This is a genomic window from Pragia fontium (genome assembly GCF_900638655.1).
In the GTDB taxonomy this organism is placed as follows: Bacteria; Pseudomonadota; Gammaproteobacteria; order Enterobacterales; family Enterobacteriaceae; genus Pragia; species Pragia fontium.
Window position 1 is genome coordinate 1 of the sequence record NZ_LR134531.1, and the last position, 115,343, is coordinate 115,343.

Sequence of the window (115,343 nt, forward strand, 5' to 3'; positions counted from 1 at the left end):
GTGTCACTTTCTCTTTGGCAGCAGTGCCTTGCCCGATTGCAAGATGAGTTACCTGCCACAGAATTCAGTATGTGGATCCGTCCATTACAGGCGGAGTTGAGTGATGATACGCTCGCTCTTTACGCGCCTAATCGTTTCGTTCTTGATTGGGTTCGTGACAAATATTTAAATAATATCAATGCATTGCTCAATGATTTTTGTGGTGCAGAAGTCCCACAGCTGCGTTTTGAAGTCGGCACCAAGCCGCTAGCACAGATTAATCGCCCGGCTAAAGCCAGCGTTAGTGATAGCAGTCAGAGTAGAACCGGACGCCCGGCGGCGATTCGTCCTAGCTGGGAAAATACCTCAGCGCAGCCTGAGTTGTCTTACCGTTCTGGCGTTAACCCCAAGCATCAGTTTGATAACTTTGTTGAGGGTAAATCTAACCAGCTTGCCAGAGCAGCCGCTCGTCAGGTGGCCGATAACCCTGGTGGAGCCTATAACCCGCTGTTTTTATACGGTGGAACCGGTTTAGGTAAAACGCATTTATTACATGCGGTAGGTAACGGGATTATTGAACGTAAGCCCAATGCCAAAGTGGTGTATATGCATTCTGAACGCTTTGTTCAGGATATGGTTAAAGCGCTGCAAAACAATGCGATTGAAGAGTTTAAACGTTATTATCGCTCTGTCGACGCGTTGTTAATTGATGATATTCAATTCTTTGCCAATAAAGAGCGTTCACAGGAAGAATTCTTTCATACTTTCAATGCCTTACTGGAAGGGAATCAGCAAATTATTCTTACCTCTGACCGTTATCCGAAAGAGATTAACGGCGTTGAAGATCGTTTGAAGTCCCGTTTTGGTTGGGGGCTGACAGTGGCAATTGAACCACCTGAGTTAGAAACTCGGGTAGCGATATTGATGAAAAAAGCCGATGAAAATGATATTCGTCTGCCAGCAGAAGTGGCCTTTTTTATTGCTAAACGCCTGCGTTCCAACGTACGTGAGTTGGAAGGCGCATTAAATCGAGTGATCGCTAATGCCAATTTTACTGGCCGAGCGATTACCATTGATTTCGTACGGGAAGCCCTGCGCGATTTATTGGCGCTACAGGAAAAGCTGGTTACTATAGATAATATCCAGAAAACTGTGGCGGAATATTATAAAATTAAGATAGCTGACCTGTTATCTAAACGACGTTCTCGTTCCGTTGCCCGTCCGCGTCAGATGGCGATGGCGTTGGCAAAAGAGTTGACTAACCATAGTTTACCGGAAATTGGTGATGCGTTTGGTGGCCGAGATCATACCACCGTGCTTCATGCCTGTCGTAAAATTGAACAGTTACGAGAGGAAAGCCACGACATCAAAGAAGATTTCTCTAACTTAATCAGAACACTATCCTCATAAAGCTTATGAAATTTATCATTGACCGTGAACATTTAATTAAGCCGCTGCAGCAAGTTAGCAGCCCGCTGGGTGGTCGCCCTACACTGCCTATTCTCGGTAACCTTCTGATTCAAGTGACGGAAGGCTACTTACTGCTTACCGGTACCGATCTGGAAATGGAGATGGTCGCGCGCGTTACGTTGACCCAGCCCCATGAACCGGGCGCGATTACCGTACCTGCTCGTAAGTTTCTTGATATCTGCCGCGGTTTACCCGATGGCGCAGAGATTAGTATTACTCAGGAAAACGACCGTATTTTGGTACGTTCCGGCCGCAGCCGTTTTTCTCTTTCTACTTTGCCTGCTTCTGATTATCCGAATCTGGATGACTGGAAGAGTGAAGTTGAATTTACTCTGCCCCAGGCAACCTTAAAGCGACTGATTGAAGCCACCCAGTTCTCTATGGCTCATCAGGATGTGCGTTATTACCTGAACGGTATGATGTTTGAAACCGAAGGTGAAGAGTTGCGTACTGTTGCAACGGATGGCCACCGCTTGGCGGTTTGCTCAATGTCCGTTGGTCAGAAACTGCCTCCGCATGACGTGATTGTGCCGCGTAAAGGGGTATTGGAACTGGTTCGTCTGCTGGATAGCAGCAATGGCGATCTGCGTTTACAAATTGGTAGTAATAATATCCGCGCTCACGTTGGCGACTTTATTTTTACCTCTAAACTGGTTGATGGACGTTTCCCTGATTATCGCCGCGTATTGCCGAAAAATCCGGATAAAACGTTGGAAGCCAACTGTGATGAGCTTAAGCAAGCCTTTTCTCGTGCGGCTATTCTCTCTAATGAGAAGTTCCGCGGTGTGCGTCTATATCTGAACCAGAATCAGTTAAAGATTACGGCAAATAACCCGGAGCAGGAAGAAGCTGAAGAGATCCTCGACGTCATTTATGGCGGTACTGATTTAGAAATCGGCTTTAACGTTAGCTATGTGTTGGATGTGCTGAATACACTGAAGTGCGAAGATGTGCGTATGTTACTGACGGACTCTGTTTCCAGCGTACAGCTGGAAGATAGCGCTAACTCCAGTGCGGCTTATGTTGTTATGCCAATGCGTTTATAACAAGCGGAGCATCAGTATCGCTGAATGGCTTTAACTCGTTTATTGATTAATGATTTCCGCAATATAGAAATGGCGGACCTTGCCCCGTCCGCCGGCTTCAACTTTTTTGTTGGCCCCAACGGTAGTGGTAAAACCAGCGTACTGGAAGCAGTTTATACGCTCGGTCATGGTCGCGCCTTTCGTAGTTTGCAAACCGGCCGTGTTGTTCGTCATGAGCAGCAAGAATTCGTATTACATGGTAGAATAGCCGGTAATGAACGGGAATTGTCGGTTGGATTACGTAAAAGTCGTCTTGGTGATACTAAAGTTCGTATCGACGGCGGTGATGACCATAAAGTCTCAGAGTTAGCCCAACTATTACCCATTCAGTTAATTACGCCGGAAGGGTTTACCCTGCTAAACGGCGGTCCGAAATATCGACGGGCGTTTTTAGATTGGGGCTGTTTTCATAGTGAACCCCATTTTTTTCATGGCTGGAGCAATCTTAAGCGGTTGCTGAAGCAGCGCAATGCGGCGCTGCGCCAAACTCATCGCTATTCACAAATTCGACCTTGGGATCAAGAGCTTATTCCATTGGCGATGCGTATTAGTGAGTGGCGTGCAGCCTATGCAGAAGCAATTGCACAGGATATTACCGCAACCTGTGCGGAATTTTTACCGGAGTTTAACCTGTCGTTCTCCTTCCAGCGCGGTTGGGATAAAGAGAGTGACTATGGTGAGCTTCTTGAGCGGCAGTTTGAACGCGATCGGGCACTGACTTATACATCTCAGGGCCCGCATAAGGCAGATTTTCGTATTCGTGCGGATGGAACGCCGGTCGAGGATTTGCTATCGCGTGGTCAGCTCAAATTATTGATGTGTGCACTGCGTTTAGCCCAGGGCGAGTTTCTAACCCGCCAGAGCGGACGTCGTTGCCTCTATCTTATCGATGATTTTGCTTCCGAGCTTGATGTTCATCGCCGCAGACTGTTAGCGGATCGTTTAAAAGCTACCGGCGCTCAGGTTTTTGTCAGCGCCGTTAGTGCTGAACAGATCGCTGATATGGTGGACAAAAATGGCAAGATGTTCTCTGTAGAACATGGCAAAATAGAGCATCAACCACAGGATTAATAGTGAGCGAGAAACGCTAATGTCGAATACATATGATTCCTCAAGTATCAAGGTTTTAAAAGGTCTGGATGCGGTACGTAAGCGCCCGGGCATGTATATCGGTGACACCGACGATGGCACCGGTCTGCACCACATGGTATTCGAGGTGGTCGATAACGCAATCGATGAGGCGCTGGCTGGCCACTGTAAAGATATCATTGTGACTATTCACAACGATAACTCAGTTTCAGTGCAGGATGATGGTCGTGGTATCCCTACCGGTATTCACGAAGAAGAAGGGGTATCCGCAGCAGAAGTTATCATGACGGTGTTACACGCCGGTGGTAAGTTCGATGATAACTCGTATAAAGTATCCGGCGGCCTGCACGGTGTAGGTGTGTCGGTGGTAAACGCCCTGTCAGACAAACTTGAGCTGATTATCGATCGCGATGGCAAAAATCATAAACAAATCTATCGCAATGGCGTACCTGAAGCTCCGCTAAAAATCATGGGTGATACCGAGAGAACCGGTACTCGCATTCGTTTTTGGCCAAGTCCAGATACCTTTACCTCTAATCTGGAGTTCCAGTATGAGATTCTGGCGAAACGCTTGCGCGAACTGTCATTCCTGAACTCTGGCGTATCGATCAAATTAAGTGATGAACGCGATGGCAAGAATGACCATTTCCATTATGAAGGTGGTATTAAAGCCTTTGTTGAGTATCTGAATCGCAATAAGACCCCGATTCATCCATCGGTGTTTTACTTCACGCATCAAAGCGAAAAAGATGGCATTAACGTAGAGATTTCTCTGCAGTGGAACGATGGTTTCCAGGAGAACATCTACTGCTTTACCAACAATATTCCACAGCGTGATGGCGGTACTCACTTAGCCGGTTTCCGTGCGGCGATGACCCGTACGCTGAACACCTATATGGAAAAAGAGGGTTACAGTAAAAAAGCCAAAGTCAGTGCTACCGGTGACGATGCCCGTGAAGGCCTGATTGCGGTGGTTTCGGTTAAAGTACCGGACCCTAAATTCTCTTCTCAGACTAAAGACAAGCTGGTTTCTTCAGAAGTGAAATCTGCCGTTGAATCTATCATGGCGGAAAAACTGTCTGAATACCTGTTAGAAAACCCAACCGATGCCAAAATCGTAGTGGGTAAAATTATTGATGCCGCCCGCGCTCGTGAAGCGGCGCGTAAAGCACGTGAAATGACCCGTCGTAAGGGTGCATTGGATCTAGGTGGCCTACCGGGCAAACTGGCTGACTGCCAAGAACGCGATCCGGCACTGTCTGAACTCTACTTAGTGGAAGGGGACTCGGCGGGTGGTTCTGCTAAACAGGGCCGTAACCGCAAGAATCAGGCAATCCTGCCGTTGAAGGGTAAAATCCTTAACGTTGAGAAAGCGCGTTTCGACAAGATGCTTTCTTCTCAAGAAGTAGCGACGCTGATTACCGCTCTGGGCTGTGGTATTGGCCGTGATGAGTACAATCCGGATAAATTGCGCTATCACAGCATTATCATCATGACCGATGCCGACGTCGATGGTTCACACATCCGCACACTGCTGCTGACTTTCTTCTATCGCCAAATGCCGGAAGTGATTGAGCGCGGCTATATCTATATTGCTCAGCCACCGCTGTATAAAGTGAAAAAAGGGAAGCAGGAACAGTACATCAAAGATGATGAAGCGATGGATCAGTATCAGATTACTACCGCGCTGGACGGTGCTGCTCTGCACGTTAACCCACATGCGCCAGCCCTTGCCGGTGAGCCATTGGAGCGTTTAGTTGCCGAGTATTACAGCGTTCAGAAGATGCTTAGTCGTATGGAGCGTCGTACGCCGCTAGCATTGCTTAATCAACTGGTTTATCAACCAACTCTGCTGGAAGAGACGCTGGCCGATCAGACTAAGACTCAGGCATGGGTTGATTCATTAGTGAATACCCTGAATGAGAAAGAGCAGCACGGCAGTACCTATATCGCACTGGTGCAGGAAAATACGGAACGCAGTATTTTTGAGCCAACCATTCGTATTCGTACTCACGGCGTTGATACCGATTACTGCCTGAATATCGATTTTGTTCTGGGCGGCGAATACCGCAAGATCTGCCATCTGGGCGAACAACTGCGCGGCTTGGTTGAAGAGGGTGCCTTTATTGAACGTGGAGAACGTAATCAACCGATCTCTACCTTTGAACAGGCTATCGATTGGTTGGTGAAAGAATCCCGCCGTGGCTTATCTATCCAGCGCTATAAAGGTCTGGGAGAAATGAACCCAGAGCAGTTATGGGAAACGACCATGGATCCTGAAGGCCGTCGTATGCTACAGGTAACGGTTAAAGACGCCATCGCCGCAGACCAACTGTTCACCACCCTGATGGGCGATGAAGTTGAACCTCGTCGTGCCTTTATCGAAGAGAATGCGCTGAAGGTTGCGAATCTGGACGTGTAGTTTTGTTGGTTGTCGGATCCCATCGACAATGAGATAAAAGGAGCCAATTGGCTCCTTTTGTTTGTTCTTCAATTATTCGTTCCTGAACTTCATTTAACTTGAACAGATATTTGATGGCTATTCTCAGAGTTCCGGCGAACAACTTGATATAAAATCCAAGTAATTATCGAGTCTAAAGTGATACCAAGCCCAAACATAATGGCTATTCTCTCTAGCGAAGGTATAAAAACTCCACTTTGATAAAGAACAAACGCTGAACCATAAAAAAGCGTATTCACTATCAGTGATTGGTAAAGCATTAAATCAGTTCGACCTATACCATAAAAATAGCTATCAATAACATTATTCAACGCGAAGACAACGTAAAAGCCAACCATTAGCCAGATTAATTTGAGGATTGAGTGCGCATCGCGAGGTATTGTCTAAGCTTAATAATAGTTGAATATTGCTTATTATGTGATGGATCGATCCGTCGCAAATCATGAAGGCAAAAGTATGACCAATTCCCCTATCAATGACAGTAGACCATGGTCGGTATTTCTTGTTTTTTTGCGGCTTGGATTGACTTCTTTTGGTGGGCCCATTGCACATTTGGGCTACTTCCACGCTGAATTCGTTATACGGCGGCGCTGGCTTTCTGAGCGGAGTTATGCGGACTTAGTGGCGTTTTGCCAATTCCTGCCGGGGCCAGCCAGTAGCCAGGTCGGTATAGCTTTAGGACTGTCTCGGGCGGGATATTGCGGGGCGCTGGCTGCTTGGGCGGGTTTCACGCTGCCGTCTGCGATAGCCTTGATCCTTTTTGCGCTCGGTCTTTCTAGCTATGGTGATTACGTCTCGCAGGGCGTATTGCATGGCTTAAAAGTGGTGGCGGTTGCCGTGGTTGCTCAAGCGGTATGGGGTATGGCTCGCAACCTATGTACGGATGGGAAGCGAGTTACCATTATGTCAATTGCTACCTGTGTCGTTTTACTGGTGCCTTCCGCATGGGGGCAGATCGGCGTGATTGTGATGGCAGGCATTGCAGGCTGGTTATTGTTCAAACCTGCGCAAATTATTGAGCATGACCCATTACCTATTACGGTCAGTCTCCGGACTGGCGTATTTTGGCTCTCGCTGTTCTTTGTTTTGCTGATTGGCCTGCCAGTGTTAACTAAACTCATACCCAGTCAAACTATAGCGATGGTGGATTCCTTCTATCGTGCCGGATCGCTGGTATTTGGCGGTGGTCATGTTGTGCTGCCACTACTGCAAGCGGAGGTAGTCCCTTCTGGCTGGGTCAGTAATGAAGCTTTTCTCGCGGGATACGGCGCTGCTCAAGCGGTACCCGGTCCTTTGTTCACGTTCTCTGCATTTCTTGGTGCCTCCATGAATACGGCCTTATCGGGCTGGGTCAACGGCATTGTATGTCTGTTGGCTATCTTTACTCCCTCATTTTTACTGGTTGTTGGGGCACTGCCATTTTGGGAGCGTTTACGTTGCAACCTAGGCATCCAAGCTGCACTGGCCGGAATCAATGCTGCTGTAGTCGGTCTATTGATGGCTGCTCTCTATTACCCCGTATGGACTAGCGCCATCTTTCAACCGCAAGACTTTGGCTTGGCGTTAGTTGCTCTTGTCGCGCTGATGTTCTGGAAGCTCCCACCGTGGCTGGTTGTTATTAGTAGCGGAGTCGTTGGGTGGTTGTTGAGTTTCGCGCTATGAGCTATGAAAAATCGACGATTAACGCAAATCTATGTCGGTATCAGCGTTGAAAATCGAACATCATGATGCCAACGAATATTATTCGTCTCTCAATATGATAGGCCATCTATTTAAATGGTAGAGATGAACAGACTTGGGAGCGGAGTTATTGTTGAATTTATAACTCACCCAGTTGATATGGCCTACCACTAACTTGATTTCGGCCATTTTTTTTGAGCCCTCCTTCAGCACTTAAGCGCCAATGGCGCGAAGAACTCAACCTATAAGAGGCACAGCCTTAAGGGATGATGAACCACATTCCAGCCTAAAGAAATGGATCAACTTCTGTGCCAGAGGCAAAAGAGGGCTGTTTTTTCTGCTAAGAATATAATAGGTGGCGGCAGGAAGGCGAAGGTCAATATTGAGTGGCGTAATGGACAACCCACTTTGAGCGCATTGGTTTAGGTCATACGAAAGAATACTTAAACAATCGGTTTTTTTCAGTAATTCAACGGCGCCCGAGACATGATTAATATAGAAGGGAACTTCTGGATTCAGTCCATTCTTGGTGAGAATATCCAGAATTTTATGATGATATCCTGAACGCGTGATGGGCAGAACCCAGTGCTGATCTTTTAATTGATTAAGAGAGGTGGCGCCAGAAAGGGGATGCTCCTGCCGGGCAAAAATGGCGTAGTTAAGGGTCAGTAGTTCTTCAAAATCAAATTCGCCGTTGTGCATATCTGGATTGGCAGTATTGATGCAAAAATCCAGTTCTCCATTTCTCAAGCTATTCAGTAATGCATCAACCTGTTCTTCATAAATATACAGTTTTGCTTCGGGGTAGGTTTGTCTAAATCTGGCTGCTACTTCAGGAAGAATGCTGAGGGCGATGCTTCCCCCCATACCGATACTGACTGAACCATTAAATTTTTGTAATTGTTGTCGTATGCCATCCTGAGCCAACTCCAGTTCTTTTAGAATCAATTTGGCATGATTGAGGAAATACTCGCCATACACCGTCAGTCTGATACCGCTTGAGCTGCGTTCAATCAGCGACACGCCCATTTGGTCTTCAAGATCTTTAATATTGCGGGTAAGTGCCGGTTGAGAGATGCCCATCGAACGGCTGGCGGCACGAATACTGCCTCTTTCAGCGACTTCTTTAAATGCTTTAAGATGATTCATTTTTACCGACATCAGATACTTTCCTTTTAGATATTATTATTTAATACCTTTTATAATTATTGGAAATACAGTTAAATATCTTCAGAATGAAAAAAGCTCAGATCTGTTGACTACAATACCTTAAATAAATAAACGAATGACGCAACATAATAATATTATTAACTTATTCGTGATTTATATCACACAATGATTCTTTTAAAATAAGCTAACTGTGATTCCCCTCACGGCTGATATATCGACGTTATTTAATCATTTCATTTTAAATCATGCTGTTACTGTGATTTTTGTCTGCTTTTTTCTTTTTTTGCCGATACGGAATAGTTATATCCAAAAAGAAAAAAACATCTTATAGGAAAGAGATAATAAAAATAACATTGCGTTTTATTCCAATGATAAAAATAACGAATGGTCAATATTGGAAATAACCTTTTTATTTTAAATAAGGAAAATAATATGTATCAGGAATTAGACGATTGGTTCGACGATTTAAAAAAAATTCGCCACGATCTACATGCTCATCCGGAAATCGGTTTTGATACCGTTCGCACCAGCGATATTGTTGCCCGCTATTTAACCGAATGGGGCTATGACGTTCATCGCGGTATCGGTAAGACCGGGGTTGTCGGTCAACTTAAATGTGGGTCAGGCACTAAAACCATTGGTCTGCGCGCTGATATGGATGCGCTTCCTATGCAGGAGGTAACGGGGCTGTCTTATGCCAGTACGATCCCAGGAAGCAGCCATTCTTGTGGACATGACGGTAACACCACCATGCTATTGGCTGGTGCTCGCCTATTGGCCAAGCGTAAAAACTTTAATGGGACGCTCAATGTTATTTTTCAGCCGGCTGAAGAAGGACAAGGGGGTAGCGTCGCCATGATTAAGGATCGTCTGTTTGAGCGTTTTCCCTGTGATTATGTTTTTGCGTTGCACAGTATGCCGAATGCAGAAAATAATAAGCTGTTTTACGTACAGCCGGGTGCGGTCCTGTCTTCTTCCGATCGTATTACCATCACAATTAAAGGCTGTGGTGGCCATGGCGCAGAACCCCAGAACACGGTGGATCCGGTGTTAGTCGGCTCAGCAGTTGTTCAGGCACTCCAGAGTATTGTATCGCGCAATACGGCACCCAAAGAGCGGGCGGTGGTCACCGTGGCATCGTTCCTTGCCGGTCGTGAAGGCTCCTATAACATTATTCCTGAAACTGCCCGGCTTTTGCTGAGCGTTCGCTCTATGGATAACGTTGTCAGAACGATGATTCTGCAAAATATTCAACGGATAGCCACCGACGTGTGTCGCGCCTTTGGGGCGGAAGCTGAAGTGGAGCATCACGCCGTTGCCCCTGCCGTGATCAATGATGCATTTGCTGCCAATCTGGCGCGCGAAGCAGCCATCAGCGTTTTTTCTGAAGAAGACTGCCCAGCTTCTTTCCAACCATATATGAACAGTGAGGATTTCGCTTACATGCTGGAAGCGTGTCCGGGCGCCTACGCCATGCTGAATAACGGCAAAACGCCAAACTGCCATCAACCGGACTATGACTTTAATGATGATCTGATTTTACGTGGCGGTGCCTATTGGACAGCCCTGACGGAACGCTATCTTGAGGATAAATAGATATGCTGATGTTAATACTGGAAGTCCTGGTGATGGCCGTATTGGTGATTTATGGCCTGCGGATCGGTGGGGCCCTTGGGGTAGGAATATTATCCATATTGGGCCTGTTTATCATGATTTTTGTGTTTCAGGTGCCGATAGGTAAAGCACCGGTTGTGCCGGTCATGATTATTTTAGCCATTGGTATTGCGGGGGGGTTATTGGAAGCCAGTGGCGGTCTGGATTATTTGGTGCACTATGCAGGTAAGCTGATCGAGAAGAAACCGTCGGCCATTACGTTTGTTTCACCGCTGATTATTTTTGGTTTCGTGTTTGGTATCGGAACGGCCAATATCACGCTGTCTTTAGAGCCAATTATTGCGCGTACCGCCTTACGTGCAGGAATTCGTCCTGAACGTCCGCTGGTGGCCTGTGTTACTACAGCCAATATGGCGTTGGTTTGTTCTCCTGCCGCTTCATCGGCCATTGTGGCATTTGGCTTTTTGAACGGTTACGGCGGCTATACATTTGGTCAGTATCTGATGATTGTTCTACCGGCGGCGCTGATTTCAACGCTGGCCTTAAGCATTTTTATGTCTTTTCGCGGTAAGCCGCTTGATAAGGATCCGGTATATCAGCAACGTTTGGCGGAAGGGAAGATTGATGATGATATGCTGCATGATAAATTTGCTGATTCTGAGGTGCCGGTGTTTACCCGCCAGCAAAAGTTGTCGGTACTGGCTTTTCTGGCCAGCGTGGCATTGATCTTGCTGTTGGGTACCAATGAGTCACTGCTACATAAGCTCACTACGCCGAATGTGGTGAATGGCAAAGAAGTCTTTATGCCAGCAACATCAACCGTGCAGATTTTCATGTTCTTGGCTGCCGCAGCCATTATTTTTATCACTAAAAAGTCCCCGGCGGTTATCTATAAAACGCAAATCTTTACTGCCGCCGTCAGCGCCGCCATTGCCGTGCTTGGGCCCGGCTGGCTGGGGGCAACGATTTTCCAGTCTCCGGATAATGCGCTGGTGCTACAAGAGAGTGTTGGTAGTCTGATTGCCGTTGCGCCTTGGTTTATCGTGATTATTTGTGGCGTGGTGGCGACCTTTGTGATGTCTCAGACCGCCATCATATCCATTATTTATCCATTGGCGCTTGGCTTGGGGGTTCCTCCTGGTTTTATGGCCGCCATGATTCAGGCAGTCAACGTCAATTATTTTATTCCTGCTCAGCCGACGCTGCTGTTTGCCGAGGAAATTGATCCGACAGGCTCCACGCAGAAATACCGATTTTGGTTACCGGGCGTATTCTCGCTGCTGGTTTCCATTACGGTGGGCATGGCGATGTGGAAGTTGGTGCTGTGATATCGGCCAGTCGGTGTTTTTACTGACTGGCAGTCCTCATCTTTTGATTGAGTATAGGAATGGATAAGATTATGGATAAGCCCTCGTTAACGATAATTGGCGCCTTGGCTATGGGTTGTTTTTCAACCGGTGTGGCGGCATTTACCTGGTCTGAAGCAACTATTGAAGATTTACATCAGGCTCTGAATCAACAAGAAATAACCTGTGAAGACGTGGTGAAAGGGTATCTCAAACGTATCGATGCCTTTGATAAAACCGGCCCTGATATTAATAGCATCATTACGGTTAATCCGAAGGCGCTTTCTCTGGCCAGAGAGCGGGATAAACAGCAGGATAAGCATCAAGCATTATTCTGTGTTCCTGTGGTGGTAAAGGACAATATCAATACCAAAGATATGCCGACTTCGCTGGGCTCTTCAGCGTTAAAAGAGAGTCGCCCGCCAACGAATGCCGTAGTAGTTGATAACTTGATCAACGAAGGGGCGATTATTCTGGCTAAAGCCAATCTGGATGAGTTTGCTATTGCGATGTTAGGCCTCTCTTCTGCGGGGGGACAGACGCGAAATCCCTATATTCTGACCAACGGCCCCGGTGGTTCTTCTGGTGGCACTGGCTCAGCGGTATCTGCCAGCTTGGCGATGGTCGGATTGGGCACCGACACCGGTGGTTCTATTCGAATCCCTGCTGCGGTGGCTGGGCTGACCGGCATCCGCCCCAGCCGTGCATTGGCCGATTTACGTGGCGTAGCCCCGCTTTCCATCACTCAAGATACCGTTGGACCCATGTGCAGAAAAGTCGCTGACTGTGCGCGTATTCTGCAATTTACCGAGGCGTGGTCCACGCCTGAGCGTAAGCAGCAAATTAGGGATGCGCTGGCTCGAGATGGTCTGAAAGGCGCGAGAATTGCTTTAATTGCTGGAATGTTCCCTGAGAAAATCGATACCAATCAGCCGTATCATGATGTTATTGATAATGCCCTGAAAGCGATGCGTAGCGCCGGTGCAACCATTGATATTGTGGTGTTACCTGAGCAGGAGGAAATTCTCTCGGGGTTTAAAAGTCTGGCTGGCTATGAAATAAAAGAAGGATTAAACCATTATTTAACGGAATGGCCTTCTGATAAGGATGCTCATATAAGAAGCTACGAGCAGATATTTTCCAGTAAAGGCTATGCTCCAACAACGGAAGAATGGTTGACGCTGTACAATAAGCTGGGGAATAAACGGTATGACGATCCGGTATATAGAAAAAATATTCAGGGGCGACAGGGGTTTATTCGAGCACAGTTGAACCGAGTAATGAATGGCAACGTTCGTTATGATGCGGTGCTTTATCCAACGATTACTGAACTGAATGTTCCCATTGGTCAAAACACCGAAGGACGTAAAAATGTCAGTCTGAGTTCATTTTCTGGCTTGCCTGCCGTTTCATTTATCGCCGGTATGACAGCAGGCGACAATCCTCAGCCTGTGGCATTGGAGTTTTTGGGAAGAGAGTTTTCTGAGCCTGAGTTAATCAGCCTGGTATCAGGTTATGAACTTCATCATCCGGTTCGAGTTGCGCCAAAGAGTACGCCAGAATTGAAAACGTTTGAGATCATGGAAAATAAAGCGCCTTAACCGTGAGCGTTGGGATGTCAGGAGTCATTAAGCGCAGCTGTTTAATTACTCCTGCTTTTCCGCCATGGACTCCAGCCATTGAATAAAGGCATTAATTTTCGGATCCTGCCGTTCCGGTAGGGTTGAAATATAATAGCGTTGCGCGCACTGCACTTCCATTTCAGGAAACGGCATCACCAGTTCATTATTGTTTAACCGCTTATTGACCAGCTTTTTACGCCCCATGGCTACCCCAGCATGGTTGATGGCGGCAATGATGGCTAAATCAGAGCGATCGAATCCCATATTGTGTTGGCCGGCATCCAGAGAGATATCGAAATGCTTGGCCCATGAACTCCACTCATCGGTGTCTGAATCATTACTCCAGGCCTGTCGGTCGTGCAGCAGTGTGCACTGTTTCAGGTGGGTAATATTCCCCATTAGCTGATATTTTTCGGCATATTCCGGACTGCATACCGGCACCATCGACTCATCCATCAAATGCTGACAGGCCAGTTTGTTGGAGGTCTTATCATCAAAGTAGATCGCCAGATCGATACCGTAGCCGCGAAAATTAACGTTCTCGTTACCGGTCAGAATGTTCAGATTGATCGAGGGATATTGCCGGATGAAGTCTGCCAGTTTGGGAACCAGCCAGCATTGGGCTATCGAAGGGCGAGAATAAACGGTCAGGGTACCGGAGAGTTCCTGATTCTTGATTTCCAGAATTTCCTGATTCAGATACTCAAGGGACGATTTTAACGCCCAGTAAACCCGCTGTCCTTCATCGGTTAATTCAATTTTGCGATGAAAACGCTGGAATAGTTTAAACCCTAGTTCTTCTTCCAGATGGTTAATCCGGTGACTGACCGCACTGGGGCTGAGAGAAAGTTCATCGGCGGCGAGTGCAAAAGAGCAATGGCGAGCGGCTGCCTCAAAAGTGTGAAGTTTTGAGAGTTGATAACCGTTTAGCCGTCGATTGCCAACGATATAGTGGTTTTCAGTATACATAGGTCCCACTCAATAATGTGCGTTTGCCTAGTATATCTGCATAAGCAGGACGATAGGCCTTTAGCATGAATTAATGTGATTCAAATTGCAGTATAAGGTGATTTTTTGACGCATATCACCATTTTGATTCAATCTAGCTCATGCCAAGGCGTGTTTTTATCGTTTGTCAGGCATCACCCTTTCTTATTCAATAGTCGCAGGGTTTACGCTTATAAAAAGAGGTCGGATATGGACTCACAACTCTGGATAATTGGTACGTTATTAACAAGTATTATATTGATTGTTTTCACTATTGTGAAAATGAAGATTCATCCGTTTTTGGCACTGTTACTGGCGAGTTTCTACGTTGGTGCTCTGATGGGCATGAACCCGTTGGATATGGTAAATGCCATTGAAGGCGGCATTGGCGGTACCCTTGGTTTTCTGGCGGCGGTGATTGGTTTAGGCACCATTCTGGGTAAGATGATGGAGATATCCGGAGCCGCTGAGCGTATTGGCATCACTTTGCAAAAGTGTCGCTGGCTCTCCCCTGACGTCATTATGGTACTGGTTGGGCTAGTGTGCGGGATTACCTTGTTTGTTGAAGTTGGTGTGGTCTTATTGATTCCACTGGCTTTCTCCATCGCCAAAAAAACCAATACCTCGCTATTAAAGTTGGCGATTCCTTTGTGTACCGCATTAATGGCGGTTCACTGCATTGTGCCTCCACATCCGGCTGCGTTGTACGTCACCAATAAACTGGGTGCCGATATTGGTTCGGTGATTGTTTACGGTCTGATTGTCGGTTTGTTTGCTTCCCTGATTGGTGGGCCACTATTCCTTAAACTGCTGGGTAATCGTCTGCCGTTTAAAGCGGTACCGGCAGAATTTTCCGATATTGAAGTGCGCAAAGAGGAAGATCTACCGTCTCTGGGCGCCACGCTGTTTACCGTTTTATTGCCTATCGTTTTGATGCTGGTTAAAACGGCGGCGGAACTCAATATGACGAAGGGTACGGCGCTGTATACCGTGCTGGAGTTTATTGGTAATCCGATTACCGCCATGCTTATTGCGGCCTTTGTGGCTTATTACGTACTGGGCATTAAGCGTAATATGGGCATGAGTACCTTACTGGTGAAAACAGAAGAGTGCTTTGGTTCTATTGCTAACATTTTGCTGATTATCGGTGCGGGCGGCGCATTTAACGGGATTTTAAAAGGCAGCGGTTTAAGTGATGGGTTGGCTATTATTTTGTCCAACCTGGATATGCATCCGATTCTACTGGCTTGGTTAGTTGCCATTATTCTTCATGCGGCAGTGGGATCGGCCACCGTAGCGATGATGGGCGCTACCGCCATCGTTTCACCTTTACTCCCTATGTATCCGGAGATCAGCCCTGAGATTATTACCTTAGCCATTGGTTCAGGCGCGATTGGCTGCACCATTGTCACGGACTCCCTGTTCTGGCTGGTGAAACAATATTGTGGTGCAACGTTAAGCGAGACGTTTAAGTATTACACCACGGCAACGTTTATCGCCTCGCTTATCGCATTGGCGGGTACTTTCCTTCTTTCTTACATTGTTTAGCGGAATGGTTTAGCCGTATTGCTTCGCTATGTTTTTAAACGCCGGGTTTAACGGCGTGGTTTAACCGAAAAGAGACATATTATGAAAAACACAGAAATTCAGACACTAATGACCGATTTTCCACTGGTTAAAAAGCTGATTGATTTAGAGGAAGTGACCTGGTTTAACCCTAAAGCCACGACGTTAAAAGAGGGACTTCCCTATGTCGGTTTGAACCATGATAACGTTAAGGATGCTGAACAGCGTTTAGAACGGTTTGCTCCTTACCTGTGTCAGGCATTCCCGGAAACTCAGGCAACCAACGGTATTATTGAGTCTGACGTGGTAGCTATTCCGGCAATGCAAACAACGCTGGAGCAACGTTATGGCGTCGATATCGCCGGTAAAATTCTGCTGAAAAAAGACAGCCATCTGCCTATCTCCGGTTCGATTAAAGCCCGGGGCGGAATTTATGAAGTGTTAACCCACGCGGAAAAGCTGGCGCTGGAGGCGGGTTTACTGCAAGAGAGTGATGATTACAGCAAACTCTTTTCTGATGAGTTCAGACAGTTTTTTAGCCAGTACAGTATTGCGGTAGGTTCAACCGGTAATCTGGGCATGTCTATCGGTATTATGAGCGCTAAATTAGGCTTTAGCGTGAGTGTGCATATGTCTGCCGATGCCCGAGAGTGGAAAAAGCAGAAGCTGCGTTCCCACGGCGTGAATGTCGTGGAATATGAACAAGATTATGGCGTCGCCGTAGCGCAAGGTCGTAAAGAAGCGGAGTCAGATCCGAACTGCTTCTTTATCGATGATGAAAACTCTCAGACACTGTTCCTCGGTTATTCCGTCGCCGGTAGTCGATTGAAGAAGCAGTTTGAGCAAATGAATATTGTGGTGGATGAACAACATCCTCTGTTTGTCTATTTACCTTGCGGCGTTGGTGGAGGCCCAGGGGGTGTGGCATTTGGTCTGAAGCTGGCATTTGGCGATCACGTTCATTGCCTTTTTGCTGAACCAACCCACTCGCCATGTATGCTGCTAGGCGTACATACCGGCCTGCACGATAATATCGCGGTACAGGATCTCGGTATTGATAACGTCACGGCTGCGGATGGACTGGCGGTTGGTCGGGCATCTGGTTTTGTTGGTCGGGCGATGGAACGTCTGTTGGATGGTTACTACACCATCAGCGATCAAGAAATGTACGATCTGCTAGGGTTGCTGAACCGTGATGAAGCTATTCAGTTGGAACCTTCTGCGCTGGCCGGTATGGCTGGGCCGTCAAGGGTGGAGCAAGATGCCGAGTATTTGGCAGATAAGCAACTGACGGCAGAAAAAATGAAAAATGCGACCCATTTGGTTTGGGCGACCGGTGGTGGCATGGTGCCAGCCGAAGAGATGGCTAAATATTTGGCGACCGCTAAGATTTAAGCATTAGTCTGGATAGTAGAAAGGGCAGTGCCATGTTATGGCGCTGCCCTTTATCGTTATATAAATCATAAAAAGGATCGGCGGAAATTTTTATGATTAGATATTTTATATCTGACGTTAGTTAAAGACCCCTTGAAGAATGGTATTAACAATAAGCGTAGTGACGGCCACAAGCACCAAATCGTCACCCACGACATACCATTCATAGCCAGGATAATGAGGTAATTCGTTTAGCATATTGGTTGGCACCATTTTTTTAGCAATGCCAGGAGGTAAGGGCTTACCTCTTGCTAAATTTTTAGCGATACCGGGAGGAAGCGATGAATACCCGGTAAAACCGTAACGTACCGCCAATTCTCTGGCTTGATCAAAGGTCGCTGCGGTATTGCCTGGCCCTTTATTAGTGTGAGCGTTTCCTTTGGCTTTGTTGTTCTCTTTATGCTGACTTTTGCCATGTTGTTTTTGGCCATGGTTTTGCTGATGAGCTTTCCCATTCCCATTCCCATTCCCATTGCCGTTTCCATGAGGATCTGCGATGGCAGGCATTGATGCTAATGCAAATGGGATTAGTGCAGTCAACACAAAGGCTGTTAGTTTTCGGCTCATTTCTGACATTCTCACTTATGTAGTGTGCAATGTAATAAGTTTAGGACGGTATGTAGAATGATCAACTTTGGGTGTTTTGCCGGGCGAGCAAGGTGTTCAGATTCGTTATGTCAGTGTCAGTAAACGGTTTAGATCAGAAAGGAAGAAAGTAGGTAAGTGACGAATAAAAAGTGGGTAATGAGGTTGATGTTGGTTAAGCTGAATAACGGCGAAAGTTTCGTCCACTATCAGTACAGAGAATAAATTAACGTTGGTGCACGTGGCCGAGCAAAGGGCGTTAGAGCGAACGCTGTATGGACTGGGGACATAGGTAACAGGTGTTCAGGGACATAGGTAACACTTTTTAGAACGTAATCGCTGGTGCTTTTACGTTTTGTTGTTCCATTATCGGCATATCACTATTCCATACTAAGGAGAGTTATATGCCGTGGAATGAGGTTACCATCATGTCTTTAAAAGAAGAGTTTGTTACTCTGGCCACTTTACCCGGGGCGAATATCTCTGAGTTGGCACGGCGATTCTCTATTAGTCGGAAGACGGCTTATAAATGGCTCTCTCGTTACCAGCAACAAGGTCTCCCGGGATTAGCTGAACGTTCACGTAAGCCCTTGTCTTCACCCTCCAAAACCGCCGATGATGTTGAACTCAAGCTGATAACGCTACGTCAACGTTATCCCGCCTGGGGACCCAGAAAGCTCAAACGATATCTGGAAAATAAAGGAGAAAGCGTCCCTGCCGTTGCCACCGTTGCCGCTATATTGAAGCGTCATCACCTCATTGAGCCTCAGGCTTCCCTACAGGCTCAACACTGGCAGCGCTTTGAACATCCTCACCCCAATGACTTGTGGCAAATGGATTTTAAGGGGTGGTTCTATGTCAGCAATCAGCGCTGCTTTCCACTGACTATTCTTGATGACCACTCTCGTTTTTCACTGTGTTTACGAGGTTGTCAGGGCGAGTCACATGACGATGTTAAACCCGTTCTGATTGATGTATTCCGCCATTACGGCTTGCCCGTTGCTATGACAATGGATAATGGGGCACCGTGGGGAGTTTCCCGAGCACATTACCGCTTTACACGTTTAAGTGCCTGGTTAATTCATCTTGGAATACGAGTGTCCCATTCACGCCCTCATCATCCTCAGACACAAGGTAAAGACGAACGTTTTCATCGTTCTTTAAAAGCGGAAGTATTAAATAATCGGGCATTTAGTGAAATGAGACAATGCCAGACGGCTTTTGATAGCTGGCGACGAATTTATAACTGCAAACGGCCTCACGATGCCTTATCACTGGAGGTACCAATCTCGCGTTATCAAATCAGTCAGCGTGCTTATCCTGAGACATTGCCTGCAATAGAATATGATGAAGGGCTGGTGGTGAGAAAGGTTCAAATGAATGGACACATCTGTCTCTATGGTAAGAGATATTTGGTCAGCAATGCATTCTGGGGATATCCGGTCCTGGTAAAAGAAACCGCTGATGAGTATGAAAGAGATATCTATTTTACTCACCAGCGTATTGCCAAAATTGACTTACGTAGGCCATTGGATTAGAAATAATGTGTAACCCATGTCTCCGAACACCTGTTACCTATGTCTATAATCCATACAGAACGCCCTCTGCACTCCCGCGCCTTCGCCCCCGAATCCAGGTCGCCTACCGGCGACTCCCCTCCGTCTTCGTTCGGGTTAACGCACCGGCGCTGATTTGCTCCGGGCAAAGCAGCGCCTCGTCCATCATCCCTGATGGACGTGCTCCCTCACTCAGTTGTCGGCTGAATTCCAGCGCTCAATAGAAAGGACCAAAGATAAACTGCTCACATTTTCTTAACTGAACAAGCATGAGGCAATGAGCTCGCTTTTTATCTTCAACCAATCAATCACAATGTTTGCGTTTGTGCTTCCGCAGCGGCTAAAGCCACCATATTCACAATTCGTCTTACCGAAGCCACCGGCGTCAGGATATGGACTGGTTTCGAGATACCCATCAATACCGGACCAACGGTAACGCCTTCAGAGGAAGAAACACGCAGCAGGTTGTAGCTGATACGCGCTGATTCCATATTTGGCATAATCAGAATATTGGCGGAACCTTTTAGTGGGCTGTCTGGCATCACACCGTGACGAATGCTTTCTACCAGTGCGGCATCACCATGCATTTCACCGTCGATTTCCAGTTCTGGGGCAGCCTGTTTCACCAGCTCAAGTACTTGGCGCATTTTGCGGGCGCTTGGGCTATCGGACGTACCGAAGCTTGAATGGGACAGCAGGGCAACCTTTGGCTCAATACCGAAGCGGCGTACCGATTCTGCCGCCATTAAGGTGATTTCGCTCAACTGTTCTGGCGTTGGATCATCGTTAACATAAGTATCGGCAATAAAGGTGTTACCGCTTGGCAGAATAACGGCATTCATGGCGCAGGCGGTATTCACGCCGTCACGGTAGCCAAATATGTTTTTCACCACATCATAGTGATCGTGATAATTACCGATGGTTCCGCAAATCAGGCCATCAGCTTCACCGCGCTGTACCATAATCGAGCCAATCAGGGTTGGATTACCGATCACCGTACGCTGCGCCTGTTCACGGGACACCCCCTGACGCTTCATCAACTGGTAATACTCATTCCAGTATTCGTTAAAGCGTGGATCGGATTCGTTATTCACGATTTCAAAGTCTTGGCCGGCAACGATCTGCAAGCCGAGTTTTTTCAGGCGCATTTCGATAACGCTTGGGCGACCAATCAGAATTGGAAAGGCCAGGTTCTGGGAAATAATTTCCTGAGTAGCGTGCAGCACACGCTCTTCTTCCCCTTCTGCAAACACCATGCGCTTCAGCTGTTTTTTCGCCTGAGAGAAAATTGGCTTCATAAACAGATTGGTTTTATAGATAAACTGAGTCAGATGCTCAACGTAGGCGTCCATATCGTGGATTGGTCGCTCGGCGACCCCAGAATCCATGGCTGCTTGGGCCACTGCCGGCGCTATTTTGACAATTAAACGCGGATCAAACGGCTTGGGAATAATATATTCTGGCCCGAAAGAGAGTTCCTGATCGCCATAGGCGGAGGAAACCACATCGCTTTGCTCTGCCAGCGCCAGATCGGCAATGGCGCGTACCGCGGCCAGCTTCATTTCTTCATTGATGACTGTTGCACCCACGTCGAGCGCCCCACGGAACAGGAATGGGAAGCAAAGGACGTTGTTAACCTGATTTGGATAGTCGGAGCGACCGGTACAGACGATAGCGTCCGGACGCACTGCTTTTGCCAGCGGTGGAAGAATCTCGGGTTCCGGGTTGGCTAAGGCTAGAATCAACGGCTGGTTTGCCATTTGTTTAACCATATCCTGAGTCAGTACGCCGGGGCCTGAACAGCCAAGGAAAATATCTGAGCCAGCGATAACGTCGGCCAGACTGCGCTTGCCGCTGTCCACCACCGCATACAGGGCTTTGTTCTCTTCCATATTTTGGTCGCGGCCCTGATAGATTACCCCGCGAGAGTCACATACGCTGATGTGCTCTTTCTTCATACCCAGAGCGACTAACAGGTTGAGGCAGGCAATGGCGGCGGCACCGGCGCCGGAAACCACTAATGTAACCTCTGCAATGTGTTTGTTGACGACGCGTAGACCGTTTAAGACTGCGGCCGCACAAATAATCGCCGTACCGTGCTGATCGTCATGGAAGACCGGAATATTCATGCGTTCACGCAGGACTTTCTCGATATGGAAACACTCCGGCGCTTTAATATCTTCTAGGTTGATACCGCCAAAGGTCGGTTCCAGAGAGGCGATAATATCGATCAGTTTCTCTGGATCGGTTTCATCAATCTCAATATCGAATACATCGATACCGGCGAATTTTTTGAACAGAACGCCTTTCCCTTCCATGACCGGCTTACCGGCGAGGGCACCAATATTGCCCAGCCCCAGAACAGCGGTACCGTTAGAGATAACCGCCACTAAATTACCGCGAGCGGTATATTTATAGGAGGCCAGCGGATCTTCGGCAATTTCGAGACAAGGGGCGGCAACACCCGGAGAATAGGCCAGGGCTAAATCACGTTGAGTAGCAAGGGGTTTAGTTGGAACGATTTTTATTTTTCCCGGTACCGGAAACTGGTGGAAATCGAGAGCGCTTTGTTTTAGTTGTTCGTCCATTTTTATATCCTTTTCAATGCAATATGGCATAAAGCCCGCAGCACTGGGTGTAGGTTTCGGCAGACTGAAAAGACCTGAGGTTGCCAGTCTTTGTTATCACTGTTGATTTACATAATATAAGACACAGTTAACCAACAATATTAACATTAATTTAATCTTTCACCATGCAAGCTGGGTCACGTTATTGCGTAAATTGATAGGCAATAACGCACGATCTTAAACATATTGAATGCACCGATCGGGGTTATCGAGCAACTGGTTAGATTTACGTTAAATATCATTAGATTAATTTTACAGGCTATTTTTCTTGCGGTAATGACTACCAGAGTACATTCCATCAACTATGCTTAATAACAACAGGTTAAAAAGAGTTCATTTTTATGCGGTGCACGTAGGCTCTTTTAACCATAGGGTGACGCTATAAAGTTGCAATGAATCCCATATCCACATGGGGAGATGCTGTCACTAGAGATATTTTATCCATCAAAGGTGAGCTGACAATGAGTGCTAAATTTGAAATTTTTCATGGTAAAAATGATGAGTTCTATTTCCGCTTAAAGGCGAGCAACGGGCAGATTATTCTTGCTAGTGAAGGCTATACCACCAAGGCGAACTGCCAAAATGGGATTAAATCTGTAAAAGCTCATGCCGGTGACGTTAAGCATTTTGAGAAGAAGGTGACTTCAAACAGTAAGTTCTGCTTTAACCTGAAGTCGTCTAACGGTCAGGTGATTGGTACCAGTCAGACTTACACCACGGAACAGTCAAGGGATGCAGGTATTACGTCCGTTAGCCATAATGCGCCGGACGCGGCAGTCGTGGATTTAACTGCGCATACGGCTTAACAGTAGCCGTTGACCGATTTTTGCACCCTGTAGCACTTCGTCCGCTAGGCGATGTCTCGCACTAGCGGACCTTTTTGCGTGCCGATGACTGATATGAATCGGCATCATAAATAATATCTTCCGTTAGATAATCGATCAGGGGTTGACGCTTTATCAGCGCGCAGAGGGTTAACCAGCCTAAAATAAAGGGCATCAGCAGGAATGGCCAAGGATCGTGCCAATTCGCGATCATATCCTGACTATGGCGATAGATTTTGCCGGTTTTGCGCCATTTTTTCTTGCCGATGATTTTAGCCAACCAGATGGTTTTTAATCCGTAGCGCTGTTTCTCCATCATTAAGATTTTTTCCGGGATATATTCAGGCATAAAGACCTGCGGAAGCTGTTCGCCCAGCAGTACGGCACCATGAGTCAGACGCGGATTGCATTCAATAAAATAGTATTCCTGCCCGTCATACATAAAATCCAAGCTGATAGAACCGCTTAATTGATGGCTTTCAATAAAACGCTGCATATATTCGAAGACTTTTTGCGAGCGATAAGGGGTAAATACCAAGCTGGCGGCGTTTTCCAGACCAAAATTGGTCAGGTAACAGGCGTAAGCTAATAGCTTACCCTGTCGAGCAAAACCATAAGTACAGATCTGCACCCCATTAATCCGCTGCTGCTTAACGTATTGTCCCTGATGGCGCTGATTTAACCCTTGCCGATCAAATATCACCTGATTACCAAAGCGTGAATAGACCGGTTTCACAATGTATTTTTGCCAGTCCACATTATCATCACACAGATATTCGGTGTGAGGCGCAGGGATACCCGCTTGTTGAGCCAGTTGAATATTGGAGAATTTACCGTGCAGTTGCTCCAACAGCGGTTGTGCTACCACGTCAAACTGGATGGATAATGCTCTGATCTGCTGCTGAAGTCGGCCATAATGCAGAATATCTTCATTGACTGGAATCAGGACATCCGGCCGTTCGCGCTCCAGTAATTCCAGCAACAACGCGCTGAACTGTTCGAAGTGATATACCGGATCGGGTAACAGATGGTAATGGCTTACGCTGTTGGAAAAGCGGCTAAAGGTTACTGACTTATGTTCAATAATTGAGACTTTCCAACCTTTTTTCTTCCACAGTCGAGCCAGAACCAGACAGATAGGGGAGCGTCCACCGCTTAGCATCACATGTTTCAAAATATCTGCTTCCTGCCGTATTTTTCACCGAGCCAATTGATCAGCCCTGCAAATAATTGGAATGTGTAGCGCCTTAGCCGTGAGATGCGCACATCAGCATAATAGCTGTATTCCAGATAAACCTGCGCACCACGCCGCATTTTATAATCCCCTGCGCCGGAGCTCATATTTAGCACGTTTCCGTTGCCTGCCTGCATCAGGGAAATCAGCGTGGCAATACGATATAGCCCAGCCTGTCGCGGGTAATCCGGGTCATAGCCGATAAGGGGGGTCGTTAGGGAATGACCGACTTTATATAAGCCGGCAATGGCCACCAGTTTATCGCCGTCAAACACACCGTGTAATGTTAGCGCTCGATGCCTGACCATATCCACGAAGTATTGCACGGTAAACTGTGGGTTATAGCGTGAATATTTATCCAGATACAGCACGTCATACAGCCGTTTTGCCGCTTCCGCGTATTGTTGTATATCTTGGTCGATTAAGCGAAGCGTGAAGGTGGTTTGTTTTAGGAGCTTTAAGTCCCGCTGGATACTGTTGCGTTTTTTCTGTGACTCTAACGTCTGGTCAGTGATAAAAACCTGCCGTGATACCAGACGTTGATAACCCAGCGCCGTCAGGTTTTTCATCATGTCCTGATGGGCATAGTCATTGAGCGAACGGTAAACAATGCGCTGAGTGGTAAAGCGCTGCCGGATAAAACGATCGATATGGCGTAGCTGTTCTGCATTCCACTCTGGGTGGAAGTTGGTCGAAATAAAGGTATTGCCGATATACACCACATCATCTAATTGTTGGTGAGCGAACAGCTTTCCCAACAGACGAACGACTAACTTCAGCGGCTTTTTCCAGTACTGACCCTCAATTAAATCCAGCTCATCTTGCAGGTAGTCAAAATAGTGAGTAATCAGTGAGGCGGTATAAGTTTTCTGCTTCTCCGTGCGGATTTGGGCTACCAGCGTCAGTTCACCCGCCAGCTCCAGTGCGTAACATTGGGTTGAAACGGGTAGGTTAGTGATGAGATCGCCGGGTGCGGCGGAAAGCAGCGCTTTAATCGACGGGTAAAGCGCATGCCCGGTTAAGGTACAGCGACTAAAATCATCCGGGCTGTATAACGTAATGGGGTGGTTCATCTGGCCAATTTCTTCCCTGAAAAGGTGTTCAGACACGATGTATTGTTATTGGTTATCGAGCGCCAGCCACTGTGACTTGGAGAGTGTATACAGACAGTGCCGACGTAACGGATGACCTGCCTTTACCGCTGGGTGATCGAAATTATCGGCTGCCGGCTGCATGCCTAGTTTTTTCATCACTGCCTGAGAACGCTGATTAATTACTGCGGTAAAGGCGACAATTTCTTCCAGCCCCAGCCGTTCAAAGCCTACCCGTAAGGCTCCTTGGGCGGCTTCGGTGGCGTATCCCTGACCCCAGAAGGGTTTAGCCAGACGCCAGCCGATTTCGACACAGGGTGAAAACGGTAACTCTGCGGTAGGAATATGCAGGCCAACCAATCCAATAAACTGACCGCTTTGTTTCAATTCTACTGCCCAGAAGCCCCAACCGCGTTCAGCAATCAGCCCCTGACAGCGATCGACCATCGCATTACTTTCAGCATCATTTAATGGTGCCAGAAAGAATTCCATAACCTCAGGATCGGCGCTCATAGCGGCAAAATGTTGGCGATCGCTCTCTTTCCATTGGCGTAGGAACAGGCGTTCTGTTGTAAATTCTATCGGTTTAACCATGCTGTTCTCTTAATTAGTCAGGGGATACGATGACAGTGCCTATACCATGGTATAGGCCTTTTCTAATCCTTTATCCCGATCGTCGTGGTCACCTGCGGTTCCGTCTTCCGACTCATGTTCTCCAGGTTCCCGAATAATAATAACAGCAGTCTCAGTTTCTTCTCCAGTCTGTTCGCGCGGGTTTTCATGCGTGTCTGTGGTTTCCTGCTCATCTGTCGCTGGTTCTGGTGCGGGCATGCTCTCTTGAATCATCTGTTCATCAAAGCTGGGGTTCAGGGCCGGTGAGAGAGGGGAACTCATCAGACTGTCCGGCATGGCAATATGAGGTAATGGTGCATCTTCGACAAAATGCGTTTCTTGTCTTTTGGTCGTACGGCTGAGTAATACCGTAATTAGACCGCATAGAATAAAGAACGCATACAAAATATTACCGCCTAAAGGCTCCATCAACGCCCCAACAATTAGTGGGCCGATACTGGCACCAACGCCAAATGACATCAAGAGACAGGCCGCCAGTGAAACCCGCCGTTCCGGTTCTATCTGGTCGTTAGCTAAAGCGACGACCAACGGATAGAGGGTAAATTGCAACATCCCTACCAGAAAACCAATTCCCAGCAGCAGATAGAAGGAAATATGGGGCAGTATCGCCAGCGGTAATGCTGCTACGACCAACATGAGGGCGATAATGCGTAATAGCACCAATCGATTATAGCGATCGGATAGCCAACTGAATGGCAGTTGAGCTACCAGTCCGGCGAAAATAGAGGTCGCCATAAACAAACCGGTTTGCTGGGTAGAGAGGGATTGCAGGCTAGCGTAGACCGGTGCCAGCCCGTAAAACGAGCCAACTAACATACCAATGACCAGCGTTGAAGCCAGTATCTTGGGGATTGAGCTGATAAAAAAGCGCAGTTCCATCGGTGCCGGAGAAATCTGTTGCGCATGACTGCGGGTGGTCAGTGCAATGGGGACCAAACAAAGGGAAAAACAGATGGCAATAATCAGTAAGGATTGAATGCCTAAATCCGGCTGCACCATCAGTACCAACTGACCGAGCGCCATCCCCAGATAGGAGGCTGCCATATAGAAGCCAAATACCACGCCACGTTGGTTCGGGGCCGCCTGATCGTTAAACCAGCTTTCCAGTACCATATACTGACACATCAGGCACAGACCAATAATCAGCCGTAGTCCGACCCAGATGGGAATAAATTCGGTCACGCCGTGCAGCAACACCGCTGCGGTAATAATACCGGCACAGGAGACATAGGTTCGAATATGGCCGACCCGACCAATCAGAAAATAGCCAACCTTACCGCCTAAAACCAGACCAATATAGTTAGCGGCAATAATCGCACCAATTAAGACCCCGTTAACGTTGGCGGAGGCCAGACGCAGTGAGATATAAGTGGTTAACAACCCGGCACCGAGCAGCATGATCATGGTGGTGGTATACAGCGGAAAGAATACGCCAAGGGCTTTTTTCACGGTTCCTCCAGTGGTGGGTTTTTAGGCTGGGGCTTACGGATGGTAGCAAAATATAAGGCCAGATGCATTGTTGTTAAGGATTGACCCGATAGCTAGGTATGACTTTCGCCACTAAAAAAGTATCGATTCAAATGGGCTACAGCGCATGTGGCGAGCAAGGGGGCGTTGGGGCGAACGCCCCCCTGCACAGCCGACTGTTGGCCGACGCGATGCGACGGCAACCTCGCTCAGCCCAAAGGCTTAACGCACCGGCATAGACCCGCTCCCGGCGGACTATGCCTTTCGCCGCATCCCTGCGGCTCTGCTACCTTTGGTCTTTCCTCGGCAACATTTGGATGCTTCAATTAAAGTCAGGGCCAAGATCTCAACGGGTCATTGGGTTTGATTCGTTTCTTCTCCCCCGATATGATGCTGAGCTATGGAATGAAACGAGGTGAAAGTCATGAATGGAGAGCAGGTGTCTGTACCGGCAATTGGTATCGATTTGGGGACAACCAACAGTCTTATTAGTATCTGGCAGGATGGCAAAGCCCATCTGATTCCCAATTCCTTGGGGGAATACCTCACCCCTTCGGCCATTAGTATCGATGAGGATGACTCGATTCTTATTGGTCGACCGGCTTTATCTCGCCTGACAACCCATCCATCGAAAACTGCGGCGCTGTTTAAGCGTTATATGGGCAGTAATAAACAATTTAAGCTCGGCGAAAAAACGTTTAGTGCGCCTGAGCTGTCGGCGCTGGTGCTGAAATCCCTGAAGGCCGATGCGGAAGCTTGGACTGGGCAGGCGATTAAAGACGTGGTGATCTCTGTTCCGGCTTATTTCAGCGATGAGCAGCGTAAGCAAACCCGTTTTGCCGCCGAACTCGCCGGATTAAATGCGGTACGTTTGATTAATGAACCGACGGCAGCGGCAATGGCCTACGGCCTGCACACCCAAGAGTTTGGGCGTACGTTGGTGTTTGATCTGGGCGGTGGGACGTTTGACGTTACCGTACTGGAATATGCTTTACCGTTAATTGAAGTGCACTCTTCTGCTGGTGATAACTATTTGGGTGGTGAGGACTTTACTCACGCGCTGGTGAAAGCCTGTCTGAAAGAGTGGAAGCTGGATGAAGGCACGATTACGCCGGAAGCCATGGCTCGCCTGAATGATGCCGCCGAAGAAATAAAATGTCGCCTGAGTACGCAGGAATCAGAGCTAAGCTGGCACTGGCAGGATAAAGAATGGTGCTATAGTTTGGACGATCGGCAGGCGGAAAAGCTGTGGCTACCGCTGATTAATCGCTTGCGGGCGCCGATTGAACAGGCGCTGAGCGATGCCCGTTTACAGCCGCAAGAGCTTGACCATCTGGTGTTGGTTGGCGGTGCTTCCCGGTTGGGCGTTATCCAACGTATGGTGGTGCGCCTGTTTGGTAAAATGCCTCACCAGCATCTTGACCCAAGTACCATTGTGGCGCTGGGTGCTGCGGTACAGGCTGCCTGTCGTCTGCGGGATGAAGACATTGATGAAGTTATCCTGACCGACGTTTGCCCTTATACCTTGGGTATTGCAACCGGTAACGGTAAGGTCTCCGGTATCTTCTCACCGATTATTGAACGTAATACGGTGGTGCCAACTTCCCGGGTGGAAACCTTCTATACCAATCATCCTGAGCAGAAATTTATTCGGGTGGCGGTGTATCAGGGGGAAAGTCCTCGAGTTGATAGCAATATTCTGGTTGAAGAGTTTGAAGTGCCTGTGGAGCCGAATGGCCAGATTCAGGCGCTGGATATTCGCTTCAGCTACGATATTAACGGACTTCTGGAAGTGGACGTTAATCTGCTGGAGAGCGGAAGCAGCTATTCCAAGGTGATTGACCATAGCCCTATTGGCTTGAGCGAAGCCCAAAAGCAGGCCAGTCACGATCGGCTAAAATCCCTCAAGATTCACCCACGGGATACCATGCCGAACCGAGCGCTGATGGCGCGTCTGGAACGTGCCTGGTCGCAGTCGCTGGGGGATGAACGATTACAGATTGGTATTTGGCTACAGGAGTTTGATGAAACCCTTGCCGCTCATAAAGAAGAATTGATTAATGAAGTGCGCGAGCGTTTGGTCGACTATTTGGATTCAATGAAGCTGTAAATTCGATATGAAGCGTGTGCCGCAATACCATGGTGTATTGCGGCACATCTGGCTTTAGCTGTTTAATCCCCCCTGACAGAGATATTTCAACTCCAGATAATCATCTATTCCGTACTCGGAACCTTCCCGCCCCAGCCCTGACTGTTTTACGCCGCCAAACGGTGCCACTTCGTTAGAAATCAGCCCAGTATTGATGCCAACCATACCGTATTCTAATGCTTCGCTAACGCGCCAGATACGTGCCGGATCTTTACTGTAGAAGTAGGCAGCCAGTCCATAGATGGTGTTGTTAGCCAACTGGATGGCCTGTGCTTCATCATCGAAAACCACCAGTGGCGCAACCGGCCCGAAGATTTCTTGTTCCAGCAGTTTGGCGCCAGCGCTAACGTGACCAAGCACCGTTGGGGTGACGAAATTACCGCCAAGAGGATGGGGGCTATTGCCGGCTAACACCTGCGCGCCGTGGGATAAAGCATCATCAATCAGTTCCTGAACTTTCCGTACGGCTTTGTCGTTAATTAATGGGCCAACCTGAATATCTTTACCCAGCCCAGAGCCGACTTTAAGTTGGCTAACCCGTAGGGTGAACTGTTCAGCGAAACTGTCGTAAATATCGCGCTGGATATAGAAGCGATTAGCGCATACGCAGGTTTGTCCGGCATTGCGAAACTTGGCGGCAATGGCCCCTTCTACCGCAGCGGGAATATCCGCATCGTTAAAGACGATAAACGGGGCATTACCACCCAGTTCAAGGGAGACTTTTTTAATGGTTTCTGCGCTCTGGCGCATCAATAAACGTCCCACTTCCGTCGAGCCGGTAAAGGTCAGTTTGCGAACTTCCGGGTGAGCGGTAAGCACACCGCCGATGGCGGCAGGATGGCCGGTGACCACGTTAAATACTCCAGCAGGAATACCTGCGCGATTGGCCAGTTCTGCGAGCGCTAAGGCGGAATAAGGGGTTTCGCTGGCGGGTTTGAGCACCATGGTACAACCGGCAGCTAATGCCGGACCGGCTTTACGGGTAATCATCGCCGCCGGGAAATTCCATGGGGTAATTGCAGCGCAAACGCCAATCGGCTGCTTAATGACCATCAGACGCTTATCTGCCGTTGGCGATGGAATAATTTCACCATTGGTTCGTTTGCACTGCTCGGCAAACCATTCAATCAACGACGCGGCATAGCGAATTTCCCCTTCCGCCTCAGCCAATGGTTTTCCCTGCTCCCGCGTCATAATCATCGCCAGATCTTGGCGGTGCTCGATAATTAAGTCGAACCATTTACGCAGTAGCGTGGCGCGCTGTTGGGCCGGCATTGCTTTCCAGTTGGTTAACGCCAGACGAGCCGCATCGACAGCCATCAGTGTATCGGTTTCATCCATATCGGGTATTTGACCAAGGCATTCACCGCTGGCGGGGTCAGTGACGTCGATAGTTTTTTTGCTGTTGGCATCAAGCCAAATACCGTTGATAAAGGCTTGCTGCCTGAAGAGCGTTGGATCGGTTAGGTTCATGATGATGACCTCCGGTTTTCTATAAGAAATGAAGAAGAGCGCATTGGAATAGGCGTAATTCTATTCCTGCATTTTCAGCGTATCCTTGCTGTTTTGGTTGTTCTTTAAGGCTAAAAGTCGCCCGATGCTAATAAGTCAGTAATAGCCTGACCGACTTCCTGTGTTGAAGCATTACCGCCGAGATCGCGGGTTTTCGGGCCTTGGGCGATGGCGTGTTCAATGGCCTTAAGAATACCATCGTGCGCCGCTTGATAGCGGCTATCCCCTTCACCGAGGACGCTGAGCATCATGGCACCGGTCCAGATCATGGCGATAGGGTTAGCGATGTTTTGGCCGTAAATATCCGGCGCTGAACCATGAACCGGTTCAAACATCGAGGGAAAGTTGCGTTCAGGATTGATATTAGCCGAGGGGGCAATGCCGATAGTGCCTGCACAGGCCGGACCAAGGTCGGACAGAATATCGCCAAACAGATTAGAGGCGACCACCACATCGAAACGCTCAGGGCTTAACACAAAGCGGGCACACAGAATATCAATGTGCTGTTTATCCCACTGAATGTCAGGATAGTTCCCAGCCATTAGCGCCAGACGCTCATCCCAGTAGGGCATACTGATGGCCATACCGTTAGATTTTGTGGCCGAGGTGAGCAGGCGACGAGGGCGGGTTTGCGCCAGTTCAAAGGCGTATTTAAGAATGCGATCGACTCCGTGGCGAGTGAAGATTGACTCCTGCACCACAAATTCCCGTTCGGTACCCTCAAACATGCGGCCACCCAATGACGAGTATTCACCTTCGGTGTTTTCCCGCACGACATAGAAATCGATATCTCCCGGTTTTTTATTGGCCAGCGGGCAGGGTACGCCGGGAAATAGCCTCACCGGACGCAGGTTGACGTACTGATCGAACTCTCGACGGAATTTCAGCAGTGAGCCCCAAAGGGAGATATGGTCAGGGACTTTATCTGGCCAGCCGACGGCGCCGAAGTAGATAGCGTCAAAGGATTTGAGTAATTCAAACCAGTTATCCGGCATCATTTGGCCGTGGCTAAGGTAGTAATCGCAACTGGCCCAGTCAAAGGTTTCGAACTCAAGGTTGAGATGCCAGCGCCGGGCTGCCGCTTCCAATACGCGGACTCCTTCTGGTAACACTTCTTTGCCGATTCCGTCGCCGGGAATGGCGGCAATTCTGTAAGTCTTATTCATCAGGAGCCTCTCTTGTTTGATTATATTAAACCAACGGGCGCATGTTGCTGGCTAAGTTTGATTAAACCATCCGCTTGCCGGTGGGCCTGCTTTATTGGCAAAGGGAACGCCGGGTGCTAGTAACAGATACAGCATACTGATTGGGAATACCACGGCAACGACGGTGAGTAATACGTTTACTATTTTGCCATGGTCTAAATCATTTAGTCGTCTGGTAGCGGCACAAGCAATATTGACGTACAACAGGCAGGTGAGGATGATTTGCCCGTCCAGCGTACTGGAAAAATGCGTCAAAAGGTAAGCGATCATAAAGGCAAAAATCGAGCCACAGAATAACTGCGCCATAAACCCGGTGCGGTTTAAGCGGGTATTAACGCGCCAGAACGCCCAAACGGAAGCGGGTTTAGTCTCATCGGTGGTTTGTTTTTTGCGCCGATAGTTAAACTCTTGTAATAGCAGCTTTGCCACTAATCGCAGCGTGATATCTTCATTGACGTTTTGTTGGCAGTCGAGCAGGAGCTGATGGGTATGTTCCGACATGAGGTGTCGCTCATTACGACGCATCTCGATGATTTCGTTTATCAGTGCCAGCAAGCGTGGGTTGAGGATATTTTTTGCCAGTGGATAAGGTTTGGCGTTAAGCAGTGACTCTTTTAAGGTCGCTTCTGTTGGCTCATCGGTAACCATTTCCTCAATCATACCGGTAAAACGCTCCGTGCGGCTGCTGAGTCCAAAGTAAGCACAGGCGGCATAGAAAACCATTTGATTGGTTTGATTTGATTTGGCGATCTGCTCGCGCCACGGTGTGCTACTGATATAAAAGTGATCGATAGAGTAGGAACTATTGGTTTGTGAATTATCCAGATAGTCTTGCGGAGTAATTGGCAGACGAGTCCATGAGTGATGTTGCAGAATATTGCTGAGGGTCAGCTTATTCATGTACTGCTCGACAATATCTCCTTGCTCAGGATCGATTGACTGAATTATTTGCCAAAACGGGTGTAGAGGATGTTGCTCTTCGATATGCAGATTTTTCATCCGCATAATCATGGCTAAAGATTCCGCCGGTTTTTCCAGCAACAGAACCAGCGCGTAGCATTTACGACACCATTCCCAGTAGTCTTCTCCATTGACCGGTGGCGGTAGGCTGGTGCTATTTTGTAAGGCAATAAAGCTTACCCAGTCGGTAATAATTTCCAGATTGTTGCCAAACTGTTCACTGTTTACCAAGCGTTCTAACTGTTCATCGGCCATCCAGCGACGCTCTAACAGCCAGTGGAGACACTGCTGATAGATATCCGCATCGCGGTCGTTAAATATTTCCGGTAGCTGTTCTGCGGTAGGGGCATACAGCCATTGGCTAAATGTGGCAATGACCTGAGAGTTTTCCAGCCAGGTCAGACGTTGCTGTGCCAGATGCTTTAGACCTTCAAGTATCAGCTTATCCAGCGGATCATCCGACAGTGGTTCATCAATAATCTGTTGCAGTAGCGTTTCGTTGCCTAACCTCAACATACTGGCATGCCGATACAAATGGAGGACTGGATCGCTACCGTCATCCTCAACCAGATGGCGCAGTATGGTGGTTTGCGTTTCTTTATATAATTTCCAATTGGCGTAGTCCTGTGCCAACTGCGGTAGCGGATATTGCAGTGCATCACCCCATCGTAGTAGGGTTTTGGTGGTCTGGGCGGGTGTCAGATAGCATTGATCGGGCGAATCAATCGGGATGCTGTCTGCCGGAGCATACAGCGGATTATCCATCGCCTGAATCAGCAACGGTAAACGTTCCGGTGCCTGGGTTTTACACCAGTTTAGCAGCCACGCCTCTGCCGCCGCGTGGCGTTCAAGGGTGTAGAGACGAATCCAGTAGGGCAGCGCTTGTTGATCATCGCCGTTCAGCGAGCATTGAGAAGCATATAAATAAAGCCAGTCGATATTGTCTGGTTCGTCAGTCAGTCTTTGCAGGCAGTAGTCGCTGAGTTCCGGGTAACCAAATCCAGCGTAGGTGTACCAGCGGCAGCGTCGTTCCATCAATTCTGGCGTATCGGGCCAATATACCGCGCTTGGCTGCTCCAGATAGGCTCTCAACATCCACGCGGGTCTTTCCCAGAACAGGAAGTGAATAGAGCTGATGTGATCGAAGCTGGCGTTCTGCGCCGCCAGCGGCAGGTCTGACAGCAGGGTCAGGTCGAGAATATCCCCTTTAGCAATGAAATCCAGGTATTCATCCATACTATGTGCATGTTCATCCTGTAGTTCATTCAGTCGCTGTTTCCAACGCAGACGTTCGGCCAAAATCAGTGCGCAATTTCTGGAGATAAAGCTGGCGTTATAGACCGCCTGTAGCAGAGGCCAACGCAGTTGATTAACCACTTCGATTGAGTGCTTGTCCAGCTCTTGAATGTATTCGTGCCAGGCATCAGGCTGATAGCGTTTTTGCGGATTGTTCAGTAAGGCATCGAAATCTGCGGTTAATTGATCGATAGCGGGCTGTTCCGGATGAGGTTCAGCGGTTTCTGGCGGTTGGTTTTCTTCGCCGTTTTCCTGCGAGTCTGATTCAACAGGCGTCAATGCACCGTCGCTCAGGGCTGAAATCGGCGTAAAGTCTGACTGAATGCCTTTTTTCGCCTGCTCAAACGCCTGACGTAGATTCTGGAATCCTTGGGGATCGCTTTCCGGATGGTATTCCGGTAATTTTTGGCGATAAGCGTTACGGATAATGTCCTGATCGTTGGTTGGCTCAATGCCTAATATTTCCCAGCAACTCTGACTCATGACCAGTCAACCTCCTGTAATGATGCTGGCTTTTCGATCTCCAGTTCCGTTGGGTCGATATCCCATGAAAGGTGCTTATAAGGACTATCAGGAGAGGTTGATAACTGTAAGGCGACACTGACGTTTGAATCCAGCCCGCCTTTAGCGCTAAGGGCATAGCGTTTGAACTCCGGGCGCTCTTCACCAAGGGCGAGCCAAAAGGTTCTGCCAATGAGAAATCCGGCGGTATATTCCTGCCAACTACCATAAAAATGACGGGCGCGGCTGGCAATACGGGAGTGGAACCACAGGCTTTCTTCCTCCGTCAGCCATTGGTTGAGTACCCCAATGCGGCAGAGAAAGCTCATGCGACTAAGATCCCAAGACTTAATGCCGCCAGAGCCGCAAATAGCGGCTGAGTTTGAGACAAACTCCAACGATACCAGACGCTCTTCTTCCTGATCTTCGATATAGTTTTTCCACTGGAGTGGTGAGAGCTGGTGCCATAAGTAATAGGGATAGGAGAGTTCTTCGGCGTGCCCGTTATCGATCATGCGGATAACGGTATCGATCAGTGACGATTTAGAATCGATCCCCCAACTATCGTTTAGATCCAACATGGGATCGTTCGGATAAAACTTGGGATCAACGTAAGAAGCACCGTGTTCAATGTTCATGGCGGCCGTAGGTGCAGACAGTGCAAACAGCCAATGTTGATATTTTTGGTCCATCAATAAGCTCAACAACAGTTATGACGTGTATACCTCGATACTACTACAGAAAGAATTTCCCATCAAAGTAGGAAAAAATGTGTTGTGCATAATTCTGGATACTGCTATCACTTGCTATTCAGGAAGCTATTAGTAACACATTGGGATATGCCACAAGTTATCTTGTGCTGTTTCTTTATTGTTCTGTGGATTAACGCTGCCTGTTCTATGCTGAATCTGTTCCGATTATTTTCCGCCTATTCGATAGGCGCTTCATTTGATTGTGGGGATAAATCTGGTGTCACATTCAACGACTTCACCGAAGGCGCTGGTACAAAAAACAGTGTCTAAACATAAGTTATTGACCATCGCGGGTTTAGGATGGATGTTTGATGCCCTCGACGTTGGGCTATTGTCATTTTTACTGGCGGCACTGAAGCAGGATTGGGGACTGACGGCTCAGCAAATGGGCTGGATTGGCAGCGTTAACTCAATTGGTATGGCGGTAGGGGCATTTGTTTTTGGCGTTATGGCCGATCGTACCGGGCGTAAGTCGGCGTTTATCGTGACGCTGCTGTTATTCAGCATTGGTAGCGGCCTGACCGCGCTGGTTTCTACGTTGGCGGCGTTGTTGGTACTGCGGTTTATTATCGGTATGGGGCTCGGTGGTGAGTTACCTGTTGCTTCAACCTTGGTGTCTGAAAGCGTAGAGTCTCACGAACGCGGACGTATTGTGGTGCTGCTGGAAAGCTTCTGGGCATTTGGCTGGCTGGGCGCGGCGCTAATCGCTTACTTTATTATTCCTAATTATGGCTGGCGTATTGCCATGCTGATCAGTGCGCTACCGGCGTTTTATGCCATTTATCTGCGCTGGAACTTACCGGATTCTCCGCGCTTTAACCGCAGTGAAGTCAAACAGCGGAAGCCTTCCATTGTGAGTAATATTACGGCGGTGTGGTCGGCGGATTATCGTAAAGCGACGGTGATGCTGTGGATCCTTTGGTTCTGCGTGGTGTTCTCCTATTATGGCATGTTCCTGTGGCTACCCAGCGTGGTGATGCTCAAAGGTTTTAGTTTGGTGAAGAGCTTCCAGTACGTATTAATTATGACGCTGGCTCAACTGCCTGGCTATTTCACCGCCGCTTGGCTGATTGAACGCTATGGGCGCAAGTTTGTTTTGGCAACCTATTTAACCGGAACCGCGGTATCGGCCTATTTCTTTGGTGCGTCCGATAGTGTGACGCAGTTGCTGGTATTCGGTATGTTGCTCTCTTTCTTTAACCTTGGTGCCTGGGGCGCGTTGTATGCCTATACACCAGAGCAGTATCCGACAGCTATTCGCGCCACAGGGGCCGGTATGGCGGCCTCTATTGGCCGTGTCGGTGGAATTCTCGGCCCTTTAATGGTGGGCTATTTGGTGGCGGTCAACAGTTCGATCTCCCTGATTTTTACGCTGTTCTGCGCCTCTATTATGGTGGCAGTTGTTGCCGTAATGGTATTAGGTAAAGAAACGCGACAAATGGATTTAATGCCGTAAACGTTATTGACGATAAGTTTAGGTGCCGGCATCGTTTGCCGGCATTTTTTTGGGTAAATATGGGTAACGAGATAAAAATATGAGCGCTGATGATGTCATTCGCTTAGCTAGTATTATCGATCTGCCAATACTGGCTGATATTGAGCGTGCGGCGGCAGAATTATTTCCTGATGATGTCCTGCCCGCGGAACAGCGGCAACATACGCTACCGCAGGCGGTGTTACAGCAGGCGCAGTGCGAGAAACGATTGTGGGTTGCGCAGGATACCTCGGGGTTAGTGGTCGGGTTTGTGTTAGCCGATAGTGTCGGGGACTGGGGATGGATACAGGAAATTAGCGTTCATCCACAGGCTGGTCGACAGGGCATTGGACGCCGCTTAATGACCACGGCCATCGAGTGGTCGCGGCAGCGGGGCTGTTGCTATGTTGGGTTGACCACGTTTGAGGGTATGGCGTGGAATGCGCCGTTTTACCGGCGGCTTGGTTTCAGGGATTTTGTCTCACAGCCAATGCCGGCATTTTTGCGTCAGGCGTTGGCAGATGAACGCCAGTGGAGCCGCAGTCCGCGGGTAGCACTCTGTTATGCGTTTGGGAGCAGCAGTTAATCAGGGGCGGGTTTCCCCTGAATCACCGGTGATATAGGATTATTCCGCGACTGCGTTAATAAACTTCTCCAGCACAATATTTTTTCCACACAACACCACGGCGATTTTTTTACCTTTAAACTGCGGCGCGAGTTTTATCGCTGCGGCCAATGCTACGCCAGCGGCGCCTTCTATCATCCAGCGGTCGGTGCGAGCAACCAAACGCATAGCGTGGCGAATTTGTTCTTCGCTCACTAACTCATAGCGATCGATAACCTGCTGGCAGAGTGGAAAAGTGATCGCGCCGGGTTCTATGCCGCCTGCGGTACCGTCCGACAGCGTTGGCTGTTCAGCTACTTCAATAATGCTGCCGGCCTTCAGGCTGGCGTACATACTGGTTGCGTTGGCAGGCCAGCAGCCAATGATTTTGGTGTTGGGTGATAAGTGTTTAAAGGCCGCGCCAATACCGGATATTAGCCCTCCGCCACCGACGGCAACAAAGATGGCATCCAGATCTGCCTGCTGCTCAATCATTTCCATACCGGCGGTACCCTGACCGGCAATAATATATTTGTCGTTATAGGGAGAGATAAAGGGCTTGCCCTGTAAATTAGCCTGTCGCGATGCTTCAAGTTCAGCGGTAAGCGCATCCCCCTCGACTAATTCAACATCAGCACCGTAGGCACAAATGGCATCCAGCTTAACTTGGGCTGCCGTCGCCGGGGCATAAACGGTAACGGGAATGCCTGCACTGCGCGCGGCCAGCGCCAATGCCTGACCGTGGTTACCGGTGGATGCGGTAATTACGCCGCTTTCACGGGCGGTGTCATTCAGCATACGTAACTTATTGACCGCGCCACGAAATTTAAATGAACCGGTATGCTGTAAGTGTTCGCATTTTAAATATAACTCGCAGTCGGTTATCAATGAGAGTAGCGGGCTAAAGTCCAGCGGCGTGGTTCTGACCTGAGGGCGAATGGCTGTGTGTGCTTCGGTAATCAGCTGATAAAGGGATTGCATAATCTCTCCTTAAATTTATCCCATTAGTTTTAGCTTGAGGGAGGTGAGATGTCGAGTGATGAACGAGATCGGCATGCAATAAAAGAGTGATATTTACCTACTGCGATGTCAGATAACGATAAGTTGCCTCGTACTTTTACCACGCATAAAGATTTATATTAGGCGATTCATCATATCTTCCTTGTTATCACACCTATTCTCTTCTATATCTATTCAAGATCAGTACGTTACTTTTCGCTTTCAGCTTTTTATATTCAGTAGTTTAGGGTAACGATTACTTTTGTGCTGTGATGCCTGATTTTTATTGGTGGCTTAACTACATTTATCGACAACTTTGCAGTGACAGCACGGTATTTATTTAGCAACATAAAGATTCATATCGGCGAACAGGTAGGAGCTCATTATGCGCGAGACAGAAAAACAAATTACCTATACGCCCTGCAACCACCAGTTAACCAATGTTAACGTTTGGACGCCGGACAGTCAGTGGTTGATTTATGATGTTCGACCTAGCGGTGCATCGTTCACCGGTCAGATGATTGAGCGGGTGAATATTGATACCTGTGAAGTTGAGATTATTTATCAGGCTGCGCCGCAGAATTATGTGGGCGTGGCAACGGTCAGTCCGGTAGAGCCGGTACGCTATGCGTTTATTCATAGCCCGGATAAGCCAAATGAACACTGGCACTATGATTTTCACCATCGCCGTGGCGTGATTGTTAGTGAGCCTCACTGCAAGCGAGCGGTTACTCTGGATGCGCTGGATATTACCCCGCCTTTTACGCCGGGAGCCTTACGCGGTGGCTCTCACGTTCATGTTTTCAGCCCGGACGGCAGCCGTCTGAGCTTTACCTATAACGACCATTTGATGCACGAATTGGGGCCTGAGTTCGATAGGCGCAATATTGGTGTGGCGGTGCCGCTGCATCCGGTCACCGTTGAAGCACAGCATCCTCAAGAATATAGCGGTAGCCATTTTTGTGTATTGGTGAGTTCAACGGTTGCGGCACCGGATACCGGCAGTGATGAAATCAGTCGCGCCTATGAGGAAGGTTGGGTTGGTACTCAAGGCTATGTGAAGTCCGATGGTTCAATCCAGCGCTGGGCGTTGGCCTTTATTGGCGATACTCGTGCAGAAGATGGGAGTAAGCTTTCTGAAGTATTTATCGTTGATTTACCAGAATCTCTTGATGATTACGCCAAACCCGGTGAGTACCCACTAACCGGAACCGAGCAAACCTTACCGGCACCTCCGGCTGGCGTCAGGCAGCGTCGTCTGACGTATACCGGAGATCGGCGTTATCCCGGTATTGCAACCACACCGCGCCATTGGATACGTAGTTCACCAGACGGCAGTAAAATAGCTTTTTTAATGAAAGATGAGTTTGATGTGGTTCAGGTGTGGCTGGTTGCGCCGGAAGGCGGCGAGCTAAAACAGGTTACTGATGGGGAATATTGCGTCGAGTCGGCTTTTAGTTGGAGTCCTGATGGGCGCAGTCTGGCTTTTGTGATGGATGGCAGTATCGCTATTTGTGATGTTAACAGCGGTGTAGTGACGCGTTTGACGGAGAAAAATATAAACCACCCTTCTCCGGATGCAGTCGTGTTTTCTCCTAACGGTGAATATATTGCTTATATGCGCGAAGTTGATGGTTTTATTCAATTATTTGTTACCGAAACCGAACTGGATTAGGGCAAAGTTAGAGATGTGTTATATCGTCAGCTATACTTATAACGGTGCTTAAAAATGTTTGTCACATCAAGATGATGTAAACGATAACAGACGTAACCGAGCGATCTTTAAACCATTTAATTGTTGTTGGAGAATATGATGGGAATGTTATTCAATTTTGTTAAGGAAGCCGGTGAAAAGCTGTGGGATAGTGTCTCTGGTAAACCAGAAGACAAGGCAGCGAAACTGAAACAGCATCTGGAGCAGGTGGGTTTACCGGGTGCGGATAAAGTCGATATTAAAGTTGAAGATGACAAAGTTATCGTTGGTGGTGAAGCCGCCGATCAGGAACTGAAAGAAAAGCTGATGGTGGTGTTAGGTAACGTTGCCACTATCGGTAAAGTAGAAGACCATTTGTCTGTAGCTCAGCCGTCTGAAGCCGGTAATTTCTATACCGTGAAGAAAGGCGATACTCTGAGTGCGATTGCCAAGTCTCAGTATGGTGATGCCAATAAATATATGCAGATTTTTGAAGCCAATAAACCGATGTTAAGCCATCCGGACAAAATCTATCCGGGACAGGTTCTGCGTATTCCGAAGCTTTAATCATATTTGATTGAAACTGAGTTAATAAACCCCGGCGGGTGATTTTTCATCCACCGGGGTTTTTCTTTATTTATCCGATGTAGAGTGTTGTGCTGAATGAGTAAAAGGCGCGGATAATTTCAGGCAGAAGCTTAATAATGGGATGGATAATTAGTCGGTTATAACGTTGAATTCATTAGTTAGCTTTTTTATTAGCCTTCGAATAACCCGATCCTTTCAACTGGCCTTTGGCTTTCTTTCTTTTATCTGATGCGGAAATTTTCTTGCGTGGTGATGGGCGGCTGTCGGTAGAACGATAGTAGTCATAAGGCAGTAAAACCGTATCCAGAACGGATGAGAACGGTAAATCAACAATGAGTAGGGTGCGCATCATCCAACCATTGTCACTGTCTTTAATCATCTCGATATCATTTGATGTACCGGGATAATAGCCTTCATAGGGTGCAACATGCGCCATCAGGCTGGAACAGCCAGTCAGTGCAAATATGGTAGTACAGGTGCAGATAGGCAATAAAGAACGCTTAACGCTGATTATCATTGTACGGTATCCACAAAACACACTATCAGGTGATTTCGACGGTAGATTATATCTTATTGATAAGTGTTATAGCACTCGCCTACCTAAATGAGAATAAGTAACCACAGATAAATAAAATATCGTTGTGGTTAAATTTAGTCATAAATTAAAAATTAGCCATTGAATGGCGGCGGAAAGTCCCCATTTATCTACTATAACCGGTAAAAATAACGCCGATAGGGTTATGCGGTTATATTCCATGAGTCTGTCCTTTGATGGAAGACGGTTTGATTCTCCTCGCTGATTAATTTAGGAGGCGTTGTTATGCGTAATTTTGATTTATCCCCACTGTATCGTTCCGCGATTGGTTTTGATCGTATGCTGAATACTCTGGAATCCGGCCAAAGCCAAAGTAATGGTGGCTATCCTCCTTATAACGTTGAACTAGTGGATGAACACCACTACCGCATTGCTATTGCTGTCGCGGGATTTGCTGAAAGTGAGCTCGACATCACCGCTCAACCAAACCTATTAATTGTTCGTGGGGCAAAACAACCCCAGGAGCAGGCAAAAACCTATCTCTATCAAGGTATCGCTGAACGTAACTTCGAGCGAAAATTTCAGTTGGCTGAACATATTCAGGTCGAAGGTGCTCATTTAGAGAATGGGTTGCTGTATATCGAGCTGGTGCGGATTATTCCGGAAGCTTCTAAACCTCGCCGAATCGAAATTAAATAATTTTCCGTGGCGATAACGCCGCGTAATACCAGCTATCTGCCTGCTCGCCGTAAAGGGGGCTGACATCACTCGCTTCAAAGAAGGAGTTATATTTATGGGTAACTATGATTTATCACCGCTATTTCGCCAGTGGATTGGGTTCGACAAACTGGCCAGTTCCATACAGGGCAACGCCGATGCCGGTTTCCCTCCGTACAATATAGAGAAAGGTGACGATAACCATTATCGTATTACCTTAGCATTAGCCGGATTTAAACAGGATAACCTGACAGTAGAATCCGAAGGCCAGCGCTTGACCGTACGCGGTAATCCAACCCAGATTGAGAAAGAGATCCAGTATTTGCATCAGGGCTTGGCCTGTAAGGCGTTTGAACTAAGCTTTACCCTAGCCGATCATATGTCGGTGACAGAGGCTAAATTTGAACTGGGGCTGTTGCATATTGATATCGTGCGTCAGGTGCCTGAATCTTTACAGGCTCAGCGTATTGCTATTGGTAAGCAGGGTGCTTTGGAGCAGTAATAATAGCTATCTGGTTTTTGATGGATACCAAAGACATTTAATCGGAGGGAGGGAATGGCGTGGGGGTCGTAGCAGCTTTAGCTGCCGGAGTGCCCGTAGCCATTCCAGGCCCGACGCACTCCGTTGCTGAGTACTGATGATCTTCCGGCTGGGTACCTAGATGATATTCGTACTAGGTTTCTACAGCCGGATAAGTTGGCCCGTCAGGGCGAGTCCCAGAGATGGGACGAGTAATATCCACAGAATTCAATTTGAAAAGTCTCGAACATTACCCTTCCCGATGAGCGCGCTCGATCTCTTCCGCTAAAATAGCGATACCGCGTTCAATCAGTTCTGGTTCTGGTACATAGTTCATCCGCATACACTGTTGGGTATGTGGCCATTCTTGTTCCAATCCGGGGAAGAAGTAGTGACCGGGCACCATCAAGACGCCGCGGGCTTTCAGACGCTGGTATAGCGTCTGGCAACTGATAGGCAGATCTTGAAACCATAACCAAAGGAAGATGGCGCCTTCAGGTTTGTGGATTAAACAACGCTCAGCAGGTAGATAACGGCGAATAATCTCTAAGGTTTGTTCCACCCGATGTTGGTAAAACGGCTGAATAACCTGCTTAGATAACTTCAGCAGATCGCCGCGTTTAATCATTTCCAGCACCAGCTCCGGCCCTATGCCGCCTGGGGATAGGCTGATAATCCCGTTCATATTGCTGAGAGCCTGAATGGTCTCTTCGTTAGCGATAACAATTCCGCAGCGAGAGCCGGGCAATCCTAACTTGGATAAGCTCATACACAGAATGGTATTTAAATTCCAAATCGGAGTGGCTTCGCTAAAGATAATGCTCGGGAATGGCACACCGTAGGCGTTATCAATAATCAGCGGAATACCCTTTTGATGGGCAATGGCGTCCAGACGCATGATTTCTTCGTCAGTGAGCACATTTCCGGTTGGGTTGGTTGGGCGGGAAACGCACATTACGCCAATATCGTCACCAATATGCAGATGATCGAAATCAACGTGGTATTTGAACATGCCATCCGGCAGCAGTTCGATCGTCGGTTTATAAGAAACCAAGAGATCGTCTTCAATACCGACGTCAGCATAGCCGATGTATTCTGGCGTTAACGGAAACAGTACTTTTTTGCACTGACCATCAGCCTGACGACCGGCAAACAGATTAAACAGATAGAAAAATGCGCTTTGGCTGCCGTTGGTCAGGGCAATGTTTTTGGCTTCAATCGGCCAACCAAATTCCTTGCTCAGCATGTCAGCCAACGCCGTCAGAAAGGTGTTTTTTCCCTGCGGGCCATCGTAGTTACACAGTGCATCGGTTAACTTCCCCTCTGCCAGCAGATCGGCACACAGGCGAGTGAAGTAGTCTTGCATGGCCGGAATTTTTGCTGGATTACCCCCACCAAGCATAATTGCGCCGGGAGTTCGCAGGCCGTCGTTTAAATCACCCATTAACTGAGTGATACCGGAGAAATGGGCAAATTTGTCGCCAAAAGCTGAGAATGTCATATCAAGGTATTGAAGTTATTGGTCAGGAAAATATAGCTGATTACGATACCGACAGATGGTAGTCGGTGCAACGATAGAATAAATGGCTCGATATGGTTTATATACTGTACCTGCCATTTTTTTTAGTGATATGTATTGGTTTATTGAGAATTTATTGTTCTATTTAGCATGTATTTATGAAAAATATTATTCCATTATGCTGTTCAGATTAATTTTTGCTGCCTGCTAGCCGCATTAACCGGCAATCGATGTTAATACGGCAATGATCCTGATTGATTTAATTCAGAATTTGAGGGTTTACACAGTTGCCTTCAATGCTGTCGCTCATTGCGGCGAGCAGATTATTGACCGCGGTTTCAGCCATGGCGTAGCGGGCTTCAAAAGTCGCGGAGCCAATATGCGGAACCGCCACCACGTTTGGCATGCTGAGTAGCGGTGAGTCAGGGGCGATCGGCTCTTTCTCAAATACATCTAAACCCGCACCGGCAATTTTTCCTTTCTTCAGGGCGTGAATTAACGCGGTTTCATCAACCACCGGACCGCGACCGGCATTGATAAAGAAGGCGGAGGGTTTCATCAGCGCCAGCCGTTCGGCGTTAATTAAATGATGAGTCTGGTCGTTGAGTGGCAGAATCAGGCAGACAAAGTCGGCGGTAGCCAATAGCTTATCCAACTCCATATGGATAGCATTAAAGCGGTCTTCTGCTTCGGTATTACGACTGCGGGTGTTATAAACGATTTTCATACCAAAACCAAAATGGGCACGTTGGGCTAGCGCGCTGCCAATCCGTCCCAGACCAATAATCCCCATGGTTTTATGGTGTACATCACAGCCAAACCAACTTTCATCTACGCTGGTGGTCCACTCTCCCGCTTTTACCCGTTCAGCGACATTAACAATGCGTCGGGCAGAGGCCAACACCAGCGCCATAATCGTATCGGCTACGGTATCCGTCAGGGCATCTGGCGTATGCATGAGTACAATTTTACGCTCTGTCAGCGTATTCACGTCAAAATTGTCATAGCCTGCGGAAATAGTAGAAATAGCTCTCAGTTTAGGTGCATGGTCCAGCAGGGCGCTATCGACATTAAGGCCGGAACCAATCATCCCTTCAGCGTGTTGCAGAGCCTGAATAAACTCAGCCCGATTGTTATCGTCAACGTTATCGAATGAGGTCACGGTAAAGCGTTTTTTCAATTTATCGAGAAGTTCTGATGGCAGAGCCTTATAGGCGACGATTGATGGCTTCATGTACTTTCCTCTGCGGTTGGGATAGTCAGTTATATGACAGTATCATAACTGATGGATAAATGATGACCGGTTTTAACCGATTGATGGGCTTGATTTTATAAAGAATGTTTTGAAGTAGATAGATAAAGAATATGCGTCGTTTGGCAGGCTGGTGCGTGTAAATTACGCAGAAAAAAGCCAGCGCGTTGATAGCGCTGGCTTTGAATAATCCACGTTCAGTTAATTATCTGACGATCAAACCCGTTACAGAGGACTCAATGTGATGGTCACACGACGGTTCTGAGCTTTGCCAGATGCTGTACTATTTGAGGCGATTGGCTGATCTGGACCAGCGCCTTGAGTACGAATACGGTTAGCACCAACGCCCTGAGTGATTAAGGCGCTAGCGACGCTATCAGCACGCTGTTGGGACAGGTTCATGTTCAACTGACGCGCGCCAGTGCTGTCGGTATGGCCAACAATGTTAACCGCAGTTTTAGAGTACTCTTTCAATACCATCGCTACACCGGTCAGCGTATTGGCACCAGCTGGTTTTAACGTACTGCTGCTGCTATCAAACGTCACGTTGTTTGGCATATTCAGGATAATCTGATCGCCATTACGGGTAACGCTAACGCCAGTACCGGCCATTTTTTCACGTAATTTGGCCTCCTGAACGTCCATATAGTAACCCGCTCCACCACCTAATGCGGCGCCAGCAGCGGCACCAATCAGGGCACCTTTACCACGGTCTTTCTTAGAAGATGATAATGCACCAACGCCGGCACCAACGATAGCGCCAAGGCCTGCTCCGATTCCCGCTTTACCTGCTTCTGATTCACCGGTATATGGGTTGGTGGTACAGCCAGATACTGCCAAAGTACCGCTCAGTACCACGGCTATGGCGATCATATACTTTTTCATACGCGTTCCTTAAATAATAACTGATTTGAGCTACTGATTACCCAGAACGGCTCCGGAAGCAGCACCAACCGCAGCACCTGCGGCAGCACCAATTAAGGCTCCCTTCTTATAGTCTTTGTGTGAAGAGGACAGTGCGCCAACGCCAGCGCCGACTACAGCACCTACGCCTGCTCCCACACCGACATTCGCCGCCTGATTATTATTGGTATTACTACCGCCATAAGGATTAGCACAACCAGCTAGTGTTAATGTTGAAGCGGTTACGATAGCAACTACAGCAATAAGTTTTTTCATCATCTGTACCTCATTGGATCGAACTTTTGATACAGCAGATTAAAGACCAATTTTGACAGAAAGGAAGTTTCTTTACGCAAATTTTTCACTTGCCGGACACTTCTTTAACAACCATAAACCTGCTGTTTACCATCGCTGAACATCGCGATGTTGCAATCATTCAGGAATGGCCTGAGTTTTAGTATAGCAGCAGGGGTAAGGTCTGTAGCGGTTATTGTTGGTCGTTATTTTATGCCTGTGGTGCTGCTAAAACCGTATATTGCGACAGGTTGTGGTTAAAAGAGTGGTGAAATTGTTCTAATTAATAAGCGAGTGCAGAGAGATCGGCTACCCACTGCATTATTAAGGTGATTTGCCCGGTTTCCGGATGCGGTTGCTCGCTAACAACCTGAAATCCCATGGCTAAATAGAATTGCAGGGCTGAGGTATTTTCTTGATATACCTCCAGTAACAGCTTGGGATAGACATCCTTAACCTGCTCAATCAGCGCCTTGCCAATACCCTGACCTTGTTGAGCTGAATCAACAAACAGCGCACCAATAAACTGCTGCTCCATGACGCTGATAAATCCACTAATTTTTTCGTTATGGCTATAAACCCAGGTGGTTGCATCGGGAATATAGACATTGCGAACCAGCGGCTCGCTTTCCAGCCAGTAGCTTGGTTCAATAAACGGGTGCGCTTCGATGGTGGTTGCCAGCCACAAAGCCATTAACGCATCGAGATCCTGTGGCTGATAAAGGCGAATCATGCTTGATTATCCGGGTGGCAGAAGCATTCAATCATATGATCGTTAATCAGACCCATGGATTGCATATAGGCATAGCAAATCGTGGTACCGACGAATTTAAAACCACGCTTTTTTAGTGACTTGGCCATGGCGTCAGATACCGGAGTTGATGTCGGGAAATCCTGCGGTTTTTTTAGCGACAGGTGATTGATAACCGGCTGATGATCGACGAAAGACCAGATAAACGCGGAGAAGTCATCGCCGTTTGCCTGCATCGTTAGATAGGCTTTGGCATTATTGATAATGGCTTCCAGCTTGCCCCGATGGCGAATCAGCCCAGCGTTTTGCATCAGGCGATCGACATCGTCACTGGTCATAGCGGCTACTTTTTCCGGGTCAAAATGATAAAAGCATTGGCGATAGGTTTCGCGTTTTTTCAGGACGGTGATCCATGATAAACCGGCCTGCTGCCCTTCAAGGCAGAGCTTTTCAAACAGTCTCTGGCTGTCGTAAACGGGCTTTCCCCATTCGTTATCATGGTAATCAATATAGAGTGGATCTTGATTTACCCAGCCGCAACGTTGCATATATTTCCCCTGAAATTTAAAAAATCCTACGCCCAGTATGGATTAGATCTGTATATCTAGTCGTCTATAGGTATACTAATCAGCTACATTATTTAAACCCACTAAATATCGCGCGCGGATCCAACATGCAGAAGTTCGATAATAAAACCTTTCAGGGATTAATCCTAACACTACAGGATTATTGGTCGCGTCAGGGCTGTACCATTGTCCAACCATTGGATATGGAAGTTGGTGCAGGTACCTCACACCCAATGACCTGTTTACGAGCCCTTGGGCCAGAGCCTATTGCGGCCGCATATGTACAGCCTTCACGTCGTCCGACGGATGGCCGCTATGGTGAGAACCCGAACCGCTTACAGCACTACTACCAGTTTCAGGTGATTATCAAGCCCTCTCCAGACAATATTCAGGAGCTGTATCTTGGCTCACTTAGAGAGTTGGGTTTGGATCCGACGGTGCATGATATTCGTTTTGTTGAAGATAACTGGGAAAACCCGACGCTGGGTGCCTGGGGTCTTGGCTGGGAAGTTTGGCTTAACGGAATGGAAGTTACTCAGTTTACTTATTTCCAACAGGTTGGTGGTTTGGAATGTAAACCAGTAACCGGCGAGATCACCTACGGTCTTGAGCGTCTGGCCATGTATATTCAGGGCGTTGATAGCGTTTATGATTTAGTTTGGAGCGACGGTCCTTTCGGTAAAACGACTTACGGTGATATTTATCATCAGAATGAGGTGGAGCAGTCTACCTATAACTTTGAATATGCCGATACCGACTTCTTGTTCACCTGCTTTGAGCAGTATGAAAAAGAAGCCCAGAAGCTACTGGCTCTGGAAACGCCGCTGCCGCTACCGGCTTATGAGCGTATTTTGAAAGCGGCGCACAGCTTTAACCTGCTGGATGCCCGTAAAGCGATCTCCGTGACCGAACGTCAACGCTATATTCTGCGTATTCGTACGTTAACCAAGGCGGTAGCCGAAGCGTATTATGCTTCTCGTGAGGCTTTAGGTTTCCCGATGTGTCACTCTTCAGATAAGAAAAAAGGTTAAGAGAACGCCATGACTCAACAAACTTTCCTTGTGGAAATCGGCACGGAAGAGCTGCCACCGAAGGCGCTTCGTTCTCTGGCCGAATCTTTTGCTGCAAACTTTACAGCGGAACTGGATAGCGCCAATCTGACTCACGGTGGTGTGGAATGGTTTGCTGCACCGCGCCGTTTAGCGTTAAAAGTGTTTGCTTTAAGTAATTCTCAACCGGATCGCGAAGTTGAAAAACGCGGGCCGGCTATCGCTCAGGCATTTGATGCGCAGGGTAATCCAAGTAAAGCGGCTGAAGGTTGGGCGCGCGGCTGTGGTATTACCGTGGATCAGGCTGAGCGCATGGTGACTGATAAAGGCGAGTGGTTATTATATCGCGCTCAGGTTAAAGGCCTGCCGGTGCAGGAATTACTGGCGAATTTGGTTGCTCAGTCACTAGCTAAGTTACCGATTCCTAAGCCAATGCGCTGGGGTGATAAAGAGACTCAGTTTATCCGCCCGGTTCACACCGTGACGATGTTATACGGCAGCGAATTGATTGCCGGAACTATTCTGGGCATCCCGTCTGCACGTACTATCCGCGGCCATCGTTTTATGGGCGAAGCGGAATTTACGATTGATAGTGCCGATCTGTATCCAACGATTCTGAAAGAGCGCGGCAAAGTTATCGCCGATTACGAAACCCGTAAACTACTGATCAAGCGCGATGCTGAAGCGGCAGCCGCTAAGTTGGGTGGTATTGCTGACATTAGCGAAAGTTTGCTGGAAGAAGTGACCTCTTTGGTGGAATGGCCGGTGGTGTTAACCGCCAAGTTTGAAGAAAAATTCCTGGCCGTACCATCAGAAGCACTGGTACACACCATGAAAGGGGATCAGAAGTATTTCCCAGTGTACGATGCTCAGGGTCGCCTGATGCCGAATTTTATCTTTGTTACCAATATTGAATCTAAAGATCCGCAACAGATTATTTCCGGTAACGAGAAGGTGGTTCGCCCACGTTTGGCGGATGCCGAATTCTTCTTTAATACTGACCGTAAACTGCGACTAGAAGATCGTTTACCGCGTTTGGAAACCGTACTGTTCCAGCAGCAGTTGGGTTCCCTACGTGAGAAAACCGATCGTATCCAGACGCTGGCTGGTTGGATTGCCGGCCAAATTGGCGCGGATGTAAATAAAGCGACCCGTGCGGGCTTGTTATCTAAATGTGACCTGATGACCAATATGGTCTTCGAGTTCACTGATACTCAGGGCGTTATGGGGATGCACTATGCTCGTTTCGACGGCGAAGATGAAGACGTTGCGGTTGCGCTGAACGAGCAGTATATGCCGCGCTTTGCCGGTGATAATCTGCCTGATTCTCTGGTGGCTTGTGCGGTAGCGATTGCCGATAAGATGGATACCTTAGCCGGTATTTTCGGCATCGGCCAGAATCCGAAAGGGGATAAAGACCCGTTCGCTTTACGCCGTGCTGCCTTAGGCGTTCTGCGTATTATCGTTGAGAAAAATCTGCCGCTAGATCTGGCAACGTTAACTGAAGAAGCGGTTCGCCTGTATGGCAACAAGCTGACCAATACCAACGTTGTTAATGATGTGGTTGAGTTTATGCTGGGCCGTTTCCGTGCATGGTATCAGGATGTTGGTTTCAGCATTGACGTTATCCTGTCTGTGCTGGCGCGTCGTCCAACTAAACCAGCGGACTTCGATGCTCGCGTGAAGGCGGTTTCCCATTTCCGTTCTCTGGATGCGGCCGCATCATTGGCGGAAGCCAATAAGCGCGTCTCGAATATTCTGTCTAAGTCTGAAGATAAGCCGCATGAGAAAACCAATGTTGCGTTATTGAGAGAGCCGGCAGAAATTCATTTGGCCACTCATGTGGCGGTTCTGCGCGATAAGTTGCAGCCTCTGTTTGAGGAAGGTCGCTATCAAGAAGCGTTAGTTGAGCTGGCAGACCTACGTGAATATGTCGATGCCTTCTTTGATAAAGTGATGGTCATGGACAAAGACGATGCACTGAGGGTTAATCGCCTGACGTTGCTGAGTGAGCTTCGTGAACTTTTCCTGAAAGTAGCGGATATCTCCCTGCTTAACGGTTAGTCATTTTGTGATAAAAACAGGCGCCAGTCTTTAACTGAGATGGCGCCTGTTTTTTTTGTCTTTTTTAGTTATCCGCAGCACGTTTTTAACGACGTGAACTGTTTTCTGTTAGTAAAAACAGTATGCTGACTCGATCGGGCATATCACGGGATATTGGTATGGTACTCGGTTTGTTTTTACCGGGCGTTCGGCGATTTACCCATTTGAAAGCAGCCTGTATTTGCTAGGTGAATAGATTAAAGGCACGTTTTGCCTCCGCTTATCTCTCTTGTTTCAGGGATACCGATTTTGTTTGGAAGAGTGGAAAGTGTTATGGATAGAATGACTCCGTTGAAACCTGTTCCTTCCCTGATGGCGATTGCCATCACATTGCTAATCTGGTTTGTTATTCCAGTACCGGAAGGGGTTACGCCAAATGCATGGCATTTATTAGCGCTGTTTGTTGGCACCATTGTCGCGATCATTGGCAAAGCTATGCCGATCGGGGCGATCTCAATTGTTGCTATTGCGCTGGTGGCGGTCACTGGCGTTACGAATCCTGGCAAGCCTGGGGCCGCTCTGAATGATGCATTGAGTGGTTTTTCCAATCAGCTTATTTGGCTGATCGGTATTTCGATCATGGTATCGCAAAGCCTGAGTAAAACCGGTTTGGGTGCGCGTATTGGTTACTATTTTATTTCTCTGTTTGGTAAAAAAACCTTAGGCATTGCCTATGCGCTGGCTATCGCTGAAACCACTTTGGCTCCGGTCACGCCGAGTAACACCGCGCGCGGCGGCGGCATTATCCATCCGATTATGCGTTCTATCGCCGATAGTTTTAATTCCAAGCCGGAGCCCGGCTCGACGGAGAAGATCGGCCGTTATTTATCGCTGGTTAATTACAATATTAACCCTATCACCTCGGCGATGTTTATTACCGCAACTGCACCTAACCCGCTGATAGTCAATCTGATTATGAAAGGCACCGATTCAACTTTTGAGCTGACTTGGGGCATGTGGGCCATTGCTGCGCTGGTTCCGGCGATTATTTCGCTAATTATGGTGCCGTTGGTCATTTATTGGCTTTATCCACCGGAAATTAAAAGCACGCCGAATGCCCCGGGCTTTGCCAGAGAAAAACTGAGCGAACTGGGGCCGATTTCCCTGCCAGAGAAAATTACGTTGGCGGTATTTGGTTTACTGTTGCTGATGTGGGCCGGCATTCCCGCTTTCTTCTTAGGTGATGGCTGGGCGGTTAATCCAACCACGGCAGCATTTATTGGCTTATCGGTGCTGTTAATGACGGGCGTATTAAGCTGGGACGACTTATTAAAAAATAAAGGAGCCTGGGATACGGTGGTTTGGTTTGCCGCACTGGTTATGATGGCGACTTTCCTTGGTAAGCTGGGTTTAATTAGCTGGCTTTCTCAGACCGTTGGTGGCGCGATTGATCATTTAGGCATCGGTTGGATTGGCGGCACGATTCTGCTGGTTCTGGTTTATGTCTATTCCCATTACTTCTTTGCCAGTACCACTGCGCACATTACCGCCATGTTTGCGGCCTTCTTTGCCGCCGGTTTGGCGTTAGGTGCACCTCCTGCGTTATTGGCCTTGATTCTGGCGTTCTCCTCTTCACTGATGATGTCGCTGACCCACTATGGCACCGGCACCGCGCCGATTATCTTTGGCTCAGGCTATGCAACGCTGGCGGAATGGTGGAAAACTGGATTTGTACTGAGCGTGGTTAACCTGATTATTTGGATCACTATCGGCGGCCTGTGGTGGAAATGGTTAGGCTATTGGTGAGTCTGATTTTATCTTTTGCACTTTTATTATTGAGCGCTTGAATTCAGCCACCTTCGCTAATAAGGCAGTACGTTTAGCCTTATTGGCGAAGGTGGGAAGTCGCCATGGGCGAGCTGGATTCGGCGGCGAAGGCACGGGAGTGCACCAGCGTTAATTTATTCTCTGTACTAATGTGGACGAAACGTTCGCCGTCATTAAACTTAGCCGATTAGCACAGCCTCTCTGTGAGTCTTGCTAGCCTATCGCTTATCAATAAACTGCTGCTTCAACCGCTCAAGCTGCTGGTCTTTTTGCTGCCAGATATCATGTAACCACAATTGGAACTGGCGTTTAAAGGCTTTATCATTCAGATAATCCCCGCGGATACTGTTATCAACCGGCAGCGTTTCTATGCGTATCACAATGCGTTTCATTTGACCGCTGAGTAAGTCGAGAAACGGCTTTTCCTGATTGTCCGGGTAATAGAGCGTAACATTGAGAATTCGGTCAAACTGCGAGCCCAGCACATTCAGGGCGAGGGCAATACCCGCTGATTTTGGCGGTAGCAGATTCTGATAAAGGGACTTGCTCTGTACTCTTTTTTGCTCGGTAAATCGTGAACCTTCAACAAAATTCACAATCGTTGTTGGGTGATCGCGGAATTTCTCACAGGAGCGGCGAGTGGTTTCGATATCTTTACCGCGCTTTTCTGGGTGCTTTAGTAGGTAGCTACGCGAATAGCGACGCATAAATGGCATATCCAGTGCCCAGCAGGCAATACCGATAAACGGCACCCAAGCCAACTGCTGCTTAAGAAAATACTTGGTCACAGGAATTCGATTGCGCATCACTACGCAAAGGGCAACGATGTCGCTCCAACTGGTATGATTGCTGATCAGTAAATACCAGCTATTTCTGCTCAGTTCGTCAGCGCCCTGTATATCCCAGCTAATACGGTTAGTCACTTTCAGGATGAATGCCAATGATAGGCACCATAGCCACATCATAACGTTACAGAATGCAGTAACGCCCTGACTGACTACTCTAAACGGTAATATCAGTTTTAATATGCCAGCCACGACCATAGGTACTGAACAGAGGATGGTAAAGACAATAGTTAATATTGTTGTGATTAAAAATATGATCGGGGCAAACAATTTTGGCATGTTTGTAGTTTTCGTTATTAAGAGCAGGAAGATGCGTAATGATTAAAATTTTGGATAATTCTAACAGAAAGCCGAAAGTATAATAAATTTTTGCATATTATTCAGATTCTAACATCACGCTTCATTTTAAAATATTGAAAAACAATAAAATTAATTGTCAGTGTTATCATGAAAGAATGAGAGGCATGAGCCATGAACTTGTTAACTACCGACGATAGGTTGATTAATATAACGTTCAGGATTAACTATTATTGATATAAATTTCCATGACGTAATATATTGATACTATGCTTTAGTATTAGAGTAACCCTTTTATATTCCTTTTCTTTCTAAAACTATTGGATTCTTTTTCAAGAAAGTCAGATGCCTGTTTTGACATATATTAATCACTAATAAATCAATATCCACAGATAAAGATCGTGTGCATAGCGGCTTATAATAAAATATTTTATATATATCTCTTTGATTTATTAATATTTATTTTGTTTTTAGTGCGGGTATATTATTGTTGTATAACATTAACTGAATTTTATTAACAGAGTTACCCACAGATTCTCATATAAAAATTGTGGTCTTTTTTATCTGCCAATATCACTAAAGTTTAATAACCTGTTCGTCTCTTGGCTTCGGGTATGGCATGCTTAACATTATTCACGGAACAAACAGCAAGAATCATTTTATGGCTAAAATCGCAGAAAACCCATTAGTACTCGTTGACGGCTCTTCCTATCTTTATCGGGCGTTTCATGCATTTCCTCCACTAACCAATAGTGAGGGCTGCCCTACCGGGGCAATGTATGGCGTATTGAACATGCTACGTAGTCTGATTTCGCAATGCCAGCCTAGCCATATCGTGGTGGTATTCGATGCCAAGGGAAAAACTTTCCGCGATGAGCTGTTTGCTGAGTATAAATCTCACCGACCGCCAATGCCGGACGATTTACGCGCGCAAATTGAGCCGTTACATAAAATGGTTGAGGCGATGGGGATCCCGTTATTGGTTGTCCCTGGCGTAGAGGCCGATGATGTTATCGGGACATTAGCTAAAGAAGCGGCTGCGAAAGGGCGGGATGTATTAATCAGTACCGGCGATAAAGATATGGCTCAACTGGTGACGCCGTTGGTTACGCTGATTAATACCATGAATAACACTATTCTCGGGCCTGAAGAGGTGTGTGAGAAATATGGCGTGCCGCCAGAGCTGATTATCGATTTTCTGGCATTGATGGGAGACGCTTCGGATAATATTCCTGGCGTTCCCGGCGTGGGTGAGAAGACCGCCCAAGCATTGTTGCAGGGCTTAGGTGGCCTTGATGCAATGTATAGCCAGTTGGATAAAATTGCCTCGTTGAGTTTCCGTGGCTCCAAGACGCTGGCGCCTAAGCTGGAACAACATAAAGAAGCGGCCTATCTTTCTTATCAACTGGCTACCATTAAGACCGACGTTGAATTAGATATTAAGGTAAATGAGCTGGTTTTGCGTGAGCCAGACGTTGATGTCCTAAAAGAAATGTTTGCGCGTTACGAGTTTAAACGCTGGTTAGCTGAATTGGAAAACACCGGTACGCTGACCAATGCTGCCAAAGGAACAACATCGAGTAAGCCCGCTCCGGTTGCTTATCAGGCCGCTGCTTCAACGGCAGAAGCCACTGCCACGCTTTCACAGGAAGGCTATGAAGTGGTTCTGGAAAGGGCGGATTTTGATCGCTGGTTAAAGCTGTTGGAGAAAGCGGAGCTATTTGCTTTTGATACGGAAACCGATGGTCTCGACTATATGAGCTCTAATCTGGTTGGTGTCTCCTTTGCGATTGAAGCGGGTAAGGCTGCCTATGTACCCTTTGGTCATGACTATATTGGCGCACCAGAACAGTTAAGCTGTGAGGAAGTACTGAACGGCCTGAAGCCGCTATTGGAAAACCCGGCGTTACTGAAAATTGGCCAGAATTTAAAATTCGATCAAAGTATGCTGGCGCGATACGACATCAGTTTGCGCGGTATTGTCTTTGATACCATGCTGGAATCCTATGTATTAGACAGCGTAGCCGGACGCCACGATATGGATAGTTTGGCTAATCGCTATCTGAATCATAAAACTATCAGTTTTGAGGAGTTGGCGGGTAAAGGGAAAAAACAGTTAACCTTTAACCAGCTTTCCATTGAAGAAGCCGGGCCTTATGCGGCAGAAGATGCCGATGTGACGTTACAGTTGCATCAGGCGATGTGGCCTCAATTGGAACAGCATGACGGATTGAAAAAGGTTTTCCAGACCATTGAAATGCCGCTGGTACCGATTTTGTCAAAAATAGAGCGTACCGGCGTATTAATTGACAGTCAGATTTTAAATCAGCACTCGGAAGAGCTGGCGAAACGGCTACAGGAGCTGGAAGTACAGGCCCATGAGATCGCCGGAGAGCCGTTCAATCTCTCTTCTACCAAGCAGTTGCAAACTATTTTTTACGAAAAGCAAAAGCTGCCGGTGCTGAAGAAAACCCCGGGAGGTGCCCCTTCTACCAATGAAGAGGTGTTGGCTGAATTGGCGCTGGATTATCCGCTACCGAAAGTTATTTTGGAGCATCGTGGGCTGGCCAAGTTGAAATCAACCTATACCGATAAGCTGCCTTTAATGGTCAATGCGGTGTCTGGTCGAGTACATACTTCCTATCATCAGGCAGTGACTGCCACCGGACGTTTATCCTCCAGCGATCCTAACCTACAAAATATTCCAGTACGCAATGACGAAGGGCGTCGTATTCGTCAGGCGTTTATTGCGCCGGAAGGCTCTTGCATTCTGGCGGCAGACTATTCGCAGATTGAATTAAGAATCATGGCCGATTTATCCGGCGATAAAGGCTTACTGGATGCATTTGCACAGGGTAAAGATATCCACCGGGCTACCGCCGCAGAGGTTTTCGGTATTGCTCTGGATCAGGTTACCGGCGAGCAGCGCCGCAGCGCCAAAGCGATTAACTTTGGTCTAATCTACGGCATGAGCGCATTTGGTTTAGCACGTCAGCTGGGTATTCCACGGGGCGAGGCTCAGCGCTATATGGATCTCTATTTTGAGCGTTATCCTGGGGTGCTGGATTATATGGAGCGTACTCGCGTACAGGCTGCTGAGCAGGGCTATGTTGAAACGCTATTCGGACGTCGCTTGTATTTACCGGATATTAAATCCAGCAACGGTATGCGTCGCAAAGCCGCTGAGCGTGCGGCCATCAATGCACCAATGCAGGGTACCGCCGCCGATATTATTAAAACGGCGATGATTGCAGTGAACGGCTGGCTTGAACAGCAGGAGCAACCGCTGATTAAGATGATTATGCAGGTACATGATGAATTGGTATTTGAAGTTCATCAGTCGATACTGGAGAAATCAGGTGAGTCTATTCGTCAACTGATGGAGCAGTGCGTGAGTTTATCGGTTCCACTGAAGGTTGATGTGGGTACCGGGATGAATTGGGATGAAGCCCACTGATTTAACGACCGTTATAATTTTTATTCATTCTGTTTAATCTCGAAATCCCGGTGAAAACCGGGATTTTGGTTTTAACTCACTGATCCACATTTGGTATTCGACTTGCGCCAGAGTGATTAATCATCAAAAAATAGTTCCCTCAATTTCCCTGATTGACCTTAATTGGTTAGCACTAAGTTATGCAATGTGAAATTTGTATGATTAAAACTATTCTTTAATAATTAATAATATACCGTTAATTCTTTAGCTGAACCGATTTATTTTATGTAAAAAAACTACATAAAAAGCTGATTTGTGTGAGGGCTGTCGCAATATATGACTGGTTTTTTTGTAATTTTATTACAAAAACGCTTTAACGCTTTAGGTAAATGAAGTAAAGTTAGCGGCGTAGGGTACAGAGGTAAGATGTTCTATTTTTCAACCCTGTAATAGGATTGGCTTTATATTAGCCGCCCCGTTCGTTTGAACGGGGCGTTTTTTTATCTGAAGATCTTCAGATAACGGTAGTCACTTTACTCTTCTGGCTGGTCACTCATTTCACTATCCGTATCAAACGGTAAGTTAAACCATTCATCCAGTTTGATGCGCAGCTTATCAACGCCTAATTTTTTTAGTGAAGAGAAGGCTTCAACTTGAATATCACCCTGAAAAGGTAAAATCGCTTCACGCACCATATTTAACTGAGCTTTACGTGCGCCGGAAGCCAACTTATCGGCTTTGGTCAGTAAAATAAGTACCGGCAAGTTAACGTCAACGGCCCATTGAACCATTTGTTGATCCAGATCTTTTAGTGGATGACGGATATCCATCAACACGATCAGTCCTCGCAGGCAATCGCGCTTTTGCAGGTATTCACCTAATGCACGCTGCCATTTGCGCTTCATCTCTTCCGGTACTTCAGCGTAGCCATAGCCAGGCAAGTCGACTAAATGAAGGTGTTCTTCAACCCGAAACAGATTAATTAGTTGGGTGCGACCAGGGGTTTTACTGGTACGAGCCAGACTCTTTTGGTTGGTTAGGGTGTTTAAGGCACTGGATTTACCCGCGTTAGAACGCCCGGCAAAGGCAATTTCGATACCAATATCTGCGGGTAGATGAGTAATATCTGGTGCACTGGTGACGAAATGCGTCTTGTGATAGTTAAAATTTTTCTGGGTCAAAACGTTCGTCTCCACGAATAGTCATTTGGCTGGCAATTATACTGCCTTGCCATTCGAAAGGGCGAGTTTATTGTTGTTTTTCGTGTTCACTAGTCGATAAATCAGTTTATGCCAATCAATGCGTGTGAGACATCTGCCATTAATGTGTAGGGATATATCGTCTTTTTTTATTGGTCGTATAAATTTAATCGTTTATTATCAATTGGTTATTTTGTAGGACGAAAATTACCTAGTATTTATACCAGTAGGTTACTTGTTTGAGTGATTCAACAGGGTAAAGTACACACCAAGCAAGGAGATGCGGAACAGATGGAAATTCACAGGATGTGAATATCTCTCAGGGAAACATCAGGATGATGTTTATAGAGTAGCAAGGAAGGGCCCAATGGATTTGGGCGACGTGATACAGGATAGTAACACGAATAAGGATGTTAAGGATACGCGGAGCGTAGTTCAGGAGGAACACCAGCTAGGGAAAGCGCCAAGGATGACTAATTATTCTCGAGGATGAGATAAACGGATAGTTGCCAGGGACTGGGTATATAACAAAAGGATAGACCGGGACGTTGATTGTTCACACGGATGAGATTAGGAATTTATATTCCTTTATGGTTCAAAATTAAGGCGACAGATAACACTGTCGCCTTTTTTCTTTGTTTCTGTTAGATTCCGGCCTAATATCTCCATTTTAGAGAATCCCGCAATGAAGCAGCCCCAAAATACCGCTAAAACCAAGCGTAAAAGTCGCGAAGAGATTGATGCAGAAGCAAAAGAGCGCAAGCGTGCAAAAAAACGTCGCGGCAACGTTGCCGGTGCTCGTACTAATGTTGAATCGAATTCTGCCAAAAATAATCAAGGTTCTTCAGTTCAAAAAGATCCGCGTATTGGTAGTAAAAAGCCGGTTCCTTTAATCGCTGAGGGAAATAAACCGACGGTAGCAAAACCAAAAGCGCCTAAAAAGCCAAAACTTTCTGCACAGCAAGAATTAGATTTGTTAGAAAATGACGAGCGTTTGAATCAACTGCTGGATGCCATTGACGAAGGAAAAAATCTGTCAGAGCAAGAGCAGGATTACGTCGATAGTACCCTCGATCGCATTGATGCACTGATGGTCAAACTGGGTATTGATTTAGGCGAAGATGAAGACGATGATGCTGCTGATGAAGAGCAAGAAGAAAAAGAAGATATTGTAAAATTACTTAAAAGAAACAGTTCTAAAGAGTGAGCATCTAATCCATGCAGTGGATATTCCTGTTAGTAGGTGTGATACTGGCATGTTATCTGGTTTGGTTATTAGGTAAACTATTATGGCTGGATCGCCTGAAACAACGTTGGCGTTCAGCCAGAGTCCCCCGTAGTACGATGCACCGCACCATAAAAAGTAATAATAAACGGCCGGGGAGAGCAAGAAACAAGACGGAGTGAGCAAATGTCTACGCAGTTGATTGACTGGGATCTGGCCCTTATTCAGAAATATAACTATTCCGGACCAAGGTATACTTCTTACCCTACGGCTCTTGAATTCAGCGAGCAATATGGCGAAAGTGATTTTCTGGCTGCGGTAGCCCGATATCCGTCTCGTCCACTTTCCTTATATATTCATATCCCCTTCTGCCATAAGCTTTGTTATTTCTGCGGTTGTAATAAAATTGTCACTCGACAAGGACATAAGGTAGAGCAATATCTTGATGTATTGGAACAGGAGATTCGTAATCGGGCTCCGTTATTTGCCAATCGTCAGGTTTCCCAGATGCACTGGGGTGGCGGTACGCCAACCTACCTGAATAAGCAACAGATCACGCGTCTGAACGGCATACTGCGTCAATATTTTAATTTCTTACCGGATGCGGAAGTCTCTATTGAAATCGATCCGCGGGAAATTGAGCTGGATATTCTGGACCATTTAAGTGCTGAAGGCTTTAATCGCATGAGCATGGGGGTTCAGGACTTTAATAAAGAAGTTCAGAAGCTGGTTAACCGCGAGCAGGACGAAGAGTTTATTTTTGCCCTGATTAAACGCGCTAAAGAGCTGGGTTTCCGTTCAACCAATATCGATTTGATTTATGGTTTGCCGAAGCAGACTGCGGAAAGCTTTGCGTTTACTTTGCAGAAAGTTGCCGAACTGAGTCCGGATCGTTTGAGCGTATTTAACTATGCTCACTTACCAAGCCGTTTTGCCGCTCAGATTAAAATTAAAGATCATGACCTGCCGTCTGCGAATGAAAAGCTGGATATTCTGCAGGAAACGATAGGCTCGTTAACCAAAGACGGCTATCAATTTATTGGTATGGATCACTTTGCTCGTCCGGATGATGAACTGGCGATTGCCCAGCGTGAAGGCCATTTGCATCGTAACTTCCAGGGCTATACCACTCATGGTGATAGTGACCTGTTAGGAATGGGGGTGTCCTCCATTAGTATGATTGGCGATACCTACGCCCAAAACCAGAAAGATTTAAAAGCCTACTACGCTAGCGTGGATGAGAAGGGCAACGGTCTGTGGAAAGGTCTGGCAATGACCGAGGATGATTGCATTCGCCGTGATGTGATCAAAACCCTGATCTGTAATTTCCATTTGGACTACGCACCGATTGAGCAGGCATACGGCATTAAATTTGCCGAGTATTTTGCCGAAGATTTAAAATTGTTGGCTCCATTGGCAAAAGATGGTTTGGTCACGGTCGATGACCAAGGGGTTGATGTGACCGGCAAAGGCCGTTTACTGATCCGTAATATTTGTATGTGTTTTGATGTATATTTACGGCAGCAGGCGCGTAGACAGCAGTTCTCGCGCGTGATCTAGGGTATAGGCGATAAATGGCGGTTATTTTACCGCCATTTGGTTTTAGCGCCCGAAATAGATACTGCTGCTGATTTCTATCTTCCAATAAGCAACCGCACACCAATTAAAGAACAAAATTTCAGGAAAACAAAACAAACATAATCACACATAAAATAGCGGCGAACGCGGTCTGCGGTGACTGCCCTGTCATAGCGCCGACATCGACGCTGAAATTTAAAAGAGAGGTTAAATTTTCCAGCATAACCTTGCCTCATAACGAGTTATTTTTTGAGTAAGGGGCTAGAATAGCAGAATCTGGCTGGAAAAATGTGGTGTAAGTTGTAAAAAATAACCTGTTTTGTCCGGCGTCCATGCCGACAGCGAGAATTACTCTATTCCCAACTCTTTTAGCTTACGAGTCAAAGTATTGCGACCCCAGCCAAGCAACTGTGCAGCCTCCTGCTTATGTCCGTGGCTATGGCGTAGTGCGACAGTCAGCAGAACCCGTTCCAAATCGGGCAGCGCCTCTGAAAGCAGGTTCGCTTTGCCAGAGGTTAATGCCTGTTCTGCCCATTTCTCCAGTGGGGTTGTCCAGTGGCCATCAAATGATGGCGTATTCGGATGGGCGGGTGCTTCATCGTCATAGATAAACAGTTCTTCAGGTAAATCTTGCGGCAAAACTTCTTTGCCTGCGGCCATAACCGTTAGCCAGCGGCAGGTGTTTTCCAGTTGGCGAACGTTACCCGACCAGGTCATTTGGCCTAGTGCTTTTTCCGTATCCGGGTGCAGTACTTTGGCTTCGACGCCCAATTCTTGTGCTGTGAGCGATAGGAAGTGGCGAGCCAAACGTGGGATATCTTCTCGGCGCTCTCGCAGCGGTGGCAGATGAATGCGGATAACGTTAAGCCGGTGAAATAGGTCTTCACGAAACTTATGCTCTTTAACCAAGAGCTCAAGATTTTGGTGAGTGGCTGCGATAATCCGTACATCGACTTTAATCGGATCATAACCACCAACGCGGTAAAACTGACCATCGGCTAATACGCGCAGCAGGCGAGTTTGCACTTCCAGCGGCATATCCCCGATTTCATCCAGAAATAGCGTACCGCCATCGGCCTGTTCAAAGCGCCCTTGCCGTATTTGACCTGCGCCGGTAAAGGCCCCTTTTTCATGGCCGAATAGTTCAGATTCAATTAAGTCTTTAGGAATGGCGGCCATATTCAGCGCGATAAATTTACCGCCAGCGCGTGGGCTATGGCGGTGTAGGGCATGGGCAACCAGCTCTTTACCCGTACCGGATTCACCATTAATTAATACGCTAATGGACGACAGGGATAAACGGCCAATGATCCGATAGACGTCCTGCATGGCCGGTGCTTCGCCAATAATATCGGTGGTAGGCCCTGCAAGCTGATTATTTTGTTCCGGCTGGTGGATTTCCTGAGAGTGGCTAATGGCGCGCTCGGTCAGGGCAACGGCTTCATCAATATCGAAAGGTTTTGGCAGATAGTCAAAAGCGCCAAATTGATAAGCGCTAACGGCAGCGTCTAGATCGGAATGAGCGGTAATAATGATGACCGGCAATAAAGGATGATGTTGCTTAATTTTTTGCAACAGGGTTAAGCCATCGATGCCGGGCATGCGGATATCGGAAATCAGTACGTCGGGGGCGCTTTTTTCCAGGGCGGTTAATACATTGTCAGCTGAATCAAAACTGGTGCACTGGATATTCGCACCGGTCAATGCCCGCTCCAAAACCCAGCGAATAGCACTGTCATCATCAACGATCCAGGCAGTTCCATGATTCATAGCAATCCTCACTGACGAATGGGCAGGTAGACCGAAAATTCGGTGTGGCCTGGCCAACTGTTAAATTCAATTTTGCCCCGATGTTGATCGATCAGGCTGCGGGCAATGGATAAACCTAAACCGGTACCCCCTGCACGGCCACTGACCATGGGGTAAAAAATGGTGTCTTGCAACTGAGTCGGGATCCCCGGGCCGTTATCTTCAATATCAATTCGGGCACACAGGCGATAGCGAATGCCGTGTAATGTCATTTGCGATGAAGTGCGGGTTCTTAACGTTATGTTGCCGCCCTGTTTATCCAGCGACTGCATGGCGTTTCTGGCAATATTTAACAGCACCTGTTCGATCTGTTCCGGATCGTGAACCAGTTCCGGCATGCTTGGGTCATAATCCCGGATAATGCTGATGTTGTCCGGTTTTTCCAGCATTAATAGCTGATAAACACGCTCGGCAACCTGATGAATATTCTGCTCTACTTGCTGGCCTAAGTGCTGGGGGCCAAGCAGGCGATCAACCAGATTACGCAGTCTGTCGGCCTGTTCAATAATCACTTGCGTGTATTCCGCCAGTGCCGGGTCGGGTAACGCTTTAGCCAATAATTGGGCCGCACCGCGTAAACCACCCAGCGGATTTTTGATTTCATGAGCCAGACCGCGTACCAACTCTCTGGCGGCGGTTTGTTGTGAATGCTGAAGCTGTTCCTGACTCAGGCGTCGATGGTTATCCAAGGCTGACAGTTCCATCAGAATATGATGTTCGGCCAGCAGTTGGGCGCTGAGCGTTAACACATGCAGGTGGCTATCAACCACCATAACAACTTCATTATCGGTAAAACCCTGACCTTCGCGCAGGCTCGACCACATCAGTCCGACATCCAGCGACAAATAATCAACTAAATCAGGCAGGGGGGTACCAAAAAGTTTACGGGAACTTTGCACCAGAAGTTGCTGGGCAGCAGGATTGGCGTATTGGATGGCTAATGAAAAATCCAGAATTAACACGCAGGTAATCTGTGAGTTAAGAATTTGCTCCGTATCCGGTAGCGTAGGGGTTTCCATTTATGACTCCTTTGCACCAAATTGGGGCATCGACTGACCAGACTAAATAACGCCCTTCGCAACACCGTTAAGCAAAGAGAGAAAAAAGCCCATCATATGATGGGCTTAAACCCTTATGTGTACTGCAACAACGGGGTGATTAATCTTGGCTATATACCCGTTGGTATTACACGCTGTAGTACAGTTCGAACTCTAATGGGTGCGGAGCCATACGTACGCGGTTCATCTCGTCCTGCTTCAGCTCAATGTAAGCATCAATGGCATCGTTAGTGAATACACCACCACGGGTTAAGAACTCACGGTCTGCATCCAGACATGCCAACGCTTCTTCCAGAGAACCAGCAACGGTAGGGATGTTTTTCGCTTCTTCTGCCGGTAAGTCATACAGGTTTTTATCCATGGCTTCGCCCGGATGGATTTTATTGATGATACCGTCAAGACCGGCCATTAACAGCGCGGCGAAGGCCAAATACGGGTTGGCTGCTGGATCCGGGAAGCGCACTTCAATACGGCGAGCTTTCGGGTTAGCAACCACTGGAATGCGGATAGACGCTGAGCGGTTACGGGCAGAATAGGCCAGCATAACCGGTGCTTCAAACCCAGGAACCAGACGCTTATAAGAGTTGGTGGTTGGGTTAGCCAGCGCGTTAATCGCTTTAGCGTGCTTAATCACACCGCCAATGTAGTACAGTGCCATTTCAGACAGGCCGCCGTATTTGTCACCGGCAAACAGGTTAGTGCCGTTTTTCGACAGTGACATATGGCAGTGCATACCTGAACCGTTATCGCCGACTAAAGGCTTAGGCATAAAGGTTGCAGTTTTGCCGAAAGCATGGGCAACGTTGTGCACCACATATTTATAAATCTGGGTTTCGTCGGCTTTTTTAGTCATGGTATTGAAGCGAGTGGCCACTTCGTTCTGACCGGCAGTTGCCACTTCGTGGTGGTGAGCTTCAACCACTAATCCCATTTCTTCCATGGTTAAACACATGGCTGAACGCAGGTCTTGTGATGAATCAACCGGAGGAACCGGGAAATAACCGCCTTTGACGCCAGGACGATGGCCTTTATTGCCGCCTTCATACTGGGTACCGGTGTTCCAGGCCGCTTCAATATCATCGATGTGATAGTAAGCGCCAGCAATAGAGTTGCCGAAACGAATATCGTCAAACAGGAAAAATTCTGGCTCTGGCCCGAACAGTACGGTATCAGCAATACCGGAAGAGCGCAGGAAATCTTCAGCACGCTTAGAGATAGAACGCGGGTCGCGCTCATAGCCTTGCATGGTGCCCGGCTCTAAAATATCACAGCGGATGATCAGCGTAGTATCTTCAAAGAATGGGTCAATTAATGCGGTGCTTGGGTCCGGCATTAACACCATGTCAGACTCATTGATACCTTTCCAGCCACCAATGGAAGAGCCATCGAACATTTTACCGTCTTCAAAAAAGTCAGCATCAACTTGATGAGCAGGGATAGTAATGTGTTGCTCTTTACCTTTCGTATCGGTAAAACGCAAATCGACGAATTTTACTTCGTGCTCATTAAGCATTGTCAAAACATGTTCTGTAGACATTTGGTGTTCTCCCGGTAGCTGGTATAATCGTGTCATAGTTTGGCATCGGTGCCATAAGCTAAAGTTATGCTATAATCGTGCCAGTTTTTATTCCGGTCCCTAAAATAGCAGCCGATAGCGGCTATGACATCTGAGTATGAACGAAAACCAATTTTTTGCATCATTTATTGCACCAATAAAGTGCATATCGAGTGGTGCGTGACGTTTTTTGGTGCAATTTGTATTTTTTCTAAACGTTTTATACCGTGAAAAGGATCACAATCCGTCTAAGCGACGGTTGTTTTTAATAGTTCTTTGTGATCTTGTTTAGTAATTCGTCTAAAGTGTGTACAATAACGCGCTATTTCTAATGCCTGAGGCAAATCTGTGATTGAGAATCTACGTAACATTGCTATTATCGCGCACGTAGACCATGGGAAAACTACCCTGGTTGATAAGCTACTACAAATGTCCGGAACTTTAGGAGACCAACGTAACGAAGCCACTGAGCGCGTTATGGACTCCGGCGATCTCGAGAAAGAACGTGGGATCACCATTCTGGCTAAAAATACGGCCATTACCTGGAATAACTACCGTATTAACATCGTTGACACCCCAGGACACGCCGACTTCGGTGGTGAAGTAGAGCGCGTAATGTCAATGGTTGACTCGGTGTTGCTGGTTGTTGATGCAATGGACGGCCCGATGCCGCAAACCCGCTTCGTGACCAAAAAAGCGTTTGCTAACGGTCTGAAACCTATTGTTGTTATTAACAAAGTTGACCGTCCTGGCGCACGCCCTGACTGGGTTGTTGATCAAGTATTTGATCTGTTTGTTAATCTTGAAGCGACTGACGAACAGCTGGATTTCCCAATTATTTATGCTTCGGCATTAATGGGTATTGCGGGTAACGACCATAACGAAATGACGGATAACATGGATCCCCTGTTTGAAGCTATCGTTAAGCACGTTTCTCCACCGGACGTCGACAGTGACGGTCCGTTCCAGATGCAAATCTCCCAATTAGACTACAACAACTACGTTGGCGTTATTGGTGTTGGCCGTATCAAGCGCGGTAAAGTTAAGCCTAACCAGCAAGTTACCGTGATCGATAGCGAAGGTAAAACTCGCAACGGTAAAATTGGTAAAGTATTGAGCCATATGGCGCTGGAGCGTATCGAATCGCAAGTGGCCGAAGCTGGCGACATCATTGCGATTACCGGTCTGGGCGAACTGAATATCTCCGATACCGTGTGTGATGTACAAAGCGTTGAAGCGCTGCCTGCATTATCCGTTGATGAACCAACCGTTACCATGTACTTCTGTGTAAACACCTCTCCGTTCTGTGGTAAAGAAGGTAAATACGTGACTTCACGTCAAATCCTCGACCGCCTGAACAAAGAGCTGGTACACAACGTTGCATTGCGCGTTGAAGAAACTGACGATGCTGATGCGTTCCGCGTATCAGGTCGTGGTGAGCTTCACCTGTCAGTTCTGATTGAAAACATGCGTCGTGAAGGTTTCGAAATCGCCGTTTCCCGTCCAAAAGTTATCAACAAGATGATTGATGGCCGTAAACAAGAGCCATTCGAAAACGTGACGCTGGATATCGAAGAACAGCATCAGGGTTCAATCATGCAAGCCATGGGTGAGCGTAAAGGTGATGTGAAGGACATGATCCCGGACGGTAAAGGCCGTATCCGTTTGGATTACCTTATTCCTGCTCGCGGCCTGATCGGTTTCCGTACTGAGTTCATGACCATGACTTCAGGTACAGGTTTACTGTACTCAACCTTCAGCCATTATGACGATGTGCGTCCGGGTGAAATTGGTCAGCGTCAAAACGGCGTATTGATCTCTAACGGTCAAGGTAAAGCTGTTGCGTTCGCATTGTTCAGCCTGCAAGACCGCGGTAAGTTGTTCTTAGGTCACGGTGCTGAAGTGTATGAAGGCCAAATTATCGGTATTCACTCACGTTCTAACGACCTGACAGTGAACTGCTTAACCGGTAAGAAACTGACCAACATGCGTGCGTCTGGTACTGATGAAGCAACCACACTGGTTCCTGCTATCAAAATGTCTCTGGAACAAGCGCTGGAGTTTATCGATGATGATGAACTGGTCGAAGTTACGCCGGTGTCGATACGTATCCGTAAGCGTCACCTGACTGAGAATGACCGTAAGCGTGCTAACCGTGGTCCAAAAGAGTAAAAACTCTTTATTAGATTAACGTCAAAAAGGGCAAAGTTATTTGCCCTTTTCTTTTTTCTGCCTTAAACCTCTTTTGCTTTCCTGTATGATTTGCTGTATAAAAAATCATTCCATATCAGTTAATTAATCAAATATCCCTACAAATTTAACTAGATTATAAAAAATGTTTTGTTTCTTTCTTTACCCATTTTGGATTACTTTGTCTGGAGAATATAGTTAAGTAATTGTCTGGGAGAGTAACCAGTTCAAATTATTAAAATTACACATCAAGGAGTTATTCATGTCGATTTCCACCTTCTTTATTCCACCGGTTAACATGATTGGTACAGGTTGTCTGGCTGATGCGATAAAAAGCATGAAAGACTATGGCTATCACAATGCATTAATCGTCACTGACAGTGTGTTGAATCAGATCGGTGTGGTAGGTGAAGTCCAGAATTTACTGCGGGAAGCAGGTATTCGCAGTCGAATCTATGATGGGACTCATCCAAATCCAACCACCGTTAACGTGTCTGAAGGCTTAGCAATATTACAAGAGCATCAATGTGACTGCGTGATTTCACTGGGCGGCGGTTCACCTCATGACTGCGCTAAAGGTATTGCATTAGTGGCATCTAATGGCGGAGATATTCGTGATTATGAAGGCGTAGATCGCTCTGCGAAGCCTCAATTACCGTTAATCGCGATTAATACCACTGCCGGTACTGCATCAGAAATGACACGCTTCTGTATTATTACTGATGTTGATCGTCATATTAAAATGGCGATCGTGGATAAACACGTTACCCCAATTCTGTCGGTTAATGATTCTGGTCTGATGGCCGGTATGCCTAAAGGGCTGACCGCGGCTACCGGTATGGACGCATTAACGCACGCGATCGAAGCCTATGTTTCTATTGCTGCTAACCCGATTACCGATGCTTGTGCGCTGAAAGCCGTGACGATGATTAGCCAATATCTGGCTCGTGCCGTTGCGCAGGGTGATGATATGGAAGCGCGTGAAATGATGGCCTATGCTCAGTTTCTTGCTGGCATGGCGTTTAACAACGCTTCATTGGGCTATGTTCATGCTATGGCTCACCAGTTGGGTGGTTTCTACGACTTACCTCACGGTGTGTGTAATGCGGTATTACTGCCTCACGTTGAATCATTCAATGCTAAAGCCTGTGCCCCTCGCTTGAAAGATATCGCCGTTGCTATGGGCGTTGACACCAAGGGAATGAACGATGAGCAGGGCGCAGCAGCTTGTATCGCTGAGATCCGTAAGCTGTCGAAAACCGTTGGTATCCCATCAGGTCTGGTGGAACTGAACGTGAAAGAAGAAGATTTGCCAGTGCTGGCAACCAATGCGCTGAAAGATGCGTGTGGTCTGACGAATCCGATTCAGGCAACTCACGAAGAAATCGTTGCTATCTTTAAATCTGCAATGTGATGTGATGAATATGCCCCGTTGTTAAACGGGGCATAATTGTCGTTAACTAAAAAATTTATTTTTTAACAGCGACATACCGATAGACATTAAGTCTGGACTCTCTGGCATTTCACCTTTTGGTGAGAGTTTATCCACTAAATCCGGTAAGTATTGCGCAATAAGTCCTGACGTTTCCTGACTGCCCACACCCAACTTTTCAGACAACTGCTGTAGAGCAGAGCCGCTGAGAATGTCTTGCACTTGTTGTCCAGAAATAGGTAGATTGGCTCCGGTGCCGATCCAAGATTGAACGACTTCTGTCAGTCCCCCCTGACGGAATTTATCCAGCAGACTAGAAATACCACCCTGTTGCTCAATCCATTGCAGAATGGCCGAATAATCGATGGAACCTTGATTGCCGCCGCTACCACCGAGCAGACCGCCTAATTTATCTAACAGACCCATTTCTTTATTACTCCTGAAATAAGTAAAAACGTGGGTATAAAATAAAACATTGATACCCCCAATCGTCCTTGATTTATCTTTATGGTACGGAATGAGTACCACTAAAACCACGTCATCACTGACCGGAAAAGATAAGCTCAATTATACCGTCTGATACCGATCGTGTATCAGTTTTCGTGATAATAACGCTACAGATACAGTATAGAACCATTCTGCTAAACCCACCTGCCGACAAGATAAGGTTGGGTTTTATTTTTGTTGCGATAAGGGTTTCTGATGCGAAGATGAAGATAACTATGGTAGCGTGTAGTACAAGGATCGGTAGTTAAATCATACGGGTGCATATCATGTTGTATATCTTTGATTTAGGTAATGTGATTGTCGATATTGATTTTAAACGCGTGCTGGGCGTTTGGAGTAATTTAAGCGGTGTACCGTTAGCCACCCTCTCCGAACGCTTTAAGATGGGTAAACCGTTTGAACGGCATGAGCGAGGGGAAATCAGTGACGAAGAGTTTGCTCAGCAGCTCTGCGAAGAGATGATGATTCACCTGAGCTATGAGCAGTTTGCCGCTGGCTGGCAGGCCATCTTCATTGGGTTGCGTGAGGAAGTGATTGAGATTATGCAGCGTTTGCGTAAAGAGGGCGACCGAGTGGTGGTGCTTTCTAATACCAATGTACTGCATACCACCTACTGGCCAGAGCAATATCCTCAGGTCAACGAATCCGCCGATCGGATTTATCTCTCTCAGGAGCTGGGAATGCGCAAACCTGAAGCGGAAATTTACCGTTATGTGCTTGAGCAAGAAGGGATAGCGCCAGAAAATGCCATCTTCTTTGATGATAATCCCGACAATATTATTGGTGCGCGAGCATTAGGTATCACCTCAATACAGGTCACAGATAATAAAGTGATTCCTGAATATTTCGGGGCAAATTAAATCCATCATTGTTAACCGGAAGAAAATGGCTGGTTATCTCAGTTTTACACTGGGCTGACTGGCCTTTATTATCTTTATCCGGTTACGTTAGATAACAGAATGACCTGATACAGAGTGAGAATGCTATGCCACACCTATCCCATATTCGAGGCCCGCGCAAAATAAAACCTATCGTGGCTTACGCACAGCTTCTTTGGGCCAGAGCGAATCAAGACCGGTTACAAATGATGGCGGGTAATCTGGCTTACGTCTCTTTGCTGTCTTTGGTGCCGCTCGTTACCGTCGTATTTGCGCTGTTTGCGGCGTTCCCGATGTTTTCTGACGTTAGCGTGCAGTTGAAAACCTTTGTCTTTAATAATTTTATGCCGGCGGCCAGCGAAACCATCCAAACCTATCTGGAGCAATTTGTCGCTAACTCTAACAAAATGACGGCGATTGGTATTTGTGGCTTGATTGTGACTTCTCTGCTGTTGATTGGGTCTGTTGATACCGCACTGAATGCCATCTGGCACAGTGAACGCCAGCGCCCCATGGTTTACTCCTTTGCCGTTTACTGGATGGTATTAACGTTAGGTCCGCTGCTGGCCGGCGCCAGTATGGCGATTAGTTCCTATTTACTCTCCATGACTTGGCTACATGACGGCGGGATGGATGATGTTATTGATCGGGTATTGCGTATTTTCCCGTTGCTTCTTTCTTTTGTCTCTTTCTGGCTGTTATACAGTATTGTGCCGACGGTCAGGGTACCGGCTAAAGATGCCGCCATTGGTGCGATAGTGGGCGCTTTGTTATTTGAGCTGGGCAAGAAAGGCTTTGGGCTATACGTGACGATGTTTCCATCCTACCAGTTGATCTATGGTGTACTGGCAGTGATTCCACTTTTGTTTGTCTGGGTCTACCTCAGTTGGTGTATCGTGCTATTTGGTGCGGAGGTTACGGTAACATTAAGCGTGTATCGTAAGTTGCGGGAGGACTATGAAACCCATTCTACCCATAATTCAGGAGCAGCAGAGCAATGATTGCGTTAATTCAACGAGTCACCCGAGCCGATGTGGTGGTTGATGGTCAGACCGTCGGTGCAATTAATAAAGGTTTATTGGTATTGCTGGGCGTGGAAAAAGATGACACGCCAGAGAAAGCTGAACGACTGTGCGAGCGAGTATTGGGCTATCGTATTTTCAGTGATGAACAGGGAAAAATGAATCTTAACGTACAACAAGCTGGCGGTAGCGTACTGGTGGTTTCTCAATTTACATTGGTTGCCGATACTCAGAAAGGTATGCGGCCCAGTTTTTCTCGCGGTGCGACACCGCAGGATGCCGAGCGTTTATATCTCTATTTCGCCGATCGCTGCCGTCAAACGGTAGGCACTGAAACCGGTATTTTTGCTGCGGACATGCAGGTTTCACTGGTTAATGATGGACCGGTCACGTTCAGCCTTCAGGTTTAATTGACCGTTGCCGTTTGTTAAATAACGCGCTATCAATATAAGAAACGATTCAGATAAGAGAGTCAGTATGTACCACCTGAGAGTACCGCTTACCGAACAAGAGCTAAATGACTATTATCAGTTCCGCTGGGAAATGCTGCGTAAGCCGCTGCATCAGCCGGTTGGCTCAGAAAAAGATGGCTACGATATGATAGCTCATCATCAGATGGTGGTAGATTCTCAGGGAAAGGTGGTTGCTGTTGGCAGGCTATATATCAATGCCGACAATGAAGGTTCAATTCGCTTTTTGGCGGTTGCGGCGAATGTCCGTAGTAAGGGATTGGGCACCTTGATTGCCATTACGTTAGAATCCATTGCCCGTCAGGAAGGGGTGAAGCGTATTGTCTGTAGTGCCAGAGAGGAGACAGTACATTTCTTCGATAAATTGGGTTTTGTGAATCAAGGAGAGATTACCACACCACAAACTACGCCGGTACGCCACTTCCTGATGAGAAAATCCATTGCCACGCTGGATGATATTCTTCATCGTCCTGACTGGTGTGATCAACTACAGAAGGCTTGGTATCAGAATATCCCGTTAAGTGAAAAGATGGGGGTTAGAATTGTCCAGTACACCGGACAGCGTTTTATTACCACCATGCCGGAAGGGGTGAACACCAATCCTCACCACACTATTTTTGCTGGCAGTCTGTTTTCCCTCGCCACCTTAACTGGTTGGGGTTTGATTTGGCTGTTGCTGCAGGAGCGTCAACTGGGTGGGACAATTGTATTAGCCGATGCCCATATTCGTTACCAAAAACCGGTTACCGGTCGACCAACGGCAGTGGCCAGTCTGGACTCAATGAAAGGCGATTTGGATCGTCTTGCCAGAGGACGCAAAGCCCGGGTTCAGTTGCAGGTTAACGTATCTGGTGATGATGAGGTTGGATGTATTTTTGAAGGAACCTATATGGTTCTGCCGGATGGATGTGAATAACCCAAGCTGTCAGATAACCTATATCTAAGGAGTGAAGGCTTGCCAAAGGCTAATCCCTACTACGATCCATCTAAAAATCACCATACGCCAACCGGGTTTTGTAATCCCGGTTATCCGGAATCACACTCGCCAGAAATGGTAAAACGTTGGCAGCGTGAACGGAAAGAACAGCATTTGCCGCATCCTCCGGATGCAGGTTATCCCGGGTTTATTGATCAGTGGTGGCAACCAGCTGATTTTAATATGCCGGGCAACGCCGTTTGGTGGCTAGGGCATGCGACGCTGTTATACCAAATCAATGGCATGCATATCCTGACCGACCCCGTTTTTTCTCTACGCGTTTCGCCGGTCAGCTTTTATGGTCCTAAACGTTTAACCGATGTTCCGGCTAAAATTAACCGGCTACCACCGATTGATGTCGTGCTGATTTCCCATAATCACTACGATCACCTTGATTTACCCAGCCTGCGCCGACTTATTAAACATTCTCCACAGGTGCGTTTTATTGTACCGCTGGGATTAAAAAAGCTGGTGGAGAAACAGGGGGCGGTTCGGGTCGATGAGCTGGATTGGTGGGATAGTCTGGTGATTGATGGTGTAACGTTTACCAGTGTACCTGCCAGACACTGGAGTGTGCGTACCTTATGGGATCAAAACCAAACTTTATGGTGTGGTTGGATGATTAGCGCCAACGCGCGTAATTACTATTTTTCTGGTGATACCGCCTACTCCCCGATTTTGTTGGAGATTGCACAGCGTTTTCAGTCAATTGAAATGGCAGCTTTGCCGATAGGTGCTTATGCTCCGCGCTGGATGATGGAAGCCCATCATATCAATCCACAGGAAGCCGTCAGACTGCACCGCGAGTTGGCTTGCAAACAATCGTTTGCTATTCACTGGGGTGTTTTTGAACTTGCTGATGAGTCTTTGGATGAACCTCCGATGGAGTTACATCGAGCGCTGAAGCAGCAGGGGGTTTCTGAGCAAGAGTTTCAACTGATTAAGTTGGGAGCGAGGTTGGCGCTGTAGTGATTTATCAGCAAATAAAGTCATGAACTTGGCCGGTGTTGTTATCGCTTTTATCATTCCTGTTTGCCTTACTATTCCGGTTTTTATCGTCGTTCCGACGAAAGCAGGAATGTGTAGCCGCAGGCGAATGGCTTGAAGGGAGAGGGTAGCGAATTACCTCGACCTTAAGCCAAGAGATGCTGCGTATGGAGTCAAATCCGGGGGCGCGTTTTTCAACGGTTTCTCCCATTAACCAAACGGTGATTCCTGAGGCACTTCAGGTGTCGTAGCCGGTGTTTCTTCCTCAGAATTGGGTACCTCTGGTACTGAAATATCGGGTTCCACGGGAATTTCAACTTGGCTTAGTGGATACTGTGTAAGCATCTGCCCCGTATCATTCACCATTTTCAGGCTACCCTTGAGTTTCGAGTCACTGGTTTGTCGATCGACCAGATTACCGCTTAATTGTAGGTTAATATTACCGTTGCCCTGTAGTGGAATGGATTGCCAGCCCCAGCTTTGTAAAATATTTACCGGAACTGAACGGCCGCTGAGGGCTAGGTTTAATGTTCTTTCAGGCTGTTGACCTAGAGTGACTTTGCCTTCAATCAACCCTTCTTTGGTGAACGCGCTCATTTCACTTACGGTAATGGCTTCTGGCGTAGCGGTTAAAATAACCGATGGATGGCGCAGGTCAATTTTGTTAAGCGTCGCTTCTGACGCGTTAAAGCTAAGCTGCCCGCCCCAGATACCAAACTGATGGTCTTTAATCAGATACAGATCACTGCCGTTGCTATCGAGTGCAGTAAATTGGAAAGGAAACTCAGGATTGATATCAATCAAGATGCTGCGGTTAGTGGTGAATTTGGTGATGTGTAATTCACGTAGCCAGTTAGGCGGAGTCTGTTTTAATTCCGTGAGCCAATCCTTGGGTAAGGTATAAAGCAAGGATGTCAGCGCGACATCATCCAATGTTAAGGCTTGGCTATCTCGCTGCCAGATACCGCTGGCTCTTACCAGCCCATCCTGCCAGCGGCTGCTGAACTGTTTGATTTTAACGTTATTGTCTTCCAGCCCAAGATTAAGCACCGGGCTAACCAGATGTTGATTGCCATACACCACATCATAAGCATTCATATTTATCGTGCCGGACTGGGCCTGCCAATTGCCTTTGACCAACATCAGATCTTTGACTGAGAGGGATAAATCGCTAAATGCCCAATCTGTCCCCTGAATATTGGCGTTCAGCAAGTCCAGACGGTTCAAGGTGATATCGGTATGGCCGGTCAACTGCTCGATTTGATCGAACAATTGGTTTAGCGTCTGTTGGCTTTGATATTTCACATCGCTCAGTCGTAAATTATCAACGATCCAGTGGCCTTCCGCATTGCGTTTTCCGCTGCCGGTCAACAACCCATTAGCCAGATCGGCACCAACGTTATTAAAAATAATCTGTTGATTATCAACATCGCCCTGTATCAGAGCTTTATGAGTTTCAATACCGTTAAGCAATAACTTATCGGCGCTGAATTCAAAGTGGTTGTCACTGTCGGGTAGTGGATTAGCACTGAGTACCCAGGGAATAATACCGCCATTAACGCGTTCACCCTGAAAGGTAATATCTGGCGTCTCAAGGTTAACCGCCATATTACGTAACTGGAAACGGTCACTGCTAACCGCTAAAGAGATTGCCGTTTTGGCTGACAGACTTAGGGTGCCGTTCTCCAGTTCAAGGGTTGAAAAGTGTAGCTTGGGTTGCCATAACGATGAGGTTAAACCTAGCGTTACTTTTTCAGCCTTGAGTAAAGTCGGCTGTTTTTGCTGGCTCAGTTCTACGTTATGCAGAATGAGCTGAGAGGGTTCAGTAATGCTGTAGTCAAGGTTGCCCAAAGAGAGTTGATAGGGCGAATTATCGTTAACCCACTGGCTTATCCATTTTGCGGCATAGGACGTTTGAGCAACAAAATAAATAATAATGACTGCGAGTACCAAAAGGCACAGCAGTGTATACAGTGATTTGCGGATAAATCTCATGGTCTGACCTGTGTGGCAATGTGTGAACTGAACCCCTTTATGCCGTATTTATCGGGGGATCTCAATGGAAATGGTGATAATAATATGAGATGCGATATGGTTCGCAGGTAAATAGTGTAAAAGAATACTGAAATCATAAGTAGTGCTTGTGAGTTAAGTTTAATGACAGTGAAAATTTCGTCCACTATCAGTACAGAGAATAAATCAACATTGGTGTGGGTGGCCGAGTAGGGGGCGTTAAGGGCGAACGCCCCCTACACCCCCCGCCTTACGCACCGGAATTTAGGTCGCTGCGCGACTACCCTCCTCTCTCAATAAGGTTTAACGCACCGGCGTAGACCCGCTCCCGGCGGCGCTACGCCTCTCACCGCATCCTTGCGGTTCGTGCTACCTTATTTCCATCGTCGGCTAAATTCAGTGCTCATATGAAAAGATAGGATCAACTGCCATCATGATTTTGACTTTCCCATGTCCTTTAAAACGAGCGCTGAAACCCGCTAACGACTGAACGAGGGTAGAATGAGCAGCAGGGATGCTGCGAAAGGGATAGCGCCGTCGGGAGCGGGTCTATCCCGCTGCGTAAGCCCGAATGAAGGAGGAAGGTCGTCGGCCAACGGCGACCTGGGTTCCTGCGCGAAGGCGTGGGATTGTAAAGGGCGTTCGCCTCAACGTCCCCTACTCGCCGCGTGTACAATGCTCAAACTATACGGTGAACTAGTGGCGGCGAAACCACCACCAATCCAATTTTAAATATTACTTCTCGTGCGGAAACACCAAATTCAACACAATAGCGGTAATCCCGCCGGCGGCGATACCTGAAGAAAGCAGGGTTTTTAACCACTCAGGGGCAAACTGTAAAATCTGTGGTTGTTGGGAAACACCAAGGCCAACTGCCAAAGACAGCGCCATAATCATGATGGCTCGGCGATTTAGGGTTTCACGGGAAACGATACGCACGCCGGATGCGGCAATCGTACCAAACATCACAATGGTCGCGCCGCCCAGTACCGGTTCAGGGATACTGAGCACAAAGCTACTGACTACCGGGAACAGACCCAATACCACCAGCATCAATGCAACAACATAACCCACATAGCGGCTGGCTACGCCCGTTAGCTGAATAACGCCGTTATTTTGCCCGAAGCAGGAGTTAGGGAAGGTATTAAATACCGCAGACAGCATGGAGTTCAAGCCGTTAGCCAGCACGCCACCTTTCAGGCGTTTCATATAGACTGGCCCAGCCACAGGCTGCTCAGATACGTCAGACGTAGCAGTAATATCGCCGATGGTTTCCAGCGAGGTAATCATAAACACCAGCATCAGAGGGATCAGCAATGTCCAGTCAATCCCCAGACCATAATAGAGAGGGGTTGGTATCATGATCAGTTCGTTATCGACCTTGGCCGGTTCCGGCAGCATATCTAACGCCCAGGCCAGAAAATAACCGATAGCCATAGCAATCACCAGAGATGAAACTCGTAGGTAAGGATTACGTTGGCGGTTAAGTAGAATAATGGTTGCCAGCACGACTCCGGCCAATAGCAGGTTGCTCGGGGAGCCAAAGGTATTATTGGTTTCAGACATGGCGCTGTAACCACCGCCAATTGAAATTAGCCCAACCTGAATCAGCGACAGACCAATAATCATCACCACAATGCCAGAAACCAGCGGAGTGATAACCCGTTGTGCCAGATGCAGAACCCGCGACAGAAAGATTTCCGTACAGGATGCCAGCATCAGCGTACCAAACAACGTAGCCATCATGGTTGGCACATCGGCCCCGCCGTTCTTGAGTGCAGTACCGCCCATAATCAGCGGTGCAACAAAGTTAAAGCTAGTGCCCTGAATCGACAAAAGTCCGGAGCCAACCGGCCCCCAGGTACGAATTTGCAGTAGCGATGCCAGACCGGAAGCAAATAGCGACATGCTAATCACATGTTGGGTATCTTGGGCGGGTAGGCCGAGCGCCTGACAAATTAGCATTGCCGGGGTGATAACGGCCACGAACATGGCCAACAGATGCTGTAACGCAGCAAATAGGGTTTGTGGTAGCGGAGGGCGATCTTCAAGATGATAAATCAGTTCACTGCTGGATTTTTTATCGCCGATTTTGGGGGTACTGACCGCATCAGAAGCGGGATGTGAGCTGCTAGCCATAATTAAAATACAAAACCTCTAAAGCCACAAAGAGCGCATTTTAATGATATTTCTCTCGATAGCAATCGTTTGCTTGTTTTATTTTTTTCTACTCCTGCCGATTTATAGCTGAAATCAACCGCTAGCGCATTTACGCGGTTTGTCCGTTTTCTTTTCTCCTCATTCTGTGATCTGTTGCTCAAATGTAATCATAATTTTGCAGTTGTTACGATTCAGTTAAATTTGAGCTTGACGAATTATTAACCACTCCTATAGTTTGAGTATTAAATAAGAAACAGAGTTTCGTATATGAAACAACTTATTAGAGGAATTGAGCAATGAGTTGGATAGATGTATGTGAACCGTCTCAGGTTAAAGAAGATTTCCCGTTTTCCGCAAAGATCGATGACAAAGAAATCGGTGTTTATTTGGTCGATGGCGAATATTACGCGCTGGAAGATGTTTGCCCTCACGCCTATGCCTTATTGAGTCAGGGATTTGTTGAAGATGGGTTGGTTGAATGCCCGTTACACGCGGCGGTTTTTAACATTAAAACTGGTCGCTGCGAAGGTGGACCCGGGCAGGATATCCATAAATATCCCGTGCGCATATTTGAAAACAAGATCCAAATAACTTTTCTCTCGGAGGAATAAGTATGGAACAGATTAAGGACTTCAACCCCTCGCTCCCGGATACCAAGCAAGTCATTCCTACTAAAGAAGGCGGCAACGGACAGATTCATGTGCCGGGCCGATATCAAAACGTTATTTGGCAAAACCGTTCACGGGTGCCGGATAACTTTGAAATAGCGTTAGTTGCTGCATTAGAAGAGATATTCGATCGAGGGACTGAAGAGCTTGGGCAGATTATTGCTCAGCTTAACGAACGACGCCTGTTCGATCGCAGCGGTGATGTATGGACAGAAAAAACGTTCTGTCATTTTCTTAAGGTAAACGGTTTCTGATCGGAGCGAGGATAAATAATGACTGACAATACTCAAGACTCAGCTAAGCAGATACAAAATTATTTAGATCGGGGCGTCCGGGGCGTTTGGTATCCGGTTCTCGCCAGTTGGGAAGTGGCCAGCAATCCGGTTGGCATCACCCGTTTGGAACAACAAATTGTGTTATGGCGTGACGCTAAGGGCGAAATTAACGCGCTGGAAGATCGCTGTCCCCACCGTGGCGCTCGCCTCTCAATGGGGTGGAATTTGGGCGATCGTATCGCTTGTTGGTATCACGGTGTCGAGGTTGGCGGTGATGGCGAAGTAAAAGATGTACCAGCTATCGATCGTTGTCCGCTGGTGGGGCAAAAATGCCTGAAAAGTTACCCGGCCAAAGAAGCCTATGGCGCGATTTTTCTTTATTTCGCGGTAGCAGACGAAGCGCCACCAGAATTGACGTTTCCTAAAGAACTGGCCGATGCCGAGTCCTATAGCAATTTCTTGTGTACTGCCAGTTGGAACTGTAACTACCAGTACGCATTAGAAAACGTCATGGATCCGATGCATGGCACTTACCTGCACTCCTCATCCCACTCAATGGCTGAGGGTGATCGCAAAGCCGATATGGTTCTTGAGCCAACGGACAGCGGTTTTATCTTTAAAAAGAGCGGGCAGAGCGGTGTGAATTTCGACTGGGTAGAGTTTGCCGAAACGGGATCTTTCTGGATGCGTCTTTCTATTCCTTATAAGCGTCGTTTTGGACCGGGCGGTCACTTCTGGATTATCGGTATGGTGGTTCCGGAAGATAAAGATCACTGTCGCGTCTTTTTCTGGCGTATTCGTCAGGTTAAAGACTGGCAGCGTGACATCTGGCGTTTTATGTACCGTAACCGTCTGGAGCAACTGCATTGGGATGTATTGGAACAAGATCGCATCGTCTTAGAGAACATGGCACCCAATGCCCGCGATCAGGAATACCTCTATCAGCACGATGTTGGCGTTTCCCGCTTGCGTCGTATCTTACAAAGGCAGGCCAAAAAGCACCTGGATATTCTGACCAAAGCCACAGAGGCCTCAGCATGAATACGCTATTGAAAGGTCAGCGAGTGGTGGTCACCGGTGCTGCTCGTGGGTTAGGAAAAAGCTTTGCTGCCTCCATTGCTCAGGCCGGTGCCAGCGTGGTGATGTGTGACGTACTTGAACAGGAACTGATGGCAAGTGCTGACGAGCTGAAACAAACCGGAGCAACGGTAGAGGCGCTGACCATCGACTTGTCATCACCAACATCCATTGAACATACCTTCAAGCAAATAGCTAAAGGTGGCTCGATTGATGGACTGGTGAATAACGCGGCAATGGCTACCGGCGTGGGTGGCAAGACCATGATGGAGTATGACATTGACCTTTGGGATCGGGTGATGTCGGTTAACGTACGCGGAACATGGTTGGTCAGTCAGGCTGCCGTGCCGCTGCTGAAACCGAACGGCCACGGCAAAATCGTCAATGTGGCTTCAGATACTGCTCTTTGGGGCGCTCCACGTCTGATGGCTTACGTCGCCAGTAAGGGCGCGATTATCTCGATGACCCGTTCAATGGCGCGTGAACTGGGCGTTGACGGAATTTGTGTCAATGCCATTGCGCCGGGACTAACCCGAGTGGAAGCCACGGAATATGTACCGGCAGAGCGCCATCAGTTGTATGAGCAAGGCCGTGCTTTGCCTGGTGCTCAACATCCGGATGACGTGACTGGCAGCGTGTTATATCTGCTGTCACCGCTGGCTAACTTCGTTACCGGACAGCTGATTCCGATTAACGGTGGCTTTGTTTTTAACTAATAGACGGTCCCGATACCAACAACACCCCCGGAGGGTTAGACGATGCCAAGCGATCAAGAAAGTAAATATTTGGTGCCCGGACTGGTGAAGGGGTTGGAAGTTTTGTTGGTATTGGGTCAACAGAACAAAGAACTAACTTTTACGGAATTGCACCGGTTGGCAAAAATGCCAAAGGCAACGGCTTACCGTGCAGTTCAGACGCTGGAGCATATGGGATTCATCATCCGTAACTCCCGTACCAATACTTTTTCTATTGGTAGCAAAGTGCTATTGCTCGGTTTTCAGTATATCGCCTCTCTGGACGTGGCCCAGATTGGTCAGCCGATTATCGAAAAGCTGCGGGATACCAGTCTCTGCAATAGCCATCTGGCGATTCGTGACGGTCTGGACGTGATCTATATTGCTCGGGTGAGTTCACCGACATCACAGATTAACCACGTCACGGTGGGAACCCGGCTGCCGGTTCATCGTACGTCTCTTGGCCGGATGCTGTTAACCAGCAGTACCCGGGAGGAGTTCGAACAGCTTTTTCCACATAGCGCATTACCCGATAACTCACCGGGCTCACCGAGCGATCGCGAACAACTATGGCAAATGATCCAACAGGATAAAGCCCGCGGCTATGTTATTGGCGAGTCCTATTTCAGATATGGCATCTCCTCCATTGTTTATCCGGTATTCAATCATGAAAAACGGGTCAAAGCGGTGGTCAGCATTATGGTGCCTTCCCATGAAATACCTAAAGGCGATCGTCAGCGTTTACAGGATGTCGTCCGTGAGGCCGCCGAGGAAATGTCCGATTTGTTAGGGGCGCTGCCCGCACGTTAATACCAGAGCGAAGCACCGAGGTATTGGTTACTACTTAATTCTTGTGAGGCAAAATAATGAGCGTAATTGGCATAGAAAAGATGGAGTTTGGCGTAGAAGATCTGTCAACCTGTGAAAAATTCATGACTGATTTTGGTCTGACACCCGCCGGGCAGGATAGCCTTCATCGTACCCGCACCTTTAACACTCTCAGCGGAGCAAGCGTGGTGCTCCATCCTCACGATAGCGCTGAATTACCCGCGGCTTTTGAAAGTGGCTCGACGCTGCGTCGTATGACTTGGGGCGTAAAGTCAAAGGTTGAACTGGCGGAACTGCGTCAAAAACTGGCGGGCACGCCCGGATTTAAAGCTATCAGCGATGGTGAAATTGAATGCCGGGATCCTAATGGCATGACGCTGCGCTTTATTGAACAACAGCAGAAGAAAGTGGTTTTGCCGATCTCGCCGATAAATCAGTGGGGAGATGTCCGTCGGGTCGATGAGGCCAGTCCGGTCTACGACAAGGCAAGCCCGATTAATATCGGTCACGTAGTATTTTTTGTGCAGGAACTGGAGGCCACCGAGCGCTTCTATTGTGAGGTGCTAGGATTTCAAGTTTCTGACCGCTATACCGGCCGGGCAGTATTTCTGCGGGCTGAGGTTCGCGGGGTGCATCACAATTTGTTCCTACTGAAAATTCCTAATCGCAAGCCGGGCCTCAACCACGTCGCGTTTACCGTACGTGATATTCATGAGGTGATTGGCGGTGGTCTGGCAATGAACCGTCACCATTGGAGCACGTTTATTGGCCCGGGTCGCCACCCGATCTCTTCCGCCTATTTCTGGTACGTTAATAGTCCAACCGGCGGTGCATTTGAGTATTACACCAATGATGATTATCTGACTGAAAACTGGCGACCGCGTGAAATGGAACATTCGGTTACCACTTTTACTGAATGGGCAGTTGAGGGCGGAATTGATTATGACACCCGGCGCCAGATTAAAAAGTCGGAGACAGTATGAGCCAGAATCAGAATCAACAAAATGATGCCGGCATTGTCATCATCGGCGGTGGACAGGCCGGTGGATGGGCAGCTAAAACCCTGCGGGATAGTGGCTATAACGGCAAATTATCGGTGATCAGCGATGAACCTCACGACTTTTATGAGCGGCCACCGCTGTCTAAAGCGGTATTGCTTGATCAGGACGGCCAGCTTGGTCTGACTCGTCTGTTCACGGAAGAGGCAGTGGCGGCGCTGGATATTGATTGGCACCGTCCGCTTAGAGCCGAAGCTATTTTGCCAGCAGACAAAACGGTCGTGCTGAATAACGGTGAAACGCTGCCGTATCGTCAACTCTTGATTGCCACCGGTGGTCGCCCACGTCGTCCTGAAGGCTTATGGCAAAGCCACCCTAAAGTTTTAACGCTGCGTTCGTGGAACGATGCGGTTCAGTTAAGAACCCAGTTGGCACAGGCTAAAACGCTGGCAATCGTGGGTGGTGGATGGATAGGTCTGGAAATCGCTGCCTCAGCGCGCAAGATGGGCGTTGCCGTCACAGTATTCGAACGCCAGAGCGCTTTGTGCTTGCGCAGTATCGGTGCTGAAGTATCTCAGGCTTTACTTGAGTTACATCAAAATCAGGGCGTCGAGGTGATCTGTGGCTGCGGTGAGATAACGTTGAATGATGATAACGGACGCCCGCAGCTGAAAAGCGAACTGACCGAAAGCCAAACTTTCGATCTGGTAGTGGTCGGCATTGGCGTGATACTCAATCTGGAGCTGGCCGAGCAGGCCGGGCTGACAGTACGCAACGGTGGCATTGTAGTGGACGATCAGGGCCGCACCAGCGATCCATCGATCTTTGCCGTGGGCGATGTGGCGTTACATTCACAGCTAGGCGTTTGTTTACAGTCCTGGGCTTATGCTCAGAATCAAGCGGTGACAACCGCCCGTAGCATGCTTGATGCCGGTCAACCGGGTTATCAGGAAGACGCATGGCTATGGTCAGATCAATATTCAGAGAATATTCAGATACTGGGTATTCCTGCCAGCGGTTCACATTGCATTACCCGAGAAGATGACCACTCGAAGGTCTACTTTTACCTTAATGCTGACAACCAATTGGTACAGATGGTGGCCTTTAATGACGCCCGTACAATTAAGCTGGGTAAGCGTTGGTTAGCCGCTCAAAGGGTACTTGACCCGGCGCAGTTATCCGATCCCTCTTTTTCATTGATGGCGCTGAAATAGCGGGCTTTGGCTCCGGCTATTTTCGGGTAACGCTCCGGCATAGGGTATCACTATGACAACGCAACAGATTGAAACTGCAAACTCACAGGCTTATATCCCAGCTGCTTCGGTAGAGGATGAGATGCCGGTTCGCTGGTCGATTCCACTGGCACTGTTTGCCTGCGTACTGCTGGCTTTTTTCGACAAGATCAGCATTGCTGCACTATTTTCAGACACGCAATTTCAGCAAGCATTAGGCCTGTCGTTCGATCCAACGCTGTTAGGCTTATTAATGACCGCCTTCCTGCTTTCGTACGGTGTCTCATCCATTTTCTTAAGCAGCATTGGCGATTTTATTGAACCTAAAAAACTGCTGATATGGATGATGTGCATATGGTCGGTGCTGATGTTTTGTATGGGGTTTGCTAACTCTTACAGCAGCATGATGGTTCTCCGAATCATGCTGGGTATTGCGGAAGGCCCACTGTTTTCGTTGGCTTTTGCCATCGTGCGGCACTCCTTTCCTCAGCGGCTACAGGCCAGAGCAACCATGCTGTGGCTGTTAGGGACACCGATTGGTGCGGCGATAGGTTTTCCTGCGACGCTGTTTATTCTGCATCACTTCGGTTGGAGCTGGACCTTCTTCGCCATGTCGGCGCTGACCATTCCGGTGATTTTCTTCGTCATCTATGGTTTGCGACACGTCAATGTAACGCCAGCGCTCAAAGCGGCTCAGTTAGCCAAGTCAACGCCGGCTAACCCGGTGCTGACTCGCAAGCAGGAGCGTAAAGAGCTGTATAAAAGCTGGCAGTTTTGGCTGATCTGTATTTTTAACATCGCTTTTCTGACTTATTTGTGGGGCATCAATGGCTGGCTACCAAGCTACCTGATTAAGGGCAAAGGCATCGATTTGCAACAGGCCGGTTACCTCTCTTCCTTGCCGTTTATTGCCATGCTGCTGGGGGAAGGTATTGGTGCCTATGTATCAGACCGTTTAGACCGCCGGGCCATGTCATGTTTTATCTCGCTGCTCGGTGCCAGTGCTGGCCTATCGATGGTGCTCTACGTTCAGGGAACCTATCCGGTGATCGCGGCCATGGCATTCAGCACGTTTATGTGGGGTATCGGTGCACCTAACGTCTTTGCTCTGTTGGCCAAAGTCACCAGTAGCCGGGTGAGTGCCACTGCCGGCGGCATTTTCAACGGCCTGGGTAACTTTGCTGGTGCTTTGGCACCGGTCGTCATGGGCGTCCTGATTGCTGCATCAGGCAATATGGACGTTGGTTTACTGTTTTTAGTAATCGTCGCTGTTACCGGGTGTGTGGTTCTGCTACCGCTGGTGAAGCGCTATTGATCGATTAAATAGACCTGAGGAAGGAGTTATACCATGTCACAAGCTCAAGTTTTACCAAACAACAATGGCATCAAACCTGAAGGCATTTCGATGGCAGATTGGCTTGAATCACGGATTGCCCGTTTTGAAGGTCGTAAGTATGACTGGGATGCGCTGAAGTTTCAGGCTGATTTTGACCCTAAATACCGTCGAGCCCAAATGCGCTATATCGGTACCGGCGCCACTGGCGTTGCCAACGATGTAAATACCGTACCGGCGGAGAATTTCACTTTTTCTACCATGGTGCTACCGGCTAAGTGTGAGGGCCCACTGCATCTACATTCTGACGTGGAAGAAGTGTTCTTTATGCTTAAAGGCTGCATCACGTTATTTATCCGCGACGGCGATCAGGAACATCAAACCATTCTGCGTGAACGGGATCTGATTTCAGTACCGGCCGGAATCTACCGTGGCCTGTTAAATCACGGTGAAGAGGAAGCGCTAATGTGCGTCATGTTGGGCACGCCAAAACCGGCTATCCCGACTTATCCATCAGATCACCCGCTGTCTAAAGTGAAGCGTGGCTAACCCTCAGCTTAACCATATAAAGGAACCGTTATGAATGCCGTGATTTTATCTGATGAGCATACCCGTCCCGTAGAACAATGTGCCGAGTTATCCGGTCATCGTCTGAGCTGGAGAACCGCCGGAACGGGGCAGCCGGTGATACTGCTTCACGGCATCAGTTCCGGTTCTCTGTCATGGGGTAAGCAACTGACCTGTAGCAAACTGACTCAACACAGTCATTTGTTAGCCTGGGATGCGCCGGGGTATGGCAACAGTGAGCGTTTAGAGGCCAGTGAGCCAACTGCGGCGCTTTATGCTGACCGGTTGATGCAGTTGATTGACCAGCAACAGCTGGAACGTCCAGTGCTGGTCGGCCATTCGTTAGGGGCGCTGATCGCCAGCGCGTTTGCTGCGAAGTATCCGCAACATTTATCTGGATTGGTTTTAGCTAATCCGGCACAGGGATACGCCAGCGCACCGTATGAAAAACGGCAGCAGATGTTCACACAGCGGAAAACCATGATTGATACTCTGGGCGTCGATGGCTATGCCGAACAGCGTGGTGCGGCGTTACTTCGCCCTGGTGCATCACCAGAAGACATTCAGCGAGTGCAGCAAAATATGCGTCGCCTACATCCTGAGGGGTTTCTGCAAGCCGCATGGATGCTGGCCAACGATGATATTTACGTTTATCTGGAGCGCTATAGCGGATCGGTTGAGGTGTGGTGCGGAGATTGCGACACCATTACGCCGCCAGCGGGTGCCGAAGCGCTGGCACAGCGGATCGGTGCCGCTTACAGGTCGATCGCCGATGCCGGTCATGCCAGCTATATCGATGCACCAGAACAATTTAATCAACTGTTAAGCCAGTTTGTCGCCCTTCAGGGGGCATCAGCGAAAGGCGAGGCTGCGATATGAATTTACAGATTGAAGGACGAGTCGCGGTAGTGACCGGTGGTTCATCAGGTATTGGTTTTGAAACGCTGCGTTTACTGTTGGCTGAAGGGGCTAATGTGGCGTTTTGCGGACGCAGTGCCGAGAAGTTGTCCGCCGCTGAAGCCACGCTGAAACAGGATTTTCCGTCAGAACGGATACTGGCTCACCGCTGCGACGTGCTGAAGCCTGAGCAGGTTGCTGATTTTGCCCGTGAGGTTGAACAGCGGTTTGGGGCGGTAGATATGTTAATTAATAATGCCGGTCAGGGATTTGTCGCCCATTTTGATGAAACCCCTCAGGAGGCTTGGTTAAACGAAGCCCAACTGAAACTGTTCGGCGTTATTAACCCGCTTCAGGCTTTTTTGCCGATGTTGGAGCGCTCGGATATTGCCTCTGTTACCTGCGTTAACTCACTGCTGGCGCTACAGCCTGAAGAACATATGATCGCCACTTCTGCTGCCCGCGCTGCGCTGCTCAATATGACGCTAACGCTGTCAAAACAGCTGATTGATAAAGGTATCCGGGTGAACTCCATTTTGCTAGGTATGGTGGAATCCGGCCAGTGGCGTCGCCGCTTTGCTGAGCGCAGCGATACCAGCCAAAGTTGGGAGCAGTGGACCGGTGCGATTGCTGAGCACCGCGGCATTCCAATGAAGCGTTTGGGTAAACCGCAGGAACCGGCTCAAGCGCTACTGTTTTTAGCTTCGCCGTTGGCATCATTTACTACCGGCGCAGCACTGGACGTTTCTGGCGGCTTTAACCGCCATCTGTAATGGTTTTAGGTTCGACAAGAGAAGAAGAACATGAAAAAAATTATGATGATCGGTTTTGGTGCAATGGCGAAGGAAGTGATCAAACGGTTACCTGAAGGCGTTTCCGTCGGCTGGGTCGTGGCGCGACCGCCACATCATCAAGATATTCAGCAGACGCTGGGTAACGAGGTTCAGGCGATTGAACATCCATCGCTTGCTGAGGGGAGTCCAGATTTAGTGCTGGAATGTGCCAGTCAGAAAGCGGTGCATGAATTTGGTGAATGGGTTTTAAATCGTGGTTGGAAGCTGGCGTTGATATCCACCGGCGCGTTAGCGGATGAATCATTGTTCAGTCGTTTACAGCAGGCGGAGCGCACCCATCAGGGTGAACTGATTGTCCTCTCTGGGGCGGTCGCCGGTATGGATGGATTGGCCTCAGCCCGAGAAGGAGGGCTGGACAGCGTGACTTATACCTCGAATAAAAGCCCAGCCAGTTGGCGCGGCAGCCCGGCTGAGAAGTTGGTGGATTTAAACAACATTACTCAACCGGTGGTCTTTTTCGAAGGCTCCGCCCGGGATGCTGCGCAACAGTTTCCGGCCAATGCCAACGTGGCAGCCACCGTTGCTTTGATGGGAATTGGCATGGATAACACCACGGTTAAACTGCGGGTTGACCCTAATACCAGCCGCAATACTCACACTATTCATGCGGCGGGAACCTTCGGCGAGTTTCATATTGAATTGAATGGCAATCCTCTGCCGACTAATCCTAAAACTTCAACCTTAGCTGCGCTGAGTGCGGTACAAGCATGTCGTCGCTTAGTTGACGGCGGCTTAGTGGCTTAATTTGCGGGAGCACCTGATGGATACGTTAAAAATCTATTTTGCCGGTCAGTGGCGTGAAGGGCGTGGAGAAGAGCTGGTTTCTTATTACCCTGCCGATGGTAGCGTCAATGCGCGTATGCATGCCGCTAGTCTGGAAGATGTTGAGGAAGCGGTAGAAGCTGCCGAACGCGCATGGCGCGCACCCAGCTGGCGCGGCCTTATGCCTCATCAACGGGCAGCGATTCTTTATCGGGTCAGTGAATTAATTCTTGAGCGTCATGAAGAACTGGCTCAGCTACAGACGCGTGATAACGGTAAACCGTTAGCCGAAACCCGTGGTTTGGTGGCTAGCGCCGCGGCAACCGCGCGCTATTTTGCGGCGGCTTGTGAAGTGCTGGAAGGAGAACTACCAACCCAGCGTAATGCCGATGCGATGACCATCAGCACTTATGAACCGCTGGGCGTGATAGCGGCAATTACTCCATGGAACTCTCCGATTGCCAGTGAGATGCAGAAAATCGCCCCGGCTCTGGCGGCTGGTAATTCGGTGATTCTTAAACCCGCCGAAGCGACACCGCTCACTGCGCTTAAACTGGCGGAACTGTTTGAAGAAGCCGGTTTACCACCGGGCGTTTTCAGCGTACTGCCCGGTAAAGGTTCAGTAATTGGGGAAGCGTTGGCGCGCCATCGCCATACCAGAAAAATTTCATTTACCGGTGGGACAACTACCGGTAAGCATCTGGCGCATATCGCAGCGGATAAGCTAATTGCTACTTCTTTAGAACTGGGCGGTAAATCACCGACTATTGTGCTGGACGATGCGGATCTTGAGCAGGCGGCCAGAGGCATCACCTACGGCATTTTTAGCTCTGCCGGGCAAGCCTGTATTGCCGGAGCCCGGTTGTTTATTCATTCCTCTCTCTATCAGCCGCTGCTGGCGCGAATCGTGGAACTGACCAAAGGATTACGGATCGGCCTACCGACTGAGCCGGGTATCCATATGGGGCCCTTGATCAACAATAAACATCGCGATTCAGTGCAGCAGTACGTTGAGCTGGCAAAGTCTGAAGGCGGTCGGGTGATTGTGGGGGGCACCGCGCCATCCGATCCGGCGCTGGCGAAGGGCAGTTATTTTCTGCCAACCATTATTGAAGGTCTGTCTAATCAGGCCGAGGTGTGTCAGGAAGAGATTTTTGGTCCGGTATTGGTGGTACTGCCTTTTGATAATGAAGAGGATTTAGTCGCTCAGGCGAATGACTCGATTTATGGCTTAGCCGCAGGTATCTGGAGTGGTGACTTCTGTCGTTCCATGGCGCTGGCATCACGTCTGGAGACTGGAACCGTATGGATGAACACCTACAAAGTTTTCTCTATCTCAACGCCGTTCGGTGGTTTTAAGCAGAGTGGCCTTGGGCGAGAGAAGGGGCTGAACGGAATTAAAGCCTATATGCAACAAAAGAGCCTGTATCTCGCCCTGAATCACAACCCTAACCTGTGGAGTGATTAGTCAGTTGGCTACATTGATGACGTTATCCAGTGAAGAAAATTCACTGGATATAACCAAATTTAGATAAATAAGGCAGATCATGAGCGATAAAATAACGGTTGGCGAGGCGATAGCCCGCACTCTGGAGCAATATAAGGTATCGGCCATTTATGGCATTATCTCGATTCACAATCTGCCCATTGCCGATGCGATTGGCCAACGTAATCAGATTCATTTTGTTCCGGCTCGGGGAGAGGCGGGAGCCGTGACCATGGCCGATGCCCATAGTCGTTTTGCTGGTCTGGGCGTGGCGTTAACCAGTACCGGTGCCGGTGCAGGAAATGCGGTTGGTTCGATGATTGAAGCCCTGAACGCCGGTTCGCCGATGTTGCATATTACCGGTCAGGTCGAAAAAGCCTATTTGGATGCCGATGCCGGATTTATTCATGAAACCAAAGATCAGTTAGGATTTTTGCGGGCCTGTTCTAAGCGGGCATACCGGGTGAATTCTCCTGAGCAGGCGATTCCGATTTTACATCGGGCCATTCAGGAAGCGCAGACGCCACCTTGTGGACCGGTCGCCATCGAGATCCCCATCGATATTCAAAACACATTAGTTCCGCTTTCGGTGTTGAGTAATACCGTTGAACCGGCCGTTTATCCGGTGGTGGCAGACCAAGTGATTGAAAAATTGTATCAGCGTTTATCTGCGGCCAAACGTCCAACCATGTGGATTGGCGGTGGCGCTTTGGCATGCAGCAAAGCGGTGCGTCAACTGGCGGATGCCGGGGTGGCGGTGATATCCAGTACCCACGGTCGGGGAATTTTACCGGACAGCCATCCGCGTAGCCTGCGGGCTTTCCATAATTCCCCGTCGATTGAAGCCATCCTTGAGCAAAGTGATTTGATGCTGGTGGTTGGTTCTCGTTTACGCAGCAATGAAACCCGTACCTGGTCTTTAAAACTGCCGCATCCGCTGATTCAGATTGATATCGATCCGTCGGCCATTAACCGTAACTATGTGGCGGATGAAGTGGTTATCGGCGACAGTCAGGATATCTTGCAGGCACTGGCGGATAAGTTTTCCGGTAGCAAAAAGTCGGATCCCCTGTGGGATGTCCAGATTGCCGAGGCAGTAAAACAGGCCGATGCTGGTTTACGTCAGCAATCCGGCAAATATGCCGGATTAAATGATGCGCTGGAGAAAGCGTTACCGGCTAACGGGCTGTTTGTACGGGACATCACCGTATCTGGCAGCGTTTGGGGTAGCCGCTTGTTCCGTGCTCATGCTCCACTGGAGAATATTCACTCGCTGGCCGGTGCCATTGGTTTGGGGCTGGCGATGTCTATCGGCACTGCGGTGGCGAATCCCAAACGTAAGGTGGTGGGACTGGTCGGCGACGGCGGTTTGGCCTTAGGTATTGGTGAACTGGCCACCATGGCACAGGAAAAGCTAAACCTGACGTTGTTGGTGATGAATGACGGTGGTTACGGGGTTATGCGCGGGATTCAGGATAAATACTTTGACGGCCGACAGTATTATAACCAGCTCCACACGCCATCATTTACCATGGTGGCTGAAGCGATGGGGCTGAAGTCATGGCTTATCGACAGCGCCGATCGTTTTGAAAGCGTATTGGCCGAAGCGATTAGCTATCCGGGGCCATCGGTAGTGGAAGTGGATATGAAGAGCATCGGCACGTTAACGTTTGCCGGGCCACCGCAGAAGTTGTATTGATGGTAAGCAGGGCTGAGGGAATCGTATCTTTCAGCCCTTTTAGTTTAGCAATTAGTTAGCTGGTTCGATGAACCCATGCATTTGTCATCTATTAGGAAGTAAGAGTTGTAACCAATCAAAAGGCAGATTTTGTATCTGCCTTTTGATTAAGGACACACTAGCGTATTTCGTAGGTGGTTTATTATTTTTTGATATTTTCGGCAAAGATTCGTGAATAATAACTTTATGCCCTGATAGCTTTAATACCATTTTCCTTGTTTAATACGTCTCTGAACTTTTTCTTTATATTTATCTGGAGGTAGAATTTTTTTTGCTTTGTGGCGCGTGTGGTTACAGAACTGACAGGCTGCAACAATATTTGAAGCAATATCTCTACCTTTCTTGCTCTTGGGAATTAAATGTTCAGCAGTGCATTGTTGTAATCGGTTCATTTTAGAGGGTTGTGAAATAGAATATTCCCACATCACAGTATTGCAATAATAACAACGAAACGATTGTTTAATCGCTGCTTTAACTCTGAGTTTTACGTATTTTGATGGCATGGATAAATTCCTGACATTTATTAATGTGAGTAGGAATAGTCCATCGAGATAATAAATAGGAAACGACAGACTATTATCATAGTCCCGTTCCAATATTGTAATTATTGAGATGATTAACATAAACGGGGACTGAGATAGACGTATAACCTATTCAGCCACTACACTTCATTAGCCAGTAATAAAAGCAAAATTATCATTCCATAATGATATATAACAGTCAATATATTTTTATTGGATTCATTCTTAACCTCCACTGAGGTTAGTAAATTTACGGGCTTAATACACATGTTGAAATTTATTAGTGATAATGAAGATTTATATTAACTTGCTGTTTTTATTATAAGTATTAGTTTAAATGATAGGGGGTTTTATTTTAAAGAGTTATTGCTAACCATGGTTGTATTGATTTTTGGTTCGATATTAATTAACTACTTCGTCAGAAGTGAATATGTGTCTTAGTATGGATGTTACTCATGGAGGGGAAGTATTGTTTATGAAAGTTGGATACCAGATTATAGTGTATGGTCATGTAACTGAACATCGATATGTGTATAAAAATGGAAAGATAATAATTATAGATTGGGAGCTTTAAAAGGAATTTGAAATAATGACAGGTTTTTATTTTTCTTTCTAGAAATGGTACAACGTTATTGTTTTTGTGGTTGGGCTAGATTTTTTGTTGCCTTATAAGTATTGATAGAGCAATTTCTTGATTATATCGACCATACTAGCCATCACCGTATTCAGTGGTGTCTGGGAGAGTCGCCTATTCCACGTTCATACATTGCTGGAAAATATCCACTCACTGGCCGAAGAGAGTCGCTCTCAGAGATTGTAGGTATAGAAGTGGATATGAAGAGCATCGGCACGTTAACGTTTGCCGGACCACCGCAGAAGTTGTATTGATGGTAAGCAGGGCTGAGAGGAGGATGTTTCTCAGCTTTTTCCTTTCTTCCGAGCTCTCGTTGAAAAATGGGAGCTCGTCATTGACCTTAGTTTTGCTCTTCTGGTCAGAACATAGAAATCGTGCAAGCGTAAAGCAACCGAGCGTCTATCCCTCATCAAGCGTGAGTATATCTGGAACTCTCCGGTAACCAGCGCTCAATTAACGCGCGCGCCAGCTCTGGGTGGCGTTGGTGGATATAGCGTGCAGTGCGTTGAACTTCGGGGATCATGCTTTGATCGCGCAGTAAATCAGCGACTTTAAACTCGGTGATACCGGTCTGGCGTGTGCCCAGTAATTCACCTGGGCCGCGAATCTCTAAATCTTTTTGGGCAATAACAAAGCCGTCATTGCTATCACGCAGTACCTGTAGGCGTTTTTGCGCCGTTTTACTCAGCGGTGCTTTATACAACAATACGCAGTGCGAAGCCACGGCGCCTCGCCCGACCCGACCGCGTAACTGGTGAAGTTGCGCTAACCCCAGACGTTCCGGGTTTTCAATAATCATCAGGCTGGCATTAGGGACGTCAACGCCCACTTCAATTACCGTGGTGGCAACCAATAGCTGGATATCGCCCTGCTTGAAGGACTGCATGATGTCCTGTTTTTCCTGCGCTTTCATTCGACCGTGAACCAGACCGATTTTCAGTTCCGGCAGGGCGATTTTTAGCTCTTCGGTGGTGGCTTCTGCGGCTTGAGCTTCCAATACTTCAGATTCTTCAATCAGGGTACAGACCCAGTAGGCTTGACGATTTTCCTGCTTACAGGCATCGCGCACCCGATTAATAATGTCGTTACGCCGTGAATCGGCGATGGCAACGGTGGTTACCGGTGTGCGGCCCGGAGGCAGTTCATCAATAACGGAGGTATCCATATCGGCATAGGCGGTCATGGCCAGCGTACGCGGTATCGGTGTCGCCGTCATGACCAACTGATGAGGGTGGAATCCCTGTTCTTGGCCTTTTTCCCACAGCGCCAGCCGTTGATGAACACCAAAGCGGTGTTGTTCATCGATAATCACCAATGCTAAACCGGAAAATTTAACCTGTTCCTGAAAAATGGCATGGGTACCGACCACCATAGAAACTTCGCCGGATGCAACGGCGGCCATCTGTTCCTGACGGGCTTTACCTTTCTGTTTGCCGGCAAGCCAGCCAATTTTAATACCGAGCGGTTCAAACCACTGGCGGAAATTGTTGGCGTGTTGCTCGGCCAGCAACTCAGTTGGCGCCATTAACGCCACCTGTTTGCCATTTTCAATCGCAATTAATGCAGCCAGCGCGGCAACTAGCGTTTTGCCCGATCCCACATCGCCCTGAACCAGACGCATCATGGGAATATTTTTTGCCATATCCTGTTCGATATCGCCGACCACCCGAGTTTGGGCTCCGGTGGGTTTAAACGGCAGATTGGACAACATTTGCCCCTTCAGGGTGCCATTGTCTTTCAACGGCCAGGCGTTATAGCTCTGCGCTCCGGCACGGGCGGACAGCATGCTTAAATTATGGGCCAGCAGTTCTTCGAGAATCAGCCGACGTTGGGCTGGGTGTCGCCCTTGCTCCAGATCGGCTAATTGAGTATCTGGTGGCGGTCGATGCAGCGTTTTGAGCGCCTGCGGCAAGCTGATGAGGTTACCGCTGAGTTCTGCGGGCAATAATTCGCTGATAGCACAGGTATCCAGCAGCTTAAGCGCTTGGTCGGTAAGTTTACGTAGGGTCGCCTGCCGTATGCCTTCCGTGGTGGAATAAACCGGGGTCAGGGTTTCTTCCAACCGAATGGCGCTGTGATCCCCTTGAATTTGGTATTCCGGATGGATAATTTCAGCGTTATGGGTTCCGCGTTTGACTTCGCCATAGGCCTTTACCCGTTTACCGGCAGACAGGCTGTTTTTCATGGCCGCATTAAAATTAAAGAAGCGCAGGGTCAGCACCCCGGTACCATCGGTAATCTGGCAGGTTAGCATTCTGCGGCGGCCAAAAGCGATATCACTGCGGATCACTTCACCTTCAACGGTGACGTGCAGGCCGGGCAGGAGATCGCCAATAGGATAAAGTTTGGTGCGATCTTCGTAACGCAGCGGGAGGTGAAACAGCAGGTCCTGAATATTATTCAGGCCTATTTTAGCCAGTTTAGCCGCTTGACTGGCGCCGACTCCCGAAAGAGTATTCAGCGAAACGGCATCCAGCAGGCGACCTTTCATCTTAGACCACGCTACTCTTTGGTTTCAGAGCCTGCATGGCTGTCCACCAAGCGTCATCGGCAACAATTTCACCGTTATCGTCAATATGTGGGCGCGGTAGGTTTTTACGTTGAGCAACGTTAGCCAGTACCGGGTAACCGCCTTCAAACAGAAAGCGCTGCTGCTCTTCATAACTTAGTGGACTGGCTTCTCGCTGATACATGCCCGCGGCCTGACGTTGACGCTGAGCTTCATACAGAATCAGCGCTGAGGCAACGGACACATTTAAAGATTGCACCATACCGATCATCGGAATAATGATATCGCTGTCGGCCAGCGCCAGCGCTTCTGGTGTGATACCGGTTTTTTCCTGACCGAGCAAAATGCAGGTTGGCTTGGTGTAGTCTATTTCCCTAAAATCCACCGCTTTTTCTGACAGATTGGTTGCCAGAATTTGCATACCTTGCTGTTTCATATGACTGACGGCGGAGTGGATATTTTGATGAGTTTTGACCTGCACCCAACTGTTGCTGCCGGCGGCGCTGGCGACTTGAGTGCGCATGCGCTCATGAGGCCAAACGGCGTGCACTTCATGAACGCCAACGGCGTCCGCGGTGCGAATAATGGCAGAAACGTTGTGAGGCTTGTGTACTTGCTCAAGACAGACCGTTAAATCCAGCTGTCTTGTGGCAAGCATATGGCGTATCCGGGCGTAACGTTCGGGCGACATAAGAATTAATTTCGGTTGCGGGTGACTTTAATCACATCCGGCATAATGCGAATTTTGCGCATTATATTAGCCAGATGAACGCGGTTGTGCGTGGTTAGGCGAATATAGGCGATATAAACCCGGCCATCTTTCTCTTCCGTATTCAGGCTTTGAATATTGGATTTGGCTGAGTTAATTTCCGCGGTCAAATTGGCCAGAACACCCTGATGGTTAAACATCTCGACTTTAATTTCCGCGATAAACTCTTGCTCGGTATCCTCGGCCCATTCTACCGCCATGAATTTTTCAGGTTCTTTCTGATAACCGCGAATATTGCGACAGGACTCATGGTGGATAACTAAACCTTTACCCGGACTAACGTGAGCAATGATCGGGTCACCGGGAATCGGACGGCAGCATTTGGCGAAGGTCAGTAAAATACCATCGGCTCCGCGAATGGCGAGTTTACGGCCATTAACCGCCGGTTCTTCATCGGGGTTACTGTCATCACTGAGTAAGTTTTTGGCAATCATAACGCTCATGACATTGCCTAAACCGACTTCTGCCAGTAAATCTTCGAGGGTAGCCAGCTTCAGACGCTTCAATTCACGGCTAAGATTCTTCGCATCGATATCCGTTACTTTACGACCCTGCCCAAGGGCATGGTTAAGCAGGCGGCGACCTAAACCGATAGAATCATCGCGCTTAAGGTTTTTCAGCATTTGACGGATTTTGGTGCGCGCTTTAGAACTGACCACAAAGTTTAACCAGGCCGCGTTTGGACGCGCGCCCGGTGCGGTAATAATTTCCACCGTCTGTCCGTTATGCAACTCTTGCGACAGAGGGTAAGGCTGGCGATCGACGCGAGCACCGACGCAGGCATGACCAATATCAGTATGCACCGCATAGGCGAAATCCACCGGCGTAGCACCGGCCTGCAGTTCTACGATACGGCCTTTTGGCGTAAAGACATAGATTTCATCAGGAAACAGGTCGGATTTAACGCTTTCGATAAATTCAAATGAACTACCGGCGCTCTGCTGGAGTTCAAGCAGGCTTTGCATCCAACGCTGGGCGCGGATTTGTGCGGCAGTGCCGGACTCGCCCTGCTCTTTATAAGCCCAGTGTGCTGCTACCCCCATTTCGGCCATTTGATCCATGTCTTCAGTACGGATCTGAACTTCAACCGGTACACCGTGTGGGCCAATCAGTGAAGTATGCAACGACTGATAGCCGTTGGCTTTAGGGATAGCAATGTAATCTTTTACTCTACCCGGACGAGGTTTATACAGGCTGTGAGCCTGCCCCAATGCGCGATAGCAGGTATCCACTTCACTGACGATGATGCGAAACGCATAGATGTCCATGATGGAGTGAAAGCGCTGCTCTTTGTGGTGCATTTTCCGGTAGATGGAATAGAGGTGTTTTTCGCGACCGCTGACTCGACAGGGAATACCTGCTTCTTTCAAGCGACCGTCAATTTCCGACAAAATCTTCTGAATCATTTCCTTACGGTTACCGCGGGCGGCTTTAACCACCTCTTTCAGGACGCGATAACGGTTAGGATAAAGGGCTTCAAAACCCAGCTCTTCCAACTCGATCTTTAGGTGATGAATTCCTAAACGGTGGGCGAGTGGACTGTAGATTTCCAGCGTTTCTCGGGCGATGCGTCGGCGTTTGTCCGGGCGTAGTGCACCCAGCGTACGCATATTATGGGTACGGTCCGCCAGCTTGATCAGAATGACGCGGATATCCTGCACCATTGCCATGATCATTTTGCGGAAGTTTTCTGCCTGAGCCTCTTTTTTGTCACGGAACTTAAGCTTATCCAGTTTGGATACGCCGTCGACCAGTTCAGCAACACTCTTGCCAAAACGCTGTTCTACATCCTGATAGGTCACCGAGGTGTCTTCGATAACGTCATGCAGCAGGGCTGCGGTGAGCGTTTCGTAGTCCAGCCGCATGCCTGCCAGAATGCAGGCCACAGCAACAGGATGAGTGATGTAAGGTTCACCACTGGAACGGGATTGCCCTTCATGAGCATCGCGAGCAACAACGTATGCCTGTTTGAGGCACTCAATTTGCTCATCCGGCAAGTATTGTTTAGCCAGTATGTTAAGGCTTTCAAACAGGTACAAGGTAATATTCAGCCCTGAATTAACGGCGACCTTCAGCAATCGCGGTGACGGCTTGCATTTCTGCGGCATCCTGCTCTTGCTGTTCTTGACGGGCGTGTGAGTCGAGGATCTGAGCGTTGATCAGACCTTCTTCAATTTCACGCAGCGCAATAACGGTATACTTGTCGTTCTCTTCCGGAACGAGAGGGTCTTTACCCTGAATTTGAATTTGACGAGCTCGGCGAGCCGCGACCAAAACCAGGTCAAAGCGGTTACCAATTTTTTCTACAGCGTCTTGTACGGTTACGCGTGCCATAAGAGTGCAACTCCACAGATAAAGAAAGGACTGGGCATGATACTTAAACTGGCCTCAGTCTGCCAATAATTTGCTGATTAAAGCTTCATTTCGCAGTTTTTGACGGTCTAAACGCAAACGTTCGCTACGAATAATTGCTTTTAGATCGTGCAGTGCTAAATCAAAGTCGTCATTAATAATCAGATAATCATATTCATCATAGTGTGAAATTTCCTGTACCGCTTCATCCATGCGGCCAGCGATAACTTCATCACTATCTTGTCCACGACCTTGCAGGCGGCGAACTAACTCATCTTTCGATGGGGGTAAAATAAAAATACTGCGGCTTTGCGGCATTTTTTCACGAATCTGGCGGGCTCCTTGCCAGTCGATATCAAGAAAAACGTCAATACCTTGCGAAAGTACCCGCTCGATTTTAGGGCGGGATGTACCGTAATAGTTACCAAAAACTTCGGCGTATTCTAAAAAGGTATCGACTTCGATCAAACGCTTAAACTCATCAACCGAGACGTAATAATAGTGTTCTCCTTCAACCTCCCCCGGGCGTTGAGCTCTGGTGGTATGGGAGATGGATACCTGCATGTCGTAAGCCGGCTGCGTTTTCAGTAAGGCCTGAATAAGACTGGACTTTCCGGCGCCGCTGGGTGCAGAAATAATATAAAGTGTACCTTTAACCATTGTTATGTCTGTTTGCTGTCGTTGAATTATCAGAAAAGAAGAAGCGTATAGAATTCCTTGCATAGTATACACTGCTGCGCCTCAGCGTACATCCTCGTCACACGATAACGGATCATTTTTATTTCAATCGCGACAGATTTTTATTCTGTCGATCCCTCTCACGAAATTTATTGAGCATTACATTTCCCGCCATTTTTTATTCTTACTCTCTTCCAGATTGATTTTTTGCCACTACTCATCCACCGAAATTCGGCTTGAAATAGCGATTCTTTGTCAGGAGATGATCATCATGTTGCTATTTATCAAACTGTTAATTGGTTGGTTGTTGCTCTATTTGAGCGGGGGAACGGCCTGGGCACAAGGGGTGGCGGATTGCCCGGTCTGGAATAAAACTCAAGCGGTACGTGAGATCGGTGCATTGGATGCTCAGCTTGCCCGTTGGGATGAAGCGTATTATTTCCGCGGTGTGTCGCAAATTGATGATGGCATTTACGATAGCTTGCTTCAACAGCGGCAGAACTGGTATGCCTGCTTTGCCGAGTTTGTGGTCGATATGATTCCGGTTAAAAAAGATATTCCCCTGCTTCCGTTGCTTCATCCGGTGATGCATACCGGATTGATTAAGCTGGCGGACATTCAGTCGGTTATGCGTTGGATGGCGCAACGGCAGGACTTATGGATACAGCCCAAAATTGATGGTGTTGCGGCTACGCTGGTGTATCAACAGGGGCATCTGGTGTCGGCAATGAGTCGAGGCGATGGTGTAAAAGGTGAAGACTGGACAGCCCATGCCTTGAAGATTAAGGGGATACCGCAGCGGCTACCAACCGAACGCCAGCGTTTGGTGGTGCAAGGGGAGCTGTTCTGGCGTTTGGATGGACATGTTCAACGGAGGGATGGTGGTCAGAATGCCCGGTCTAAGGTGGCCGGTGCCATGATGAGTAAAACGCTGTCGCCACAAGCTATTGAGCATATTGAGTTTTGGGTCTGGGATTGGCCTGATGGCCCGGAAGATATGCCTTCACGTTTGAATGAGCTAAATCAGATGGGCTTTCGGTATGGAACAGATAATACGCATTCTGTGGATTCATTTGAGAAAGCGCAGCACTGGTATCAGCATTGGTTTGATACGGCGCTGCCCTTTGCCCGAGACGGTGTGGTTATCCGTCAGGGAAACAGACCATTAGGCATTAATTGGATCGCGAAACCCCCAACATGGGCGGCCGCATGGAAATATCCAGCGGAAAACGTTATTGCTGAGGTTCAATCGATTAGCTTTAATGTGGGAAGAACCGGTCGTATTTCGACGATAGTCAACGTTAAGCCGATTAAGTTGGATGATAAGTGGATTCGTAAGATATCCATTGGCTCATCCGCGCGTTGGAAAACGTTGGACATTCGCCCCGGCGATCGCGTTGTATTGACGCTGGCTGGGCAGGGAATCCCGCATATTACTCAGGTAGCTTGGCGTTTGGCTGAGCGAGCAGTGGTGAATGTACCCGATGAAACACAATATCACCCACTAAGTTGCTGGACGTTAACCCGCGACTGCGAACAGCAGTTTATCTCCCGGCTGGTCTGGCTCAGCGGTAAGCAGGGATTACATCTGAAAGGGCTTAGCTATAAAACATGGCAACAGTTGGTCGCTTTAGGCTGGGTGAAGGATATGACTTCTTGGCTTTCCCTGTCGGAAGCAGAGCTTATTGCAATGACTGGGGTAGGCAAAAAGGTAGGTAAACAAATGCCTCAGCAATTTATGCAATATATCAATGCAGCCCGGCAACGTGACGCCGCACAATGGTTAAGAGGATTAGGGCTGAATTTCATCTCAACGGAAAAGATTCGTCATATTGGTTGGCATCAGTTAACCAATATGAGCATAGCGGACTGGCAAAAAGAGCCTGAAATTGGTGCGAAGGGCGCCCAACAGGCATATGAATTTATACGGCATCCACAGGTTCAGACTGCGGTTGAACACTTAAAAGCCGCAGGCATTCAAGGATTCTAAACCCCCATTGTGCGTTTAGACTGTCATTTCCTGATACATATAACAGGCACCTTCACCATAGGCGGCGAGTTTTTCGGTCAGTTGTGGCGTATTGTCGACGGCAATATAGCCTTGATTAAGCCAGTAATGCGTGGCCTGAGCCAGTGAAACTAAGCTACTGTGTCGAAAGCCTTGCTCAATGGCACTGTTGCGGGCTGTGATAAACAGTGCTTTGCCAACGCCTAATCCCTGTGTGCTGGGTGAAATGGCACAATCGTGAACAAACCAGCTATCCGCGTGTTCCGGTAGGGTAGCTAATACCTCTCCCAGCGCCGGTGGAAAAGTACGGATCCACGGATAGGAAATGAGATACCCCAGCAATTGATTCTTTTCTGTTGTGGCGACCCAGCAGGTATTGGCCGACAGTTGTAGGCGGTTTTCATAGAATGCTTGGCTTTCTAACAGGTCAGAATGGTAAACCGAAGCCTGAATATCAAAGATGGCGTCTAAATCAGCCAGTTTCATCGGACGGATGTGGTACTGCATGGGTAAGCCTTTGGTTATTTTTTATCGCGTTCGTCAATAATTGACCCAGTATAAGATGATCTCATTATTTTACTACCGTATTAACAATGGATTTATCCTTATTAAAAATATGGTTATTTGACGTTATTGAAAGAGCGTTATTGTGCTTACTGATATGGCTGGCGCTAAAACTGAGATATTGGTCAATGGCATTTTCTTCATAAAATCAATCTTATATTTTTAATTTATTTACCTTCCTTAATTTTCTTTTTATTTTACGTGCTAAATTTTAAAATGTTGCCTTGTTTTTTCTGATATTTAATTTGAATTAAATTAAATATAAATATGTTTGTTTTTTATTGAATTTTTATTCGTTTGTTTTTTTTGATTTAATTATCCATTTTTTTAAATCAGTTGCTTTTTCTTTGCTTTGTTTGGTGATCGTGTGTTTTTTTGGTATGATCAAATGAGTTTTTGTTGGAATTTATATTGACGAAGTAATGGACTTTGTATTAAATCTAAGGAAAGTTAAGTAAAATGAAACGGATAAAGAAAACCAATCTAAAGAAAAGCTATGTGTGTTTAGCCGTTGTTGCAGCTCTTGGGCTAACACTATCCTCACCGCTATCCTACGCCAGAGATATCACCGTAACAACCGATCTTTCTGATAAAACATATTCCGTTGCCAAGAGTGATATCGTTAATGTGAATGCCGGTGGTGTTATTGGCAATGGTAGCAATAGTGCGGTATTTATTAATGGCGGACAATTAAATATCAATAAGCAAGGTGAAATACGTGGGATGGTTACCATGTATCGGAAAGGTATTCCGGCGGCGCTGAATATTAATGAGGGGGTAGTAAAAGGGAGTATTTATATTCATGAGGAAGATATAGCTCTTGCCCCAATAAAACACCTTACAATAAATAAATCGACAATTATCGATAATTCTGGTCAGCTTATTACGGTAAGGCGCGGCTATCTTAATATTAGCGGCTCTGAGATTATTAATGAGCAGGTTGGCGGTTTGGGTATCGAACTTCAAGGTAATTGGCCTGCCAGCGTTGGGGCAGGGATTATGAACCATATTACTGACTCAAAAGTATCAGTGAAAGGCAATACCGCTATTTTTAATGGTTACAATAATTTATCCATTAGCGGCACTGAAATTAACGTATCTGGCAGTGGTCAGTTTGCCATAGGTCTATCTGCAGGAGCTGGTATAGCAGAAGTGGATGCCAATACATTCTTGAACAAGAGCAAGATAAATTCAGACGGCATTGGAGCCAGGTTTGCTGGTGGTAAGGCTTATATTTCGGGATCGGAAATTAATGCTAAGGGTGATTCCGGTATTACTACGGTTGGCGGGAGCCTCAAGCTTAGTGAAAAATCGGTGGTTAATGCTAACAGTGATGCCATAGGTTTATATGTTAGTTATATCGATAATAATATTATTATCGATAATTCAACGATCAATGCTGAAAATAATGCCTCTATTGTTGTTGCCAAAGATGCCGTGGCGGATATCCAATTACAGAACGATGCTAGCCTGACTAGTGGAACCAATACCATTCTGAACGTGATGGATAATGCTACGGTGAATTTTGGCGTAGATAATAGCGCTATTTCTGGTGGTATTGCTGCAACAGAGAACGCATCTTTAAACGTTACTTTGCAGAATAATTCCTCATTTAGTGGTCATACGGAAAATGTGAAAAGCATCACTATCGATGAACAAAGCCGCTGGAGTGTAGAGAAAGATTCCTCTGCCAGCAATGTGAACAATAATGGTCAGATCGTTTTCTCCTCCTTAACCAGTACTCAACGCTCGTTGCCATTCTCTCGTTTAGACATGGAAAATTTATCCGGTAACGGTAGTTTTGCGATGAGAGTCGAAGGCGCTAGCGGTGACTTTCTGAATGTCACGGAAACCACTCAAGGCAAACATACCGTTTACCTATCGGGTAGCGGTTCGGAAGGAAGTGATGGATATCATCTTATTCATGCCAAAGGTGGCGTAGCAGATTCATTTGCTCTGTCTAACGGTGTGGTAGAGCTGGGAACCTATCAATATAGCCTTAAACAATCAAACGACGATTGGTATCTGACGTTAGGTAATGATCCAAAACCGGATCCAACGCCGGATCCCACTGAGCCTAATTCAAAACCTCGCACCAGTACCTCAACAGATGCGGTGTTAAGTATGGCGGCAGCGAATCAGTTTATTTTTGACGGTGAAATGCAGGGCTTGGGCAAAGGCGGACTGAATACCCATAAGGGTAACAACGGTAATGTGTGGGGACGCTATCTCACCAATAATACCCGGATCCATACCTCCGGCAATGCGGCGTTTAAATTGCAGCAGGATGGTCTTCAGATTGGTGGAGATAAAACCTTTGAGCTTTCTTCCGGTGCATTGTTAGCCGGGGTCTTTACCTCTTATACGGATAACACCGTTAAGCATGCTCGTGGTGGCCGCAGTAATATCGATAGCTATGCTTTAGGCGTCTATTTAACCTACTTTGACAATATCGGTTATTACATTGATAGCGTGATTAAAGGCAACCGCTTTAATAATGACATGAAGGCTCGGATGGTTAACGGTGACTATGCCACCGCTGACTATCACCAAAATGCCATTGGTGGCGCACTGGAAGCGGGATACCATTATGATATTACCGACGCCTGGTTTACTGAACCGTATGTGCGCGGCAGCTACTTTACCGCTGAAAGCAAAGATATTGAGCTTAACAATGGCATGAAAGCGAATACCGGGAATAACCGTTCCGCTCGCGGAGAACTGGGGGCGATCGTTGGTACTAAATTCTCTCTGCAAAACGGCAGCGAAATCAGGCCTTATGCCCGACTGGCGATTGAGCGTGAATTTATTAAACATAATACGGTGACTATTAATGACACCAATGATTTCAACAATAACCTATCCGGAAATAGCGGAAAATATGGGGCAGGCGTTGATATCAATATTAACGATAATACCTCGGTTTACGCTGAAGCCAATTATCGCCAAGGTGGGCATGTAGAATCGCCAATTATGGGAAATGTTGGTTTCCGCATCGCCTTCTGATTTAAACACACTCCATGTTGTATGCCACTCCTTTATGGAGTGGCACCTGTCTGAATAATTCATTGATATTAATGACTGTTATGGTCATTGAGATTACAAAAAGGTTCTCCCTGTCTTTCATCCGATCGGTTAAGAAAATGTGAGGTATTTATCTTTGGTCCTTTCTATTGAGCGCTGGAATTCAGCCGACAACAGAGAGAGGGAGCACGACCATCAGGGATAATGGGCGAGGCGCTGCTTTGCCGGGAGCATATCAGCGCCGGTGCGTTAACCCGAGCGAAGGCGGAGGGGAGCCGCCGATAGGCGGCCTGAATTAGGGGGCGAAGGCGAGGGAGTGCAGAGGGCGTTCGCCCAACGCCCTTTGCTCGGCCACGTGCTCCTTCGTTGATTTATTCTCTACACTGATAGTGGACGAAACTTTCGCTGTTATTAAACTTAACTGAACAGCATCCCCCCATCTCGCGCTTTAACCCCAATTTATTTATCGACTACCGGTTTATCCAGCACCTGCATAATTTTGTAGGCAGTTTCGATCCGCTCATCATTCGGGAACCATTTATTGGCTAAGATAATAATGGCGATTTTATGGGAAGGCACAAACACCGCATAGGTAGAGAAACCGCCGGTGGATCCGGTTTTGTTATACCAAGCGTCTGACATGGCCGCTTGAGGTGGTGTTATTGTTGTGGCTTTGCTGCCGTTCATGATCATTCCGGCATCATTGCCAGACAGTAATTCTTCTAACTTAGGTGGATAAGCATAGCTTTCCCACATGAGATTTTGAGTAAATGGACCCGCTTTATAATAGCCAATATGGGTATCATTAATTGCTTGTTGCCACTTTTCATCGACCTGAGCCACCTGCATATTGGCATCCAGATAGTGAATCAGATCGACAGTGCTTGATTTGATTCCATAAGATTCAGCATCAAGGGGGCCGGGCGTTACTCTGACCGGTTGGTCCTGCTTATTGTAGCCTTGAGCGTAGTCTGCCATTTGGCTGGATGGAACCTTGATATAGGTGTGTTTCATCTCTAATGCCGACAGCATTTTCGTTTCCATGGCATCAGCGAAAGATTGATGATAGCTATTGGCGGTAATCATGCCCAGCATCCCAATACCCAGATTTGAATAGACCCGATAAGAACCCACCTCATGTTCAGGTTTCCAATGCTGATAGTAATCCATCAACTGTGCGTTATTGGTGACTTCATCCGGAACGAATAAGGGAAGACCAGAAGTATGGGTAGCCAGATTTAACAGGCTAACGTTATCAAACGATGTGTTTTTTAAGGTTGGCAAATAGTGGCTGGCGGAGTCGGAGAATGACAGCTTACCTTCGTTCTGCGCATAGGAAGCCAGCGTAGCGGTAAAGGTTTTACTTAATGAGCCAATTTCAAATAGGGTGGTATTGGTTATCGGCTGCTGAGTTTGTTTTGACGCTACACCATAATTATAAAATTGATGTTCACCATCAACGGATATGGCAATAGCCATACCGGGAATCGAATATTTCTGTATTAATGGCTGAACAATATTATCGATCTCTGATTTATCTGCGGCATAGCCAACAGGCGTGATTAACGCGCTGAGTAGGGGAAGTAACAGGGCGTTGAAAAAAGGTGTTTTTATCATAGTAACAATCTCATCGTATTAACGTCGGTTGCGGATCGAAAGAAAAGAGAAATGGATATGCTGCAAGGATTTCTTATGCATTATCGCCATGGCTCATATAATATTAGCCTATATATTTCTCTATAATTCCAATATCCCGCCAGGGATGGTTGAGCAGGTAGATGAATATCCATTTTTATTGGTGTTTTGACAAACGATAATAATTTCAATCAGCATAAAGAAAAACTTATGGCTATCCCGATGCGTAACTGGCTTCCCTTTAATGCACTCCGTGCTTTTGAATCCTCAGCTCGTCACCTTAATTTTACCCGTGCCGGGCAGGAGCTGAATGTAACCCAGGCGGCCGTTAGCCAGCAGGTAAGAATGCTGGAGGAGCGTTTGGGTATTGTGTTGTTTAAGCGTTTACCTCGTGGGCTCGATCTGACGGAGGAGGGGCGGGCACTATTCCCAGTATTAACCTCGGCTTTTGACAGCATAGAATCGGTCTTGCAGAAATTTGAGGATGGTCACTTTCATGAAGTTTTAACGATTGCGGTGGTAGGAACATTCGCCGTCGGCTGGCTGATTCCTCGGTTGGCATCATTTAGAAAGGCATATCCTTTTATCGATCTTAGACTTTTAACTAACAATAATGTGGTTAATCTATCGGCAGAAGGCATGGATTTTGCTATTCGCTTTGGCGAGGGGCTGTGGCCGTCAACGCATAATGTGAAGCTGTTTACCGCGCCGTTAACGGTATTATGTCCGCCGGATGTGGCGGAATCGCTGAATTCTCCTGAAGATCTGAAAAACCATATGTTGATGCGTTCCTATCGTCAGGATGAATGGGAACACTGGTTTCAGGCGGCTCAGGTTATTCCCTGGCGAATTAACGGCCCAATATTCGATTCTTCACGCTTGATGGTTGAAAGCGCTATTCAGTGTGGTGGCGTTGCGCTGGCTCCCGCCAGTATGTTTACGCGTGAACTGCGGGAAAAAAAACTGGTTCGCCCATTTGATGCAGAAGTCGATATGGGGGCTTATTGGTTAACCTGTCTAAAATCGCGCACCATGACGTCGACCATGAAGATCTTTGAACAGTGGATTTTGCAAGAAATAGCCAACTCGGCGCAGGAACATAGCGCTTAAGTTAGCGCCAGAACTGCAATAACCCATCTATTATTGTTCAGATTGGGGGATGACAGTTCTGTTTATCGCTTGATTATGGCTTCCTCTGTTATTCAACAGATTGATGTGACTTGCCGGGAAATCTTTTGCGTACCAGCACAAAGAATACCGGTACAAAGAAGATTGCCAGGAAGGTTGCCGTCATCATTCCGCCGAGCACCCCGGTACCTACCGCGTGCTGGCTGCTGGAACCGGCACCATTGCTGATAGCCATCGGCAACACGCCAAAGATAAAGGCCAGTGACGTCATTAAGATTGGGCGTAGACGATAGCGGCAGGCTTCAAGCGTCGCAGAGATTAAATCCTTACCGTTACGGTGCAGGTCATTGGCAAATTCGACGATCAAGATGGCGTTTTTGGCCGACAGACCGATGATGGTTAACATCCCCACCTGAAAATAAACGTCATTTTCCAGTCCGCGCATCCAAGTGGCACAGATCGCTCCCAGCACACCTAATGGAACCACTAACATCACGGAGAAGGGAATCGACCAGCTTTCATACAGAGCCGCCAGACAGAGGAAGACCACCAGTAGCGAAACGGCATACAGCGCAGGAGCCTGTGAGCCGGAGAGTTTTTCCTGAAAAGACATCCCGGTCCATTCTTGCCCAATTCCTTCAGGAAGCTGGGCAACCAGTTTTTCCATGGTGTCCATGGCGGCACCGGTACTGACGCCGGGTGCTGCTTCACCGACAATTTCCAACGATGCATTGCCATTATAGCGCTCTAAACGCGGTGAACCGGATGTCCACACGGTAGAAGCGAATGCTGAAAACGGCACCATATCGCCGTTTTTATTGGTGACGTACCAACGGTTAATATCATCTGGTTGCATCCGATAAGGCGCATCACTCTGAACATAGACCTTTTTTACTCGCCCGCGATCGATAAAGTCATTCACATAGGTAGAGCCCCATGCGGTTCTTAAGGTGCTATTAATATCATCAATTTTTACCCCCAACGCCTGCGCTTTACGCTGGTCGGTATTTACCTGTAGCTGTGGAGTGTCATCCAGACCATTATGGCGAACTCGGGTTAGGGATGATTCCTTACTGGCCATTTGTAGTAAGCTATCTCGCGCTTTAAGCAATGCCTCATGGCCGAGGCCAGCATGATCCTGCAATTGCATGTTAAACCCGGCAGAACTGCCCAGTCCGGAAATCGCCGGTGGACTGCTGGCAAATACTCTGGCTTCAGTAATGTTGCTAAACGCTTGAGTAGCGCGTTCAATAATGGCGAATGAGCTATCTTCGGCGGCTGTACGTGCTTTCCAGTCTTGTAGACGAACGAACATTCTTGCGACGTTTTGACCATTACCTCCGGGGCCTGCCCCAACGATTGAAAACACCGAACGGACATTCTTCTTTTCCGCTTCCATAAGGTATTTTTCAACTTTCTCCACGACCTTCAGAGTTTGCTGTTGGGTTGAACCGACCGGTAACTGGATTTGGGTCATAAAGACGCCGCGATCTTCCAGCGGTAGAAAGGACGTTGGCAATTTCATAAATAGCCATGCCATCCCGCCAATAATCAGAATATAAACCAGCAGAGTGCGGCTACTACGGTGGATAATTTTCGCGACGCCCTGTTCATAGCGGTGGGCACTTCGCTCAAAGGTACGGTTAAACCAGCCAAAGAAACCCTTTCTGGTATGTAGCTGGCCCTGTGGAATGGGTTTTAGCATGGTGGCGCATAGCGCAGGCGTCAGAATCAGCGCGACCAATACTGACAGAACCATGGCGGAAACAATGGTAATGGAAAACTGGCGATAAATGGCGCCGGTGGTGCCACCGAGAAATGCCATGGGAATAAATACCGCGCAGAGTACCAGCGCGATACCCACCAGTGCACTTTGGATTTGCCCCATAGATTTGCGGGTCGCTTCTCGCGGCGATAGCCCTTCGATGGCCATCACTCGCTCCACGTTTTCGACCACTACGATGGCATCATCAACCAGTAGCCCGATAGCCAGCACAATGGCAAACATGGTGAGGGTGTTAACGCTGAATCCGCAGGCGTATAGGATGGCAAAGGTGCCGAGTAATACCACAGGAACGGCAATGGTTGGGATTAACGTAGCCCGGAAGTTTTGCAGGAACAGATACATCACCAGAAACACTAATAAAATGGCTTCAAACAGTGTTTTGACCACATCGTTTATCGATGCCTGAACAAAGGGGGTGGTTTCATAGGCATATTCGGCTTTTAACCCATGAGGGAAATAGGGTGCCAGCTCTGCTAATTTAGCTTTAACTAACTTATCCGTTTCTAATTCGTTGGCACCGGAAGCCAATTTAATACCCATACCGGAAGCTGGCATGCCGTTATAGCGGCTAAGGTAATCATACTTTTCTGCACCCAATTCGACGGTGGCAACATCGCCCAATGTGACCACTGAACCATCCTGATTAACGCGTAACGTGATATCACGGAACTGCTGCGGGGTTTGCAGCTGTGCCTGAGCATTCATGGTGGCATTGAGGGTTTGGCCTTCTACCGATGGTGTTCCGCCCACCTGACCAACGGCGATTTGTTTATTCTGGGATGAAATCGCCTCGACGACATTCTGCGTGGTCAGACGATAGTTGATCAGTTTGTTTGGATCGAGCCAGATACGCATCGCATATTGCGAGCCATAGGCATCAACGCTACCGACACCGTTAATTCGACTGAGGGGATCTTGCAGGTTACTGGCGACATAGTCGGAAATATCCTGACGATCCATACTGTGGTCGGTTGAAACGAAAGCCACGGTCATCAGACTGCTGTCGCCGGATTTAGAGACCGTGACGCCCTGCTGTTGAACATCCTGAGGTAGCTTTCGAGTGGCGCTTTGTAGCTTGTTCTGTACCTGCTGCATGGCTTCGTTGGGGTCGGTACCCGCCTGAAACGTTAAGGTAACAGAGGCACTGCCAGTACTGCTGCTTTGCGAGGACATATACAGCAAATTATCCAGCCCGGTCATACTCTGTTCAATAATCTGAGTCACCGAGTTTTCCAGGGTTTGTGCTGACGCGCCGGGGTAGTTGGCAGAAATTCTAACGGTGGGCGGGGCAAGATTAGGGTATTGCTCCACCGGTAATGCATTAAGGGCAAGAAGTCCTGACAGGCTGATAATAATGGCAATAACCCAAGCGAAAATCGGGCGATCGATGAAAAAATTAGCCATGGACGGTGAACCTCATAATATCTTCGTTGTTATTTTTATAGACTGACGATATCGCAAAATGGCGATAATACTAACGTATTCTAACGGGTCTGTAGGAGGGAAACGTGGAGAAAAAATGAAGTTACTGTAAAGAAATGTGGATAGCAGGAAAGAAGCCCCCCTTTCACCGGGCAGGTTCTCTCCTGAATGTGTTAAAACGCGCTTAACGCTGGTAGTAAGCAGTGATGGACGTTTTTGCTAATAGGTTCTGATGAATCATATAACCAACCATGGCTGAGGATGAATTTCCATCCAATGGAATGTGGTCAGTACTGAGCGCATATACCGTAAAGATATAGGGATGTGGTTTATCACCTTCTGGCGGACAGGGCCCGCCATAATTGGTCTGGCCAAAGTCGTTACTCGCCTGAATCGCACCCGATGGTAATGTTTGATTCGATGCCGAAATACCTCTTATTAACTGGTTAGTTTGGGCTGGAATATTGAAGACCATCCAGTGCCACCATCCGCTGCCAGTTGGTGCAGCAGGGTCATAAACGGAAACTGCAAAACTTTTTGTTCCGGCCGGTGGATTTTCCCAGTTTAACTCTGGGGAAAGATTACCGCCGTGACAGCCAAAATCCCCATAGACTTGCTCATTGTGCAAGGTTTGTCCTGATTTAAACTGCGGGCTGGTGACGGCGAATTCCGCTGCATTGACGTTGAAGACGGACAAAACCAGTAAGAGGGCTGTGGTGGTGATGCTTTTCATTGTGAACTTCCTTATATCGACCATAATGGCCACTATCATGCCGTAATCCATGGCGAGTTTTCGCGCCCGTAACGTTCAGATTATGCTCTGATACGTTTAATTTTATTATCGAGTTTTACGCAGCTCGCTTGGGGTGGTACCAAACTGTTTTTCAAAGCGAGAGGCAAATTTGGAAGGCGAGCTATAGCCAATATTCAGCGCAATTTGTTGAATATTATCGGCGCTGGTCATCAGTAAATGAGCGGCATAGCTCATACGCATATCGTGCAATATCTGGGTAAAACTGGTGTGTTCCTTATGTAACTTTCTTCTTAGTGTTGATTCACTCATATTCAAATTTTTTGCTAACTGCTCAAGTTGCCATGAATGGCCAAGATCCGCCTGTATCAACGTTCTGATGGTATTCGCCAGACTGTTTTCCGGGTGGGTATACAGAGTCTGACCGACGTGTTCAAAAGCCATAGTGAGTAATACTTGTTGCCAGGCGTGTTCAGCTCTGGTCATGGCAAGTTCTGATATCTCAGCGGTTTTAATCAGATGAATGAAATTCTCCAACTGTTGGCTAAGGGTGTCTGAGGGACTAAATACCGGATGTTGCTGATGATGGGAGGGAAGCTGGCTGCCGTACTGTTGCAGAAAGCGAATTGTCCAGGCTTCAGGGACGACGATGCAATGGGCAGAATACGGGCCTTGAGCCAACGGCATGTTTTCTACGCCAAATTGATACGGGGCGGGTAGCACCAGACATTCCCCCTGATGGCACCGGTAGTCGCTGTTTTCGGTGATTATCCGTTTTTGTCCACGCTGTACCCAAACTAAAAGGGGAGATGAGACGAGTAGTTGGCGCAGAACCTGTGGTTTTCTTGCTTGATAGAGAGAATAGATATTATTCATAAATTTCAGCCCAATATAATAGGGGACTTACTTTTATTGATGAAGTCCGTGATAGCATTCCTGCACAGAGGCTAGCATGGATTAAGAAAGCGTACTTCTTACTTTTCAGTCGGGAAGTCTCTGAACGTGTTGGTCGGTCAGTTATCGTGTTCTGATGAACCGTTTGTTGCTGTGCAGTGATGTTGTGTTACGGACTTGGGATAGGTATCTGTCGGGAAATAATCTGGGGAAAGTTGCGAGAATTTCAATATGAAAAACTGCATTTCTATTTTTTGAATAACGTTAAGGTTTACATCAGTGAGATGGTTATAAACGCTTCTGTTTTGCGATGATTCTGGCGATGGAACATCTATAACAATAGTGATTCAGAATAAAAAACGTATTAAAAAATAAGATGTTATTGAGATTGTCGTCTTTAACTTCAGTGATGATTTAATGACCTAATGGATTTATTGGTTGAAAAAGTCACCATGATATAAAACAGGGTGAACGAAGAAAATTAATTTTAAATACATTGTGAGTAGAGTTGATTGAATTTTTAATAAAATAAAAAACTCATTTTTTATTTTGATGGCTACATATTTGAATTTATTTTAATTGTTAATTTGTCCATAATTTATCTTTTGTTTTAAATTTACTTCATGATTTGTTTTGATGTATTTTTAGTTATTTAATTGCAATATTAACCCGTTTCATTTTATTTTTATGATCCAATTAAGATTAGATGTGTTATTCAATTCCTGTTCTGCTATTTGAATGAAATATTATTATACTAACCGTTTCTGATTGATTTAATTTGAATCAATACTGTCATATTAGTGTGGGGTTTTAGACCGAAAAAATGTTATTTTTTATTGATTATCAGTTTGTTGGGTTTTGATTTTGTGCTGTTTCATCGGTTTTTTTGCGGTGTTCTATAATTATCAATGTGAGGTGAGGTTATTGCCGGTCACGAAAATAATGTACTTTTAATCAGATAATTAATGCACAAATAAGGAAAGAATCAATGAAAAGCACTACGTTAAGCAAAGCGATGATGGTAGCGGTTTTAGGTTCTGTTCTGGTAGGTGGTAGCGTATTCGCTCAGGAAACGATAATGGACAAAGCCAAGGCGACCGCTGATGAGGCCGGAACTAAAATCGATTCCTCAATGAAAAAAGTTGATAACTACATGGATGACAGCGGCATAACGGCGAAGATCAAGACTAAGTTGTTGGAGGCCAAAGACATCAAGAGTACCGGTGTTTCGGTGAAAACTACGGATGGGGTGGTTTACCTGACGGGTCATGTTGCCAGCCAAGCTGAGTCTGAACACATTGTTAAGGTTGTTGGCGCGGTAGAAGGCGTTAAAAGTGTCAAAAATGACTTAGTGGTTAAGCCTTAATTGATAAATTGACGGATAAATAATGGACTATTTATCCTATTAAACCTACTCTGTCTCCCTTGATTGACGGAATATCATCAATTAGTTTAAGTTTTCTAGGGAGGTGCCCGCTATGTTCTGTTGGGCATCTTCTTTCTGGGTGTTACTGTGATGATTGTGCTGTATTAGGTTTTGATAGCCTGATAAGCATAGCTACGGTAACAACAGGCATATAGATAGTTTTTATCAGATTATCTTGTTTATTATCAGTTTTTTTACCGGAAAAAAAACGGTTTCAGAGGCAATGTTTGTTTTATTATTCTGATTGATTAAGATAAAAAGCCGATAGAGATGCGGGCTTTTTGTAAGGTATTATTTAATTAAATAAGATATAACCCATAAAATAATAAGTTGAGCTTGTTAATTGGTACGATAATGTTATTTAATTCACTATAGTGGTGACTGTTAGGAGTTTATTTTCTACCGATGACAGTTAGGGAAAAACATATTCATCATGTAGAAGAGAGGGACGGGATGAAGTTTAATTTTAAATACGGTTTTTTTTTGCTCTGATTTTACCCCTGATAACATCGGCTACCGATAGTGAACTATCGGAGAAAGATATTATTGGTGTCAGAGTTCAGGAAAGAAATGCAACGCCAAGAAAAAATGAACGCCCCGTTTCTCAACACTCTTTTGAACAGAAACAATCGGTTATAAGTGAAAAAAATAAAAAGCCGTTAAAAGCTATTCAGAAAACTGCGTCATCAGACGTTGATAAAATTAAATCTGAATTTAATCAAACCATCAGAAATAAAGATGCGGACATTGCTGAATTGCGGCGCCGTATTCTTTCCCTTGAAGCCAATCCCGCCAAGTCCGATAAACTCCAGCAGCAACTGAGCGAAGTGAAAGCAAAGCTGATTGCTGAGAAAGCCCGAGCCGATCGGTTAGCGAAACAACATAGCGATGCGGAGCAGCAGCGAAAAGCTCTGGAGGCGCAGCAGA

Annotated in this window: 91 protein-coding genes (1 of these 91 running past the window's edge); 51 read left to right on the forward strand and 40 right to left on the reverse strand. The window is 47.5% G+C overall.

All coding sequences use genetic code 11. The features are described from left to right. The 5 genes from dnaA to chrA all read left to right on the forward strand — a co-directional run bounded on the left by dnaA (position 1) and on the right by chrA (position 7,746). The gene (gene dnaA / locus EL341_RS00005; protein WP_074824443.1) at positions 1 to 1,389 is read left to right on the forward strand and encodes a chromosomal replication initiator protein DnaA; all 1,389 of its coding nucleotides are present in this window, start codon (positions 1 to 3) and stop codon (positions 1,387 to 1,389) included. A gap of 5 nt (positions 1,390 to 1,394) precedes the next feature. Continuing rightward, positions 1,395 to 2,495 (forward strand): DNA polymerase III subunit beta, encoded by a 1,101-nt coding sequence (gene dnaN / locus EL341_RS00010; protein WP_047779476.1) that lies wholly within the window; start codon positions 1,395 to 1,397, stop codon positions 2,493 to 2,495. Between the two features lie 24 nt (positions 2,496 to 2,519). Then, on the forward strand, positions 2,520 to 3,605 hold the full coding sequence (gene recF, locus EL341_RS00015) for a DNA replication/repair protein RecF (RefSeq protein WP_047779477.1): 1,086 nt from the start codon (positions 2,520 to 2,522) through the stop codon (positions 3,603 to 3,605). A 19-nt stretch (positions 3,606 to 3,624) separates the two neighbouring features. Next, the gene (gyrB, locus tag EL341_RS00020) at positions 3,625 to 6,045 is read left to right on the forward strand and encodes a DNA topoisomerase (ATP-hydrolyzing) subunit B (RefSeq protein WP_047779478.1); all 2,421 of its coding nucleotides are present in this window, start codon (positions 3,625 to 3,627) and stop codon (positions 6,043 to 6,045) included. 495 nt (positions 6,046 to 6,540) lie between these two features. Next, positions 6,541 to 7,746, forward strand: a complete 1,206-nt coding sequence (chrA, locus tag EL341_RS00030) for a chromate efflux transporter (protein ID WP_126466699.1) — start codon at positions 6,541 to 6,543, stop codon at positions 7,744 to 7,746. Between the two features lie 255 nt (positions 7,747 to 8,001). On the opposite strand, the gene EL341_RS00035 is transcribed toward chrA, so the two are convergent. Further along, complete coding sequence (locus tag EL341_RS00035; RefSeq protein ID WP_074824434.1) at positions 8,002 to 8,925, reverse strand: LysR substrate-binding domain-containing protein; 924 nt, start codon at positions 8,923 to 8,925, stop codon at positions 8,002 to 8,004. 441 nt (positions 8,926 to 9,366) lie between these two features. Here EL341_RS00035 and EL341_RS00040 point away from each other — a divergent pair, with 441 nt between their 5' ends. The 3 genes from EL341_RS00040 to EL341_RS00050 all read left to right on the forward strand — a co-directional run bounded on the left by EL341_RS00040 (position 9,367) and on the right by EL341_RS00050 (position 13,495). Further along, positions 9,367 to 10,530: a M20 aminoacylase family protein gene (locus EL341_RS00040; RefSeq protein WP_047779482.1), complete on the forward strand. Its 1,164-nt coding sequence runs from the start codon at positions 9,367 to 9,369 to the stop codon at positions 10,528 to 10,530. A gap of 2 nt (positions 10,531 to 10,532) precedes the next feature. Then, positions 10,533 to 11,876: an anaerobic C4-dicarboxylate transporter family protein gene (locus EL341_RS00045; protein ID WP_114985994.1), complete on the forward strand. Its 1,344-nt coding sequence runs from the start codon at positions 10,533 to 10,535 to the stop codon at positions 11,874 to 11,876. A 71-nt stretch (positions 11,877 to 11,947) separates the two neighbouring features. After that, positions 11,948 to 13,495: an amidase gene (locus EL341_RS00050; protein ID WP_164720424.1), complete on the forward strand. Its 1,548-nt coding sequence runs from the start codon at positions 11,948 to 11,950 to the stop codon at positions 13,493 to 13,495. 45 nt (positions 13,496 to 13,540) lie between these two features. Here EL341_RS00050 and dsdC read toward each other — a convergent pair whose 3' ends face one another. Then, positions 13,541 to 14,485, reverse strand: coding sequence for a DNA-binding transcriptional regulator DsdC (gene dsdC, locus EL341_RS00055; protein WP_047779484.1), 945 nt, complete (start codon positions 14,483 to 14,485; stop codon positions 13,541 to 13,543). A gap of 228 nt (positions 14,486 to 14,713) precedes the next feature. Between dsdC and dsdX the strand changes: the two genes are divergently transcribed. Next, complete coding sequence (gene dsdX / locus EL341_RS00060) at positions 14,714 to 16,051, forward strand: D-serine transporter DsdX (RefSeq protein ID WP_047779485.1); 1,338 nt, start codon at positions 14,714 to 14,716, stop codon at positions 16,049 to 16,051. Positions 16,052 to 16,132: 81 nt separating this feature from the next. After that, entirely contained in the window at positions 16,133 to 17,464 is a 1,332-nt protein-coding gene (locus tag EL341_RS00065) for a D-serine ammonia-lyase (RefSeq protein ID WP_074824425.1), read from the forward strand. A gap of 117 nt (positions 17,465 to 17,581) precedes the next feature. Here the strand turns inward: EL341_RS00065 and EL341_RS00070 are convergent, their stop codons facing one another. Further along, a complete protein-coding gene (locus EL341_RS00070) occupies positions 17,582 to 18,070 on the reverse strand; it encodes an anti-virulence regulator CigR family protein (protein WP_126466701.1) in 489 nt (162 codons plus the stop codon). A 422-nt stretch (positions 18,071 to 18,492) separates the two neighbouring features. Here EL341_RS00070 and EL341_RS00075 point away from each other — a divergent pair, with 422 nt between their 5' ends. Next, positions 18,493 to 19,626 (forward strand): IS481 family transposase, encoded by a 1,134-nt coding sequence (locus EL341_RS00075; protein ID WP_126466704.1) that lies wholly within the window; start codon positions 18,493 to 18,495, stop codon positions 19,624 to 19,626. A 326-nt stretch (positions 19,627 to 19,952) separates the two neighbouring features. Here EL341_RS00075 and maeB read toward each other — a convergent pair whose 3' ends face one another. Then, positions 19,953 to 22,232, reverse strand: coding sequence for an NADP-dependent oxaloacetate-decarboxylating malate dehydrogenase (gene maeB, locus EL341_RS00080; protein WP_126466706.1), 2,280 nt, complete (start codon positions 22,230 to 22,232; stop codon positions 19,953 to 19,955). A gap of 500 nt (positions 22,233 to 22,732) precedes the next feature. On the opposite strand from maeB, the gene EL341_RS00085 reads away from it, so the two are divergent. After that, positions 22,733 to 23,077 carry a YegP family protein gene (locus EL341_RS00085; RefSeq protein WP_047779489.1) on the forward strand — a complete coding sequence of 115 codons (345 nt, stop codon included), beginning with the start codon at positions 22,733 to 22,735 and terminating at the stop codon, positions 23,075 to 23,077. Between the two features lie 61 nt (positions 23,078 to 23,138). On the opposite strand, the gene EL341_RS00090 is transcribed toward EL341_RS00085, so the two are convergent. The 4 genes from EL341_RS00090 to EL341_RS00105 are packed head-to-tail and all read right to left on the reverse strand — an operon-like array spanning position 23,139 to position 27,502. Further along, complete coding sequence (locus tag EL341_RS00090) at positions 23,139 to 24,260, reverse strand: ATP-grasp domain-containing protein (RefSeq protein WP_232036625.1); 1,122 nt, start codon at positions 24,258 to 24,260, stop codon at positions 23,139 to 23,141. Positions 24,261 to 24,265: 5 nt separating this feature from the next. Continuing rightward, positions 24,266 to 25,402 (reverse strand): GNAT family N-acetyltransferase, encoded by a 1,137-nt coding sequence (locus tag EL341_RS00095; RefSeq protein WP_126466710.1) that lies wholly within the window; start codon positions 25,400 to 25,402, stop codon positions 24,266 to 24,268. 45 nt (positions 25,403 to 25,447) lie between these two features. Next, positions 25,448 to 26,014, reverse strand: a complete 567-nt coding sequence (locus EL341_RS00100; protein WP_126466712.1) for a GNAT family N-acetyltransferase — start codon at positions 26,012 to 26,014, stop codon at positions 25,448 to 25,450. A gap of 39 nt (positions 26,015 to 26,053) precedes the next feature. After that, on the reverse strand, positions 26,054 to 27,502 hold the full coding sequence (locus EL341_RS00105) for an MFS transporter (RefSeq protein ID WP_126466714.1): 1,449 nt from the start codon (positions 27,500 to 27,502) through the stop codon (positions 26,054 to 26,056). A gap of 442 nt (positions 27,503 to 27,944) precedes the next feature. Between EL341_RS00105 and EL341_RS00110 the strand changes: the two genes are divergently transcribed. Then, positions 27,945 to 29,630 carry a molecular chaperone HscC gene (locus EL341_RS00110; protein WP_126466716.1) on the forward strand — a complete coding sequence of 562 codons (1,686 nt, stop codon included), beginning with the start codon at positions 27,945 to 27,947 and terminating at the stop codon, positions 29,628 to 29,630. Between the two features lie 54 nt (positions 29,631 to 29,684). Here EL341_RS00110 and EL341_RS00115 read toward each other — a convergent pair whose 3' ends face one another. The 4 genes from EL341_RS00115 to EL341_RS00130 all read right to left on the reverse strand — a co-directional run bounded on the left by EL341_RS00115 (position 29,685) and on the right by EL341_RS00130 (position 35,835). Beyond that, on the reverse strand, positions 29,685 to 31,142 hold the full coding sequence (locus EL341_RS00115) for an NAD-dependent succinate-semialdehyde dehydrogenase (protein ID WP_126466718.1): 1,458 nt from the start codon (positions 31,140 to 31,142) through the stop codon (positions 29,685 to 29,687). Positions 31,143 to 31,252: 110 nt separating this feature from the next. Further along, a complete protein-coding gene (locus tag EL341_RS00120) occupies positions 31,253 to 32,347 on the reverse strand; it encodes a tartrate dehydrogenase (protein WP_074824789.1) in 1,095 nt (364 codons plus the stop codon). Positions 32,348 to 32,398: 51 nt separating this feature from the next. Then, complete coding sequence (locus EL341_RS00125; RefSeq protein WP_074824786.1) at positions 32,399 to 35,125, reverse strand: J domain-containing protein; 2,727 nt, start codon at positions 35,123 to 35,125, stop codon at positions 32,399 to 32,401. Next, entirely contained in the window at positions 35,122 to 35,835 is a 714-nt protein-coding gene (locus EL341_RS00130; RefSeq protein WP_074824783.1) for a DUF1266 domain-containing protein, read from the reverse strand. Before EL341_RS00130 ends, EL341_RS00125 begins: the two co-directional genes overlap by 4 nt. A 364-nt stretch (positions 35,836 to 36,199) precedes the next feature. On the opposite strand from EL341_RS00130, the gene EL341_RS00135 reads away from it, so the two are divergent. Together EL341_RS00135 and EL341_RS00140 are read left to right on the forward strand one after the other, a co-directional pair. Then, positions 36,200 to 37,351, forward strand: coding sequence for an MFS transporter (locus EL341_RS00135; protein WP_047782427.1), 1,152 nt, complete (start codon positions 36,200 to 36,202; stop codon positions 37,349 to 37,351). A 79-nt stretch (positions 37,352 to 37,430) separates the two neighbouring features. Further along, a complete protein-coding gene (locus tag EL341_RS00140) occupies positions 37,431 to 37,955 on the forward strand; it encodes a GNAT family N-acetyltransferase (RefSeq protein ID WP_074824780.1) in 525 nt (174 codons plus the stop codon). Between the two features lie 39 nt (positions 37,956 to 37,994). On the opposite strand, the gene EL341_RS00145 is transcribed toward EL341_RS00140, so the two are convergent. After that, positions 37,995 to 38,954, reverse strand: coding sequence for a threonine/serine dehydratase (locus EL341_RS00145; protein WP_074824777.1), 960 nt, complete (start codon positions 38,952 to 38,954; stop codon positions 37,995 to 37,997). A gap of 403 nt (positions 38,955 to 39,357) precedes the next feature. On the opposite strand from EL341_RS00145, the gene EL341_RS00150 reads away from it, so the two are divergent. Both EL341_RS00150 and lysM read left to right on the forward strand, forming a co-directional pair. Then, the gene (locus EL341_RS00150) at positions 39,358 to 40,647 is read left to right on the forward strand and encodes a DUF3748 domain-containing protein (protein WP_126466720.1); all 1,290 of its coding nucleotides are present in this window, start codon (positions 39,358 to 39,360) and stop codon (positions 40,645 to 40,647) included. Between the two features lie 138 nt (positions 40,648 to 40,785). Further along, on the forward strand, positions 40,786 to 41,232 hold the full coding sequence (lysM, locus tag EL341_RS00155; RefSeq protein WP_047779502.1) for a peptidoglycan-binding protein LysM: 447 nt from the start codon (positions 40,786 to 40,788) through the stop codon (positions 41,230 to 41,232). Between the two features lie 175 nt (positions 41,233 to 41,407). Here lysM and EL341_RS00160 read toward each other — a convergent pair whose 3' ends face one another. Further along, entirely contained in the window at positions 41,408 to 41,770 is a 363-nt protein-coding gene (locus EL341_RS00160) for a YceK/YidQ family lipoprotein (RefSeq protein WP_074824771.1), read from the reverse strand. A gap of 303 nt (positions 41,771 to 42,073) precedes the next feature. Here EL341_RS00160 and ibpA point away from each other — a divergent pair, with 303 nt between their 5' ends. Next, the gene (gene ibpA / locus EL341_RS00165; protein WP_047779504.1) at positions 42,074 to 42,487 is read left to right on the forward strand and encodes a small heat shock chaperone IbpA; all 414 of its coding nucleotides are present in this window, start codon (positions 42,074 to 42,076) and stop codon (positions 42,485 to 42,487) included. Between the two features lie 94 nt (positions 42,488 to 42,581). Further along, positions 42,582 to 43,007: a small heat shock chaperone IbpB gene (gene ibpB, locus EL341_RS00170; RefSeq protein ID WP_047779505.1), complete on the forward strand. Its 426-nt coding sequence runs from the start codon at positions 42,582 to 42,584 to the stop codon at positions 43,005 to 43,007. 268 nt (positions 43,008 to 43,275) lie between these two features. Here the strand turns inward: ibpB and EL341_RS00175 are convergent, their stop codons facing one another. The 6 genes from EL341_RS00175 to EL341_RS00200 form a co-directional block, all read right to left on the reverse strand. Next, positions 43,276 to 44,526 (reverse strand): valine--pyruvate transaminase, encoded by a 1,251-nt coding sequence (locus EL341_RS00175; protein ID WP_047779506.1) that lies wholly within the window; start codon positions 44,524 to 44,526, stop codon positions 43,276 to 43,278. 277 nt (positions 44,527 to 44,803) lie between these two features. Further along, complete coding sequence (ghrB, locus tag EL341_RS00180; RefSeq protein ID WP_126466722.1) at positions 44,804 to 45,778, reverse strand: glyoxylate/hydroxypyruvate reductase GhrB; 975 nt, start codon at positions 45,776 to 45,778, stop codon at positions 44,804 to 44,806. Between the two features lie 243 nt (positions 45,779 to 46,021). Continuing rightward, positions 46,022 to 46,681 carry an OmpA family lipoprotein gene (locus tag EL341_RS00185; protein WP_047779508.1) on the reverse strand — a complete coding sequence of 220 codons (660 nt, stop codon included), beginning with the start codon at positions 46,679 to 46,681 and terminating at the stop codon, positions 46,022 to 46,024. Positions 46,682 to 46,711: 30 nt separating this feature from the next. Further along, positions 46,712 to 46,978, reverse strand: coding sequence for a glycine zipper 2TM domain-containing protein (locus EL341_RS00190; RefSeq protein ID WP_053007466.1), 267 nt, complete (start codon positions 46,976 to 46,978; stop codon positions 46,712 to 46,714). Between the two features lie 298 nt (positions 46,979 to 47,276). Beyond that, entirely contained in the window at positions 47,277 to 47,726 is a 450-nt protein-coding gene (locus tag EL341_RS00195) for an N-acetyltransferase (protein WP_126466724.1), read from the reverse strand. After that, entirely contained in the window at positions 47,723 to 48,292 is a 570-nt protein-coding gene (locus EL341_RS00200) for a DNA-3-methyladenine glycosylase I (RefSeq protein WP_074824760.1), read from the reverse strand. Before EL341_RS00200 ends, EL341_RS00195 begins: the two co-directional genes overlap by 4 nt. Before the next feature lie 125 nt (positions 48,293 to 48,417). On the opposite strand from EL341_RS00200, the gene glyQ reads away from it, so the two are divergent. From glyQ to EL341_RS00215, 3 genes are all read left to right on the forward strand, one after another. Next, positions 48,418 to 49,341, forward strand: a complete 924-nt coding sequence (gene glyQ, locus EL341_RS00205; RefSeq protein ID WP_047779511.1) for a glycine--tRNA ligase subunit alpha — start codon at positions 48,418 to 48,420, stop codon at positions 49,339 to 49,341. A gap of 9 nt (positions 49,342 to 49,350) precedes the next feature. Next, a complete protein-coding gene (gene glyS / locus EL341_RS00210) occupies positions 49,351 to 51,423 on the forward strand; it encodes a glycine--tRNA ligase subunit beta (protein WP_047779512.1) in 2,073 nt (690 codons plus the stop codon). A 312-nt stretch (positions 51,424 to 51,735) separates the two neighbouring features. Next, the gene (locus EL341_RS00215) at positions 51,736 to 53,208 is read left to right on the forward strand and encodes a DASS family sodium-coupled anion symporter (RefSeq protein WP_047779513.1); all 1,473 of its coding nucleotides are present in this window, start codon (positions 51,736 to 51,738) and stop codon (positions 53,206 to 53,208) included. Positions 53,209 to 53,447: 239 nt separating this feature from the next. On the opposite strand, the gene EL341_RS00220 is transcribed toward EL341_RS00215, so the two are convergent. Further along, the gene (locus EL341_RS00220; RefSeq protein WP_126466726.1) at positions 53,448 to 54,353 is read right to left on the reverse strand and encodes an acyltransferase; all 906 of its coding nucleotides are present in this window, start codon (positions 54,351 to 54,353) and stop codon (positions 53,448 to 53,450) included. 679 nt (positions 54,354 to 55,032) lie between these two features. Here EL341_RS00220 and polA point away from each other — a divergent pair. Continuing rightward, a complete protein-coding gene (gene polA, locus EL341_RS00225; protein WP_074824754.1) occupies positions 55,033 to 57,828 on the forward strand; it encodes a DNA polymerase I in 2,796 nt (931 codons plus the stop codon). A gap of 512 nt (positions 57,829 to 58,340) precedes the next feature. On the opposite strand, the gene yihA is transcribed toward polA, so the two are convergent. Then, on the reverse strand, positions 58,341 to 58,988 hold the full coding sequence (gene yihA, locus EL341_RS00230; RefSeq protein WP_074824750.1) for a ribosome biogenesis GTP-binding protein YihA/YsxC: 648 nt from the start codon (positions 58,986 to 58,988) through the stop codon (positions 58,341 to 58,343). Positions 58,989 to 59,691: 703 nt separating this feature from the next. Between yihA and yihI the strand changes: the two genes are divergently transcribed. Then, positions 59,692 to 60,213 (forward strand): Der GTPase-activating protein YihI, encoded by a 522-nt coding sequence (gene yihI / locus EL341_RS00235; RefSeq protein WP_047779517.1) that lies wholly within the window; start codon positions 59,692 to 59,694, stop codon positions 60,211 to 60,213. A 204-nt stretch (positions 60,214 to 60,417) separates the two neighbouring features. After that, a complete protein-coding gene (hemN, locus tag EL341_RS00240) occupies positions 60,418 to 61,791 on the forward strand; it encodes an oxygen-independent coproporphyrinogen III oxidase (protein ID WP_126466728.1) in 1,374 nt (457 codons plus the stop codon). 118 nt (positions 61,792 to 61,909) lie between these two features. Here hemN and EL341_RS17740 read toward each other — a convergent pair whose 3' ends face one another. From EL341_RS17740 to glnA, 4 genes are all read right to left on the reverse strand, one after another. Continuing rightward, positions 61,910 to 62,032, reverse strand: coding sequence for a YshB family small membrane protein (locus tag EL341_RS17740; protein ID WP_136655910.1), 123 nt, complete (start codon positions 62,030 to 62,032; stop codon positions 61,910 to 61,912). 125 nt (positions 62,033 to 62,157) lie between these two features. Beyond that, positions 62,158 to 63,579, reverse strand: coding sequence for a nitrogen regulation protein NR(I) (gene glnG, locus EL341_RS00245; RefSeq protein ID WP_047779519.1), 1,422 nt, complete (start codon positions 63,577 to 63,579; stop codon positions 62,158 to 62,160). 8 nt (positions 63,580 to 63,587) lie between these two features. Next, positions 63,588 to 64,637, reverse strand: a complete 1,050-nt coding sequence (gene glnL / locus EL341_RS00250; protein WP_114986010.1) for a nitrogen regulation protein NR(II) — start codon at positions 64,635 to 64,637, stop codon at positions 63,588 to 63,590. Positions 64,638 to 64,803: 166 nt separating this feature from the next. After that, positions 64,804 to 66,213 carry a glutamate--ammonia ligase gene (glnA, locus tag EL341_RS00255; protein ID WP_074824736.1) on the reverse strand — a complete coding sequence of 470 codons (1,410 nt, stop codon included), beginning with the start codon at positions 66,211 to 66,213 and terminating at the stop codon, positions 64,804 to 64,806. A 366-nt stretch (positions 66,214 to 66,579) separates the two neighbouring features. Between glnA and typA the strand changes: the two genes are divergently transcribed. Both typA and yiaY read left to right on the forward strand, forming a co-directional pair. Continuing rightward, complete coding sequence (gene typA / locus EL341_RS00260) at positions 66,580 to 68,403, forward strand: ribosome-dependent GTPase TypA (protein WP_047779522.1); 1,824 nt, start codon at positions 66,580 to 66,582, stop codon at positions 68,401 to 68,403. 280 nt (positions 68,404 to 68,683) lie between these two features. After that, a complete protein-coding gene (gene yiaY / locus EL341_RS00265) occupies positions 68,684 to 69,835 on the forward strand; it encodes an L-threonine dehydrogenase (protein ID WP_047779523.1) in 1,152 nt (383 codons plus the stop codon). Between the two features lie 42 nt (positions 69,836 to 69,877). Here the strand turns inward: yiaY and EL341_RS00270 are convergent, their stop codons facing one another. Beyond that, on the reverse strand, positions 69,878 to 70,279 hold the full coding sequence (locus EL341_RS00270; RefSeq protein ID WP_047779524.1) for a YidB family protein: 402 nt from the start codon (positions 70,277 to 70,279) through the stop codon (positions 69,878 to 69,880). Positions 70,280 to 70,626: 347 nt separating this feature from the next. Between EL341_RS00270 and yihX the strand changes: the two genes are divergently transcribed. The 5 genes from yihX (at position 70,627) to EL341_RS00295 (ending at position 74,675) form a co-directional block, all read left to right on the forward strand. Next, entirely contained in the window at positions 70,627 to 71,220 is a 594-nt protein-coding gene (gene yihX / locus EL341_RS00275; RefSeq protein WP_047779525.1) for a glucose-1-phosphatase, read from the forward strand. A gap of 125 nt (positions 71,221 to 71,345) precedes the next feature. Continuing rightward, positions 71,346 to 72,239 (forward strand): virulence factor BrkB family protein, encoded by an 894-nt coding sequence (locus EL341_RS00280; RefSeq protein WP_047779526.1) that lies wholly within the window; start codon positions 71,346 to 71,348, stop codon positions 72,237 to 72,239. Next, positions 72,236 to 72,670, forward strand: coding sequence for a D-aminoacyl-tRNA deacylase (dtd, locus tag EL341_RS00285; protein ID WP_047779527.1), 435 nt, complete (start codon positions 72,236 to 72,238; stop codon positions 72,668 to 72,670). The genes EL341_RS00280 and dtd overlap by 4 nt, the downstream gene beginning before the upstream one ends. A 67-nt stretch (positions 72,671 to 72,737) precedes the next feature. Then, entirely contained in the window at positions 72,738 to 73,646 is a 909-nt protein-coding gene (fabY, locus tag EL341_RS00290) for a fatty acid biosynthesis protein FabY (RefSeq protein WP_047779528.1), read from the forward strand. A 39-nt stretch (positions 73,647 to 73,685) separates the two neighbouring features. After that, positions 73,686 to 74,675 (forward strand): MBL fold metallo-hydrolase, encoded by a 990-nt coding sequence (locus tag EL341_RS00295; protein ID WP_074824723.1) that lies wholly within the window; start codon positions 73,686 to 73,688, stop codon positions 74,673 to 74,675. Positions 74,676 to 74,903: 228 nt separating this feature from the next. Here EL341_RS00295 and EL341_RS00300 read toward each other — a convergent pair whose 3' ends face one another. Then, on the reverse strand, positions 74,904 to 76,688 hold the full coding sequence (locus tag EL341_RS00300) for an AsmA family protein (protein ID WP_126466731.1): 1,785 nt from the start codon (positions 76,686 to 76,688) through the stop codon (positions 74,904 to 74,906). Positions 76,689 to 77,441: 753 nt separating this feature from the next. Then, a complete protein-coding gene (locus EL341_RS00305) occupies positions 77,442 to 78,845 on the reverse strand; it encodes a uracil-xanthine permease family protein (protein WP_083399690.1) in 1,404 nt (467 codons plus the stop codon). Positions 78,846 to 79,162: 317 nt separating this feature from the next. Between EL341_RS00305 and EL341_RS00310 the strand changes: the two genes are divergently transcribed. The 14 genes from EL341_RS00310 to EL341_RS00375 all read left to right on the forward strand — a co-directional run bounded on the left by EL341_RS00310 (position 79,163) and on the right by EL341_RS00375 (position 92,276). Then, entirely contained in the window at positions 79,163 to 79,477 is a 315-nt protein-coding gene (locus tag EL341_RS00310; RefSeq protein WP_047779532.1) for a Rieske (2Fe-2S) protein, read from the forward strand. 2 nt (positions 79,478 to 79,479) lie between these two features. Continuing rightward, on the forward strand, positions 79,480 to 79,788 hold the full coding sequence (locus tag EL341_RS00315; RefSeq protein ID WP_047779533.1) for a recombinase-like helix-turn-helix domain-containing protein: 309 nt from the start codon (positions 79,480 to 79,482) through the stop codon (positions 79,786 to 79,788). An 18-nt stretch (positions 79,789 to 79,806) separates the two neighbouring features. Then, a complete protein-coding gene (locus EL341_RS00320; protein WP_047779534.1) occupies positions 79,807 to 80,850 on the forward strand; it encodes an aromatic ring-hydroxylating oxygenase subunit alpha in 1,044 nt (347 codons plus the stop codon). Next, positions 80,847 to 81,602, forward strand: coding sequence for an SDR family oxidoreductase (locus tag EL341_RS00325; protein WP_074823753.1), 756 nt, complete (start codon positions 80,847 to 80,849; stop codon positions 81,600 to 81,602). Before EL341_RS00320 ends, EL341_RS00325 begins: the two co-directional genes overlap by 4 nt. A gap of 42 nt (positions 81,603 to 81,644) precedes the next feature. After that, positions 81,645 to 82,430, forward strand: coding sequence for an IclR family transcriptional regulator (locus EL341_RS00330; protein ID WP_047779536.1), 786 nt, complete (start codon positions 81,645 to 81,647; stop codon positions 82,428 to 82,430). A gap of 56 nt (positions 82,431 to 82,486) precedes the next feature. Further along, complete coding sequence (locus EL341_RS00335) at positions 82,487 to 83,431, forward strand: VOC family protein (protein ID WP_047779537.1); 945 nt, start codon at positions 82,487 to 82,489, stop codon at positions 83,429 to 83,431. Then, the gene (locus EL341_RS00340; protein ID WP_074823759.1) at positions 83,428 to 84,660 is read left to right on the forward strand and encodes an NAD(P)/FAD-dependent oxidoreductase; all 1,233 of its coding nucleotides are present in this window, start codon (positions 83,428 to 83,430) and stop codon (positions 84,658 to 84,660) included. The genes EL341_RS00335 and EL341_RS00340 overlap by 4 nt, the downstream gene beginning before the upstream one ends. Positions 84,661 to 84,781: 121 nt before the next feature. Further along, complete coding sequence (locus tag EL341_RS00345; RefSeq protein ID WP_373876088.1) at positions 84,782 to 85,993, forward strand: MFS transporter; 1,212 nt, start codon at positions 84,782 to 84,784, stop codon at positions 85,991 to 85,993. A gap of 90 nt (positions 85,994 to 86,083) precedes the next feature. After that, a complete protein-coding gene (locus EL341_RS00350; RefSeq protein ID WP_373876087.1) occupies positions 86,084 to 86,560 on the forward strand; it encodes a cupin domain-containing protein in 477 nt (158 codons plus the stop codon). 30 nt (positions 86,561 to 86,590) lie between these two features. Beyond that, entirely contained in the window at positions 86,591 to 87,457 is an 867-nt protein-coding gene (locus EL341_RS00355) for an alpha/beta fold hydrolase (protein WP_126466737.1), read from the forward strand. After that, entirely contained in the window at positions 87,454 to 88,248 is a 795-nt protein-coding gene (locus tag EL341_RS00360) for an SDR family oxidoreductase (protein WP_074823766.1), read from the forward strand. Before EL341_RS00355 ends, EL341_RS00360 begins: the two co-directional genes overlap by 4 nt. Before the next feature lie 30 nt (positions 88,249 to 88,278). Next, on the forward strand, positions 88,279 to 89,073 hold the full coding sequence (locus tag EL341_RS00365; RefSeq protein WP_126466739.1) for an aspartate dehydrogenase: 795 nt from the start codon (positions 88,279 to 88,281) through the stop codon (positions 89,071 to 89,073). Positions 89,074 to 89,089: 16 nt separating this feature from the next. Then, complete coding sequence (locus EL341_RS00370; RefSeq protein WP_047779543.1) at positions 89,090 to 90,559, forward strand: aldehyde dehydrogenase; 1,470 nt, start codon at positions 89,090 to 89,092, stop codon at positions 90,557 to 90,559. Positions 90,560 to 90,638: 79 nt separating this feature from the next. Then, positions 90,639 to 92,276: a thiamine pyrophosphate-binding protein gene (locus EL341_RS00375; RefSeq protein ID WP_047779544.1), complete on the forward strand. Its 1,638-nt coding sequence runs from the start codon at positions 90,639 to 90,641 to the stop codon at positions 92,274 to 92,276. A gap of 239 nt (positions 92,277 to 92,515) precedes the next feature. Here EL341_RS00375 and EL341_RS00380 read toward each other — a convergent pair whose 3' ends face one another. From EL341_RS00380 to gmk, 6 genes are all read right to left on the reverse strand, one after another. After that, positions 92,516 to 92,818 (reverse strand): HNH endonuclease, encoded by a 303-nt coding sequence (locus EL341_RS00380; RefSeq protein ID WP_074823774.1) that lies wholly within the window; start codon positions 92,816 to 92,818, stop codon positions 92,516 to 92,518. Between the two features lie 1,061 nt (positions 92,819 to 93,879). Then, positions 93,880 to 95,961, reverse strand: a complete 2,082-nt coding sequence (gene recG / locus EL341_RS00385) for an ATP-dependent DNA helicase RecG (RefSeq protein ID WP_047779545.1) — start codon at positions 95,959 to 95,961, stop codon at positions 93,880 to 93,882. 1 nt (position 95,962) lies between these two features. Continuing rightward, positions 95,963 to 96,670: a tRNA (guanosine(18)-2'-O)-methyltransferase TrmH gene (gene trmH / locus EL341_RS00390; RefSeq protein ID WP_074823780.1), complete on the reverse strand. Its 708-nt coding sequence runs from the start codon at positions 96,668 to 96,670 to the stop codon at positions 95,963 to 95,965. Between the two features lie 5 nt (positions 96,671 to 96,675). Further along, positions 96,676 to 98,787 carry a bifunctional GTP diphosphokinase/guanosine-3',5'-bis pyrophosphate 3'-pyrophosphohydrolase gene (gene spoT / locus EL341_RS00395; RefSeq protein WP_074823943.1) on the reverse strand — a complete coding sequence of 704 codons (2,112 nt, stop codon included), beginning with the start codon at positions 98,785 to 98,787 and terminating at the stop codon, positions 96,676 to 96,678. A gap of 19 nt (positions 98,788 to 98,806) precedes the next feature. After that, positions 98,807 to 99,082: a DNA-directed RNA polymerase subunit omega gene (gene rpoZ, locus EL341_RS00400; RefSeq protein WP_047779547.1), complete on the reverse strand. Its 276-nt coding sequence runs from the start codon at positions 99,080 to 99,082 to the stop codon at positions 98,807 to 98,809. Positions 99,083 to 99,136: 54 nt separating this feature from the next. Continuing rightward, positions 99,137 to 99,760 carry a guanylate kinase gene (gene gmk / locus EL341_RS00405; RefSeq protein WP_047779548.1) on the reverse strand — a complete coding sequence of 208 codons (624 nt, stop codon included), beginning with the start codon at positions 99,758 to 99,760 and terminating at the stop codon, positions 99,137 to 99,139. A gap of 289 nt (positions 99,761 to 100,049) precedes the next feature. Between gmk and ligB the strand changes: the two genes are divergently transcribed. Then, complete coding sequence (gene ligB, locus EL341_RS00410; RefSeq protein ID WP_074823784.1) at positions 100,050 to 101,768, forward strand: NAD-dependent DNA ligase LigB; 1,719 nt, start codon at positions 100,050 to 100,052, stop codon at positions 101,766 to 101,768. 15 nt (positions 101,769 to 101,783) lie between these two features. Here ligB and EL341_RS00415 read toward each other — a convergent pair whose 3' ends face one another. Beyond that, complete coding sequence (locus EL341_RS00415; RefSeq protein WP_197723512.1) at positions 101,784 to 102,293, reverse strand: GNAT family N-acetyltransferase; 510 nt, start codon at positions 102,291 to 102,293, stop codon at positions 101,784 to 101,786. 516 nt (positions 102,294 to 102,809) lie between these two features. On the opposite strand from EL341_RS00415, the gene EL341_RS17530 reads away from it, so the two are divergent. Further along, positions 102,810 to 105,356: an autotransporter outer membrane beta-barrel domain-containing protein gene (locus EL341_RS17530; protein ID WP_074823787.1), complete on the forward strand. Its 2,547-nt coding sequence runs from the start codon at positions 102,810 to 102,812 to the stop codon at positions 105,354 to 105,356. 477 nt (positions 105,357 to 105,833) lie between these two features. Here the strand turns inward: EL341_RS17530 and ampC are convergent, their stop codons facing one another. Continuing rightward, positions 105,834 to 106,991 carry a class C beta-lactamase gene (ampC, locus tag EL341_RS00425; RefSeq protein ID WP_047779550.1) on the reverse strand — a complete coding sequence of 386 codons (1,158 nt, stop codon included), beginning with the start codon at positions 106,989 to 106,991 and terminating at the stop codon, positions 105,834 to 105,836. A 240-nt stretch (positions 106,992 to 107,231) separates the two neighbouring features. On the opposite strand from ampC, the gene EL341_RS00430 reads away from it, so the two are divergent. After that, on the forward strand, positions 107,232 to 108,119 hold the full coding sequence (locus tag EL341_RS00430; protein WP_074823951.1) for a LysR family transcriptional regulator: 888 nt from the start codon (positions 107,232 to 107,234) through the stop codon (positions 108,117 to 108,119). Positions 108,120 to 108,207: 88 nt separating this feature from the next. Here the strand turns inward: EL341_RS00430 and acrD are convergent, their stop codons facing one another. The 3 genes from acrD to EL341_RS00445 all read right to left on the reverse strand — a co-directional run bounded on the left by acrD (position 108,208) and on the right by EL341_RS00445 (position 112,972). Next, a complete protein-coding gene (gene acrD, locus EL341_RS00435; RefSeq protein WP_126466741.1) occupies positions 108,208 to 111,327 on the reverse strand; it encodes a multidrug efflux RND transporter permease AcrD in 3,120 nt (1,039 codons plus the stop codon). A gap of 202 nt (positions 111,328 to 111,529) precedes the next feature. Then, the gene (locus EL341_RS00440; RefSeq protein ID WP_074823793.1) at positions 111,530 to 112,078 is read right to left on the reverse strand and encodes a YbhB/YbcL family Raf kinase inhibitor-like protein; all 549 of its coding nucleotides are present in this window, start codon (positions 112,076 to 112,078) and stop codon (positions 111,530 to 111,532) included. A gap of 105 nt (positions 112,079 to 112,183) precedes the next feature. Then, positions 112,184 to 112,972, reverse strand: coding sequence for a helix-turn-helix transcriptional regulator (locus EL341_RS00445; RefSeq protein WP_074823796.1), 789 nt, complete (start codon positions 112,970 to 112,972; stop codon positions 112,184 to 112,186). Between the two features lie 1,006 nt (positions 112,973 to 113,978). On the opposite strand from EL341_RS00445, the gene EL341_RS00450 reads away from it, so the two are divergent. Together EL341_RS00450 and EL341_RS00455 are read left to right on the forward strand one after the other, a co-directional pair. After that, positions 113,979 to 114,356, forward strand: coding sequence for a BON domain-containing protein (locus EL341_RS00450; protein WP_053007470.1), 378 nt, complete (start codon positions 113,979 to 113,981; stop codon positions 114,354 to 114,356). 815 nt (positions 114,357 to 115,171) lie between these two features. Beyond that, a protein-coding gene (locus EL341_RS00455) for an FKBP-type peptidyl-prolyl cis-trans isomerase N-terminal domain-containing protein (protein WP_126466744.1) crosses the window boundary here: on the forward strand, positions 115,172 to 115,343 show its beginning. The gene runs 4,769 nt beyond the window's last position; only the first 172 of its 4,941 coding nucleotides appear in the window; it begins with the start codon at positions 115,172 to 115,174; the stop codon falls past the right edge of the window.

Bases quoted from the DNA above. Each gene is read 5' to 3' on its own strand.
- EL341_RS00190 (WP_053007466.1), bottom strand. From the start codon at position 46,978: ATGATGAAAAAACTTATTGCTGTAGTTGCTATCGTAACCGCTTCAACA.
- dsdC (WP_047779484.1), bottom strand. From the start codon at position 14,485: ATGTATACTGAAAACCACTATATCGTTGGCAATCGACGGCTAAACGGT.
- trmH (WP_074823780.1), bottom strand. From the start codon at position 96,670: ATGTCGCCCGAACGTTACGCCCGGATACGCCATATGCTTGCCACAAGA.
- EL341_RS00160 (WP_074824771.1), bottom strand. From the start codon at position 41,770: ATGATAATCAGCGTTAAGCGTTCTTTATTGCCTATCTGCACCTGTACT.
- EL341_RS00375 (WP_047779544.1), top strand. From the start codon at position 90,639: ATGAGCGATAAAATAACGGTTGGCGAGGCGATAGCCCGCACTCTGGAG.
- glyQ (WP_047779511.1), top strand. From the start codon at position 48,418: ATGCAGAAGTTCGATAATAAAACCTTTCAGGGATTAATCCTAACACTA.
- EL341_RS00310 (WP_047779532.1), top strand. From the start codon at position 79,163: ATGAGTTGGATAGATGTATGTGAACCGTCTCAGGTTAAAGAAGATTTC.
- EL341_RS17530 (WP_074823787.1), top strand. From the start codon at position 102,810: ATGAAACGGATAAAGAAAACCAATCTAAAGAAAAGCTATGTGTGTTTA.
- recG (WP_047779545.1), bottom strand. From the start codon at position 95,961: ATGAAAGGTCGCCTGCTGGATGCCGTTTCGCTGAATACTCTTTCGGGA.
- EL341_RS00220 (WP_126466726.1), bottom strand. From the start codon at position 54,353: ATGCCAAAATTGTTTGCCCCGATCATATTTTTAATCACAACAATATTA.
- fabY (WP_047779528.1), top strand. From the start codon at position 72,738: ATGTACCACCTGAGAGTACCGCTTACCGAACAAGAGCTAAATGACTAT.
- acrD (WP_126466741.1), bottom strand. From the start codon at position 111,327: ATGGCTAATTTTTTCATCGATCGCCCGATTTTCGCTTGGGTTATTGCC.
- EL341_RS00430 (WP_074823951.1), top strand. From the start codon at position 107,232: ATGCGTAACTGGCTTCCCTTTAATGCACTCCGTGCTTTTGAATCCTCA.
- ibpA (WP_047779504.1), top strand. From the start codon at position 42,074: ATGCGTAATTTTGATTTATCCCCACTGTATCGTTCCGCGATTGGTTTT.
- EL341_RS00175 (WP_047779506.1), bottom strand. From the start codon at position 44,526: ATGACATTCTCAGCTTTTGGCGACAAATTTGCCCATTTCTCCGGTATC.
- polA (WP_074824754.1), top strand. From the start codon at position 55,033: ATGGCTAAAATCGCAGAAAACCCATTAGTACTCGTTGACGGCTCTTCC.
- EL341_RS00110 (WP_126466716.1), top strand. From the start codon at position 27,945: ATGAATGGAGAGCAGGTGTCTGTACCGGCAATTGGTATCGATTTGGGG.
- maeB (WP_126466706.1), bottom strand. From the start codon at position 22,232: ATGGACGAACAACTAAAACAAAGCGCTCTCGATTTCCACCAGTTTCCG.
- ibpB (WP_047779505.1), top strand. From the start codon at position 42,582: ATGGGTAACTATGATTTATCACCGCTATTTCGCCAGTGGATTGGGTTC.
- EL341_RS00065 (WP_074824425.1), top strand. From the start codon at position 16,133: ATGAAAAACACAGAAATTCAGACACTAATGACCGATTTTCCACTGGTT.
- EL341_RS00095 (WP_126466710.1), bottom strand. From the start codon at position 25,402: ATGAACCACCCCATTACGTTATACAGCCCGGATGATTTTAGTCGCTGT.
- ligB (WP_074823784.1), top strand. From the start codon at position 100,050: ATGTTGCTATTTATCAAACTGTTAATTGGTTGGTTGTTGCTCTATTTG.
- dnaN (WP_047779476.1), top strand. From the start codon at position 1,395: ATGAAATTTATCATTGACCGTGAACATTTAATTAAGCCGCTGCAGCAA.
- EL341_RS00330 (WP_047779536.1), top strand. From the start codon at position 81,645: ATGCCAAGCGATCAAGAAAGTAAATATTTGGTGCCCGGACTGGTGAAG.
- EL341_RS00085 (WP_047779489.1), top strand. From the start codon at position 22,733: ATGAGTGCTAAATTTGAAATTTTTCATGGTAAAAATGATGAGTTCTAT.
- EL341_RS00365 (WP_126466739.1), top strand. From the start codon at position 88,279: ATGAAAAAAATTATGATGATCGGTTTTGGTGCAATGGCGAAGGAAGTG.
- glnA (WP_074824736.1), bottom strand. From the start codon at position 66,213: ATGTCTACAGAACATGTTTTGACAATGCTTAATGAGCACGAAGTAAAA.
- EL341_RS00040 (WP_047779482.1), top strand. From the start codon at position 9,367: ATGTATCAGGAATTAGACGATTGGTTCGACGATTTAAAAAAAATTCGC.
- EL341_RS00115 (WP_126466718.1), bottom strand. From the start codon at position 31,142: ATGAACCTAACCGATCCAACGCTCTTCAGGCAGCAAGCCTTTATCAAC.
- EL341_RS00215 (WP_047779513.1), top strand. From the start codon at position 51,736: ATGGATAGAATGACTCCGTTGAAACCTGTTCCTTCCCTGATGGCGATT.
- EL341_RS00415 (WP_197723512.1), bottom strand. From the start codon at position 102,293: ATGCAGTACCACATCCGTCCGATGAAACTGGCTGATTTAGACGCCATC.
- EL341_RS00440 (WP_074823793.1), bottom strand. From the start codon at position 112,078: ATGAAAAGCATCACCACCACAGCCCTCTTACTGGTTTTGTCCGTCTTC.
- EL341_RS00145 (WP_074824777.1), bottom strand. From the start codon at position 38,954: ATGCAATCCCTTTATCAGCTGATTACCGAAGCACACACAGCCATTCGC.
- EL341_RS00125 (WP_074824786.1), bottom strand. From the start codon at position 35,125: ATGAGTCAGAGTTGCTGGGAAATATTAGGCATTGAGCCAACCAACGAT.
- glnL (WP_114986010.1), bottom strand. From the start codon at position 64,637: ATGGAAACCCCTACGCTACCGGATACGGAGCAAATTCTTAACTCACAG.
- chrA (WP_126466699.1), top strand. From the start codon at position 6,541: ATGACCAATTCCCCTATCAATGACAGTAGACCATGGTCGGTATTTCTT.
- EL341_RS00370 (WP_047779543.1), top strand. From the start codon at position 89,090: ATGGATACGTTAAAAATCTATTTTGCCGGTCAGTGGCGTGAAGGGCGT.
- EL341_RS00300 (WP_126466731.1), bottom strand. From the start codon at position 76,688: ATGAGATTTATCCGCAAATCACTGTATACACTGCTGTGCCTTTTGGTA.
- EL341_RS00270 (WP_047779524.1), bottom strand. From the start codon at position 70,279: ATGGGTCTGTTAGATAAATTAGGCGGTCTGCTCGGTGGTAGCGGCGGC.
- EL341_RS00350 (WP_373876087.1), top strand. From the start codon at position 86,084: ATGGCAGATTGGCTTGAATCACGGATTGCCCGTTTTGAAGGTCGTAAG.
- gmk (WP_047779548.1), bottom strand. From the start codon at position 99,760: ATGGTTAAAGGTACACTTTATATTATTTCTGCACCCAGCGGCGCCGGA.
- ampC (WP_047779550.1), bottom strand. From the start codon at position 106,991: ATGATAAAAACACCTTTTTTCAACGCCCTGTTACTTCCCCTACTCAGC.
- EL341_RS00130 (WP_074824783.1), bottom strand. From the start codon at position 35,835: ATGGACCAAAAATATCAACATTGGCTGTTTGCACTGTCTGCACCTACG.
- glyS (WP_047779512.1), top strand. From the start codon at position 49,351: ATGACTCAACAAACTTTCCTTGTGGAAATCGGCACGGAAGAGCTGCCA.
- EL341_RS00320 (WP_047779534.1), top strand. From the start codon at position 79,807: ATGACTGACAATACTCAAGACTCAGCTAAGCAGATACAAAATTATTTA.
- EL341_RS00035 (WP_074824434.1), bottom strand. From the start codon at position 8,925: ATGTCGGTAAAAATGAATCATCTTAAAGCATTTAAAGAAGTCGCTGAA.
- EL341_RS00200 (WP_074824760.1), bottom strand. From the start codon at position 48,292: ATGCAACGTTGCGGCTGGGTAAATCAAGATCCACTCTATATTGATTAC.
- yihI (WP_047779517.1), top strand. From the start codon at position 59,692: ATGAAGCAGCCCCAAAATACCGCTAAAACCAAGCGTAAAAGTCGCGAA.
- EL341_RS17740 (WP_136655910.1), bottom strand. From the start codon at position 62,032: ATGCTGGAAAATTTAACCTCTCTTTTAAATTTCAGCGTCGATGTCGGC.
- EL341_RS00100 (WP_126466712.1), bottom strand. From the start codon at position 26,014: ATGGTTAAACCGATAGAATTTACAACAGAACGCCTGTTCCTACGCCAA.
- EL341_RS00380 (WP_074823774.1), bottom strand. From the start codon at position 92,818: ATGCCATCAAAATACGTAAAACTCAGAGTTAAAGCAGCGATTAAACAA.
- EL341_RS00355 (WP_126466737.1), top strand. From the start codon at position 86,591: ATGAATGCCGTGATTTTATCTGATGAGCATACCCGTCCCGTAGAACAA.
- ghrB (WP_126466722.1), bottom strand. From the start codon at position 45,778: ATGAAGCCATCAATCGTCGCCTATAAGGCTCTGCCATCAGAACTTCTC.
- gyrB (WP_047779478.1), top strand. From the start codon at position 3,625: ATGTCGAATACATATGATTCCTCAAGTATCAAGGTTTTAAAAGGTCTG.
- hemN (WP_126466728.1), top strand. From the start codon at position 60,418: ATGTCTACGCAGTTGATTGACTGGGATCTGGCCCTTATTCAGAAATAT.
- EL341_RS00075 (WP_126466704.1), top strand. From the start codon at position 18,493: ATGCCGTGGAATGAGGTTACCATCATGTCTTTAAAAGAAGAGTTTGTT.
- glnG (WP_047779519.1), bottom strand. From the start codon at position 63,579: ATGAATCATGGAACTGCCTGGATCGTTGATGATGACAGTGCTATTCGC.
- recF (WP_047779477.1), top strand. From the start codon at position 2,520: ATGGCTTTAACTCGTTTATTGATTAATGATTTCCGCAATATAGAAATG.
- rpoZ (WP_047779547.1), bottom strand. From the start codon at position 99,082: ATGGCACGCGTAACCGTACAAGACGCTGTAGAAAAAATTGGTAACCGC.
- EL341_RS00150 (WP_126466720.1), top strand. From the start codon at position 39,358: ATGCGCGAGACAGAAAAACAAATTACCTATACGCCCTGCAACCACCAG.
- EL341_RS00450 (WP_053007470.1), top strand. From the start codon at position 113,979: ATGAAAAGCACTACGTTAAGCAAAGCGATGATGGTAGCGGTTTTAGGT.
- EL341_RS00135 (WP_047782427.1), top strand. From the start codon at position 36,200: ATGTTTGATGCCCTCGACGTTGGGCTATTGTCATTTTTACTGGCGGCA.
- EL341_RS00280 (WP_047779526.1), top strand. From the start codon at position 71,346: ATGCCACACCTATCCCATATTCGAGGCCCGCGCAAAATAAAACCTATC.
- EL341_RS00185 (WP_047779508.1), bottom strand. From the start codon at position 46,681: ATGAAAAAGTATATGATCGCCATAGCCGTGGTACTGAGCGGTACTTTG.
- yihX (WP_047779525.1), top strand. From the start codon at position 70,627: ATGTTGTATATCTTTGATTTAGGTAATGTGATTGTCGATATTGATTTT.
- EL341_RS00345 (WP_373876088.1), top strand. From the start codon at position 84,782: ATGCCGGTTCGCTGGTCGATTCCACTGGCACTGTTTGCCTGCGTACTG.
- EL341_RS00340 (WP_074823759.1), top strand. From the start codon at position 83,428: ATGAGCCAGAATCAGAATCAACAAAATGATGCCGGCATTGTCATCATC.
- EL341_RS00045 (WP_114985994.1), top strand. From the start codon at position 10,533: ATGCTGATGTTAATACTGGAAGTCCTGGTGATGGCCGTATTGGTGATT.
- dsdX (WP_047779485.1), top strand. From the start codon at position 14,714: ATGGACTCACAACTCTGGATAATTGGTACGTTATTAACAAGTATTATA.
- EL341_RS00315 (WP_047779533.1), top strand. From the start codon at position 79,480: ATGGAACAGATTAAGGACTTCAACCCCTCGCTCCCGGATACCAAGCAA.
- EL341_RS00050 (WP_164720424.1), top strand. From the start codon at position 11,948: ATGGATAAGCCCTCGTTAACGATAATTGGCGCCTTGGCTATGGGTTGT.
- lysM (WP_047779502.1), top strand. From the start codon at position 40,786: ATGGGAATGTTATTCAATTTTGTTAAGGAAGCCGGTGAAAAGCTGTGG.
- EL341_RS00070 (WP_126466701.1), bottom strand. From the start codon at position 18,070: ATGAGCCGAAAACTAACAGCCTTTGTGTTGACTGCACTAATCCCATTT.
- EL341_RS00445 (WP_074823796.1), bottom strand. From the start codon at position 112,972: ATGAATAATATCTATTCTCTCTATCAAGCAAGAAAACCACAGGTTCTG.
- EL341_RS00140 (WP_074824780.1), top strand. From the start codon at position 37,431: ATGAGCGCTGATGATGTCATTCGCTTAGCTAGTATTATCGATCTGCCA.
- EL341_RS00335 (WP_047779537.1), top strand. From the start codon at position 82,487: ATGAGCGTAATTGGCATAGAAAAGATGGAGTTTGGCGTAGAAGATCTG.
- EL341_RS00305 (WP_083399690.1), bottom strand. From the start codon at position 78,845: ATGGCTAGCAGCTCACATCCCGCTTCTGATGCGGTCAGTACCCCCAAA.
- dtd (WP_047779527.1), top strand. From the start codon at position 72,236: ATGATTGCGTTAATTCAACGAGTCACCCGAGCCGATGTGGTGGTTGAT.
- EL341_RS00325 (WP_074823753.1), top strand. From the start codon at position 80,847: ATGAATACGCTATTGAAAGGTCAGCGAGTGGTGGTCACCGGTGCTGCT.
- EL341_RS00120 (WP_074824789.1), bottom strand. From the start codon at position 32,347: ATGAATAAGACTTACAGAATTGCCGCCATTCCCGGCGACGGAATCGGC.
- EL341_RS00360 (WP_074823766.1), top strand. From the start codon at position 87,454: ATGAATTTACAGATTGAAGGACGAGTCGCGGTAGTGACCGGTGGTTCA.
- EL341_RS00195 (WP_126466724.1), bottom strand. From the start codon at position 47,726: ATGATTCGCCTTTATCAGCCACAGGATCTCGATGCGTTAATGGCTTTG.
- yiaY (WP_047779523.1), top strand. From the start codon at position 68,684: ATGTCGATTTCCACCTTCTTTATTCCACCGGTTAACATGATTGGTACA.